Genomic DNA, 115,343 nt, shown 5'->3' on the forward strand with positions numbered 1-115,343 from the left:
GAGTTATTATTTTAAACATAGTTTTCTTTTGGGATATTGTTTAAAATATTAGCAAATATTAACAGACGTATTCAAAATAATTTTATATTTGGCTTATATAATAATAGTCTATGAAAAAAATATTAGTATCAACTGCTTTATTGGCGGGAGTTCTATCTTACGCAGGAGGCTTCAGAGTTTCCCTGCAAGGGGTAAAACAATTGGCAATGGCGCATACTAGTGCTCATGCCGAAGACGCGAGTGTGACATTCTTTAACCCGGCGGGTATGTCATTTATCCCTTCCAAACTGAGTATAGTGGCAGGAGGGTTTGGTGCAAGTAATAAAGTTACTTTTCAAAACTTCAATACTCTACAGAGTGCAGAAACAGATAATCCTATAGGGACACCTATATATGCCGCAATTACTTATAGACCTATAGAGAAACTTACAGTAGGGTTTAGTTTTTCAACACCTTTTGGAAGTACAATCAAATGGCCTGATAACTGGGAAGGTAAAGAATTGGTGCAGAAAATGGAACTGAAAAGTTTCTATTTCCAGCCAATGGTCTCTGTAAAACTGGCTCCATGGGTATCTTTTGGTGCTAGTTATATCTACGCAAGAGGAAAAGTAGATTGGGATAAGGCGGTGACTCAATTTGACGGTAAGGTTAATATTAATGATGATAATGCAAGTGGTCACGGATATGGATTCGGTTTCTATTTCAGACCTGACCCGAAACTAGATGTGAGTATTGCTTACCGTTCTGCAATAGATATGAAAGCTAAATCAGGAACTGCTACATTCCAATTCCCGTCACAATCTGTTTATAATCAACTAAAACTGAATGCTGCAGGACAAGATGGATTCTCTGCAACATTACCATTGGTTGAAGAATATACTATTGGTTTAACCTATAAGGTAACACCGAAATGGCAGGTTTCTGCAGACTTTAACTATCATGGATGGGAAAGATACAGTAAGCTTACATTGGATTTCGAGAATGCACCTATTGGAAACAATCCTTCAGATCCGACAATTCTTACAAATCCTAAGAACTTCAAAAACTCCAAAACTTTCAGACTGGGAACTCAGTATGCGTTCACCAATATGATCTATGGACGTTTGGGAGCTTATTATGATGAAGCACCATATACAACAGATAACTTTATTCCGGAAACCCCTTCGTATGATACCTATGTGGTTACTGGTGGGGTAGGCTTCAAGCTGAAGCAGTTCGGAATTGATGTTGCAGGAGGATATGCAATGCCTCAGTACCGAAAGGTAAACAATGCTAATATAGGGCTTAACGGACAGTCAAAAGCAACAGCTTTCTACTTTGGTCTAGGGTTCTCTTATAATCCATTTTAATTTTAGAAGACTATGAAAAAAATTATAATATCGACAATTGCAGTTTCTGCACTTCTTTTTACAGTAAGCTGTAATACGGATTTCGATACGGATGTGAAAGATATCCCGGTAACAAAAGGAGAGGCTGACTTTTCAAAATATATATCTTTAGGAAATTCCCTTACTTCAGGATATCGTGATGGTGCGCTTTACAGCAGCGGCCAGAATGAATCTTATCCAAGTATGATCGCTGCACAAATGAAATTGGCAGGTGGAGGAGACTTTAAACAACCTTTAATGCCTAATGACGTAGGTGGGTTCAACAATCTTCCGGGTTTCCCAGGAAAATTAACTCTTCAGGTTGTTAATGGATCTTTAGCTCCTGTGCCAAGTGGGGCAGCAGCTGCGTTGGATGTATTATCTGGCGGAGGTACTTATAATAATATGGGGGTTCCTGGTGCAAAGTCATTCCACTTGGTCGCTCCTGGATACGGTAGTCAGGCAGGTCTTGCAATGGGTACAGCTAATCCTTATTTTGTAAGGTTTGCTTCTTCTGCTACTACAAGTGTATTGGCTGATGCGATGGCTCAGAAGGCAACGTTTTTCTCTCTTTGGATAGGAAATAATGATGTTTTGTCATATGCTACCAATGGAGGAACAAACTCTCAGACTGTAGGAGGTGTTACCACTTATACAGCAGCTACAGTTCAGACAGGAAATACCAATCCTACAACATATAAATCTAATGATATCTCTGATCCTGCATTAGTAGCTGGATCTATTAAAGCAGTTTTAGATGGTCTTAAAAGTGTAGGGACAACAAAAGGTGTTATTGCTAATATCCCTTCTGTTACTTCAGTTCCTTTCTTTACTACGGTACCTTATAATCCTTTGACACCTGCTCTTTTAGGTTCAAATCTGACAACTCTTAATACAAGTTTATATGGTCCTTTGAAGCAGGCTCTTACTGCTTTTGGAGCTGGGGATAGAATTAATTTACTTTCCGCTACAGGTCCAAACCCTGTTTTAATTAAAGATGTTGCTTTAACAGATTTATCTGTTCAGCTTACAGCTGCTTTAACTCCTTCATTGGGAGCACCTACAGCTGCTGCTTTTGGTCAGATCTTTGGCCAGGCAAGACAGGCTACTGCAGATGATTATATTTTGCTTACAACAAGCTCTGTAATTGGAAGTACTGCGGCTGGAGTACCTGCTCCGGTAAATATTTATGGAATTTCTTATCCATTACAAAACCAACATGTATTAACAAAAACAGAAGCTGGCTATGTGAAAACAGCAACAACTGCATATAATACTTCTATAAAATCACTTGCTGATTCTTATGGACTTGCATTTGTAGATGCCAACACTAAGATGATTGAACTGAATGCACAGTCAGGAATTTTATTTGATGGTGTAAAATATACTGCAAAATTTGTAACAGGAGGAGCTTTCTCTTTAGATGGAGTTCACCTTACAGGACGTGGATACGGTATTGTTGCTAATGAATTTATCAAGTCTATCAATGCTAAATATAAGTCTACACTTCCGCAGGTAGATCCGAACAAATATTCAGGAGTTAAATTCCCTTAATAATTGATAAAATAAAAACTTAGAAACCACAAGAGTAAATCTTGTGGTTTTTTTTTAAATTTGCAAAATCTTTTAAAAAGTAAAAATGGCCGATCAGTTAAGTTATCTATTTTGTACAAGAACCAGCAGGGACTTGGCAGAGAAAATTGCCCAGAATTATGGGAAAGAATTAGGGAAAATCAACTTTCAGGAGTTCAGTGACGGGGAATTTGAGCCTGTTTTGGACGAATCTGTAAGAGGAGGAAGAGTTTTTCTAATTGGATCTACATTCCCTCCTGCAGACAATCTTTTGGAACTTCTTCTAATGATTGATGCAGCAAAAAGAGCTTCTGCAAAGAGCATTACCGTAGTAATTCCTTACTTCGGACTTGCCAGACAGGACAGAAAAGACAAACCAAGAGCGCCGATCGGTGCTAAACTAGTTGCTAACCTTCTTACAGCAGCAGGAGCAACAAGAGTGATGACTATGGATCTTCACGCAGATCAAATCCAAGGATTCTTCGAAATCCCGGTAGATCATCTGTATGCTTCCAGTATTTTTGTAGATTATATCAGATCTTTAGAGCTTGATAATCTTACTATTGCTTCTCCGGATATGGGAGGTGCAAAAAGAGCTAAAAACTATGCCGGTCACTTAGGTGCTGAAGTAGTAATTGCCTACAAGGAAAGAAAAAAAGCAAACGTTGTAGAAGAAATGTTCCTTATCGGGGATGTAACAGGTAAGAACGTGATCCTTATTGATGATATGATTGATACTGCAGGTACACTTTGTAAAGCAGCTGATATCTTAATTGAAAAAGGAGCAAAAACAGTAAGAGCTATGGCAACTCACGGAGTGCTTTCAGGGAAGGCTTACGAGAATATTGAGAACTCAAAACTCTTGGAAGTTATTGTAACTGACTCAATTCCTGTTAAAAATAATTTGTCATCTAAAATAAAAGTGCTATCTTGCGCCCCATTATTTGCTGACGTTATGACAATGGTTCATGAGCATAAATCAATTAGCAGTAAATTTGTTATTTAATTGATTTAAAGCGGATTGCAAATTAAAATCAGAACAATTTTTTAAATTTTTTATAAATGAAATCTATTACAATTCAAGGTACAAAAAGAGAAAGCGTGGGCAAAAAGTCTACAAAAGCTTTACGTGATGCTGAATTAGTTCCTTGTGTTGTTTATGGAGGTGAAGCACCTTTGAACTTCTCTGCTGAAGAGAGCGCTTTCAAAGGATTAGTATACACTCCTGAAGCACACACGGTATCTATTGAAGTTGACGGAAAAACAATTCCAGCTGTTCTTCAGGATATTCAGTTTCACCCAATTACTGACAAAATTCTTCACATCGACTTCTATCAGTTATCTGACGATAAGCCAGTTATCATGGAAGTTCCAGTAAGAATTACCGGACGTTCAAAAGGTGTTGTTGCTGGTGGTGTTTTACGTCAGTCTTTCAGAAAGCTAAAAGTAAAAGCTATTCCTGCTAACCTACCTGACGAAATCGTTGTAGATGTTACTCCATTAAGAATTGGTAACAAACTTTACATCGGTAGCATCAAAACAGAAGGTTACTCTTTCGTACACCCAGACAACGCAGTAGTAGTTGCTGTTAAGATGTCTAGAAATGCAATGAAAGGTGGTGCAGCAATGCAAGATGATGAGGATGAAGAAGAAGTTGCAACTGAAGAAGGTGCAGCTCCTGAAGCAGCAGCTGAAACTGCAGCAGAATAAGAATTACTTATTTAAACAATATAAAAACCCGTCATTTTGGCGGGTTTTTTATTTGATAACGAGTCTCAGTAAAATGGACTAAACAGCTTAATGCATTACTTTTAATTTTATCTTTTCGCTTTATTGTCTTTCTCCACCTTAAACTATCGAATATTTCTATCAACTGACAATGATCAGTACCCGACCTCATGCTTCCTTTCGGAAAAAAAGCCGTAAATTTGAAGAGTTCTAAATAAGACCGTTTTAATTTAAAAAATAAATAAATGTTTGACATTCACGAAATAAGAAGCCAGTTTTCTATATTGGACAGAGAAGTGAACGGTAAGCCTTTGGTTTATCTGGATAATGCAGCTACATCTCAAAAACCAAATTCAGTTTTGGAAGTCTGTCACGCATATTATACAGAACTTAACGCAAATGTTCACAGAGGAATTCATACGCTAAGCCAGTTGGCAACAGAAGAAATGGAACTTTCAAGAAGAAAAATCCAGAAATTCATCAATGCTGAACATGATTTTGAAGTAATCTTTACAAAAGGAACAACAGAAGGGCTGAACCTTATCGCTTATATTTTAACACAGAAACTGCAGAAAGATGATGAAATCATTATTTCATATCTGGAACACCATTCTAATATTGTTCCATGGCAGATGCTTTGTGAAAGAACCGGAGCTAAACTTCGCGTCATTCCTATTGATGAAAACGGAATTCTTCAGATGGATTATTTTGACCAGTTTTTAAGTGAAAAAACAAAGGTTGTTTCTGTGAATCAGGTTTCCAATGCATTGGGAATTGTGAATCCTGTTGAAGAGATTATTGCCAAAACAAGAAAAAATACGGATGCTTACATCGTTATTGACGGGGCTCAGTCTGCACCACATTTCAATATTGATGTTCAGAAAATGGATTGTGATTTCTTTGTATTCTCAGGACATAAAATGTATGCTCCGATGGGAACGGGTATTTTATATGGGAAACGTGAAATATTAGAAGCGTTGCCACCGTTTCATGGAGGAGGAGAGATGATTGCAACCTGTTCTTTCGAAGGAACTACCTATGCTGGTCTTCCTTTTAAATATGAAGCGGGAACACCCAATGTAGGAGGAAATATTGCCTTAGGTGCTGCTGTTGATTTTATGAACAAAGTGGGACATACCCATATTCAGAATCATGAAAATGCTCTGTTGGAATATGCGCAAAGACAGCTTTTAGAAATAGATGGTATTAAGATCTATGGTGAAAAAGCAAATAGAACCGGGGTTGTATCCTTTAATCTGGAAGGTGTTGGAATTGCCTCTGATGTAGGGATGATCCTTGATAAAATGGGAATCGCTGTAAGAACAGGACACCATTGTACGCAACCTATTATGAACTTCTTTAATATTGCCGGAACGGTGAGAGCAAGTTTTGCTGTTTATAATACTTTCGAAGAAATTGATGCCTTGGTAGAAGGTGTTAAAAAAGCACAGAGAATGTTGAGCTAATCAATACGATATTCTTTATGATATAAATTAAAAAGCAGCTATTAAGCTGCTTTTTTTATTAGTCTATTGGAACACAATAGCATCGGCCGTCAATAACAACCTGATAATATCCGATGGCGCATTCAAGACAGATTTCTCCTCCCGCTATAATGCTTTTCATTCTTTCTTTGTTTAGTTTTTTCATAGGATGTGATTTAAAGTTTAAACATAAAAGTATAAATTATAGATAAAATTCTCATTCTTTTTTTAATATATGTAATGTATTTATTTTGCGTGTAATTATGTTTTATGAAATATAATTCGCTAATTTTATATAAACATCAAATATTTTATTATGAAAAAGCTATTTATTCTATTTTTATCCATTTGTGGTTTATGTAATGCACAGATTTTTTCTGAAAACTTCAACGGTAATACTTTGCCAACCGGATGGACGGTAGAGAATCCGGATAACTCTTTTAACTGGAACGTGGGTTCACAGAATGGTTTCGCAAGCTTTCCAGATGGGGCAGCTTTTTTTGATGATGATGATGCAGGGCCAACCGGAATTAATACGAATGCCAGACTGATTTCTCCTGTAGTTAACCTTACCGGAGTAGTAAACCCAAAGCTGTCGTTTAATTATGCTAATATGATTGATAGTCAGGATTCTACTTTAAAAGTTGAAGCTTTCAATGGAACTTCCTGGATTCAGGTTTTTACCTTTTCTGGTGACGCAGGAGTGTGGGATCTTGATTTTAATACCTTTACATTTGTAGTAACAAGTTATGATACTGCTGCAAATATAGATCTTACACCCTATGCTAATGCGGCTTTTAAACTTAGATTTGTTTATGATGATGCCGGAGACTATTCTTACGGGGTTGTAGTAGATAATGTGATGATTACAAGTGGTGTTTTGGCCACTTCAGAGGTTTCATATGCTGATCACATAAATGTATATCCGAATCCGGTTAAGGGGAATCTTTATATTAAGCAAAGCTCTCAAAATAAGTTTGAAAAGATTTCTGTGATTGATCAGTCAGGGAAGCTTGTGAAAACATTTAACAAAGTATCTGATTCCTATGACTTATCAGATCTGCCAAAAGGGATCTATATTATAATGATCATTAATCATGATGGAGAAATTGTTAAGAAGAAAGTGATGAAGGAATAATCATTGAAAAAATAATTCTAACAAAAAACCCTTATAAGAATGCCTATAAGGGTTTTGTATATTTTCAAAAGAATTAATCTTATACATTCGGTTTCCAGTCAACCACTGCTCTGATGAATGCTTCTGCATTTTCAACAGGAACATTAGGTAAAATTCCGTGACCTAAGTTGGCGATATATCTGTCTTTTCCAAAACGGTTGATCATTTCATTCACCATTTTCTTGATGGTTTCAGGTGTTGAGTGAAGTCTTGCAGGATCAAAATTCCCCTGTAGCGTCATCGTATGGTTGGTCAAAGTTCTTGCAAATTCAGGCTTAATAGTCCAGTCAACTCCAAGAGCAGAAGCCTTAGACATTGTCATATCTTCCAGGGCAAACCAACATCCTTTTCCAAATACCACAACATGAGTAAGCGGGCTTAATGCTTCTACAATCTGGTTGATGTACTGCCATGAGAATTCCTGATAATCTGTAGGAGAAAGCATTCCTCCCCAAGAATCAAAAACCTGTACCGCAGAAACTCCTTTTTCTACTTTTCTCTTCAGATAAGCGATTGTAGTATCTGTGATTTTCTGTAATAATAAATGTGCTGCTTCAGGCTGTTGGAAACAGAACGATTTTGCAATATCAAAAGCTTTGCTTCCTTTTCCTTCTACACAGTAGCAAAGAATAGTCCATGGAGAACCGGCAAAACCGATCAATGGAATCTCATTATCCAGCTTCTGAAGCGTAAGTTCAATAGCATCAAAAACGTAACCTAAAGTGTCATTCACATCCGGAGTTTCAATATTCTGAACCTGTTCCATTGTTCTGATAGGAGTATCTAACCATGGCCCAACAGATTCTTTCATTTTGAAATCAATTCCCATTGCCTGTGGAACTACCAGGATATCAGAAAACAGAATCGCGGCATCCAAAGGAAATCTGCGGATAGGCTGCAGGGTGATCTCAGCTGCAAGCTCCGGAGTCTGGCATCTTGTAAAGAAATCATACTGATCTCTTAAGGCAATGAATTCCGGCAGATATCTTCCAGCCTGCCTCATCATCCAGACAGGAGGTCTTTCAACGGTTTCTCCGCGAAGTGCTTTTAAATATAGGTCGTTTTTTATCATAATCTATTGTAACTAATATTACCGGCAATATTTCGGTAACAGATATTCTAAATTCTACTTCCGATTTCTTTTCTGATCAATGCAAAGATGGATGTCAATGTATTTTCTTCAGAAGTAAAAATTTTTTCCTGCGTATAATTTCTCAGCTCACCGGAAGTGGTTTCGCCAATTGAAAAAAGCTTCATACCTTCCAGAGAATTTCGCCTTGCAAAACTACGAACTCCGCTCGGACTAAAAAATACTGCGGCATGATATTTTTCAGTTATTACCGGATTGATTTCCTCAGTATTATAAATTGTAACTTTTTTGTACTTAATGTTTTGCAAAGGAAGATCTTTATCCAGGACGTTAATGGCAAGATTGCCACAGAAGTGGAGGAACTGCTCGTGCTGGCATTTTCCGATAATGAATCTGGAAAGAGTTTCAGCATTTTTCAGTACCTTAAATGTCCCAAAGCCATGTTTCCTCAGCTCTCTTTTGGTCTTTTCACCTACACAATAGATCTTGTTATAATTTTTGGCTGTAAAATTCTCATTGGGTTTGAATCTGTTTTTAAAAAAAGAAGCAACTCCATTGACGCTGGTGAAAATCAGAGAATAGTTTTTCAGCTCAAAAGGACTGATCATGATAGGCTTCGTCTTAATTACCTCCACACAGTCGACCGAAATATCCTCTCCTAATTCATTGGATATAATCGTTTGGTCTATATTTTTGGTAAATAAGATTTTCATGTCTGTAAAATTAAGAAGATGAAAAGAGCTGCGAAAGGAATTTGTAATCTGAAGTATCAGATCTGGCTTTTGATTTCTGCCATTAATTCTTTTCCTCCGTTTTCAAGAACCACTTTTGCGAACTTTTCTCCAAAATTTTCTTCCGGAGTATACACGAAGTTTTCATCCACAGCAATGCAGTTTTTCCCATCCAAAGAACAAAGTGCAGCTTTAAAACGGATCTGATCGCCGATGATTTCCGCAAATGCTCCGATAGGTGCAGTACAGCCTCCTTCTAAAGTACTCAGGAAGTTTCTTTCAATCTCTACACAGATCTGAGTCTGTTGATGATTGATCTGACTTACAATTTCGTTAATTTCCGGTTTGTCAGTATGTCCGGCTACAGAGATTACACCTTGTGAAGGCGCACAGATCATTAATGGAAGCATTTCGTAATCAATTTCCATTTTCATTCTTTTGATACCTGCCAAAGATAGAATGGTGGCGTCAAAATCTCCGTCTTCCAGTTTTTGAAGTCTGGTTTGAATATTCCCACGGATATCCGAAAAATCAGTAGTCGGATAATTTCTCAGCCAGAAAGCTCTTCTTCTTAAACTGCTGGTGGCAAGTTTAAGCTCATGGAATTCTTTATTTCTTGAAGATTCTTTTCTGATCAGAATATCCTGTGGATAATCTCTTTCGAGATAAGCGATCATTTCAATATTTTGAGGCAATTGTGTAGGAACATCTTTTAAAGAATGTACGGCAATATCAATTTCATCATTCAATAGGGCAATATCAAGGTCTCTTGTGAAAACCCCGGTAATTCCTAAAGAATAAAGCGGTTGATTAAGGTTCTTATCGCCAGAAGATACGATAGGAACAATTTCCGTTAAATAATTGTTGTTCTGAAGGTGCCTCGCAACCTCTCTAGCCTGCCAAAGTGCAAGTGCGGAATTTCTCGTTCCGATTCTAATGCTTTTCATTGAATTCGTTGTTTGGTTGTTCAACTAATATTTCGTGCATTAATTTACTAATTTCTTCGGCTTTTAAAGGGTTATCGATGATATATTTTGCAAAACGGTTGGTTATTTTCTGGATCATTTTATCAGAAAGTTCCATGTCCGTGATGTTTATGTATTTATTCTTTTTGTAAAAATTATGCATTTCATTGCGTTCCATGTTCTTCAGAACTGCTTTAAAATGATGAATATTAGGTGCCAGCTTTCTCTTTTTCTCCCACTCAATAAAGTCTTTCATCAGTTCCTTAATGATTTTTTCAGCTTTCGGGATTTCTCTTTCTCGCTGTTGAATCGTTTCCTGAATTTGTTTTGAAAGTTCATCTACGTCAATCAGGGTTACATTTTTATTTTCGGTAACATTCTTTTCAACGTTATGGGGAATAGAAAGATCAATGATCAGTGTTTCTTTTCCATTCGGGAAATGAGACTGGTTGACAATAGGATGCTTGGCTCCTGTTGCCACAATAAGGATATCTGTGTTTTTTAATTCCTGGTCAAAATCAGAATAATCAACATGAGGAATATTATATTTCTGGGAAATCTTTTCAGCTTTCTCCTGAGTTCTGTTGGCGATTTTAATTTTCGGCTGATAAACATGCTTTACCAGATTTTCAACGGTATTCTGTCCTATCTCACCCACACCCAAAAGAAGAATGTTTTTTTCAGTAATTCTTTTCTGGCTGTTTAAAATATAATGAACTGCAGCATAGGAAACAGAAGCTGCTCCATTAGAAATGCCTGTTTCATTTTTTATTCTTTTCGAAATCTGAATAGCCGCATTGATGGCTCTTTCCAGATAAGGGTTTGAATTTTGTCTTTCTTTTTTGAAACGGCTGTATGCTTTTTTAATTTGCCCGATAATTTCAAAATCTCCGATAATCTGACTCTCAAGGCCAGCTGCCACTCTGAAAAGATGAATCAAAGCTTCCTCTTTGGTAAGAATATTGGCGAACTGAAGAAAATCTGTAAGCTGTACTCCAATGGTTTTGCAATACTCTTCAGCTACTAAAAGATAATTGGGAGATGTGGTATAAATTTCGGTCCTGTTACAAGTGGAAACAACAAATGCATCACCCAGGTCTTCCTGATGGACTCTGGAAACAAAGTTTTTGATGTTCTCATCAAAGAATGCAAACTTTCCTCTCGTTTCTACGTCGGCTTTCTCGTAGCTTATTGAAAGCACGGCAAAATTTGACGTTCGATGAATGTTGGAATACTGTAACATAAGCAGTCGCAAATTTACGATTTTTTTAATTAACCTCTCTCAGATAGTGTATATGATAATTATCGTAAAAAACTATAAAAGGGAAGAAAGGTGTTTCTGGTAGAAGGATAAAACTGTAAAATAATAAAATCACCTGCTGAAAAAGAATTGTTGGTGTTTTAAAGTTTTTTATTTTGATCTTCAATGCTATGTTTTCTTAGTCTTTTTACTCTTTTGTAATTACCCTTTTTTGCCCATTTAACATCCCATTAATTTTAGTTGAAATCAAACTCTGTAAATGTCTAAATTGAAAGTTAATAAAGAATTATAAATTTTAATAAAATTTTAACCAAATTAAGTTGGTGGGAAATTTCTTTAGTACTGTTAAATTTATATCTTTGTAAACTTAAAATCAGAAGAAAAATATGAGTTTATTTGATATGTTTACGCAAGAAATTGCGATAGACCTTGGAACTGCTAATACCCTAATCATCCATAATAATAAAATTGTTATAGATCAACCTTCAATTGTTGCAATTGAACGTTCATCGGGTAAGCCGATTGCCGTCGGAGAGCAAGCCAAGCATATGCAGGGTAAAACTCACGAGGATATCAAAACCATCCGTCCTTTGAAAGACGGGGTTATTGCTGATTTCCACGCTTCTGAACATATGATCAAGGAATTCATCAAGAAAATTCCTGGAATCAAAGGTAAATTCATTCAACCTGCATTACGAATTGTAATCTGTATCCCTTCTGGTATCACTGAAGTTGAAAAAAGAGCGGTAAGAGACTCTGCTCAGAAAGTAAACGCAAAAGAAGTACGTTTGATCTACGAACCAATGGCTGCTGCAATTGGAGTTGGGATTGACGTTCAAAAGCCTGAAGGAAATATGATCATCGATATAGGTGGTGGTACTACGGAAATTGCTGTGGTAGCTTTAGGAGGTATCGTATGTGATAAATCTGTGAAGATTGCCGGAGACGTATTTACCAACGATATTGCTTATTACTTAAGAACTCACCATAACCTTTATATCGGAGAAAGAACAGCTGAAAGAATCAAAATTGAAGTAGGTTCTGCAGTGGAAGATCTTGATGTAGATATCGAGGACATCCCGGTACAGGGTAGAGACCTTATCACCGGTAAGCCTAAAGAAATTATGGTTGGATACAAAGAGATCGCCCGTGCATTAGATAAATCAATTATCAGAATTGAAGATGCAGTAATGGAAACATTATCTCTTACACCACCGGAATTGGCGGCTGATATTTACAAAACAGGTATTTATCTAGCTGGAGGAGGAGCGCTATTAAGAGGTCTTGCGGACAGGATTCACAAAAAAACAGGTCTTCCTGTATTTGTTGCTGAAGATCCGTTGAGAGCTGTAGTTCGCGGAACAGGTATTGCCCTTAAGAATATGGATAAGTTCAATTTCTTAATTAAATAATTTTAACTTTTTACGACTTTATATCTGAATGGGATTTTTGCTGAGATTATTTTCGAAGAATACTCTTTTCGTCTTCTTTATATTCCTGCAAATTATTGCTCTGGTTTTGATATTCTCAAGAAATGCCATGCAGAAATCCTGGATTGCAGGCCAAACGGCTGCGTTTAATTCATGGGTTTCCGGATATATTGATGAAGGAGTTTCTTATTTGAAGCTAAAACAGATCAATGAAGATCTTGTGGTTCAGAATAAAGCCCTTATGACTGAACTCTATGGAAAAGACGGAGAAAAGAATCCTGTTTTCAAAAGAGTTCATGATACCATTGGTGGAGGGCAGATCTATACTTTTGTTGATGGGGAAATTGTTTTCAACAGTATCAACAGGAGAAATAACTATTTTACAATCAACCGTGGCCGCAGAGATGGAGTCTTTCCTCAAATGGGGGTAATGGCACCAAGAGGTATTGCGGGAATTGTAATCAATTCTACAGATAGTTATGCATTAGTTCAATCCGTGTTAAGTGTTAACAAGATCAGAATTAATGCAGCACTTAAAAACTCAGGGTATTTTGGTACTTTAACATGGAATGGAGATAACTCAAGGGTGATGCACCTGGCAGATATTCCAAAATATGTTGCCTTAAAAGTAGGTGATACTGTCGTTACAGACGGTAAATCTGCTATTTTCCCTAAGGGAGTTACCATCGGTACTATTGCAGGATACTCTGTAGACAATAAAACCGGCTTCTGGGATATTTCCGTAGAGCTGAGTGAAAAAATGGGAGCGTTGAATAAAGTGTATGTAGTGAAGAATCTTAAGAAAGCAGAAGTGCAAAAGATTCAGGACACTATGCAGGCTGTAATAAAAAAAGAAAATGATTAGCAGGACTTTATTTACCGATGTATTGATCATGATCTTTCTTGTTGCATTACAAATATTTGTATTGAACAGGATTACGCTTTTCGGGAAATATACTCCGGTATTATATCCTGTGTTTGTCATGTTTTATCCATTTTTCAGAAATAAATTTCAGTTCCTGGCATTGAGCTTTTTAATAGGACTGTCTATTGATGGTTTCCTTTATTCCTGGGGGATTAACGCATTTGCAACAACGTTAATTGCTTACTTCAGAACGTTGATCTTCAGGACTTCCACAGATACGTCTACGGACTTTTTCTCATTCCAGTCCCTTCAATGGGCGCAGTTTTTGCTGTTTTTATTTTCAAGTATTTTCCTGCATCAGCTTTTAGTACAGTATATCGAGTTCTTTAAGTTTAGTAGGTTTTTTGAAATATTATTTAATGTGTTGGTGACAAGTGTAATTTCATTTATCTTTATAGTCATCTACGCACTAATATTTAAAATCAAACAAAAAGTTTGAACACACGTTATTTAAAAATTTTTTCCATCCTCGTTATCATCGCCTTTATTTTTGTGGCGAGGCTTGCTTATTTGCAGTTGTTTACAGACCGTTATGCGTTGAACGCTGCCAATACATCCATTAAAACTGAATATGTTATCCCACAGCGTGGGGTGATTTTTGACAGAAATGGTAAAATCATGGTAGGTAACCAGCCTGCTTATGAAATTTCTTTTACTCAGGCTTTGATGAAACCTGACTTTGATACATTGGCTTTTTGTAGTTTAATGAAAATTACAAAACAGGATTTTATCAATAAAATCAATGTGATCAAAAAGGAGAAGTATTATTCTAAGCTTACTCCGATGACTTTCATTAAAGACCTCAGCAGAGAAGATATTGCAAGAGTTCAGGAAATTATTTTTAAGTATCCCGCATTTAATATTGTATCAAGACCTCAGCGTCAGTACGAAGTTTCCACATCCGGAAACCTTTTGGGGTATACCAGTGAGGTGAACGAAAGAGATATCAAGAAAGATTCTATTTACTATTTACCTGGAGACTTTATTGGAAAAACTGGTGTTGAAAAATCCTACGAAAAAGAACTCCGCGGAGTAAAAGGAGTGAAATATATCCAAAAAGATATCAGACTTCGTAATATTGGTTCTTATAAAAACGGATCTCTGGATAAAGATGTAATTACAGGTAAAGATATTACCTTAACCATTGATTATGACCTTCAGAGAACAGCCGAAGAAATGCTGGTTAACAAACATGGTGCAATTGTAGCTTTAGATCCTAATAATGGAGAAGTCTTAGTGGCTGCAACCGGACCGGATATTGACCCGAACCTTTTCACTGGACCTTATAAATCCAAAAACTTATATGCCCTTTCAAAAGATACGCTTTATGAAAATAAACCTACTTTTGATCGTGCTTTACAGGCAGGATATCCTCCCGGTTCAACGTTCAAATTATTGACTGCTTTAGCGGCAATGCAGATGGGGGTGATGGATGAGAAAACTATTTTCCCTTGTGGTGGTGGATTTTTCTATAAAGGGAAAAGAATTAAAGGTCATGGTGGAGCAGATCCGCTTATTCCTTCCATTCAGGTTTCCAGTAACTGTTTTTTCACCTACGCCTTTATTGCCATTATCAAAAAATATCCGGGAAACCCTTCAAAAGGGGTTGATGAATGGAAAAAAATCATGAGCAGCTTCGGAGTTGGAGAATTTTTAAATAATGACTTTGCAGTTGGAGCAAGGGGTAGAATACCTTCTGGAGATTTTTACGAAAAAAGATTTAAAGCGATCATGAAGGCAAGCGGTTCTCAGAGAACTGATTTTAAAAACTGGGATGAAATGTCCACCGGTGCTATTTATAACGGAATGGGACAGGGAGATGTTTTGGTAACTCCTATTCAGCTGGCTAATTATGTAGCTGCTATTGCTAATAAAGGATGGTATTATACTCCTCATATTGTAAAAGGAATTGATGGAAAACCCAATCCTGATCCGAGATTTAAAGTTAAACATCAGACTTTAGTAGATCCAAAACATTTCGAACCAGTACTTAAAGGTATGGAGGCTGTAGTGTTGAGAGGAACAGCAAGAGGCCTGAAATCGAATGATTTTACGCAATTAGCAAAAACAGGTACAGCACAGGTGCCACAAGGGAAGGATAATTCCATTTTTGTATTGATTGCTCCTGCTGATAAACCCAAAATTGTTGTAGTAGCTGTAATGGAACATGCAGGATTTGGTGCTACATGGGCAGGGCCAGCCTGTACAGTGATTGCTGAAAAATATATTACCGGTGATTTGAAAAGAGAAAATCTTTACAAAAAAATGATTACCTCGAGTTTCATGCCTGAATATAAAAGACAATGGATTGCAGATTTGAAACGAAAAGGATTATATGTTGATCCCAAACCTGATTCCATCAAACAAAAAAGAATAAAGGATAGTCTGGAGCTGGTAAAACAGCAAAAGGCTAAACAGCAAAAGAAAATAGAAGAGGAAGCTAAAAAAAATAACACTGCTAAAAAACCTGTGAAGCAATGAAATGGACAGAAGGAATAGATAAACTGGGCCTTGGGCTGTATTTCCTGCTTTGCATTTTTGCCATTGCAAATATTTACAGTGTTGACCAGAAACTAGGGGAGAAACAATTGGTTTTTTTCTGTATTTCTGTATTTGTAGGGCTCATTATATTCGTAGGAAGAAGTAAATTCTTTGAGAATATGGCTGGTATTATTTACATTGGAGGAGTGTTACTGCTGATAGGCCTTTTCCCGTTTGGTAAAGAGATTCTGGGACAAAAGAACTGGTATAAGTTTGGAAGTTTTACCATGCAGCCCGTTGAGTTTGCAAAAATAGGTACTGCTTTGATGCTGGCCAATTTTGTTTCAAGCCCGGATTTTAATATTAAAAATAAAAAATCTATCTGGACTGCTCTAGCTATTATAGGAATTCCGGCAGCAGTCGTTCTGGCTATTCCGGATGTAGGTTCTATGCTAGTGTTCATTGCATTTTTCATCGCATTATATAGAGAAGGATTGAGTGGTCTTTTATTCGGTATAGGATTTATTTTCGCTGGAGTTTTTCTAATCTCCCTGGCTATTCCTCCCATTTATGTTGCGATCGCAGTTTTAGTGATTGCCGGTGTTCTGATCGCCATGAATTATCATAGAATGTCATGGGATGTAATTTCTATTTCAGGAATTGCAGGTTCTGTTCTTATATTGTGCGGACTGGCTTTCGGGTCTCCTTATATTTTAGAAAAACTGCCAAAACACCAGAGAGAAAGAATTGAGGTTCTTTATAAGGGTGAAAAGGCGTTCAGAGATACTTCCGGGTATAACTTATTATATTCAAAAACAGCCATCGGATCAGGTGGAATCTGGGGAAAAGGATACCGTGAAGGATCAGTTACCCAAGGGAAATTCGTTCCCGAACAGGAAACAGATTATATATTTTGTACCGTAGGAGAAGAATGGGGCTTTGTAGGAAGTGCAGTTCTTATCCTGTGTTACATGGTTTATATCGGACGAATCTACTATCTGGCAGAACAGCAGAAGTCTACTTTTAACCGGGTATTTGGATATTGTTTTGCCTCAATCCTGCTGATGCACTTTTCGATCAATCTAGGGATGGTTATGGGGCTTTTCCCTACCGTTGGGATTCCTCTTCCGTATTTCAGTTACGGAGGAAGTTCTTTATTGGCTTTCTCGATGATGACCTTTATCTTCTTTAAGCTTAATTATTCGGATAAGAATAGTTTGGTGTAAAGGAGTGGGTTGGAAGCTGGATGATGGAAGTTTATCATTGTTCTGCTGACCATTCGTTTTCAAAATCAACTTCATCAACACATTTTTTATGAAACAATCCTATTTCTCAGACGAAGATTTCGAGAGCAAAGATTTTACACAACTTCCTTTAGAAAAAGGTGAGTACGAAAACTGTACGTTTAGAAACTGTAATTTTGAATACGGAAATCTATCCGGTTTCAGCTTTACAGATTGTGAGTTTATCGAATGTAACCTCAGCATGGCAAAATTGGTAAAAACAGCATTCCATAACGTGACCTTCAAAGAATGTAAAATGTTTGGGCTTCAGTTCAATGAATGTAATCCCTTCGGATTATCTTTTAGGTTTGATGGAAGTGCTTTGAATAATTCAGTTTTTTATCAGACATCCATTAAGAAAACAGGTTTCAAAAATTCCAAATTAATTGAGGTAGATTTTAGTGAATGTGATTTGTCCAATGCTGTCTTTAGTGGTTGTGATCTGTCAGGCGCTATTTTTGACGCTACAAACCTTGAGAAGGCAGATTTCCGAACATCGGTTAACTATTCGGTAGATCCGGCTTTAAATAAGCTTAAAAAGGCTAAATTTTCCCTTTCTGAAATCTATGGACTATTGTATAAATTGGATATTGAAATTGATAAGAACGGCTGATTTCTTGGAAGCTGCCATGATTAATTATAAAAATATAGGTATTGAATCAATAGGAGCGGGTTTTAGCCCGCTTTTCTCTTTAACAGCTATTTCCCATTGGTTTTAGCCAAAACTTACCAAAAATGAGTACATAAAAAAGCCATCAGATTTCTGATGGCTTCATTATTTAAATCAATTATTTATAAAATTAAAAATTTGCGGGTGTAGCAAGAGTAGTAGCTGCTAAGTTATTGTAAGCTTCTCCTTCTTCGTTGATCACTCTTTTTGCGAATCTGAATTTAGGTCCCCAATAAGAATCATTCAGTGAAGAAATCATTACTCCTTTTGATGTTGCTGCGTGGATAAATTTAATCTCACCCTCTTCAGTAACACTTTCTACAATACCTACGTGAGAAATTCTTCTTCCGTGAGAAAAGAAGATTAAGTCTCCTTTCTGTAGCTCTCCTTTTTCAATTCTTTCCCCTTCCTGAGCCTGAGAAGCTGCTACTCTAGGTAAGCTAAGACCTGCTGCTGCTCCGAATACAGAAAGAACAAAAGCTGAACAATCTATACCGTTTCTGGTTGTTCCTCCATATCTGTAAGGAGTTCCAAGGTATGTTTCAGCTTCTTCAAGGATACCGTCAATGGTTTTATTATGTTTGATTGCTTTTGCAATCTCAGAATTCTTAACTGCTTTTTTAGCACTAGCGATAGATGCTGCCTTTTCAGCAAGGAATGAATCGATAAGTTTTTGCTTATCCTGCTCCATTTTTTTGTTATCTATAGAAGCTAGTTTGGCATCTGTTTTGTATTCTTTTGTGTAAGTTGCTGGTTTTGAAACCACATAATTTGTAGCACACGATTGCAAAGAAACTGTAGTAACTAAAGCAACTAAATAAAACAAAACTCTTTTCTTCATATATATTTGATTATCCGTGTTAAAAAGGAATATTTATTTTCAAAAGCATTACAAAAGTAGAGATTCCGAGCAAAAGACCCCTGATATGATAATTGTCAGGATCTTATTTTAACACATTTTAACATATAATTTACATATGTTAAAGAAAAATAAACCGCAACAGCCTGTTTTTGGTAAGTGTGCGGTTTTTTTTATTAAGATTCTTTAACAAACTCAATCGATTTTCTTCTAGATATCAGGTTCTGTGATATAAGACTCTAATTTTCAGGGCTGTTAATAAAACAAAAAAATTCCCCGGAAAACCGAGGAATTTAAACTAATATGGAACTTTACAGGACGTTATTTTGTAAACAACATTTCTCTGTATTTTGTCATCGGCCAAAGCTCATCGTCCACCATCATTTCCAATGCGTCAGATGCTTCTCTGATCGGGTCGAATAATGGTTTTACTTTATTACAATAGCTTTCTGCCTGTTTTTGGCTGTCTGAAATACCTTTGGCGGTTTCTCTGGCTTTTAGAAGTTCTTCAACACCAAGTTTAATTTTAGAAACATTTTCAGAAATGCTTGTAATTAAACTCATTTGTTCTTTTGCCAAAGATTTGAACTCTTTATCACCAAAGATTTCTTTAAGACCTTTTACATTTTCAATTAATCTGTTCTGATAATTTAATGCAGAAGGAATGATGTGGTTTCTTGCGATGTCACCTAATACTCTTGATTCGATATCAATTACTGTAGAATATTTCTCTAATTTGATTTCGTTTCTTGCCTCAACTTCTCTGTGGTTGAAAATTCCCATTTCTTCATATAGATCTAAGAATTTCTTATCCATTTCCTGTTTTAAAGCTTCAGGAGTTGTTTTAAGGTTGTTCAATCCTCTTTTCTTAGCTTCTTTCGCCCAGTCATCAGAGTACCCGTCACCTTCAAACATAATGTTTTTACACTGTTTGATGTATTCTCTCAATACATTGAAGATGGCTTCGTCTTTCTTAAGACCTGTTTCAATTAAAGCATCCACTTCTTTCTTGAAATCATTAAGCTGTTTTGCTGCAATAGTGTTCATTACGGTCATAGATTCTGCACAGTTTGCAGAAGAACCTACCGCTCTGATTTCAAATTTATTTCCTGTAAATGCAAAAGGAGAAGTTCTGTTTCTGTCAGTATTATCTAACAAAATTTCAGGAATCTTTCCAACTACATTTAATTTTAATTCTGTTTTCTCTTCCGGAGATAGTTTTCCGTTGGTTACTTTTTCAAGTTCTTCCAATACACTGAACAACTGACTTCCGATAAATACGGAGATAATTGCAGGAGGAGCTTCGTTAGCACCAAGTCTGTGGTCATTGCTTGCAGAAGCGATACTTGCTCTTAAAAGATCTGCATATTCGTGAACCGCTTTAATTGTGTTAACAAAGAATGTTAAGAACTGTAAGTTTTTCTTTGGATTTCTTCCCGGGCTTAAAAGGTTTTCACCAGTATCTGTAGCTAAAGACCAGTTGTTGTGTTTTCCACTTCCGTTTACTCCTGCGAATGGTTTTTCGTGGAAAAGAATGTGGAAGTGGTGCTTGTGAGCTACTCTCGCCATGATATCCATCAACAAAGAGTTGTGGTCTACAGCAACGTTCACTTCTTCAAACATTGGTGCAAGCTCGAACTGGTTAGGTGCAACCTCGTTATGTCTTGTTGTTGCTGGAATTCCTAATTTCATACATTCGATTTCCAGCTCTTTCATGAAGTTCATTACTCTTGTAGGAATAGAACCGAAATAGTGGTCATCCAGCTGCTGTCCTTTTGCAGGAGAATGTCCTAATAATGTCTTACCTGTTAGTACAAGATCCGGACGAGACTGATATAATGCTGAATCAACAAGGAAGTATTCCTGCTCCCAACCCAAAGTAGGAGTTACCTTCGTAACGTTTTTGTCAAAATACTGCATTACATTCGTTGCAGCTTCATCTACAGCATTCAAAGCTCTCAATAGAGGTGCTTTGTAATCTAATGTCTCTCCTGTATAAGAGATGAAGATAGAAGGAATACATAATGTAGTTCCCATAATGAATGCCGGAGATGTAGGATCCCAAGCTGTATAACCTCTTGCTTCAAAAGTATTTCTGATACCTCCGTTAGGGAAAGACGATGCGTCTGGCTCCTGTTGGATAAGCATATTTCCGCTGAATCTTTCAATTGCTCTTCCTCCTTCGATTGGTGTAAAGAAAGAATCGTGCTTTTCTGCAGTAGTACCTGTTAAAGGCTGAAACCAGTGCGTATAGTGGGTTACACCTTTGCTCATTGCCCAGTCTTTCATCGCTACAGCTACCTGATCTGCAATATGTCTCTGGATTTTAGTTCCTTTTTTAATAGCGTCGATAATAGAACCGAATGCTTCTTTTGTTAAATATTCTCTCATGGTTTCTTCTGAGAAAACATTTTTGCAGAATAGCTCTGATAATTTCGCAGGGATCTCAACAGAGTTGTCTTTTCTGAAATCCTTAAATGGAAGGGTTTCTAATGCTTTGAATCTTAAGGTTGACATAATTGGGTTGATTTTTTACAGGGCAAATTTACAAAAAAAATGAATTGAAAACATTTTGACCCTAAAAAAATTAGGGGTGTTTTGAAAATTTATATAATTTAAACGAGTGTTTGGCGTTTTTTTAACGGGGTGTTTTTTGATTTATTGTTTAAAACATGAGATTCTGAGCCCGTTTTCTAAGGTAGAAATATAAATGTGTTATATGGAGTACAATTTACAATAATTCTACGAGATTAAGCTACTTATTAAAAGACAGTTAAAATAAAGTGGGCAAAGATTTTGTATATTTGTGTGAAATTTATTTTATGACAAATTCTAGAGCAAGAGAAACCACAGAGGCTATTGAAAGACTATACATCTCTATGAGACACTTATTTTATAGAGGATTTTTCAAGCCGGGCGGAGTTTCAGGAGAGAGTATCAGAAGTTTGTTAAAGACCATCAATCCGGAAATTTACGGAACCATGAATATTCCAAGTAAATTAGAACTTGACGGTTTGATGTATGTATTAGACAGGCTTCCGGAAGGAATTGAAGAATGCGCTTTTATTCATCTTACATCTGATGAAGGGTTTGATAAAGGAAGTTTCGAACCTATTGTTCCCAAGAAAAGAAGAAGAAACTGTTATAGAATAGACGAACACCAGATGAATATTGAGGTTCTTTTGGGCCGTTCCGAAATTTATGACATTCTTACCCACCTTACTTTCCTTTTTATAGAAGCTGACAAAATCCGTAATCTGGCATTCATCCAGGACGAAAACTGGAAGCCGACACGTGCCTTCAAAATTATTGAAGAAGTAGTAAAGGGTGAAAAGAAATACAGCAGAAAAGAAAAAGAAGTAGCACTTATTCATCTTTCTTCTTTAATAGGAAGATCTTTTGATGAGACTTTAAGAGCTTATAATACTTTTGGTGATGATCACAATCCTGATCGTCTGTTCAAAATCATTTACAACTTAGCAAAAGTAAGTCTTGATGATGCAAAAGGAAGCAGAGAGAGAGAAATTCATTTCAGTTCTATATTAAAAGAAAGAGTGGGTCACCACTATTTTGGAGAAAAATGGGCAAACAAAGTGAAAGAAGTTTTATTTGAAAACAATCTTCACATGCGTCCGTTACATATTATTTCAGCCAATATGCACTCGGTGAAAAATATGCTGTATGCCAATAATGCACTTAAAAAGAAGCAGCATCATGAGGTGGATTATAAACTGTACGAAGAGATTTCAAACAAGAAAGAACTTCGTGATAAAGTTTTAAAATATGCTTTGGAGGAAGGAATGATCCATATTGCAGACAAGAGTGGAAGTAATATTGATGTTCAAATCATAGACCTTAGCAAAACAGACCTGAAGAATACACCATTTGCAGACTGCAAGTTCGGAGGAGATGATGTAGTAATGGTTTTTGACTATGCTTTCGGAGAACAGGCTTTTGAAGTAATGGATGAATTACTTAGACCTTTTGAACATAAAGGAGAAGTATATATGATGCATGTAAAATCTGTTTCCATTATGGGTAAAGCAGGTATTCTTACCGGAGAGAAAGGTGATATCATGATTCCTACTTCTCATATCTTTGAAGGAACTGCAGATAATTATCCTTTTGAAAATGCGTTAAAACTTGAAGACTTTAAAGATGATGAATTAAAAGCTTTTGAAGGGCCGATGATTACTGTTTTGGGAACTTCTCTTCAGAATAAAGATATTTTATTGTACTTTATGAATACTTCATGGAAAGCAATTGGCCTTGAAATGGAAGGAGCACACTACCAGAAAGCGATTCAGGTGGCATCCAAGATCAGACACCATATTTCACCGGATCTGTTTGTAATGTATGCTTATTATGCATCTGATAATCCATTGGAAACAGGAAGTACATTATCTTCAGGAGGGTTAGGCCTTACAGGAGTAAAACCAACGTATCTGATTACATTAAGAATCCTTGAAAAGATTTTAAGAAGTGGTAAGAAAGAAACTTCTGCTAAAAAATAATTGTAATTCAATATTATAATATCAACCTCAGATGTATTTTGCATTTGAGGTTTTTTTGTAATTAGTTAAACACGAATATCACAAATTTATTTGCACAAATTGCACTGTTTTATTATGTTTAAAATAATGGTTTTCATTGGTGAAATTTGTGTTTAAATAAAAACCTATCTTTAAGAAACATAAATAAAATATCCATGAGCTCAGTTTCACAACTTGCGAAAAGATTCAGAGAGGTTCTGCTGGATGGTTTCTGGATCGCTAATACGAATTTTAAAGATCAGCTTTCAGAGGTGAGCTGGGAACAGGCGGTAACAAAAGTAGATGCTTTCAATACCATTGCGATGCTCACTTTTCACATTGATTATTATATTGCAGGAATTGTCAATGTCTTTGAAGGAGGAGATCTTGAGATCAAAGATAAATTCAGTTTTGATCTTCCTCCCATAGAATCTCAACAACAATGGGAAGATTTGTTGAATAAACTCTGGACGGATTCTGAAAAGTTTGCTGCATTACTAGAACAAATGCCGGATTCTAAACTTGATGAGGTTTTCATAGATGAAAAATATGGAACTTACCGAAGGAATATCGACGGAATGATTGAGCACAGCTACTATCATCTGGGGCAGATTACTTTAATTAAAAAACTGTTGAAAAGCAGATCAAACTAACCATTCATATTTTCAAAAAAGAATTTAACAACCCGAATTAAAATCCATCTAAAACCATAACAAACAGAATAAAACCTCAGAATAACTCCTATTTGAGGTTCTTATTTAAATTAACTACCTTTAGAAAAAATAAAATTTTAAATGAGAAAATCGGCTGCAATCATTTTTGCGTTTATCATTTCACAATTTCAGGCTCAGCAAGGAGCTTATTATCAGCAGGCTGCGAAGTACAAGATGGATATTGATGTCAATGCTGAAAAATTTACCTATCAGGGAAAACAAACTTTAGAATACACCAACAATTCTCCGGACGAGCTGAATGTGGTTTATTTCCACTTATACTGGAATGCTTTCAAACCTAATTCTATGATGGATCAGAGAGTAGCTTCCCAAGGCAAAAATGGTGATGGGAGACTGCAGAAAGACGGTATTTCAAGACTGGCTTCTATTCCTAAAGATCAGGAAGGTGTTCAGAATATTCACTGGATTAAACAAAATGGAAAAGACCTGAAATTTGAAGTTCAGGAAACCATTATGAAAGTATATCTGGCAGAACCTATCAAGCCAAATTCTACCACTACACTTACAATGGATTGGGATTCTGTAATCCCTCAGCAGATCAGAAGAAGCGGAAGAAACAACAGAGAAGGTATTGATATGACCATGACGCAATGGTATCCTAAAATTGCTGAATACGATTATGACGGCTGGGCAACTTTCGATTATCTGGGAAGAGAATTCCATGCGCCGTTCTCTGATTTTGATGTTACCATTAAAATCAACAAGGATTATGTAGTGGGAGCAGGAGGAATTCTGGAGAACCCAACAGAAGTAAAAGGCTATGATGCCAATGCAAAAATAAAAACAGAAAAAGATAAAAAGGCAATCTGGAAATGGACGGCAAAAAATATTCTTGATTTCGCATGGAGTGCAGACAGAGATTATTCTGTAGAAAGCTTCAATGTTCCGGAAGGTCCGAAAGTATATCTGGTTTATCAGAAAAATGATAAAACGAAGGCATGGGGTGAATCTCAGCCTTATATTACAAAATATTTCCAGATCATGAATGCTCACTTTGGAAAATATGTGTATCCAACTTACGCATTTATCCAGGGAGGAGATGGCGGAATGGAGTACGGAATGTGTACCATGATTTTAGGAGAAGCTAAAAACGTTAAAGATTTAATGGGCTTAATGGCTCACGAAGGATCTCATTCATGGTATCAGCAGATGCTGGCTACGAATGAATCTGTACGCCCATGGATGGATGAAGGTTTTACAAGTTATGCAGAAGGCTATACTATGTATCAATTATTTCCTGAAGATCTGCCAAATCCTTTTATGGAAAGGCTCGATGCATACAGAAAATTTGTTAAAAAAGGAATCGAAGAACCGGCTGTTTGGTTAGGTGATCACCACGATAACGGGACGTCTTACACGTTTGCATCATATGTAAAAGGTGAGTTATACCTAGTGCAGCTCGGATACATTATGGGAGAGCAGAAACTAGCAGAAACCTTAAAGCAATATTATGATCAGTGGAGTATGAAGCATCCTTCAGACAGAGATTTCCTTCACATTGCACAGAAAGTATCAGGAATGGATCTGAAGTGGTTCCATAACTATTGGATCAACACAACCAAGACGATCGATTACGGAATTAAGGATGTGAAATACGATGCCAAGTCTACTACCATTACCTTAGTCAACAATGGCCAGGTTCCGATGCCAATTGATTTTGGAGTGATGACTACGGATAAGAAAGTAATCACTTATCAGATTCCAATGAATATGACTCATACATGGAAAGAAAAAGATATCTACGGAGAGTTTAAAACAATGCCTTACTGGCCTTGGACTCAGAAAGAATATACGCTTACCATTCCCTACACAAAATCTCAGTTATCTGTTCTGGGAATTGATTTCAGCCAGAGAATTGCAGATGTGAATATGGAAAATAACTTTGTTGAAGTGAAATAACAATAGACCTATACAACGAAAAAATCCACAGACTTATCTGTGGATTTTTTTTATTTTATTCCAAATTGCTGTACCATCCAATGATTTGGATGATTTTGGGTAAGATCTTTCCTCAAAGCTTCATCTTTGGTATTTAAATAACTGTAAACCTTTAAAGGAACAGAATCCGGATATTCTTTTAAACCGTTGGCAACCGTAATTTGTGCTTCTTCTTTTTTTGAGCCGCTCTCTAAGGCCTCTGCTTTAAAAATGTAAATAATGGCCGGGAGCTTTCCATATACTTCTTTTGTTTCACTTTCCAGAAGATGCATAGTTTCTATCTGAAACTCAGGATTGGGACTTTTCCCTTCTGCCACTGCCTGGCTGATGTGCTGCTGATACATCAGGAAAAGATAAAGCAGATGTATATTTTTGGTATTCGGATCAGCAACTGCTTTTTGAAATTTGTGGGTAAACTCGGCAGTCATTTCATCAGTATCTGCCTGAAGATTTTTTTGATAAAACTCATCCATCAGATCATACACCCTCTTATCCTGAGTGTCAATTTTTGACTGGCTCTTTATTTTTTGTAAAATGCTTGCCATTGAATTGCCGGATTGTGCAAAAATAGAGACGCTGAGGCATAGTAAAGTACCGAGGATCAGTTTTTTCATGAGACAGTCAGAATAATTATATTGTGTTATTAAATATAGTGATTTGTTCCGGAGAAAGAAAAAATAAGTGAGCCATTGTAATTTAGTTTGATAATGGCAGGTTCTTTTTTTTAAAATTATTAAATTTATTGCCTCAAAATCAAGCGGGAATTTCAAGTAGATTTAATGAATTTCTTCTGAAAAATATGTCAATGAATTCAATTGTAATAAATGTAGGAAACAGCAATATCAGATTTGGTCTTTTCAATGGGGATAATTGTGATATTTCGTGGGTAATCAATACAAAGCCTTACAGAACGGCAGATGAACTTTATGTACAGATGCTGATGCTCTATCAAACCTATAAAATTGATCCCAAAGAGATTGATAAGGTAATTATCGGATCCGTAGTACCTCAGCTCACCAAAGTCATGAGTTCCGGGATCAAAAAAATTCACGGAACTACTCCTGTGATTGTTGACAGAAACACCCCTTCCGGAGTACAGGCAAAATCCAAGCAGATGGGAACAGATATCTATGCAAATCTGGTAGCTGCACACAATTTGTACCCGAACAGAAAGAAGATTGTCATAGATTTCGGAACAGCACTTACTGCAAGCTGTGTGACAGAAACAGGGGAAACCTTAGGGGTAATTATCGCTCCGGGAATTGTGACTTCTCTGAATTCATTAATTAACCAGACCGCACAGCTTCCGGATATCGAACTGAAGAAACCAAAATCTGTTTTGGGACTGGATACGGTAACGTGTATGCAAAGTGGTATGGTATATGGTTTTCTCGGTATGGTAGAAGGTTTTGTAACCCGTATCAATGAGGAAGTGAATGACGACTGTTTTGTAGTGGCAACAGGAGGTGTTTCCCATGTCTACAAGCCTTTGACGGATAAGATTCATGTGATGGACAGGCTTCACACCCTTAAAGGTCTTTATTTTCTTGGTAAGGATTTATAAATTACAGAGTAAGAGTCGAGTTGAATCAGGATACCTTAATTTTACCTCAACCTTAATTTTAGTATAATGAACAAGTTTCCTATAATAGAAACCGAAAGATTGACGCTTTCACAACTGGAAGAAAGAGATATTCCTTTTATAGTTGAATATCTTCAGCATAGAATTTTTTCTGATCTTACTTCCAATATTCCTTATCCATATGTGGAAAATGATGCGAGATCCTGGGTGAAAATGTCAAAAGAAGCTTTTGATAACCATACCGGATATACTTTTGCAATCCGGAATAAGGAAAGTCAAATCATAGGAGCTATCGGGCTGCATGACAGGGATGATGATAAAGCTGAACTTGGATATTGGATAGGAATTCCTTACTGGAATAAGGGATACGTTACTGAAGCTGCAAAAGCAATTGTAGATTTTGGTCTTAATGAAATGAGGTTTAACAAAATTTTTGCTACTCATTTCCTTCACAATCCGGCTTCCGGGAGAATTATGGAGAAGATAGGAATGGAGCAGGAGGCCATATTAAAACAGGAGATGAAGAAGGATGGTGAATATTTTGATATTGTGAGATATTCTATTTTTAAAGACTGATCAGAAGGAATATAAAAACTTTCGGATTTTATAAAAAAAACAAAAGCCAGAGAAAATTATTCTCTGGCTTTTTATATGTTATTATTCCAGCCCAAATACACTTGATTTTTTGAATGGATCAGGGTTATCTTTTACTTTTAAAAAAGTCTTTAACGATAGAAGAGCATTCGGCTTCCATAATTCCTGTGATAATTTCTGTTTTAGGATGCAGAGAAAGATGTTTATTGATAAAACCTCTTTGTTCATCCCGTGCTCCAATCACTACTTTCGAGATTTGAGACCAGGAAAGCGCGCCTGAGCACATCACACATGGTTCCATCGTTACATAAAGTGTACAGTCTTTCAGGTATTTTCCTCCCAGGAAATTAGCTGCTGAGGTGATGGCCTGCATTTCTGCATGGGCGGTCACATCATTTAATGTTTCTGTGAGATTATGAGCTCTTGCAATAATTCTGTTGTTGGAGACTACCACACATCCTATAGGAACCTCATCTTTTTCTAAAGCGGTTTCTGCTTCCTGCAGCGCCATTTTCATGTAATATTCGTCGGTAAACATTAGTCCGTTATTGTTAAAGTTAAAGGAAGTCTGAAATGATAAATGGTAGGGTTGCCTTTCAGTATTGCAGGAGAAAATTTTTCCGCCAGAGAATATAATGCAATTTCTGCCTGTCTGTTGAAGGTGAAATTATTTCCTTGCGCATGAACATTGCTGACAGTTCCATCTTTCTCAACAATAAAAGCGACATCGGTTTTCACCATTTTTTCTTCAGAATAGACACCGTCAACATACAAAAGATTGGCAACTTCCTGCCTCAAAGAGTTAATTCCACCAGGATAATCTGCAATTTTTTCAGCATCTGAAAATTTTTCAGATGAGGTAAAGCTGGGATTTTTGATGGTCTGCAGATCTTCAAGGTTTCTGACTTTTAATAAAGCTCCAATCAGAGCATTATTTTCAATGCTGTCCATTTTTTTCATAAAAAAAAGAAAATCGCCTTTTATAGCAGCTTTTTTAACTGTATTGGATTCTGCATCAAATTTCTTTTTGAACTCTTTATTCAGCATATTTCTGTGCTGGTTATAGTAGCTCTTCACCAGTCTGAACTCTTCTTTCTGCTGTGCAAGAAAAAAGGAAGAGATAAAGCAGCTGATGCCAATGAATAAAGTTTTCAATAAGGGTTTATTTATGTAAATATAACAAAAAATATGAAATACTTTCTTTATGATCAGCTTTCAAGATAACGGTTTAAAGATTCCTGCAAATGATTGCGAATATCATCAACTAAACCTTTCGGTTCCAGAACGGTTACCTCTTTTCCAAATGAAAGAATTTCCTGCATGAAATCATAAGTAGGGTGGAGGAAGAACTCAAAATAGATCTCTTCCGGCGTTTCTTTGGTTTCTTTCTGGGATTGATGAAGAGGGAAACTTCTGATGTATTCTCCCTGATGGCGGCTGCATTTCAATACAATGTTTTGTGGTTTCTGTTCCGCAAGGTTCATCACTCCGAATGCATTTTTGAAATGCTCCCTGAAGTTGTATTTGTACTTCTCCCTGAACTGATTTTTGGCTACATCCAGATAGTTGATTCTGTCCAACCCAAATGATTTTAAAACTTTATCTTTGGTATCAATGGCAATAAGATACCATCGGTCTTTAGATTCTTTTAAAGCCAGAGGATGAACTTTTCTGGAGGTCATCAATTTGTTTTTATAATTGTAGTGTTCAAAACTTACAACCCTTTTATTTCTGATCGCGAAGAACAGATCATAAAAATGTTCTACACCGGTAGGTTTTCGACTTTCAAAAAAGATAAAATCTGAAAAATCGGGGTGGGTATTCATGGCGTTACTTACCTGGAAAGATTCAAGGAGTTTTTGGTTGTATTCATCCACTTCCATGATGGGGCGGCTCTCAATATAATATCGGTTGTCTCCCTTTTTTTTGTTGTGAATAGAAAGGTTGAAAAGATCGGAAATCTCCCGGATATCCCTCTGCAGGGTACGGATAGAGTAGCTCTTGATTCCTGCATCCTGGAATTCAAAAGAGTTTAAAAGATAGTCCTCCAGCTGTGAATAGGTCGCCGGAGAACTTTCTAATCTTTTAATTATTAAGGCATATCTTGTCAGATAAAAATCTTTCTTCATTTCTCTATTTTTAGGGTGCAGCAACGCTGCGTTTCATGGTAAAGTTTTATAAGACAAATATATGCGGTTCATGCGACAAAACGTGTCGTGTTTTATTTTTTGTTTTTAAATAGATCCTTTTAATAGGCATTTATTTTTGGTCTTCAATAGTAGCTACCGTAATATACAAAGGGAGACCTTCTTCGAAACTACTTTTTAGATGATTGTAAAAAAGTTGAAAATAATACAAGTTTTTATCTCTGACATTTTCCCGAATATTATAATGATATAATTCACCAAGGAATTCTTTTATATCTTCATAAAAAACAGAACGATTTGCAATGGGATCAAAATGTTTGTTTTTGTAAGTTTTCAAATATTCCATAGGATTTTTTGTATGCTCTTCCGGTACTTTTTTCATGGTTTTCAGCACATTTCTAATTTTATTCTCCAGTGCATCAACAACAAACTCCCATGTGTTGGGTTCATAGTAAGAGTCTTTCTTCCCAAAGCCTTCTCCTAAAAGCTCTTCAAAAACTTCTTTTTTGAAATCAAACTCATTCCATTCAGGATTTTCTTTATAGTTCTCCGTGCGTATATCAAAGCCTAGATAGGAGCCATATGAGTTATACAATCCTTTTTTTTACATCTGTTAATGAAATTATGATTTTATCTATTTTTTCTTCTTTCATAATACAGTAATTTTTATAAGTCTCATCATATTCCACGTTATTATGGTGAAGACTTACCTTTTCAGTTTTAAATTTTTTTGAAATCCTGTTCTTGGAAGTCTTTATCATTAATACTATTGTAATTAATATTATGGCGTTTTAAATAATCAACTGCATCTTCCTTATTCCCTTTTATAATTGTTTTTCTCATTAAAAGATTCATTTGCCTATCAACCTTCTCATAAATAATAATTTCAAACTTATTTTTAGCGCTGTTAGAGGTTAATGATAAAGTGTTGTAGTACAATATATTGATTATTTTAAAATCTTTGTTAATATCAATATATTCATTAGATATTACATGGGTTTTGCATAGGAAACTTTTTGAAATCCATGTTTTTGTGTTATCATTATCACAGCTACTACTTAGCATAAAAGAGTTTAAATATGTATTAATATACTTAACTCCTGAATTATCTTTTTGTGATTGTATAAATAATTTATTTGTATCAATTTCTAAAAAATTCAAACAGTTTTCCTTGTTGTTCTCATATTGATCAAATTTGAATTTTATATTATATTGATTGGGGAAATCTTCAATTTTTATTGTGTAATTTTTATTTTTACTTTCTTTATGCTGAGTGGCAAACTTTAAAGGTAGAATATCAGACTGAATATATTCTTTGGAATTACTATTATAATTGGTTACAGCTTCTTGGAAAGCCTCATATAGAGAACCTTGAAAAACATAATTCACCTGTTTTTTAAAATCATATTGTAAAGTGCCTTGAGCTGAAAATTGTAATGGAATAAATATAGAAAGTATAAATTTAAATAGGGTTTTCATAATTTATTTAGAGTTTTGGTAATTTCATTAGCAAAAATAGTCAAAATTTTATCACTAGAATTTTTAATTTCTGAATAATCACCATTATATTTTTTTTCCATTGCTCTCATGAGGAAATCCATTAAATTTCTGCTATAATCCCATATATAACCTGTTTCTTTTGTGAAATCGATGAGGCCGGATTGGTTTCTGTCAGTATGTTGCTCAAAATTAAGTTCTGCAACTGTATTCACATGCGAAGAAACACTCTCTCTTATTTTATCCCATTGGTATTTAATAAAGGACCTTCTATCAGCATCACCATTTTTAGGGTAATCCATAATATTTTCAAGAGTTTTTTGCTGAGGAAGTTTCAGATCCCCTATTTGTGGACTGCTTCCTGAAATATCAAAAGTATGCCTTACACCGAAGCAGTGTGCAATTTCATGAGCTAAAGTCATTGTTTTTCCAATAGCATTATTGGGAATAATGATTTCTTTTGCATCGAGAAAAGCCATTGCTTCATCACGGGAAGTAGTTGAAGTAGTTGCTGTTGTAGTTGTAGTTACCTTTGTTTCGATGTTATGACATATAAATGCAAAAAGATAATTTATTTTAAATTCATGATGTAAATAACCATATAATCTATCTTTAATAAAATCATATCTTTTCATAACACTACCTCCTGAATTGAAAGGCTTTGTAATATCCAGGTCATCTAATGTTCCCTTTAGTGAGGAGGATGGATCAATTAGCTTTCTTGTAGCAGTTCCGTCATTTACATCGAGATTTTTTAATTCTGTTTCAGTATTTATTATAATTTCATTAATTATTTCTTCATAGAATCTGGACGTTATTATTCTTAAAGCTTTATTTAAATCATTGAGTTCATATGGCTTTCCAGCTCCCTTATTTGTCAAAATATTGGAAATTGGCTGCCCGTCATATTTTCCATCTACAAGTTCTTGATCATTAGCTTTAATAAACATTGTTTTATTTGCTCCTCCGGAAATTAATTCCACAGACGATTGATTTAAAGCTTTCATATTTAAATCATTTATCATTGTTGTACCATTGAAGGGAGCAGTTGGAGTCGTAGTATTATAAAAAACATCAATAAAGAAGGATTTTGCTTTTAACAATTGATTAGGTAATAGATTTATTTTGCCTATTTCCAATTCTTTTCCTGTGCCATCATTGATAAAAGCTGTTACTGTTGTTTTGTCAGCAATAAATTCGCTGGCCTTAGTTTTAATAATAAAATCTAAAACATCCTCATTATTATTAAATGTAAGAGAGGGGGTAAAAGTTTCAATACCTTTATTATTAGATAATTTGAATGAAACAATAGCACCTAATTTTGAAGCATTATCTGTGTCGAAAAATTTGGCAGACAATACGACTTGTTGACCTGGCTTAATAAGTACATTGGGAATATAATAACTGATATCTGTCATTTTTTTGTTCCTTTTTGATAATGTGTATGTTTCATCAATAAAGTAAGATACTGGCGGAGCTTTTGGGTCTTTTAATTCGTATGTAAGATTAGGATCTTTTTCATAAAAAGATTCAAGTTTTCCTACAATTTTTTCTCTTGATTTGTCGTCAACTGTTTTTCCGCCAACTACCTTTTTTTCATAGTATCCGTTTTTGTAGACATCAGTATTATTACCATATAGATGCTGGCAAAACATATCAAAACCAAATGATTGATTATATTTCATATCGTTGTTTTTACCAGATGAATCTTTAGGAAGACCCTTCGCCTGATCTGAAGATCTAAAAAACATTAATAATTTGGGAGATGTGGCACTAAATTTCCTATGATTAGCCTTATAAACATCTACATCTGCCACACCAATTTTCGCGAGGTTTCTAATATCTATATTTTTCATTTCTTAAGTTTTTTGAAATTAAAAATTGTAAAAAAAGCGGTGATATTTCACACCGCCATTAAGGTAAATTCTATCCAATAATTGTGGTAGGCAATGTCGTAGCCCCATCACTATGTGACAATTGTGCATCTTCATCTAATCTGAAGCTTGTTTCAAACTCCAATTCTGATGGGTTTTCACAATTTTTAGGATCATTTTCCGGGAAAATCGGTAATGGCTGATTTACCGGAAGTCCTGTAGATTTATCCTGAAGGATTGTTAAGGTAGTAGGGATTCTGGTAATCCAGTATTTACCTTGAGGTTCTCCGGTTGGCTGTCTCATTTCGTCCACGATACTCATGTACATTGGATCTCCGATTACCGGAACAGAACCGCCATTCCAGATTATTCCTGTTTCAAGGAAGAACTGAACGGCTGCTTCGAAACCTGGTTTTACGGTCACAATAATTCTTGCCATACCCGCCTGTAAGAAGCTTCTGAACAATGGATCCATACTTTCACTGATGTAGAATTCCTGCCAGCTCTTACGGTTAGCCCAATAGTATGGATAGAAGGTATAATCCATGATTTCCCATTCGAATGCCTGTTCCATAAACTTAGCAAGGGCTGTATATCTGTCCAGATTTTCATTCAGGTATACCTGGAAATTATCCATGGTTGTTTTCTCATCAGCACCGTTTGTTGTTTCCTGGCCAAGTGTATAAAGGTAATCCTGTAATAAATAAGCGATACAGTTGTGCTTTAAGACATCATGTTCCATATAACGATAGAAAGTATCCTGTCTTTCTTTAAGCTGAGCTTCTTTTTCTTTTTGCTCTGCGTCTAATCTGGCCTGATCTTCCTGGAATTTGGCATAAGCAGCTTCATAAGCTTTAATAATTTCGTTGAAGCTATCTGTTTTCCATTTATTGATGAAAGCATCACTTAATTCACAATTTACAACTACTTTGATGGTATAACTTCTTACATTGTGTCCTTTCACCTGGAAAGTTACATTACCTGTGATATTAAAACCGGATGATCCTTCGCTAAAAACAAGGTCTCCACCACGTTCAGAACGGCCAATCATATCTCCTTTTAAGTTAGAGAAGAGTACTTCAGAATAACGTGATCCTGACCATCCGCCACCTCTGTTTCTTGTTGATACGCAGTTGAAACTTGCATTTTTTCCGGCATAGTTATCCGGGATGGTAAATTGGGTATGATCAATTCCAAAATCGTCATTTGTCTGAGGAACGCTAGACGCAGTATGAATAACTTGTTTGGTTGCTTCCGGGAAAGCTTCTAAAGTTACTCCATATTCCTGAGCCCAATGCTGGATCTGTACAATCGTTGCAGATTTTGGATCTGCCATTAACCATGGTTCCGGTGCTTTTCTAGGATCTACAGGGGCTTTAAGTACCTGAGCTTTGGCAACAGTAAGAGCCAGACGGTGTAATCTTGAAGGTTCAGGAACCATAAATTCAAACATGGTACGTTTACCATAGTTGTAGATCTGGTTTTTCATTTTCTTGTCGATCCATCTGTAAACTCCGGTAATGTGCTTAGGCTGTGCTGCTTCAGCATTATCAGTATTGGTTACTTTTCCTCTGTTGTCATATTCATGAACATTGGTTTCTGTATATTCTTTGATGATTTTCTGAACTCTTTCTTCCGAAATTTTAGTAAGAACTCTTTCCATTGCTCTTTCCGTGATTTCCTGAGATTTCATCACAGCTTGTCTTGTACTGTCGTGCTGTGCCGTATTATTGGCATAGTCTGCTCCGATTTCAAACTTCATGGCACTGTCATTTCCATAGCTGAATCTTGTGTAGGCAGAAATACTTTGCTGCTTCTCAATTTCTTTAGCAACTTCGGTCTGCATATCTGTTCTTGACGTTTTGGAAGTATCAGACATCTTCTCTGTTTCCTGAGATTTGGAAGTTGTATCTGTAACTTCAGAATATTCTCTGGAAACCGAAGATTTATGTCTTAGTTCGCTTGCCATAACATTCTCAATATTGGAAACCTCTCCAGGAACATAAGCATGAACACTTTGTACTACTTTCATATAATCTGCGACTCCAAGTCTTTTGATCCCGAAATTTTTACGTTTTTGGATGGTGCCTGGCTCAGGTGTACCTGGGTTTTCAACGGCTGCACGCTTCAATGTAAGCATTCCTGTAAGGTTCAGATCTTCTTTTGGATATTGTGTAGCAATCTCTCCATAGGCTACGCTTCCGTTATCAAAAATGATTTCTATTTTGAAACTAAAACTGCCTCTGAATCTGTCTACTAAAGCTGCAGGTAAGGTAATCTTATTATCTATCACAGAAATATTGCTGTAGTTTTCTTCAAAGGTTCCGGCAGCATCTGTTGTGGCTGTAATTTTAGCATTAGCAACACTCCAAGAAACATCTTCGACTTCAAAAGAAAAATTAACAAATCCTCTGCTCCCTGACACCCTGTAAGAGCTGTGTGCATATAAGCTGTATGCCATCGGCGTTCTGGCTGTATTTTGAATAAGGGGAATTGAGGCTCCACCAATATTCGCGTACTGTTGTTCGGGAAGCGGACTGTTTTGAAGAGCAGTTTCCATGGAAGAAGAAATATTACTTTTTACAACAAGTAAAGCATCTGCATAGCTTTCTATCTCATCATCAAGAACAATAGTCTGAGCACCCATTCTCAAAGTATCATGTGAAAGGATCTGAAGACTGTCTGTATCTTCAGCCAGAGCAACTAATCCCGTTGTAGATTCACCGAAAAGCTCAACAAAAAGGTCGAAAGATTCCGGAGAAAGTTTTGCCTGCAAATCCTCTAAATTGATTTCATTTTTGTACGTAAATACAAACGGAATAACTTCATATTCCTTTAAAGTGCTGTAAAGACGTTCTTTTTCTTCCTCAGACATGTCCGGAGTAATTTTGCTGTCTACTTCGGCTAATTTTCTGTCATAGAGTTCTAAACGCTCTTTGTTTTCTTCCATATATCTTGAATACGCATCCTGATAGGCCTGATGTCTGGATTTATGGAATTTTTTCTGAAGTTTTTCCAGCTCGGAATTTAGTTTGCTCAAAGATTCTTTTCTGTGGATCGCTTTACTGGATACAAAAGAAGCTCTTGCTTCAGATTCTAATCTTTGAATCGTTCTTGCTGCCAAAGCTGGTTCAGAGCCTTCAGTACTTCTTGAAGCCACTGAAGAAACGTTTTCGGTATCTTCTGAAAACAGGATAGTTGGTAATATAATTTTCCCATCCAATGCTTTTTCCAATGGTTTTTCTCCATTAATCTTGATAATTTCCTGATCCGTAAGATCCTGATTGCTGGCAAAACCAAGCTGAATAGCCATGAGAACGTGGCTGATTGCTTCTTTAATATAGAAATCTCCCTGGGTAACAATTTGATGAATATAATTATTCCAAAGCTGGGAAAATATAGCAATTCCTTCTGTGTTTAACTGTCTGTTGGTGTTAATAAGGCTTTTGTAATAATCTGTAACGAAAGCTAAGTCGGCACTGTCTAATGTTTCTTTTTTAGAAAGCTTTCTTCCAATCACAAGAAGATCTTTAAATGCGCCTTCCTCAATTTTCTTTTCACTTTCGAACCCTACATTGTTAAATTCCCCTGCAACCCTTTTCATTGCAGCAAATTTTAACGTTTTGGCAGGTCTTCCTGCTACTGCTGTATCAAAAATACCCGTTACTCCCTTAGGTCTGTGGATAAATCCTAAGTTTTTATCTTTAGTTTCTGTTAATTGTGGGTTTCTCAGACTTACAAATCTGAAAAGTGATTGTGATGCGTTATTGGTTGTATTCATAGGGTTTGTTTCTTTATAATTAATAATTCCTTCTCCTACTAAGGATTTTCCAACGGTAAATGCGGATTTTGCTGTTGATGTATTGTTTGTTGGCATTTTGTTTTTATTTTTTTGTGTATTCGAGAGTTAGAGTAAACGAGTTGATAAGAGAATAATCGTAATCAGGTGTATTCAACAGTTCTATAATAGCTCTTTCTCTTTCGATTGTGATATAGGCTTTTGTTCTCCATTGGTTACCTGCAAATGCCGCTTTGAGATCATCCCATTCTGTAAACATTTCGTTGGAGATAATGGTTTCAAGGTCTGGGAATTCAGGTCTTAAATCAATTTCACCTGTTCTTGGAATCTGATCCAGATACAAGGTTTTTTTATAAACAGGCTTACCGTTGATCCATTTTCCACCTGTTAGCTCTTCTTTGGTACTGTAAGAATGCTGTTTGTCTGCATATTGTTTCTGGATGTAATCATTTTCCTGTGCATTGTCTCCGAAATAAGTTTTAGAACTTAATCCTCTGGCATTTGACACCTGATGTTCTACCATGACAGGTTCATCAGGATAATTACTTACCATAATTCCTTTTCCGTCAGAATGATCAGTGAAACTTGTTAAAGAAGCTCCGGCATTGCTTAAACTAAGTTTTGCACCATAAGCTCTTGCCAATACACCGTAATCTTTACTGACATCTAAATTCGATTGTATAGAATTATCTACACTGCCTGATGTGATCAAAACTCCACTTGGAAAGAAACCTACCTGGCTTTTAATTCCGTCCTGAGTATTTATTTTATAGAGAAGGGATTCAATTTCCGGTGCTTCGGCATTCTCAAATTGGATATGACCAGACACGGGATTGTTAACTTCTGTTCCTGTAAGCGGAATGCAGTTTTGGAAGTCAGAAAGATTCTTATATCCAAATACATTATTGGCATTTAGAACCGCTACTTTTGTATAGGTGTTATCTGCTAAAGGGGTTCTTTTTGCAGAAACCACAGCGTCAAAATCCAATGTTCTTGCAGCAAAGTCTCCACCGATTAAAGGCGTTACAAAATCATGACGTCTTGCTACCGGATTGGATTCAATAACCAACTTGTTGAATGTTGAACCTCCTAACGGTGCATTACAGCCGATAACTACATTGTTATCCCCCCAAACTCCCATAGCATGAGTTGTAGAGGCAGCATTATATCCAATAAAAGTGTTGTAACCCCATGCACCAGATCCTGTTGCTTTCCCATGAATATTTCCGGCAAAAGCACCTAAGAAAGTATTCTGAGTTCCATTAGTTAAGGAATAAGCGGCACCAAGACCAAGAGCCGTGTTATTGGTTCCGGTAATATTTTTGTTCCCTGCTTCATCTCCGATATATGTATTTCCGTTTCCTGTTGTTGTTTCAGTTCCCGCTTGTGTTCCGAAAAAAGCATTGAAATTACCCGTTGTAAGTTTAGTTCCACTTGAAACACCGGTTGCGGTATTCCATCTTCCTGTGGTGGTTTCATTTAAAGCATAAGAACCAAGGGCTACGTTATTTGATCCTGTGGTTAACTTTGATAATGTATTATAACCAATTCCCAGTCCGTAAGCTCCGGTGTGATCCGTGTTTAAATTTCCAAACCAAAAGGAATAAGTGGTAGGATTGAAGTTTATTTCACCTGCTCTGCCCTGGCTTGGCTGGAAAATAATAGGTTTGGTTGTTCCGTTGCCTCTGTCAATGACATTCTGTAAATTATCATTTCCGCTAAAAGTCGGTTTATCGGAAAGATCATTGTAACTGCCTGTTACAGCCACTTTTTTTACAGTGACTTTTTCCTGTCCTTCCTGTGATAATGTTACACTTCCATCAGAATTGGTCGTTGGAATGATACTGAATTCCGAGAGATTGATGTGAAAGGCTGATCCGTCATTCTGGGTAATGGTAATACTATTTTGAGACGCATCATATGAAGCATTCTCAATACTGATATCACGGGTTACCAAACTGCTTAAATCTACGGATTTGCTTTGCTGGACACCATTCTCACCCGTATAAAATACCGTTAAGATATTTCCATTTAATTGCGGAACCTGAATAGCTGTCTGAGTTTCAATTTTTTCTTTCCAAAGCTGAGCATTCTGCAGATTTATATTGGATGCATTTGCATCTGCTTTTTTAGACAAATCATAATCTAATTGATCTGCAGGAATCTTTTCATCTTTGTGCCAATAGGAATCATGCCACTCCCAGAATTCTTCCTGTACCGGAATATCTCCGTTTTCGAAATATTTTTTTAATTCTTGTTTTGTTTTCATTTGCTTAAAGTTTAATTGATCAGTTTTCCTCCTACAATTTCCACAGTACTGTCAAAAGAATAAGGAGTATAGGAGGTATCAGGTCCTAATGTTACTTTTGTAAGCTGGTTATCTCTGAAAGCATTGTTTTCAATCTTGAGGACACTATCGGGAATAATCACTGAGGTGAGCTGATTACTGACAAAGGCATCAGATCTAATTTCCGTTACTCCATTGGGAATCTCAACGGATGTCAGTTTATTGACAGAGAAGGCACCTTGTGAGATAATTGTTATTCCTTTAGGGAGACGGATTTCAGTCAGTTGGTTGGCTGTAAATGCTTGTATTCCAATATGGATAACGCTGTCCGAAATAAATAAAGATGTCAATTTGTTATTGTAAAATGCCCAATTGGGGATTTCCGTTACCTTGGGAGGAATTTTAAAGGTGGTCAAGCCGCCGTTACTAAATGCACTTTCCTGAATACTTGTTACGGAGTCAGGGATTTCTACATCAGTTACCTGCAGACCTGCAGTGAAATTTTTGGGAATAGTGAGTGTTCCTTCTTTTATTACAATTTTTCTTTTTGAAAAGAAGGTTAGTGAAGCATTTTTATCAGCATCCATTTCAGCATAAAGTATGTTGAATGTACCATTCTCCAGACCTGCAATCTTCCGCATGTCGATTTTTTCATCTTTATGCCAGTACGAGTCCTGCCATTCCCAAAAATCTTCCTGTTTTGGGATATCTCCATTTTCAAAATAGAGTTTTAATTCTTCTTTTGTTTTCATAAAACGTTGTGTGATGGGTTAATAAATTGGGTGCTGTGATCTGCTTTTATTGGAGCAGGCTCACTTTTGTGCTATATTTTCAGACATAGTTCTGGCTGTTCAGCATTTTGTGAATGGTGAATTCAAAGAATTGAGAATGTTTAATGAGATTGCTGTACGGTTATTATAGAGATTTCAAAAATGATGTTGAACAGCGGCAGAACTTGTCGTGTATTAATTTTTATTTAAAAAATATCTTCTTCGGGTATTCCTTTTTCAAAATCTTCCCTGAAGAAGTTTTCAATGTCAATGAGATAGTTTTCATAGTCCATCTCAGCATTTTCGATATCGCTCCATTCTATCGTATAGAGATCTTCATTGAAGAGTATATCGGTATTGTGATCTGGTGTTTCCATGTTTTGTGGGATAAGGTGTTGGTTATATTTTTTTGAACATATTTCAGGCTGTTCAGCATAGGAGAATGTCGAATTCAAAGGCTTTTAAAAGTTTTTAAGGATTGTTGTTTTGTGTCTTTCTGATACTCCAAAAGTAGTGAGGCAAAGCGACAAAACTTGACGTGTTTTAAAAAGATTTTTTTAATTTTTAAATATAATCTTAATAGCTTATATGAGTGGGTTATAAGGTAAAAAGCTTATATTTTATTTTTAATGAGTTTCTGAACAATCTGGTTCAAAGTTTCTCTGTGATCATCAATATAACTCAATCCGGCTTGTATCAGATTTTCAATATTGGATCTTCTTACATTATCCATTGCAGGAGACGCATTTTTCAGTGAAGGATTCAATCGGTAATAGTTTTTTTGATTTCTAAGTCCCAGCGTCTGAAACATCTGTTCCAGCTGATAATCCACTGTTTCTGCGTTGGCAGACATCAAAATGTCGACGATTGGACTTACCCAGCCAATTTTTCCAGCCTTTTCCAGTTTTTTAAAAGAATAAGGTCTTGCTTCAATTCCTGTTCCGATAGAGACAATGATCATGTCATTTACGCTTGGATGATTGGCTTTCTGATGGTTTTTTAAAACTTCTGCAAAAGGAATCTTTCTTGCTTCTGCATAAGCACAAAGCGCGGGATTATTAGCAAACATTCCTCCATCAATCAAGCTGAAAATCTGGCCATACATGGATTTAATCTGAACAGGACTAAAATACGTAGGAGCTGCTGAAGTCGCTCTGCAGATATCTCTTACATAGAAATTGTCTGTGCTGAGGCTGGCTTTCCACGAGTTGAAAAGTTTTGCCCTTCTGTTCTCTATGTCATAACTTGTTATTAAACATGGTTTTATTAATTCTTTTAATTCTAAATTTCCAAAGAAATCATTTAAGTTTTTTTCAAGAGCTTCCTGAGAAATTCTTTCGTTCAATAATCCGAATGGATTGACCAGTTTTTCCCAAAAGGAAACCTGGAAGATGTCGCCGCCCTTTTCAGCATATAATTCCAACCCTTTTTGAATGGAATATTTTGCTTTTCGGATTTCATCAGGAGAGAGAATAATAGAAGCAATCAGACCTCCGGTGCTGCTGCCCGCTACCAGATCAAAATAATCTCCGAGCTTGGCAGTCGGCTTATCATAATACTGAAGCTGCTCTTCTATGTAACGCAGAATAATGCAGGTTACAATTCCCCTTATTCCACCTCCGTCCAAAGAAAGAATGGTTGTCTTTTTCATGTGATATTTTTAATGGTTTGTTAAAAGGACACATGCAATCTTAAATCTATAGAACCCTATTGACTATTCAGAAAATGTAGAGATTCCATATTGAGATTTCATTGCTTTTTCTGTTGTTTTCTTATAAAGCAAAGGTAGTTTGAGGAGGCGACAGAACATGTCGTATTATATTTAATTTCAAATAAATGACACTAAAAAATAACGTAATTCTGTTGGTCTTTTGGCATCTTCAAAAGCGTTCTCCAACTGGTTTTTACAGAGCCTTTTTTAGAAGGAATTGTCTTCTTTTCGAAGTGGGGAAGGTCTTTAAATGTTTTCCAGTTTCCACCCCAATCCCAGCCGTGTCGGGCAAAGATTTTTACGCATTCGTACCAGTCTGCAACTTTGTCATTATCCCAGTCCTTTGCGGTATCCCAACTTGCTGTTTTTCGGTCAATCATCAGGCAGATGTCTACGGCCAGTCCATAATTGTGGATGCTTTGCCCTGCCTTTGCATTGGTTACCTTTTTTCCTGAAGTAATTCTTCCGATGGCATAAAGCTTTTCCTGCTCTTCAAAAGATCGTAATCCCTGAGTGATTCGTATCTTGGCTCTTCCTGTAAGGGCTTCGTCACATTCCTGTATAATTTGCTTCACTTCCTCTCTTACCAACGGGTGAAGTTTCTGAATCCTTTCTAAGGTTACTTTGTCCATATTTCTTATTTTGTTATAGAACAAAAGTATAGCGCAGAGGCGACGAAACTTGACGTGTTTTATTTAAAATTCTATAACATTCAACCTTAAGCAAAAACATAATAAGAAAAGAGATTTAACGACAGGTAAATTGATCTGTACACTCAAAAAAATGATAAAAAATTGGTTTTAAATTTTTAAAAATCAAATAGAAGTAGTAAATATGATGGATAAAACACAATAGTAAATGCATACGATCCTACCTTTTTTATTGGCCATGGTTGCTGCCATTGTACTGCTCAATATGTGGGCTACAAAATTAAAAATTGCTTATCCTATTTTGCTCGTTGTATTCGGGCTGCTTGTTAGCTTTGTACCAGGTCTTCCGGTGGTAAAGATCAATCCGGATCTTATCTTTTTTATTTTCTTACCTCCTCTTTTATTTGAGGCTGCATGGTCTATTTCCTTTAAAGAAATGAAACGATGGTGGCGCATTATCGGAAGTTTTGCCTTTTTAGTAGTCTTTTTTACAGCACTGGCAGTGGCGGTGACGGCCAATTACTTTATTCCCGGATTTACACTTGCTCTCGGGTTTTTGCTGGGTGGTATCGTATCTCCACCTGATGCAGTGAGTACAGGAGCGATCATGAAATTTGTAAAAATACCGTCTACTACCTCTGCTATTCTGGAAGGAGAAAGTTTACTGAATGATGCTTCTTCATTAATTATATTCCGTTTTGCTTTGATTGCTGTAGGAACCGGACAATTTATATGGCAGGAAGCTTCATTAGACTTTGTATGGATGATCATCGGAGGTGCCGGAATCGGTTTACTATTGGCATGGATCTTTGTACAGGTTCACAAAAGACTCCCTACAGAAGCTTCTTCGGATATTGCATTAACGATTATTGAACCTTATCTGATGTATTGGATAGCAGAACAGTTCCATGCCTCCGGAGTGTTAGCTGTAGTTTGCGGAGGTTTGTATATGTCCAGCAAACGATTGATATTTCTCAACAGTACCAGCCGAATTATGGGCTATAGTGTATGGCAGAGCTTTGTATTTATTCTGAATGGTATCGTTTTCTTAATCATCGGGCTTGAACTTCCTGAAATTGTTGGTGGGCTTCGGTCAGAAGGAATTCCTTTGAGAATAGCCATCCAATATGGAGTGCTGGTGACCGGTATTCTGATTGCCGCCAGAATCATAAGTTCTTATGCTGCTATGCTGGCTACATTGATTTTCCGGCCAAGTGTTGCTCCCCGTGCTTCTTCGGCAAGAAGACGGCTGTTGATGCCTTTGATGCTTGGATGGACCGGAATGAGAGGCGTTGTTTCATTGGCTGCTGCACTTGCCATTCCGATTACCCTTGAAAACGGACTTCCTTTTCCCAACAGAAATCTTATCCTCTTCATTACTTTTGTGGTGATTCTTCTTACATTACTTGTACAAGGACTTACCTTGCCATACTTCATCAAATATGGACATGTATTTGATGATTTTACAGATGAAGAGAAAGATAAAAAGGCCAGGGAAGAAATAAAACATCAACTGAAACAGCATGTTTATCATTTTCTTAAAAATAAGCATGAAAATGAACTGAACAGCCATGCAGGATTAGAAAGAATGCTGAAACAATGGGAGGAAAAGATCCAGACCAATAATACTGAATGGATGAATGAAAAGACCAAAGATATCTTTTTTGAAATGCTGGAAAGCCAGAGACAGTTTCTTTCAGAATTGAATAAAGATATTTCTGTCAACGAAGAAATTATCCGCCATCAGCTCTATCAGCTGGACCTTGAGGAAGAACGGTTAAGAATGATTTAAGCTATATCATGATTTTTGTTTTTGAAAACAAAACTACAGTGCTAATGCGACAAAACATGTCGTATTATAAAATTTTATTCATTTGTTTTTCAATGTGTTAAATGTGATGTTAATTGTGGCTTAAAAGATTATTTTATTCTTTAAAAACTATAATTTTGTATAGATTTTCCTATACAATTGTCATGTACGCTTTGGTAGATTGTAACAATTTTTTTGTTTCCTGTGAAAGGACTTTAGATCCTGATCTTGAAGGCAAGCCCGTTGTGGTTCTTTCCAACAACGATGGATGTGTTGTGTCCAGAAGTAAAGAAGCAAAAGATCTTGGAATTCCTATGGCAGCTCCTGCATTTAAGTACAAAGAGCTTTTTCAGAAACATGATGTGAAAAGTTTTTCTGCAAAATTTGAACTGTATAATTATAAAAGCCAGCAGGTTATTAATATTGCCAAATCGTATGTCATTGACCATGAGGTGTACAGTATCGATGAGCTTTTTCTCGATTTGACAGGATTCAAATATATTGATATGTATGAATATTGTCTTAAAATCAGGAATGAAATTGATGAGAAAGAAAATATTCCCGTAAGCATAGGAATTGCACCCACCAAAACATTATGTAAAGTGGCAAACAGAATCGTAAAAGAATTTCCGGATAATTTTAAAGGGGTGTATATTCTGGATACTCCTGAAAAAATTGAAAAAGCTCTGAAATGGCTCAACATAGGAGATGTATGGGGAATAGGACGAAGGCTTGCTGCCAAAATGAATGATAGTGGGGTGTATAAAGCATGGGATCTTCTTCAGAAACCTGAAATGTGGGTTCGAAAAGTGATGGGAATTCATGGCGTAAGAATGATTCATGAATTAAGAGGAATTCGGCAGTTGGAACTGGATGCTCCTTCTCCCAAAAAATCCATTGCAGTGACCCGAAGTTTTATGCAGATGCTTACAAAAAAAGAAGAAGTAAGGGAAAGAGTAGAAACGTTTGGAATGTATTGCTCGGAAAGACTGAGAAAGCAGAATACCTGCTGTAAAATGATTACTGTTTTTGTACAGACTAACCGATTCAGAAAAGATTTACCCGAATACAAAAATGCAATGACCAGAATTCTTTCAAATCCTACCAATTCGTCCATCTTAATTGGAAGAGTGGTCAATGAACTTTTTGAGGCGATTTACAGAGAGGGATTTCATTATAAAAGAGCAGGAGTAATGGTGAATGATTTTGTTCCTGAAGATCAGAGACAGATCGGCCTTTTCGAAGAAGATATTCAAAACCAGCATCTTCCTGTGATGAAAGCTATGGATGCGATGAACCGAAAATTTGGAAAAGATAAAGTACGCCTTGGAAGCATGAGCGGAGAAAATACTTTTGGACGTGCAAAACTCTCCCCGGAATATGAAGCTTTCCTGAAAAAAAATACATTACCGGAAGCGAATTTCAGATTTCATTAAGACTTAAATTTGTCTTCAAAAACATAAATTCTTTAAAAATTTCTATTGAAATGAGGGTTCGATTTTATTTTAAATAGTAAAATTCCGTATTTTGATAATGTAAAATACTGTTTTATTTTGTTGTTTATCAGTTGATTGTGTGTTTGTGGTAGAGGCGGGACTATTGCAGGAGATCTGCTTTTACATTTATCTTTGGCCAAGAATTGTACACGTTTTAAAACCACAAATTACATGAAAAATCTAAGTATTTTGATGAAGGGAATACTGTTTCCTTTGTGCTTCTCGATAAGTTATTCAAAAGCGCAGGTAGGTATTAATACTTCAAACCCTCAAACCACTTTCCATGTAGATGGAGCAAAAGATAATCCCTCATCCGGAGCTCCATCTTCTATCCAAATAGCTAATGATGTTACTGTCACTTCTGCCGGAGAAATAGGGATTGGAACCTTAACGCCAGCTGTTAAAATAGACACACGTTCAGCATCAAATTCAGACAACTCAATCGGAATAGGAGAGACCAGCCAGACCGCCTCAGCGGCAGGTGGAGGAGCTTTAAGATATAATCCGCTGAATGGTGGAAAGATGCAGTATTCCGATGGTGTGATATGGCAGGACCTTATTTCTTCCCCTACCAAAGCGGTAGTTGTTGCCAATCTTCAGGCAGCTAACTTTGCGGTAAAAATTCCCTATCAGGTTTCTACAGGTGTTGCGGGATGGACGGAAGTTTCCGATCCAACAGGAAATTTTACTCCCGGAACAGGTATTTTTATCGCTCCAAGAACCGGAGTGTATCTTATTTCTTTTACCTATGACTTTGTAAGGATTCCTATCGTTTCAGGCTACTTTTCCGAAGCAAGATATGTTGTGAATGGAAATACTACGGTAAAGAAATGCGTAAAATCTTATTCCAATATTTCAAAACAGGCACAGGTAGCCGGATCGTGTGTTGCCGGAGTTCAGCTGAACAAAGGAGATACGCTTCAACCTTATATCTATCAGTCTGTTTATAACGGAAACCTGAGCCTGAGAACAGATACATCTTCTGCAAGCAATGAATATGGCTTTGTAAACCTTTCTATTTTAGAACAATAACACATTTGAATATGAGAAAAATATTAGGACTGGCTTTCGTCATTGGCTGTGGCATAGGGATGAAAGCACAGATAGGAATCAATATGTCTTCTCCGGAAGCAACTGTACATATAGACGGGCAAAAAAATACCACTGTTTCTATACCTTCCAGCTACTACGATGATGTTGTCATTACCCAATCTGGAAATGTAGGGATAGGAACAAAATCTCCCAAAACAAGGTTTGACCTGAGATCAGGAGAACGTTTAAATGCAATAGGAATCGGAGGAACTTCACAGGCTGCTTCTGCAGCAAAGGCCGGAGCGATAAGGTATAATTCCGGAACTCAGGATCTGAGCTATTCTAACGGGACAACCTGGGTAACACTAGCTCATAAGGCTCCCAATGATTTTGTGGATGCAGAAAATGCTTCCTTACAAAGTTTCAGTGATGGAGTACAATCCGCTGTTATCGGCTGGACTAAGAAAACAGATGTGAATAGCAGTTTTAATGCGACTACAGGAACTTTTACGGCTTCAAAAACGGGAGTGTACATCGTGTCATTTACCTTTTCACTGGCTTCCGGAAGCATTGCAAATGATTCAAGGTATGAAACGTTGATTCAGACTAACTCAGCCTCTTCTTCAACCAATAAGGTATTCAAATGTGTAGGAAGTTACCCTGGAAACAATACCATCGGAAACCGTGTTGCAGGAAACTGTTCCGGGATTTTTAACCTGAATCAGGGAGATAATATTACAGTAAGCCTGAATCAAAAACTGGGAAGTTCAAAAACACTGGACACGGATTCTACGCTTACTTCTTTAAGTATTTTCGGATTATAAAAAGATACATGATGAAAAAGAATTGTTTACTGATTTTAGTGACTTTAAGTTTCCAGTGTGCATTTTCACAAATTGGAATCAATACCTCAAACCCGCAAGGCATTTTACATATTGACGGGCAGAAAGATAATCCTTCTTCCGGATCAACATTTACTCCTGCTCAGCAGGCTAATGATATTCTTGTAAATAATACAGGGAAACTAGGAGTAGGAACTTTGAGCCCGGCCGTAAAAGTAGACGCCAGAAATTCCGGAAACGGAGCGATTGGTTTTGGAACTTCTACTTTAACAGCTGTTGCAGCAGATGAAGGTGCAGTACGCTATAACAGCGGCGTGGAATATTCTAACGGAAATGAGTGGCTTCCTTTGCTGACAGCTCAGCCTGCCAGTAATAAAGTAATTGTGATTGCAGCCAAAACGACTAATAACGTGAAGCTTGCAACCCCGGCCACACCCACGGTAACTGCCGGTTTGCAGAACAGGGCGAGTAACTACTTAGTAGACTGGAGTAAAACCTTTGAAAGTAACTCCGGGACTACTTTCAATGCCGGAACGGGTATTTTTACAGCACCCAGAAACGGAATTTATGTAGCCACATTCACCACGGACCTGGCTCCGTTGGCCATTAATTATACTACAGATCCTTTAAATCCTATTCAGATAGAAGCCATCTGGCAGCTTTATGATAGTACAACAGGATTGGCTGCCACCAATATTGTCAATACTGTGAAATGTGCCAATACCATGTCCTCAAACAGTGTCGGAAATATTGATGCTGGAAGTAACTGTACCGCTTCATTCTATATGACGGCAGGACAGAGACTAATGCCTTATATCTGGTTTAATTTGAATAACTCAAACGTTGCGAATTTCTCGCTTAATAATACGGGAGGTTATAATAATCTTACCATAGCAGAACAGTAATCAGGAGATCTCATCAAGGGTTTTAATAAAAGCAGAAGGATGCAGCCCTGTGATCTTCTTAAACTCAAGAGAAAAGGCGCTGTGAGAGGAATATCCCGTGATTTCAGCAAGATGATTGATCTTATATTTTCTATATTGAGGTTCGTTTTTCAACTGGGTGACAATATAATTGATCCTTAGATGATTAATGTACTGATTGAAATTGAATTTTTTATGTTTCTTAATAACCGTTGAAAGGTATTTTGTGTTGATATTCAACGTGTTTGCAAGGTTGTAACGAGAGATGTTTTTGTTGTTAAACTCAAGGTTTTCTTCAAAAATTTTTAATCCGTTTAGTATGTTTTCCTCTACTTCAGGTGAAATTTTTATTTCTATCGGAGTAGAGGTGTTTTTTGTCTGAATATCCTCAGAAACTTCCTGTGGATCTTCCTCATAAACAACAGGTGAAATCCCATCTTTGTAAATTTTAGCAACTGCTTCTTTATGTTTTTTACGGAGACGAAGGGTATTGAAAATTACAGCGCCTAAAACAATGATCAGAGTAAAACAGGCTATAATAAGTCCTTTTGAAATGCTGTGGCTTTCGTTGAGCTGTTGATGGAAGCTTTCCTCTTTTTTGGATAAAGTTTTGTTGACGGCCATGGCTTTGTTGTAAGCAATGCTGTCTTTTAAGGTAAGGTTTTCTATTTTATATTTTTCGGTATTAGACTCGTCGTGGAGCTGGGCGTAAGCTTCTTCAAGATTCTTGGTCACTTCAATCTTTTTTTCGTTGAAACCATACTGATCTACAATGGCAAGAGATTTCTGATAATACAGGATCGCACTGTCCGGTTTATTCTGTTTTGAAAAAGAAAACCCGATATCATTAAGAATGTTGGCCTGAAGATAATAATTGCTTTTTCCCACTAATGAAAGAGCATTAGCAAAATAATATTTGGCTTCCCTGAATTTTTTTACTTCAGATAAATTATACCCCATATTGGTGTAAGCAGAAATCAGCAATTCATTTCGCCTGGCAGTATTTTTTAGCTTCTGAAATTCCTGAATGGCACTTTTAGAATAAAATGCCTTCTCTTTGTACTGATCCTTATTGAGAAGAATCAAAAAAGAATTAAAGATCATGCCTTTCAGTTCATGTCCTTCTTCCGTACTATTGGTTTTTACTTCTGCCAGAGCATTTCTAAGACTTGTAGAAGATTCTTTAAGCAATCCGAGTTTTGCATACTGAGTTCCCTGCATCCTGTACGCCAGTGCCTTCCCAATGCTATAATTGCTTTGCGTAGCTATTTTAAGTGCCTTATCGGCAAAATCAAGACTTTTTTCAGCATCTGATTTTAAATAGCTGTTGAAAGACTTTAAATAATAAGCCTTTGCAAGAAATTCCTGGTGGTTTCTTCTCTGGGCAGAATCAATGATCTTATTCAGAATAATTTCTGAGCTGTCAGGATTTTTAGAAGAAAGCATGCGGGCATACTTATATTGTCCCTCAAAATCAAATGATTGAGCGAGTGTAAAAATTGAAATAATAAGGAAGAAAAAGAGAATAATTTTTTTCTTCATTGGGTGTGTTTTTTATTTTTTCTGGTACTTCCAGTTGCGGCTTTTACCTTCAGCAATCCATTCCAAAGACTGTTCCAGTCTCTTGTTTCTGGTAGCTTCTGTTTTAGCCTCGGAAACCCATGCAATATACTCTTTTCTGAAAGAGGGCGAAGCTTTTTCAAAAAAATCTTTTGCTTTTGGCTGGGCATTTAAAGCAGACTGAAAATAATCAGGAATTTCCATTTCTGTTTTGGAGGGTGCTGCTTTTTTCATGGTAACGCCCATATCCGTAAGCTCCATAGCCTCTGTAATCGCTTTTTTCAGCTGAGGTTTAGAGGGAAGATCTCCGACCTGCGTAATTTTTCCTAAACTGAACATCGAGTTTTTCTCAATATCCTGAGTGATCTCCTGCATGGTTTTCATTTCCTTTTCCAGCCAGAATCCAAAAGTACAGTGCTGTTTGAAAGAAGCCATAGCACAAAGATTTTTCCCTTTATAGATAAAATGGGGAAAGCTCCACTTCATGGTTTCTTCGGCATCAGGGCAGAATTCATGAACGGTTTCACGGATGTAATACAGGATAGGTTTTGCAAAATCCTGTGATTTTTCAATATATGCGTCAATTTTCGGGCTGTATTTCTCCATTGTTTTTATTGGAATAATTGTACAATATCATTAACAAGGAATTTCACCTGATCGGGTCTTCCTCTGTCATTTTTAGGGTTGTTGGAATAACTTCCGGTTTTTACAATAACTATATTGTGCTCCGGAACCATAATGATATATTGACCCTGTAATCCCAGGAAATAATAATGTTTGATAGGGTTATCGTGATTAATCCAAAGTCCCATTCCATAAATGTTTTCAGACTTTTCTGTAGGAGTTCTCATCTGTTCAACGAAGTCTGCATTGAGGATCTGTTGGTCTCCGGCTTTTCCATCATCCAGAAATAGCTGTCCCAGCTTGGCAAAGTCTCTTGCATTGGAATGAATACAGCAATAGGTTTTTTCCATACCATGATCATCTGTAGTCCATTTAGCATTTTGTTCCATTCCCAGAGGAGCCCAGAATTTTTCTGATAAATAAGTTGCCAATGGTTTATCAAGAGCTTTACGCAGGGCGAAACCAAGAAGTTGTGTAGAACCGCTTTGATATTCAAATCTGACTCCTGGTTCTTCTTTGAATTTTCTTGTGAATACAGCTTTTACAAGACTTTTTCCATAATAGGCTTTAGCATTGGGAAGAAATGGATTGTTGTAATTTTCATCCCAGTCTAATCCGGCTTCCATTTGGGCTAAATTTTTAAGGGTAACCTGATTTCCAAATGTTTTATTTTTAAATTCAGGATAAAAGTCAGAAAGCTTTTCATCAATGGATGGGATAATCCCTTCTTCCAGTGCTTTCCCTAAAAGCATTACAGTCACTGCTTTTGCCATTGAAAAAGAATTAGTCTGCGAAAGCTGATTGTAGCCATCCCAATATTGTTCGTGAAGAATTTTCCCGTTCCTTATCACGACTAAAGCTGCTGTTCTGGAGTGTTTTAAATTATCAACTAAATGTTTAGGTAAGTCTTTTTTGTTATACTCAGCATCCTCTTCCCAGAGCCTGGGCTCTTCCGTCGCAATAGGGTTGCTGGGGAAAAGATCTCCGTCATCGATGTATGCACTTGACTTTCCTTTAAGGTAGGTTTTGGAAATACCACTAAATAAATAATCATATCCAAAAAAATAAGCTGCTGCTGCACCTGCTACAGCTCCACCTATCATATACTTTAGTATTCTCATTTTTTCCTGAATGGGTCTTTAACAAATTTAGAATAATTTGGTTATAAAATTTAAAATGAATCAGCAAATAAGTTATTTTTGTTCTTATTGAAGAAAACTATGACCAGAAAACTTTTTGTATTGGGGTGCCTCCTATTTTCAATCATGGGAATAGCCCAGATTTATAAACCAATAGATACCGCAGATTATATACAGAGAAAAGCGTTTTTAAAGAGTTTTGAAGGAAATAATGAAGCAACCGTAAAGAGATTAAAGTCCCAATATTCCGGGAAAACAGGTTCTGAATTATCCAAAATTTATAAAGAATTCGGAACTGATTTTGAAAAGCAGGTGAAGAATAAGGATTTTATCTTTAAATCTGAATTTGAAACCAGTATACAGTCTATGATTCAACGTCTTAAAAAGAATAATCCTACAATTCCTCAGAACCTGAAAATTCTGATTGCAAAAGACAACACTCCCAATGCTTATTGTCTTGCCGATGGAACCTTTGTGATCAACATGGGGCTTTATAGCTGGCTGAATAATGAGGAACAGATTGCTGCGGTGATTGCCCATGAGCTGGGACATAAAATAGAGGAACATTCCCTGAAGACTTTTTTGAAAATTATCGAACAGGATAAACAGGATAAAGTGGTGGTGCAGAATATAAAATCTACTACAACAAGCAGAAGCCAGGGCCAGAATCAAAAGGCTTTCGATATTTTTAAAAATACAGCCTACAAGAAAGGAGTAGAAAGAAGACAAAGCGAAATGCAGGCTGATTCTCTCGGGTATGTCATCTTTAAAAACAGTGATTTCAAGAAAGCAGAATTTGTCAATGCTCTTCAGAGATTGCAGGATTTTGATACCATTTCACCAAGAGAATTGAAGGTAGAAACGTATAAAAAACTTTTTAACCTTCCCAGGCAGGCATTTAATGAAAAATGGATGAAGAAGGAAGATTTCTCTCTGTATAATTATAATTTCTATAAAGAAAAGCTGAATAAAGATTCTCTTGCTTCTCACCCTGAAGTTTCCAGAAGACTAGAAGTGCTTAAAAAGACTTTTGCAGAGCTTAAAACTCCTGTTAGTCCGGAAAAACCCTCAGATCTGTTTTTAACATTAAGAAAAACGGCGAGGATGGAGATTTTACCCAATTATTTCCATTCAGAAGATTATGGACTGGGGATTTATACTGCCATGCAGTTTTTGCAGGATGAAGAGGAGGAAAAATATTATAAAAGCTGGTTGGGAAGATGTTTTTCCAAAATATATGAAGCAAGAAAAAACTATAATCTGAACCGATATCTGGATCGTATAGAGCCCAAAAATCAAAGTGAAAGCTATCAGCAGTTTCTGAACTTTATGTGGAACTTAAGTCTTGATGAAATAAAGAATATAGCAGACTTTTATCAGACGAATGGGACCTTCGCTAAAATAGATTGATTAAGCAGATTAAAAAACTAATTACAGTTTTAGGTGTTACATCCTAAATACATCAAGCTATTACGTGTTTTCCGGTGATTATGGCATCGATATAAATGAAATATTCCAAAAGATCGGCGTTCAAACCCTATTGTAAATACTGACGTAATTGATTTCCGTGAAATAAAGAATTTAAATTTTTAATAATAAAGTAAAATACCATGAAAAAATTCATTTTAACTACCATAGTTTTATCTTCAATTGTAACAAGTTGTTCTAAAGAAGAAGGTACGACAGAAAATATAAATGATAAAGAAGTGTCCAAATCATCCATTTTAAATAACAATAATTCATCTGGAAAGGCAGCCGGAAAAGAGTATACACAGCAATTACCCTATCTTGATGCTCATACCGACTTTATGGTTTTCAATGTTGAAAATGATCTGGCCCGTAAGATGAATGATCCCAAAGTTGATTGGAAAACCCTCAATGCGCTTTATAGTACAGACTTAAGTACTGCTTCAAAACAATATCTGATTTATATATTATTTGCAAAAAAAGATTTACTAGGTATTCAAAATACTGCACCCACCGCAGACCAAGCTAAATTAATAGCACAATATGCTCAGGAATTGGTCAATACAAAGTATCCCGGATATTGCCTGCTGTATAACACATTATTAACCTTGAATTCTACGGAATATGCACCGTTATCGAAAACGCTTGCAACTCAAATTGTTTCAAACTCAAAAACGGAGGTTTTCCACTCAAATTTTCTGAACAGGCCAGAAGGAAGAGATCCTTATCTAGCAAAGGTTAAAGAAGATTATACCTATTTAGATAAAATTAAAACCGAATTCTAAATAAAAGAATTTAGAGTAAACAAAATATCGTTAGTCTGTATTCAAAAGTCAAAGAAAAACCCTGATGTTTAGTCAGGGTTCTTTTTGTATTAATAATTTAATTTTTCCAGACGGATCTTATTAAACTTTTCTTTTTCATTATACTCACGAAGCAGGATGTAGCCTTCTTTTCCAACGTATGGCGTTACTGCATAATTGTCTTTTTCAGAAATTGGAATAATCTCCTGTTTGAATTTTCCATCAATAATGGTATTGATAAACAAATTCCATCTTTTCTGCCTGGTAACTTCGTCTTTTTGATAGTCGCGGTAGAAAAATACTACATCTTTTCCACCGTTGAGGTATTGTGAGAAGAGATAATCACTGTTGACCCATTTTGATTTTTCCTTTTCAAAAACCTGAACATTTTTCACTTTGAAATCTTTATCCGTGTAGATATACACAAGGTCGGTGGTTTTCGGAGCGTTGTATTGCCCTGCCGGTTTATATTTTTCGGATAAAATACCCACACTTCCATCGTTCATAAAGTACATATCTTTGGTCTGAAGCATATAACCGCTTTCTACCATTCCATATTTGTCGACCTTTGGAAGAAAAGCAGAAATATTGGGTTCATAATTAATTGCTTTCATATCTACCGAAAAATCAGATTTGTTAAGGATCATTCTTGCAAATCCTACAGATTCGGAATCATCATAGTTCCTTCCTAGCAGGACTACTTTATCATCAAACGTTTTATCATTATCAAGCTTTCTGTAGTTGGAGTAGAAGGATTCAATATTGTCTATCGTCTCATCAGATAATCCTGTAACCGGTTTATTGGAAGTTTCTTTTCCGGTTTTCATGTCGAGAACCATGACACTGAATGTTTTCTGCTTGTCATTAACCTTTTTCATGATGCAGTACATATAATTTTCATCTCTTTCCAGAACGGATAAGGTCGTGTACAGTTTTTTACTTCCGTCTGTGTTATACTTATATCTCCAGACTTCCTTTTTGTTAGCATCAAACTTAATAAGACTATTGCTGTTTTCGTATTTTCCGTAATCTTTATATTCCACAGCAAAGTAACCTCCTTCTTTCAGTTCTCCTACCGCAGAAATGTAGTTGTAGCCTTTATCTTTTTTCTCCTCACGGTTTTCCTTACGCTGTTCTTTCCAGCTTTTCGGTTCGTTGATTTCTTTGAAAGTACCATTTTCCAGGTAGTCGTAATATATTTTTCTGGTAATAGAGTTGGTTTTAGGATCTATCACCATAGAAACGGGAGTAAATACTTCTCTGGTTTTTACCAGGGAATAGTCCATCATGGAAGGTTTTAAAATAATCTGTCCTTTAAAATCTACATATCCCAAATAAGAAGCAGCTGTTATATCTCCTTCAAACTCTTTATTGGCAACAGGGTTGAGGTTTTTATCAAGGATGACATACTCGAACTTTTTGGTCTTGTCACTGGATTTACCGTAAGAATATAGAGAAACGTAGCCGTAAAGATTGTCTTTATCATCGAATAGAGCGTTCATCCCCACGTGATCACCTGCAGCGAGAGTTGTGAGGTCCTGAGTTTGAGAAAATGCAAATGTCTGGATGAGCCCAAACATCATCAGCGTTATTTTTTTCATGGTTAAAATTTGAGGGATAAAAGTAATAAATTAACCCTTATGTTGCGAAAAATAAAAAAGCCCTGAAAATAATTCCAGGACTTGCTATCTAAAATATAAAATAATTAATAGTATTCGTAAAGCCAGTTATGAGTACTTGTTCCATAACCTGAACTGTCATAAGTGGTAACAGCTTTGGTAGGATAGTTATCTCCGTTAAGCGTGTAAACGGCAGTGATTTTGTTCGTTCCATTGGATGAACCGGAATAACTCTCGGTTTGATTCAATAAATTATTATAGCCTATTTGGCCATCACTTACATCAAATAAATTGATCTTAACAAAACCTTTTATACCTTTCATCGGACTATTGAAGGTGTCATAAGTATTGGTGATATTGTAGGTAACTCCGTTATAAGTATATTTGGCTGAAGCCACATTTCCGGCATTGGTTAAATTAACATCCACCTGTGTAAATACAAGATTGGAATATGTTCCTGTTGAGGGATTATAAGTTCCGCTTTTATATTCATCAAATTGTACATGAGTGTCACTGACATACTGATAAATTTTGGTATAGATAAGAGTTCCCTGCTCTTTATCAGTTACCTTTTCTGTTGATAGCCTTCCATTAGAGTAGGTGAATTCTCTCATAAGAACCAGAGCACCACCAATAAATTCTTCTGTTTTAGCAATATAATCTCCACTGTAAGTATAAACAACTCTATCATCATCCAGTGCATTATAAGTTTCTGCAAGTTTATCGCCATTGTATTTGAATTCAACCACATAGGGCTGACCTCCCGGATTGACGTCAGTTGCTTTTTTTAAGAGATGAAAAGGACCGTTATTATTGTTCTGAGAATTATTGCTGTTGTCTCTGTGGTCGGCCGGATTATCATTAGACACACAACTTGAGAGCAATGCCACAGCAAGTGATGAAAACATCAGTTTTTTCATGGTTATTATTAGTTTAGTTTTTAGTCCGCTAAAAATAATCATTTTTATGGTATGTTGATCCGGAATGTCCTAAAAATAAAAAAGCCCTGAAAAACAGGGCTTTTTATTATAATTGAGAAAGTAAATTTCTGAAGTTTGTTTTCTCATCAATGATTCTTCTCAACTCTGAAACAGGAACTCTTTCCTGCTGCATTGTGTCTCTGTCTCTGATGGTTACCGTGTGATCAACTAAAGAGTCGTGATCTATAGTGATACAGTATGGAGTACCAATGGCATCCTGTCTTCTGTAACGTTTTCCGATTGCATCTTTCTCTTCGTAGAATAAGTTGAAATCATATTTCAGGTCATTGAAGATCTTTTCTGCATATTCTGCTAAACCGTCTCTCTTCATCAATGGAAGAATAGCAGCTTTAATTGGTGCCAATGCCGGAGGTAACGATAAAACTGTTCTTTCTGAACCGTCTTCTAATGTTTCGTCTTTTAAACAATGAGAGAATATGGAAAGGAATAATCTGTCTAAACCTACAGAAGTTTCCACTACATAAGGAACATAGTTTTCGTTTCTCTCAGGATCAAAGAACTGAAGCTTTCTTCCTGAGAATTCTTCATGTGCTTTTAAGTCGAAATCCGTTCTTGAGTGAATTCCTTCCAGTTCTTTAAATCCGAATGGGAAGTTAAACTCAATATCAGCGGCAGCATTCGCATAGTGAGCAAGCTTTTCATGATCATGGAATCTGTAGTTCTCATTACCCAAACCTAAAGCTCTGTGCCAGTTCAGACGTTTCTGTTTCCACTGCTCGTAGAATTCAAGTTCTGTACCCGGAGCAACAAAAAACTGCATTTCCATCTGTTCGAATTCACGCATTCTGAAAATAAACTGTCTTGCAACAATCTCGTTTCTGAAGGCTTTACCAATCTGTGCAATACCGAAAGGAAGTTTATGACGTGAAGTTTTCTGTACATTCAGGAAGTTAACGAAGATACCCTGAGCTGTTTCAGGTCTCAGATAAAGATCCATTGCACTGTCTGCAGAAGCTCCCAGCTTTGTTCCGAACATCAGGTTGAACTGTCTTACTTCTGTCCAGTTTTTAGAACCTGTATCAGGATCTGCAATTTCAAGCTCTTCAATCAAAGCTTTTACATCAGCAAGGTCTTCATTTTCCAGAGATTTAGCCAGTCTTGAAAGAATTGCTTCTCTTTTTGCTCTGTATTCCAGAATTTTTGGATTCGTAGCAACAAACTGATCTTTATCGAAAGCCTCACCGAATCTTTTCGCTGCCTTTTCGATTTCTTTATTCTCTTTATCTTCAATTTTAGCACAATAATCTTCCACCAAAACGTCTGCTCTGAAACGTTTCTTAGAATCTTTATTATCAATCAATGGATCGTTGAAAGCGTCTACGTGGCCTGATGCTTTCCATGTTGTTGGATGCATAAGGATCGCTGAATCAATGCCGACAATATTTTCGTTAAGCTGTACCATAGCTTTCCACCAATATTGTTTGATATTATTTTTAAGTTCGGCACCGTTCTGTCCATAATCATAAACAGCGGATAAACCATCATAGATCTCACTCGATGGGAAAATAAAACCATATTCTTTAGCGTGAGAAATCACTTTCTTGAAAACATCTTCTTGCTTTGCCATAATTTTTTAACGTCTGATATGCAAAAATAATGTTTTTTATTGGGAAAATATTAATACCTGTAAGAACCTACATTAGAGATGGTCATCAAAAAGCATCCTCCCACACCAATGATAAATAAAATACCGGCAATAATAAACAGTAATATCTTTGTTATTCTGTATTTTTTTAAGGGAACAAAAAGAATTGTAGTAATCGTTATAACAACAGCGATCACAATTAATTTCACAAAAAAACCAAAATAGTCTGTCATTTTTTTAAATTAAAGTAAAACCTTTTACTAATATACCCCTTTTATTTGAAGTGTAATGAAGGAGCCGGGAACCTGCTTTTCACTCTATCTTTTGCGTTGCAAAAGGATGCCGTTACAATCAGGGCTAAATAGTAACAGCATAAAAAATCTTTCATTATTATCTTGTTTTGAGACAATTTACCGACATTTGGTTTACCTAAAATATCACAATGAAAAAATCAGGATTCCTATTGGTAATGTTTGTCTTGTTGGCTCAGTTTTTATGGGCACAAAAAATTCCTGAAGGAAAGGTGGTGACAACCTATATTACAGCCAAAACTTTACAGAATAAAGTGGGTGAAAATCCCAGACGCAGAGTATCAGTCTATCTTCCCCCGGATTATGAAAAATCTTCAAAAAGATATCCTGTTATTTATTTTTTGCATGGCTTTTTCTGGAATGACAGTTTATTGGTCAGCAGAGATAAGATGAATCATATTATTGACCGGGCTGTCAGCTCTAAAAAAATAAAACCCGTTATTATGGTAATGCCGGATGAGAGCACCGTGTTTAAAGGAAGCTTTTATACCAATTCAAAATCTTCAGGAAACTGGTCAGATTTTACATCCATTGAGCTGGTAGATTTTATTGATAAGAACTACAGAACCATTGCCGATAAAGACAGTCGGGGAATTACCGGGCATTCAATGGGAGGAAATGGAGCTTTGCGGAATGCTTTTCTGCATCCTGAAGTCTTTTCTTCTGTTTATGCACTTTCTCCCGGAATTATTGATGCCCAATTTTTTACACTCAATGAAATTGATTTGTATAAAAACATGAACAGTATTAAAGATATTACCGATCTTTCAAAACGAGAACATGCAAGAACTAATATTATTTTCGCCATTGCAAGAGCTTATAACGGAAACGAAAATAAACCTCCATTCTATGCAGATTTTCCTTATTCTTTTGAAGGAAATGATTTGAAAGTTAATGCTTCTGTCGTTCAGGAATTAAAAAAAAATTCTACCTCTGAATTAATTTTTTCACATTACGACAACATTAAAAAACTGAAAGCCATAAAATTTGACTGGGGTAGGAATGATGAGTTAAAACACATTCCCACAAGTTGTATGAATTTGAGCAAAAATCTTGAAATGCTGAAAATAAAACATGAAGCAGAAGAATATATAGGCACGCACGGCAGTGAGGTCAGTAAGGAAAACGGAAGAATTGAAAATCAAATGCTGCCATTTTTTAATGAACATCTGATATTTGAGGAATAATCAAAAAACCTCTACTTTTGCATCATGTTAGAAATTCTTTATCGTGACGAACATATTATAGCCATTAACAAGCCCAGCGGATTACTGGTTCATAAATCTTTCTATGCGGGAGAAGCTGATACCTATGCTATTCAGGAATTGAAGAAGCAGATTGGGCAAAAAGTGTATCCAGTACATAGATTAGACCGGAAAACGTCAGGTGTTCTGCTGTTTACTTTAGATAAAGATACTCTTAGAATCATGAGTGAACAGTTTGCATCACGAGAAGTGGAGAAAAAATATCTGGCCATTCTTCGTGGCTGGACAAAAGAAGAAGAAACCATTGATTATGATTTAGTTAATGAAAATGAGGTTAAACAAAACGCCATTACTAACTATCGCCGTTTGCAGACTTCAGAAATAGATTTACCTTTTTTAAAACATCAGACTTCAAGGTATTGTCTGGTAGAAGCCATTCCTGAAACAGGAAGATTTCATCAGTTGAGAAAACATTTTAAACATATTCTCCATCCTATTTTAGGTTGCAGAAAGCACGGCTGCAATAAACAAAATAAACTGTGGCTCCAAACATTTGAGATCAGCAAAATGACGCTTCACGCCCATCAGTTGATTTTTAATCATCCTGTTTCTAACGAAAGAATTACCGTAAATGCGACTATTGATGAAGAGTTCAAAAGAGTAGGGGATATTCTGAAGTTTGATCTGAGTGCTTATTCTTAATGTTATTTGTAAATATTTTTTAACGCAATGTTCACTAAGAATGTTTTTAAATGTTTACTTTTCGAACGTTAAGGCACTTTGTTCAGCAAAAACTAATAGCGTGTACTTCGCTTAGTGAAACGCCCTTGCGAACCAAAATGTTTTCAGGATGGTCATCTTTCTTTGCGGTCGTAGCGTTAAAAAATCCCACTGATTGTTGAATATATAGTTGTTTTCCAGCTTATAGATACTATAGATCAGACATTTTGATAAAATATCATAGGTTAATCAAGTATTAATTTTAAAATGAGTATTTTTGTAAAACTTTTTTTCAATGTACAAATCGCTCATTCGTCCGATCCTTTTCAAATTTGATCCTGAAGAAGTTCATCATTTTACATTTTCAATGCTTAAAAATTTTGGATTTCTTACTAAATTATTTTTCCCCAAACCTATTGAAGACAAACGTCTGGAAAGAGAAGTTTTCGGATTGAAATTTAAAAATCCTGTAGGACTGGCGGCCGGTTTCGATAAAAATGCAGTGTTATTTAACGAATTGGGAGATCTTGGTTTTGGATTTGTAGAAATTGGAACGGTTACCCCAAGAGCTCAGGCCGGAAATCCCAAGAAAAGATTGTTCCGTCTTATTGAAGATGGTGGAATCATCAACAGAATGGGATTCAACAATGATGGTCTTGAAGCAGCTATTGAAAAACTGAAATCCAATAAAGGGAAAATAATCATCGGAGGAAACATCGGGAAAAATACAGACACAAGTCCGGAAAATTATACCCAGGATTACTTAGACTGCTTTGAAGGTCTTCATCCTCATGTAGATTACTTTGTCCTGAATGTAAGCTGCCCGAATGTTGGAAGCCACGCCAAGCTTGAAGACGTAGACTATCTGAGAGAGCTGATTACAGAAGTGAAAAAAATAAACCAGTCAAAATCTGTACAGAAACCTATACTGCTTAAAATTGCACCGGATTTGAATAGCAATCAATTGGATGAAATCATTGAACTGATCGCAGAAACAAAGATTGATGGTATCGTAGTGTCCAATACTTCAGTAAACAGAGAAGGGCTGAAAGCTTCTCCTGAAGTTTTAGAACAGATAGGAAATGGTGGATTAAGCGGGAAACCTATCCGTGAGAGAAGTACCAAAATGATCAAATATCTTGCTGATAAAAGCAACAGAGCATTCCCAATCATTGGAGTAGGAGGAATCCACTCTGCTAAAGATGCGATGGAGAAGTTAGATGCAGGAGCTACACTGGTTCAGTTGTACACAGGATTTATTTATGAAGGTCCGGAACTGATCAATGAAATCAATCAGGAGCTTCTGAAAAGAGCAAGCAGATTACCGAGATAAAAATAAAAGAGAGTTCATTGGACTCTCTTTTTTATTTTGATTTTACAACGGATGCATTTTTTAAATCTACGGCAAGCGTATGGGCAGGAGTGCTTTCTGACTTGTTGATTTTATATTGAATCGTTTGTTTGTCTTTGGATTTTGTTTTGGTAACATCATAAATATTTTCCCAACAGCTTTCAATCAGGAATTCCTCATAGTTTTTATAGTTCCAGTCTTTTGTGAAATAGATAACTCTATAGCCTTTTTCTCCATTGCTTGCCCCACATTGCCCACAGGCATTAAAATTTGATATTTGCTCAAAATAAAGCAAAACCCGGTTTCCATTTTCCCCTGAAGAATAGGAGATCAGTTCATTTCCGCCTGCTTTATTAATGAAATCATAGGTATTGATCTTTTTATTATTCGGTAAAAACAGATAATTGTTAAGACGGTAAATCATCGTATTGCCTGTAAATAATTTTGCAGGCTGGGATTTTTTGCCCAAATAAAAATGTCCGGGAATTGGGTTATTTTTAAGAGTTGATTGATCAAATATAATAGACTCATTGGGTGTTAATTTTTGAGCTATTTCATCAGTCTTTTCTACTTTCTGAAGAGAAGTAATCTGTTCTTTTAAAAGCTTCGAATTCTGTTTTTGTTTTGTTCCAAAGTTATACAGCAACAGACTTCCATAATAGTCATATATTCCGGTAAGCGGGATTTTCTTTTTGTATTTATCATAATAGTACCATCCATCCACATAATGCTGATACTGATTGCAGTCTACAACGCCTGTATAATTGAGTTCTATGGTAATAGGCACTCCGTTGATCTCTCCGGTAAAAGTCTGCGAAGAATCGGTTACTTTCTTTAATTCAACTTTTTGACCGAGAAAAAATGTGAGGAAAAAGAAAAAGAAGACACTGAAAATTTTTTTCATGGTTGAGTTATCGTGGATTTTAGTTTTTTTAAATGAAGAAGTGTGCGATGGTGTAGATAATCAATCCTACCAGTCCACCTACCAGTGTTCCGTTGACTCTGATAAACTGCAGATCTTTTCCTACTTCCAGTTCCAGCTTTTCACTGAGTTCTTTTCCCTGCCAGTTTCCAACAGTAGTACTGATGAGGTTCCCGAATTGATGGGTGTTTTTCAGAATATATTTATAAGCCGTCACCCGAACCCAATGATCAATTTTATTCTGAAGGCTTTCATCGGTTTTTAAATTCTGGGCAAACTCATTCAAATTTTTAGTAAGATAGTTTTTCAAAGCCGAGTTTTCCTCCTGAAGTTCTTTCATCAGCGTTTTTTTGATGGAGACCCAGATGTCATTGGAATATTCATCCAGTTTGTCATTTTTCAGAAGCCCGTTTTTGATGGTTTTAAACTCTTCATCCCATTTTGGATCTTCTTTCAGATCAACGGAGAATTCATGAATTTTCTGGGTAATTAATCCTCTTACTTCGTGTTGAGGATCTTCTTCTATTTCTTTGAAAAAATCAGAAAGCCCGTCAGCAATTTTATCTGCAATTTTAGTATCTATAAAAGATGGGATGAATGAATAGCTTCCTTTCTTTACCCGCTCCTGAATCATTTCATCGTTTTCAATGATGTAATCCTTGATCTGTTTCGAAAGATTGGTGATAATTCTCTGATGGTCATTTTTTTCCAGTATATAACCGATTCCGTTTCCCACCACTTTATTAAGCTTAATATCATCTGTCATTTCAGAAACCTTTTTACTGATAAACTGGCTTACCGTAGAGTCATCAAGTTTATTAAGAATGTCAAGAACAATATCAGAAAGATTTTTAATCAAAATGTCCTGACTTTTTTCCTTCCCTAGCCATTCTCCGACAAAATTGGAAACTTTGAGTTTTTGGATGTAAGGACGTATATTCTGAGGGGAAAGGAAGTTACCCACTACAAAACTTCCAAGGTTGTCTCCCAGTCTCTGTTTACTGTTTTCAATCAGGTTGGTATGAGGAATAGGAAGCCCGAGAGGATGACGGAACAATGCAGTTACCGCAAACCAATCCGCAAGTGCTCCCACCATTGCCGCTTCAGCAAAAGCCCGTACATAGCCAATCCAATGAGAGTTATTAGACTTCTGTAAAATAGTGGTAACAATGAAAATAACAGCCATCAGGACAAATAATCCTGTAGCAAATGCTTTATATTTTCTGAGTTGTTTTCTTTTTGCTTCGTCATTCATATTCTCAAATTTACTAAATTTGGTTATGAAACCATTCGTGGTTAAAGAATTAAAATTTACCATGAAATTTTTAATTTCAATAATCATATTAATTATTCTGCAGGCATGCACGCAGAAATACGAACCCATTAAAACCCTTCCTATGGAAAATACAGAAGCAAAAAACAATCCATACTATTCCAGAACCGATACTACCAAACTTAATGTTTCCAATGAAGAATGGAAAAAACTCCTGGCTCCTGATCTCTATGCCATTGCCAGAGAAGCAGCTACAGAAAGAGCTTTTACAGGAAAATACAATGAATTTGATGAGGTGGGTGAGTATTATTGTGGTGTGTGTGGAAATCATTTGTTTCGCTCTACATCAAAATTTTCCAGCAGTTGCGGATGGCCGAGTTTTTTTGAAGCTGATAAAGAAGGAGTCTATTATGTGAGAGATCAGTCTTATGGGATGGACAGGGTAGAAGTGCTCTGCAAAAGATGCGATTCCCATTTGGGGCACGTTTTCGATGATGGTCCGAAGCCTACAGGATTGAGATATTGTATGAATTCTATAAGTCTGGAATTTGTTCCGGATTCTCAAAAATAACCACTTTAATTCACAAAATCAGGACGTTAAAGTTTCTTAAATAGCGTTAAACTTTTTAGAGTTATAACCCTTTGGTAATTATGTTTTTATAATTTTGCCCCACTAATTTGGATTTATATAGTATTGAATGAAAGGATTTTATAGTGTATTAGGCCTTGTTTACATGGTGACGACTTCATTCTACATTTCCCCAAAAGTGGTGGCGAAAAGTGAGAATGTAAAAACAACGAAAACTGAAAAAGTAGCTGAAACGAAATCTGAGAAGAGCACAACAGCAGTATCTTCATCAGAAGCATTATACCAATCTATTGCCTTTGATCCGGAACATGAATTGAACTATGAAGTGTTCTCAAAAGCATTAACTGGTTATGAAAATTTAAAAAAAGCAGGATTGCTTACCCAAGACTCGCATTTATTAACGATCTGCGATTTTTCTATGTCTTCTAATACAAAAAGACTTTGGATTATTGACCTGGAAGACAAAAAAGTTCTGTTCAACTCATTAGTAGCACACGGAAAAAATACAGGCGAAGAATTTGCGACGAATTTTTCTAACAAGGAAAGTTCGCTGCAGAGTAGTCTGGGATTTTATATCACGGATGCAACTTATCAGGGTGATAACGGATACTCTCTGAAGTTATTGGGAATGGATAAGGGCTTTAATGATGCTGCATACAGAAGAGCAATTGTAATGCATGGTGCGGATTATGTAAGTGATGCATTTGCTGCGATGCACAAAAGAATTGGAAGAAGCTGGGGATGCCCTGCCGTCCCAAGAGAACTGACACAGTCTATAATCAACACGATTAAAGGAAAAAACTGTCTGTTCATTTATTATCCCGATCAGAATTATCTTTCTTCCTCAGAATGGTTGAAAGCATAAAAATAAAAGCAGTCATTTTTTTGACTGCTTTTTTCTTTTGAAGAAATTATTGTAAATATTCTTTAATAATTGTTCTTGCCTCCTCAATGCTATTGCTTATTCGGGCAATTATTTTTCCGTTTTCATCGATGATAAAATGAAGAGGGTAGCTTGTAGCATTCACTTTCTTTTGAAAGTCTTTGTTTACATCAAAGAAATTAACCCAATTCGCATTATTTTTCTTTAAAATATTCCTGGCAACCTCCATTCTATTAGATTTTTGCTCGTCTGTAATTGTAATAAAATTTACATTTTGGCCTTTATATTCATTGTACAGATTCACAATTTCTGGCATTCCTTTTATGCAGGGAGCACAAGTTGTTGACCAATAATCGATAAAGGTTAATTTATATTTCTTAAAGTCTTCAGAAGTCAATTTATTCTGCTTGTCAAAATAGATATCAGGTATTTTTTGTCCGATGGATGTAGATTGTTCTGCTTTTAAACGAGCTTCAACACCTTTGTATAATTTGTTTTGTTTAAATTTTGCAGAAAATAAATTCAAGTTTTCCAAGTAAGCAGGATGGTAATCGTTAAGAGTATAATCATTCACAATTTCCCATAATGCTACATATGAATCTGGATTTCTCCTGATATATTCTCTTAAAAATTCCTGTTTTTTGTCCATATTGATCAAACTGTCAAGCTGGTGAGGACTTTTTGATTTTATATAAAACGGTTCCAATGATGTTTGTAAAATCTTATATTCTCTGTTAGTCGGGGAGTCTATATTAAGTTCTACATTATGAATGTCTTTGGGTAAATCAATTTTATATTTTCCTTTTTCTAAGAAAAATACTTTTGTACTATAGGCTGCTTCACCCTTTTTTACCATATAGCCAAAAGCTACAGGCTGAGGGTATTCTATAAAACCATTGACAATATTTTTCTTTTGAATTTTAAAATAATAAATGGAATGATCCATCCTCATCTTTTTTCCAAAATCAGAAATATTGTTGTTCGGCTGGATTTTGAATGTATAAAGGTCTCCAAATCCTTTTCTCGTTATTGGAGCTCCCAACATGAGACTGTCATTAATGTATGAATCTGAACGGAGATCAATTTCAAAATTATTCTGAGAATAAATACAATTTGAAATGAGAATTAACACTGTATAGAAAAGTTTCTTCATAAAATATTTTGTAGGGGAACTAACTTACAAAAACTTTCATACATAAAAAATCCCTGTACTTTAAAAAACACAGGGATTGTAAATATTTTATTAAAGATCTTTCTACATTTTGTCCTTAGGACTAAGCAAGAATCTATTAGTAAATTTCAGATATAAAATCACTAGAAATGCATTTTAAAAATTAAGAAAATTTCTTAAAAATTAAAGTGGCATTATGGCCTCCAAATCCAAAAGCATTACTTAAAGCATACGTAATATCTTTTTCCTTTGCTTCTCCAAAGACGATATTGATATCCTGAGGAATATTCTCATCAATACTGTGAAGATTGATTGTTGGAGGAATAATTCCATTCTGAATAGCCTTGATTGAAAGAATGGCTTCCACTGCTCCGGCAGCACCCAACAGGTGACCAGTCATTGATTTCGTTGCACTGATATCAAGGTTTTTGCTTCCTTTAAATAATTTATTAATTCCGTTCAGTTCAACCAGATCTCCCAGTGGGGTAGACGTAGCATGTGGATTAATATAATCAATATTATCTACATTGATTTCTGCTTCATTAAGAGCTAACTGCATTGCTTTGATAGCTCCAACACCATCAGGATGAGGTGCTGTCATATGATAGGCATCTGCTGTCATCGCTGCACCTACCAGTTCTGCATAGATTTTTGCTCCTCTTGCTTTGGCGTGCTCATATTCTTCCAGGATCAGAGTTCCCGAACCTTCACCCATTACAAAACCATCTCTATCTGCATCATAAGGACGGCTTGCTGTTGCAAAATCATCATTTCTTGTAGACATGGCTTTCATAATAGAAAATCCTCCGATAGAGGCAGGAGAAATGGCAGCCTCAGAGCCACCGCTTACAATCACTTTTGCTTTTCCTAGTCGAATATAATTGAAGGCATCCATTAATGCCGTATTTCCGGTGGCACATGCAGAAACAGTTGTATAATTGATTCCCTGAAGACCATATTTCATAGAAATCATTCCTGATGCCATGTTAGCAATAAATTTCGGTACAAAGAAAGGATTGAATCTTGGAGTTCCGTCCCCAGCCGCAAAATTCATGACCTCACTTTCGAAAGTCCACATTCCGCCTTGTCCTGTTCCCCAGATCACACCAATGTCAAATGGATCCATGTTTTCCAGCTCAAGCCCTGAATCTTTTAAAGCTTCTGCTGTGGAATACATTGCATATTGTGAAAATAAATCACTTCTTTTAATTTCGTTGTGGGTTAAATGTACTTTTGGATCAAAATTTTTAACTTCACAAGCAAAATGTACTTTAAACTTTTCTGTGTCAAAATGGGTGATTTTGTTTGCTCCACTCACTCCATTGATGCTGTTTTGCCAAAATTCTTCGACATTATTTCCCAAAGGCGTCACTGCGCCAAGACCTGTAATGACAACTCTTTTCATACTTAGTTATTGATTTTGAATAAATTCGAGGTTCCTCTCGCTATTAGGCGGGTCTTATCTGCATTCCATATTTCGCACTGAGCGTTTACAAACTGCTTTCCTCTTTTAATGATTTTAGTTTCGGCTACAATATTATCATTTTCTTTTGCAGTTGAAAAATAATCAATGACATTATTTATGGTGGTAATGAAAGAATTTTCATTTAAAGAAAACATGGTGGCACCAATGATGTCGTCTACTATTGCGGCTGTAACTCCACCATGCAGGTTTCCTATGGGATTCAGCCATTCCGGTCTTACCGTATACTGAAATGACAGTTGTCCCTCATCTGCAGAAAGAACGATGGGATTCAGCCATTTCATAAAAGGGGATGGTGACTGATCGAATTCTTTTCCAATGAATTGCTGTAATTGTGCTAATCTATCCATATTTAATTTTTACTTTTCTAAAATCATGGTTACTCCCTGTCCACGGGCTGCACAGATGGATATAAATCCTTTTCCGCTGCCTTTTTCATGAAGAAGTTTTGCCAGTGTTGCGATAATTCTTCCTCCTGTTGCGGCAAAAGGATGGGCGGCGGCAAGGCTTCCTCCTTTTACATTCAGTTTACTTCTGTCTATTTTTCCGAGGGCTTTTTCCAACCCGAATTTTTGCGCAAGCTCCTCATTTTCCCAGATTTTGATGGTAGCTAAAACCTGTGCTGCAAAAGCTTCATGAATTTCATAATAATCAAAGTCAGAAAGATTCATCCCTGCTTTTTTAAGCATTCTCTCTGCGGCAAAAACAGGAGCAAGAAGAAGATCCTGTTTATTTTCAACATATTCTATTCCTGCCAGTTCCGAAAAACTGATATAAGCTAAAACAGGAAGGTTGTTAGCTTTTGCCCACTCTTCACTGGCCAGCAAAACTGCGGAAGCTCCGTCCGTAAAAGGGGTAGAATTTCCTGCGGTTAACGTTCCGTTCTGTTTATCAAAAGCAGGTTTTAGTTGTGATAGTTTTTCAATACTACTGTCACGTCTCAGATTATTGTCTTTATCTAAGCCAAATGCAGGAGTAATCATATCATCAAAGAATCCTTCATCATAAGCTTTAGCCATATTCTGATGACTTTTTAAAGCCAGTAAATCCTGTTCTTCTCTGGGAATATTGTAGTATTTGGCAGTAATTTCTGTGTGTTCACCCATTACCAGACCTGTTTTAGGCTCCTGTCCTTTGTAAGGAATAGGCATCCAGTCTTTCAGTTTCGGACTTAAAAGCTGTTTTATTTTTCCAAAAGCAGACTTTTCTTTATTGGCTTTTAAAAGCGCTTTTCTTAATCTTGGTGAAGACTCAAACGGGATGTTGCTCATTGCTTCCACACCGCATGCAATCCCTGATTCTATCTGGCCCAATGCAATTTTATTTCCGATATAAATAGCTGCTTCAATTCCTGTATCACATGCCTGCTGAAGATCACAGGCAGGAGTTGCAGGATCAAGTGTGGTATTCATCACTGTTTCCCTGATGAGGTTACTTTCAGAAATGTGTTTAATGACTGCGCCGCCAGCAACTTCTCCGAGCCGTTTTCCTTTTAAATGATAACGATCTATTAATCCGTTGAGAGAAGCAAGAAGTAGATCCTGATTACCCTGCTCTGAATAAGCGGTATTCATTCTGGCAAAAGGAATTCTGTTGTATCCTACAATAGCCACTTTTTTTGTTTCCATATTGTATAATTTATGATGGAAGAATATTGAGTTCATGATCAATCATATGACTGACTTTATCTAAAGCGTGGTTTAGAAAACTTTGGTCACCCATTGTTTTTGAAAGCAGGATTCCGCCTTCAATAAGCATGATGAATAGAGATGCGAATTGCTCAGCATTGACTTTTTTATCAACTTCACCTTTACTTTGCCCTTCTGCAATGGCATTTGATATTTTTGTCATCCATTGTTCAAAAGATTTTTTAACCTGAGTTTTTAATGCAGGAAAAGAATCATCAGCTTCAGTTGCAGCATTCATTAACGGACAGCCGCCGTTGGCAAAGACAAACTTCCAGTTTTTCCGGTAAAAATCTACAAAAGCATGCAGTTTATCCAGTGAGGTTGGATACTCTTCACCAAAAGAACGACTGAGTGTTTTGCTCAATAATCCGGAATTGTATTTGTAAACTTCAATTGCTACTTCATCTTTGTTTTCAAAATTTCCATAGATACTTCCTTTCGTCAGTCCGGTGGCCTGAGTAATGTCGGATAATGAGGTGGAAATATAACCCTTCGTATTAAAAAGAGTAGCTGTTTTCTCAATGATATGCTGTTTTGTTTTTTCTGCCTTCGACATTTAAATGCTTAATTATATGCAAATATACAAAAATATACCATTCGGTATATTTGTTTGAAGATTTACTTGATGCACCTATTTTTGTGGCTTTAAGTTTTGGCTAAAGCCAATCGAATTGTTTTTAAAATAAAAAACGGGCTAAAGCCCGTTCCTATTGATATTGAAATTAAGGTTTTTAATTTTCTAAAGTAGCATTCAATGTAATCTCAAAGTTGAATGCTGCACTTACAGGACATCCTTCTTCAGCGATTTTAGCAAATTTCTGGAATTCTTCTTCAGAGATTCCCGGAACCTTAGCGGTCAATGTCAGCTCAGATTTTGTAATCTTTCCAATATTAGGATCAAGAGTGATGACCGAAGTTGTTTTTAATTCTTCAGGATTATAACCTGCCTGAGATAATTCTGCATCCAGTTTCATCGTGAAGCATCCAGCATGAGCTGCTGCCAGTAATTCTTCAGGGTTGGTACCTACACCATCCGCAAAACGGCTGTTGAAAGAATATTGAGTCTGGTTTAAAGTTGTACTTTGTGTTGTTAAATGTCCTTTTCCTTCTTTGATAGTACCGTTCCAAACGGCTGTTGCGTTACGTCTCATAATGTTTGTTTTTGTATTTAGTATTGTTGTTTGATTTTGATGTTACAAAGGTATGTCTGTGACGGGGAGTATTCAATAGATAAAATGATTTAAATATTGTACTTTTTTCCCGAAGTGTAATTTTTTTTGAAATTTGCAGGAGTGCTTCCTGTTTTGTTGGTGAAAAGACGGTTAAAATAAGCCGGATCTTCATAACCAAGACCGTAAGCAATTTCTTTCACAGGTTTATCCGTATAAAACAGTAACCTCTTTGCTTCTAATAAGATTCTGTTGATGATAAACTGATTGGGTGAGTCCAGATTTAAATTTTTAAATTTATGAGTTAATGTTTTCGGAGCTATATGAAGCAGCTCAGCGTATTCTGCTACATTATGCTTCTCTCTGAAATGAATTTCAAGGTGTCTGCTGAAATCCCGGAAAATATCAAGCTCACTGCCTGGTATTCTGAGTGTATCATTATCCAGATTTTGTTTCTTCCATTTGCGGGTAGCCCTGATGATGATCTGTTTTACATAGGTTCTGATCATTTCCTCTGCGGAAGAATCTTTCCATTCAAGTTCTTCCTGAATATTCTGGAACAAACTTTTTATAAGAGAGGTTTCAGAATCATCAAGCTCTACAAAAGGAATTTCAAATACATTATGAAAGAGAAGGCCGTCGCAAGCCACTTCTTTATCATGGATCTGAATACAGTAAAAATCCCGGTTGTAGAAAAGAAGAATAGATTCATCTTTCCCTTTTTGGATACTCAAATGTTGGTTGGTGAGGAAGAAAAGTGAAGGCTTCTTTGTTTTATAATGAGTAAAATCTATTGTAAGTTCATATTCTGAAGGAATAAAAAATACTTTAATATCTGCAGAGAACCGATTCCCGTTGAAATTCTCCAGATTTTCTTCTGAAAATACTTCCAGTCCGAATCTTTTATAATGATCTTCAAAAATAAGCTGTTGTGGCATCCTTTAACTTTAGTTTAAAGATACAAAAAAGCATGATTTGAGCTGCATTAAATTATTGAACCTATGATTTCTTATGTTTGATATATAAAATTGAAATAAAATAAATCGGAAATATGTTTTTACATTGATATTATTTTATCATTTTTACAAAGATTTGTATTGTGACCTAAAAGTATTAACCTTTTTTCATAACTGCCTGTATGAGCGAATTAGAAAATATTCTGAGAGAAATAACTCCACTATCTCCTGAGGATAGTTTTCTCGTATTTGACAGGATTAAGGCCTCCTTCGACTTTCCGTACCACTATCATCCGGAAATTGAAATCAATTTTATCTACAAAGGGAAAGGGTATAGAAGAATGATTGGAGACCATACCGGAGAGATCGGAAATATAGAGTTGGTGCTGGTAGGACCCAATTTACCACACTGTTGGGCAAATTATAGATGTAAGAACAGAAAAACCCACGAAATTACTATACAATTTAATCAGGATTTCTTCCATCAGTCACTAATGGAAAAAAATATTCTGAAACCTATCAATAATCTGATGAAAGACTCCATCAGAGGAATTCTTTTTTCTACAGAAACGGCTGAGAAACTAAAAGATTCGTTTCTCAATCTTTCCAAGATGAACAGTTTTGAATCTTTTATAGAAATTATGAAAATTCTGAATGAATTGGCTGTAGCAGAAAATAAAACACTTTTGTCTTCGTATAGTATTGAGCTTGAGTCTTTTGCGGATAATGATAAAATGAAGGTTGTTCATGATTTTGTTCATAAAAATTTCGAGAACAAAATAACGCTGGATAATGTAGCATCATTGGTGAATATGAGTAATGTGACGTTTAACAGATTTATCAAAAAAAGAACGGGGAAAACTTTTGTTAATTATCTTAATGAGATCAGAATCAGTTACGCTGCACGCTGGTTGATGGAAAAGAATCTTACAGTCTTTGAAATTGCTTTTGAAGCCGGATTTAATAATATTGCCAATTTCAATAAGGTATTTAAGTCCATCAAAAAGACAACTCCAACTGAATTTAAAGAGCAGTTTAAAGGAGTTAAAAAGATTGAATAATATGTATTAAAAATTTACTTTTTTCTTTTTTGTACCTTATCTATTACACTAAAATTGTGTATAGAAATCTACTTTTATTTTGTCAAAATACCTGAATAAATCCCCTTTTTTTAATTGTTTGGGAAGTGTTGTATTTTGTTGATATTTAAAGTGTTAATAGCTTTTAAATTTGATTGCTGAAAAAATAATATCGTTTTATGATAAAATAGTATTATATCAGACTGGCAACAAAATTTAGATTTGTGAATGTGAATTAAATCTTAACAAAACTTTAAATTATTTAATACATAAACGGCAAAATTTTGCTGAAAAAACAATAATTTTTTTTGTATTAAAAAATAAAGTAATGTCACTGATTCTCAATTAAATCTAACGAATCTATACCTTATGAGAAAAGCAGTTATACCCGTTCTGTTCGTTTTTTCACTTACTGCGAATGCACAGGAGAAAAAAGCGGCCGACACTACGAAGACAACCAGTATTGAGGAGGTTGTGGTCACCTCTTTGGGGATAAAAAGGCAGGCCCGCTCTTTGACGTATTCCAGTCAGCAGATTGGTGGAGATGAGCTTACAGAAGTGAAAACTCCTAATCTATTAAATTCGATCAATGGAAAAGTTTCCAACGTACAGATCAACAGAACCAATGGTGTAGGTAGCTCCGTAAGGGTGGTCATGAGAGGAGACAAGTCTGTCAACAGTGCACAGCCACTGTATGTAATTGATGGTATTCCTATTATCAACGGAACAGGAAAATCTGCGGATATCGGGCAATATTCCAATATGCCGGATCCGGGAGATGTACTGAGCTCCATAAACCCTGATGATATTGAAAGCATCAACTTCCTGAAAGGAGCTTCTGCTTCTGCATTGTACGGTTCTGCCGGAGGTAACGGGGCTATCCTGATTACGACAAAAAAAGGACGTGCAGGGAAAAGCTCAATTACTTACAGTTCCAGCCTTACTGTAGACAGAGCATACAGTCTTCCAAAACTACAGCACAGTTATCTGTCTTATGACCCTTCTGTATCAGGATCACAGCCGGGACAGTCAATAGAAAGCTGGGGTGCAAAAGGTGCTTCCAAAGATTATCTTAAAGATTTTCTGCAGACAGGAACGACATGGGTAAACAGTCTATCTTTCCAGTCAGGAAATGAAAAATCAACAAGCTATTTCTCTATTGGAAATACCACCAACAAAGGAGTGGTTCCCATGTCTTATTTTGATCAGTACAATGTTTCTTTCAGAAATTCAAGTAAGTTTCTGGACGATAAGTTAACATTAGATGCCAACTTCATAGGTTCATTACAGGAAAGTAAGAACAGACAGACTCCTGGAGCATCTTTTTCTCCTTTGACAAGTTTGTATTGGCTGCCAAGAGGAGTGGATTTTGATCAGTATGGTCCTGATAATTACGCTTATTTAAATAAAGAAAGGTATTTACCCGCTCAAAACTGGTGGGAGGTTAATCCAGATGGAAGTTTTAAAGGAAACCCGCCAACACAGAACCCTTATTGGATTTTAAACCGTAATCCGGTTACTGTAAGCAATAAAAATACTTATGGAGCACTTTCACTATCTTACCAGATCAATCCTTGGTTAACGGCAAGAGTGAGAGGAAATTATAGCTGGAATATTTCAGACAGTCAACGTGATATTGCTGCTTTTTCAGCACCTACTTTACTGGCTGTTAATGAGGGGATTAATGGAAGAATCCTTAAAAATACATATGAAAACTCTTCTACATATGGGGACGTATTGCTTATCGGTAGTCCTAAAATAAATGAGTCTATCTCTTTAGATTTTACGGTAGGAGGAAGTATCAATACGACAAGAAATAAAATAGGACAAATTGATAATGCTTATCTGACAAATCCTAATCTTTTCACGTTGAGTAATCTTGAATGGGGTAAAAAAAGATCCCCTGGTGATGGATATCATAATATCTATACCAATATGAAGAAGCAGGTGCAATCTGTATTTGCCAGTGCTACATTAGGTTATAAAAATATGTTTTATGTAGACATGACTTTTAGAAATGACTGGGATTCCAGTTTGGCCTTAACGGGAAGAACAGGATTTGACTATGAATCTGTTGGAGCTAATGCTGTGTTATCTTCTGTTTTCAAACTGCCGGAAGCCATTAGTTTCTGGAAAGTAAGAGGATCTTATGCAACTGTAGGATTAGGGTTGCCTACCAATATTTCCAATGCAATGATTGAATATAATAAAGGATATACCTTTGGGGTAGACGCAGGAACACTTGTGTTTCCAAAGAGTTCATTCATTACTGATCCTAAGTATAAGGATCTGTTTCCGAAACCTGAATTTAATAAAACTTTTGAAGTTGGAACAGAGCTAAGGATGTTTAATAACAAATTAAGTTTTGATATTACTTACTACAACTCCAATACGAGTAATCAATTGTTAGAGACAAAAATAGATTCTTATTTCGGAGGGATAGCTCCGGGATCATATTATATTAATGCCGGGAAAATCCGAAATACAGGTTTTGAATCTTCATTATCCTATAAGGTCTTCAGTTCAGATAAATTTGGATGGACAACTACATTAAATGCTTCTGCCAACAAAAACAAAATTGTTGAATTGTTTCCATCAAGTTTACCTATATCAGAAAACCAAATTTTCTCATTAACAGGAGGAGGGGAATACACAAAACTGAAATTAGGAGGATCTTTTGGCGATCTTTACGGAATTAAGTTTAAAAGAGACGATCAGGGACGTATTTTAGTGAATGAAAAAGGAATCCCATTAGCAGAAGGTACTCCTTCTTATCTGGGTAATCCGAACCCTAAGTTTATTATGGGATTCAATAACTCTTTTAATATTGGTAAGCTGGGAATATCTTTCCTTATTGATGGTAAATTTGGAGGTAAGGTACTTTCCCTTACAGAAAAAGCAAACGATATCTATGGAGTTAGTCAGTCTACAGCCGATGCAAGAGATGCGGGCGGGGTATCTATTCCAAATGCAGTGTATGCACCTGGAACTCCTAATGCAGGGCAGGCGTATACTGGTTTAACCAATGCAAAAGATTATTATAAAGCAGTTGGAACAACAGAAGGATTTGGAAAAGGTATTGATGAAGCCTATCTGTACAGTGCTACAACAATACGTTTACGCCAGGCTTCCATTTCATATACTTTTGATATTCAATCTAAATATATGAGAAATGCAACAGTAAGTTTAGTAGGTACCAACTTATTTTTCTTCTACAAAAAAGCACCGTTTGATCCAGAGCAGGTATCTGGAAATACACCTGGTGGAGTTGGGGTAGATTCATTCGGATTACCGGTTACTCGATCTATTGGATTATCATTAAAAGCTAACTTCTAACTTTTACAATTAAGAAAATGAAAATCAATCATATTAAAATATTGGCATTCGGAGCTGTACTATTGTTCTCCGCTTCAGGATGTACTAATGACTTTGAACAGTATAATCAGGAAAAGGCAGGAGGTCCTGAAAATTTTTACGCTGATTTTATTGCTGTTGTTGATCCGATGAAATCCATGCAAAGAGGATTACAGTCAGATTATCAGCTGTATCCTAACCTTAGTGCAGATATGTACAGTGGAATGTTTAGTACAGCAACACCATTTAACGGAGGGGTAAATAACCTTACCTATTCAATGATGGATGGATGGAACAATAGAATTATTGCCAGACAACAGGATATCTTCAATTACTCTCTTATCATTGATAATACGGCTAGGGAAATCTATAAGGGAGTAGATTTTACAGGAACATTTGCTGTTAAAAAAATTCTGAAAGTCATTACAGCCGCAAGAGTTTCAGATAGCCATGGCCCTGTAGTTTACAGCAAATATGAAAAGCCAAATCCGAATGGAGTAACTGATTTTGATTCTCAACAAGAAGCCTATAACTATTTTATTGCTGATCTGACTGCAGCCATTACAGATCTACAGAAAGTAATTGCCATGTCAGCAACACAGAATGTAGAAGATAAATCGGCATTGAAAAAAGCAGATTTAGTATATGGTGGAAATATGGCGCAATGGGCAAAATTTGCCAATTCATTGAAGCTGAGGCTGGCTATGAGAATGAGCTATGCTGATCCTGCAAAATCTAAACAATACGCAGAAGAGGCTTTGGCTTCACCTGCAGGATTGATTACTGACAATGCAGATAATGCGTTGATCAGTGTAGGACAGTCAGAATTGAGTTTTATCATTTACTCATGGGGAGATTGTTTAATAGGTGCTCCGCTGATGGCTTATATGAATGGATATAATGATCCAAGACTTCCTGCATATGCTATTCCGGCAGCAGATGCTAGTCTACAAGGAAAATATATAGGAATACGCCAGGGGATTGATTTATTAAATGGTAAATCAACTTACGGAGGATTCTCGCAACCACAGGCAAAATCTGCCAGCGGAGATTATTTTTCCGGAACTGACGGTAAAATGAAATTATTTACTGCTGCAGAAACATGGTTCCTAAGAGCTGAAGCAGCTTTGAGAGGCTATGCAGGAGCAGGTGATATTCAAACCAACTATACTACCGGAGTGCAGCAATCTTTCGGAGAATGGGGAAAAAGCGCAAGTGTTACAACATATCTTGCCGATGCAACTTCTACAGAAGCTCCTTATGTTGACCCGAAGAATACAGATAACAATGTACCAGTTGGAAATCCACAATTAAGTACCATCACTATTGCATGGAATAACGGGGATACCAACGAAAGAAAATTAGAAAGAATTATTACCCAAAAATGGCTTTCACTTTATCCAAACGGACCGGAAGCATGGGCTGAGCAGAGAAGAACAGGCTACCCGATTCTTTTCAAGGTAAGAAAAAATGACAGCGGCGGAGCGATCAGTACGGAAGCAATGATCAGAAGAATTCCTTTCACTATTGATACCAAAACTTCATTATATAACTACCAGCAGGCTGCACAAATGCTGAACGGACCTGATACCGGAGGCACTAAGCTATGGTGGGATAAGAAATAAAAATATTCAGAATCACTCATCAATAAAGAGACATCTCAATATCAGATTTTTATTTGATCCATTCATTAAGACAGGAGAATAGAGTAGAATCTCCAAAAAAATTATAGTTTCGTTTTTAGTCTGAATGAATTTTTGAGATGTTCTCTTTTATTTAGAATCTTATTTTTAAATATGGGAAAAAACAACTCCGGAACCCGTCGGATCCAGCCAATTCTTTGGATTTCCACATTATACTTTGCAATGGGTGTTCCCTTTGTAACCATTAATGCGGTTTCAGGAATCATGTATAAAGATATGGGTGTTTCGGATTCGCAGATTACATTCTGGACAGCTCTTATTCTATTCTCTTGGACTTTAAAACCACTTTGGAGTCCGTTTTTGGAGATCTATAAAACAAAAAAGTTCTTTGTTATTTCTACTCAGTTTGCTATAGGAATTCTGTTTGCATTAGTCGCTTTAAGTCTTCCAATGCATGATTTTTTCAAATACAGTATTGCGCTTTTTGCCGTAATAGCATTTTGTGGAGCTACCCATGATGTGGTAGCAGACGGAACGTATATTGGTTTTCTTACCAATAAAGAGCAGGCGAAATATATTGGCTGGCAGGGCGCTTTTTACAATCTTGCCAAGATTATCAGCAGTGGAGCATTAGTTTATTTCGCAGGTGTTTTAGAAAAAACAAAAGGCGTTACGCATGCCTGGATGATCATTATGGTGATCTATGCATTACTGTTTTTTGTATTAGCGATTTATCACTATTTCATTCTGCCAAAAGAAAATAAAGAAGAGCAGAAAGATGAGAAAACCGCTGGAAATGTTCGTAAGGAATTGTTAGAAGTGATTACCTCTTTCTTTACCAAAAAGAAGATTTTATGGTGTATCCTCTTCATTATTCTGTACCGTTTTGCAGAAGGATTTGCGATTAAAATAGCTCCTTTGTTTTTTAAAGCTCCAAGGACATCAGGAGGATTAGGACTATCCACTTCAGATATCGGACTTATTTACGGAACATACGGTTCCGCAGCATTCATCTTAGGGTCTGTATTGGCAGGATATTTTATCTCAGCCCGCGGATTGAAAAGATCTTTGATATGGCTATGCTGTGCGTTTAATATTCCATTTGTGGTATATGCATTATTGGCTCATTACCAGCCTTCAGATCTAATGCCTGTGGGAATTGCTGTAGTAGTAGAATATTTCGGTTACGGATTTGGTTTTGTAGGGTTAATGCTCTACATGATGCAGCAGATTGCACCGGGTAAACACAAAACAGCACATTATGCATTTGCAACAGGAATTATGAACCTTGGGGTGATGATTCCCGGAATGTTCAGCGGAATGATCAGTGACTGGATCGGGTACAAAATGTTCTTTATCTGGGTATTGATCGCTACCATTCCTGCTTTTTTGGTCACTTTATTTGTCCCTTTTCCTCATCCGGAAAATCAGAAAGAACAACAAATCAATTCATAATAATTAAAAATAAAAAGTAAAAAATACTTTATGACAGCTCAATCAGTAATGATCCCTTGGCAGGATCGCCCGGAAGGTTGCAATGATATCATGTGGAGGTTTTCCGAAAACCCGATCATTAACAGATACGCGATACCAACATCCAACAGTATATTCAATAGTGCCGTGATTCCTTTTGAAGACGGATTTGCCGGAGTCTTCCGTTGCGACAACAAGGCAGTACAGATGAATATTTTTGCTGGTTTCAGTAAAGACGGAATCAATTGGGACATCAATCATGACCCTATTGAAATGCAGGCAGGAAATACGGATATGATTGAATCCGATTACAAATACGATCCCCGTGTAACGTTTATAGAAGACCGTTACTGGATCACTTGGTGTAACGGATACAACGGTCCTACCATAGGAATTGGTTATACTTTTGATTTTAAAGAATTTTTTCAGTGTGAGAATGCATTTCTTCCCTTCAACAGAAATGGAGTTTTGTTCCCTGAAAAAATCAATGGTAAATATGCCATGCTGAGCCGTCCTAGTGACAACGGACATACGCCTTTTGGTGATATTTATATCAGCTATAGCCCAGATATGAAGTACTGGGGAGAGCACCGTTGCGTGATGAAAGTAACACCTTTCGAAGACAGTGCATGGCAGTGTACAAAAATCGGAGGAGGGCCGGTTCCTATCAAAACAGAAGAAGGATGGCTGCTTTTCTATCATGGAGTGATTAATACCTGCAGAGGATTCAGATATTCAATGGGAGCTGCTTTGCTTGATCTTGAAGATCCTACAAAAGTATTGTACAGAACAAAACCTTATCTGTTGGCGCCAGCAGAATTGTATGAACTGACAGGAGATGTACCAAATGTGGTTTTCCCTTGTGCAGCATTGACTGAAGGAGACAAAGTAACAGTATATTACGGGGCTGCTGATACCGTAGTTGCGATTGCCTTTGGATATATCTCAGAAATCATTGATTTTATGAAAAAGAATTCAATTTAATAAAGTAATATAAAGTTTAGGAAAATAGGTTAATCATCTTAATTTTCCCTTTTTCTGGGAATTTTATAATGGTTTTCCTATTTTTAAACCAACTTTTAAACAAAAAAATCTCCGATACCTCTCTTATCATGAAAAAAGAACTGCTAATCTGCTTTTTTACCACCCTGATTTCTGTAGCCAGTGCCCAGCAAAATAAGAATGATGTTTTATCCTGGGTAGATCCTTTCATAGGCACAGGAGGGCACGGACATACATTTCCGGGAGCAACCACGCCATTCGGGATGATACAGCTGAGTCCGGATCAGAATACAAAAAGTGGCGATTGGGATTGGTGTTCCGGATATCACTACAGCAGCAAAACGATCATGGGATTCAGTCATAACCACTTGAGTGGAACAGGATGGGCAGACCTTGGAGATATTCTGGTAATGCCTACCGTAGGACAGGTAAAAATGGTTCCAGGAACGGAAGAGAATCCTGAAACAGGGTACCGTTCAAAATTCACGCACGATAAAGAAATTGCTTCTCCCGGGTATTATTCCGTAATGCTGGACAGCTATGGAATTAAAGCAGAGCTTACCGCTTCCCCAAGAGTAGGATTTCATAAATATACTTTCCCGAAGAGTAGTGAAGCCAATATCATTATTGATCCCACTAATAAAATCTTCGGAAATATCTACCATACTTTGGTGAGTGTAGAAGGCAATAATAAAATCAAAGGATACTGTTACAGCAATGGCTGGGGAGGTAAACGATTTGCTTACTTCGTGATGGAGTTTTCCAAACCGTTTAAGTCTTATGGCGTGTATGCTGACGGAAAAATCAAAAATGATGAAAAAATTGCCCTTGCAAAGGATGCTAAAGCATTCGTAAGATTCTCAACAGAAGATCAGGAAAGCATTGAAGTAAAAGTTTCTTTATCCCCGGTGAGTACAGAGAATGCACAGGAAAACTTTGATACAGAAGCAAAAAATATAGACTTTGCAAAAGCGAAAGAAACTGCACAAAAGACATGGAGGGATCTGATCGGCAGATTTCAGGTAACAGGAGGTACAGACAGCCAGAGAAAAATTTTCTACACAGGAGTTTATCATACATTCATTGCCCCAAACCTTTACATGGACGTGAATGGAGACTATGTTGCCGCTCAGGAAAACATGAATACCAAATGGTTCACAAATTACAGTACCTATTCTTATTGGGACGGATTCAGAGCGACACATCCGTTGCTTACCATTATGGATCAGAAACATACAAAAGAATTCGCCAACTCTTTGATCAGCAGATATACAGATCGTAAAGATCACATGCCAATCTGGGAGCTTTGCGGATATGATAATTTCTGTATGCTTGGCTATCACAGTGCTTCGGTAATCTGGGATGCTATCTCAAAAGGAGTTCCTGGTATTGATGCTGAAAAAGCATTTGCTGCGATGAAAGATGCTTCTTTAACAGATAAAATGAGCAGCAGCGATGGCGGCGGAGGTCTTAATGACTATATCAAATTAGGATATACACCATCAGAAAACGGCGCTTCAGTTTCAGCAACACTGGAATATTCATATGATGACTGGTGTATTCAACAGCTTGCTGAAAAACTAGGTAAAAAAGAAGAATCAGAAGTCTATAAAAAACGTTCTATGAACTTCCTGAATACCTTCAATAAAGAAAATAACCACTTCTGGCCAAGACAGAAAGACGGGAAATTCTTAGCAGATTTTACCCTTAACGACTGGAAAAAACTTCAGCCACACTGGGTTTCCGGAAACATCTGGGCTTATGATTTCTTTGTTCCTCATCAGATTGATGAAATGATGAATCTGTATGGAGGGAAAAAAGGATTTGAAGAAAAACTGGATAAAACCTTTACAGAAGCACTTCATATGGAAGGAGAGCAGCATGTAGATATCTCAGGATTCATCGGATCTCTAGGATTTGGAGATGAACCGGGACATCATGTTCCCTACCTGTACAATTATGCAGGAAGTCCTTATAAGACTCAGAAAATGGTAAAATATATCCGTGATAATATGTACGCTGCTAAACCAGATGGAATCGTTAACAATGAAGACTGTGGTCAAATGTCAGCATGGTATATCTTCTCATCATTAGGGTTCTATCCTGTGACACCTGGGAAACCTGTTTATGCCATCGGAGCACCACAATTCCCGAAAGCATCATTAAAATTAGAAAATGGTAAAACTTTTACCGTGATCGCTGACAAGATATCCAACAAGAATATCTATGTACAGAAAATGTTCCTGAATGGGAAAGAATACAAAAGCTGGGAGCTTAATCACAGCGATATTATGAATGGAGGTGAGTTGAGATTCGTAATGGGAAGTAAACCGGTAAAATAAGACTAATAAAAATAAACGAAACAAAGTATCAATGGAAAGGAGAAATTTTATTAAAACAAGTGCACTGGCAGGAGCCGGATTGCTGTTTACTCAAAATGTTTTTGCTAAAAATTTAGTACTGGATGATTTTCCTGTTGTCCGTGTTCCTAAAGATAAAAGACATTTTACCAGCGAATCTGTAGAAAGTGCTATTGCAGCATTTAAAAAGAAAGTAAAAAACAAAGAGCTGAGCTGGCTTTTTGAAAACTGCTTCCCGAATACATTGGATACTACTGTTTTCTATAATGAAACCAACGGAACTCCTGACACGTACGTAATCACAGGAGATATCGATGCCATGTGGCTTCGTGACAGTTCTGCACAGGTTTTCCCTTATCTGCAGTTCTCTAAAAAAGACGAAAAATTACATAAGCTGATCTCAGGAGTAATCCACAAACAGACTACTTTCATCCTGAAAGATCCTTACGCGAATGCTTTCTATAACGATGATCAGAAGATTAGCAAATGGAAAGAATACGACCATACCGATATGAAACCGGGAACCCATGAAAGAAAATGGGAAATTGATTCGCTTTGCTATCCTATCCGTCTGGCCTACCACTTCTGGAAAACAACAGGAGATACAAAACCTTTTGATGCCAACTGGCTGAAAGGAATTAAACTTACCCTGCAGACCTTTACAGAACAGCAGAGAAAACATGATCTTGGACCTTACAAATTCGAGCGTACAACAGCCTGGGCAACAGATGGGGTACCGATGGGAGGATATGGTTATCCGACAAAACCTGTAGGATTGATCAGCTCTATGTTCCGTCCAAGTGATGATGCTACCATCTATGGATTCCTGATTCCTTCCAACTTATTTGCTGTGGTAAGCTTACGTCAGGCTGCGGAAATGGTTTCTCAGATTAAAAATGAAAAAACGTTGGCTCAGCAACTGAACAGCCTTGCTGATGAGGTAGATGCAGCCATCAAAAAATACGGAATTTACAATCATCCTGAATTTGGAAAAATATATGCTTTTGAAGTGAATGGCTTCGGAAGTTACAACCTGATGGATGATGCGAACTGCCCAAGCTTGCTGGGACTGCCTTATCTGGATGCGGTGAAAGCTGATGACCCTGTTTATTTGAATACAAGAAAATTTGTATGGTCAGAAAACAATCCGTTCTTCTTCAAAGGTAAGCTGGCAGAGGGAATAGGAGGTCCGCATATCGGACTTGACATGATCTGGCCAATGAGTATCATAATGAAGGCACTCACTACCAAAGACAAAAGTGAGATCAGATGGTGTATAGATACCTTACAGAAAACGCACGGAGGAACAGGCTTTATGCATGAATCCTTCCATAAAGACGATGCCAAAAAGTTCACCAGAGAATGGTTTGCATGGGCAAATACCTTGTTTGGAGAATTGTTATGGAAAACCTTTAACGAAAATCCTGAGCTACTGACATAGCCCTCCCTTTTATATGGTGTATTCATCTGAGATTCCTTCCCAAAAAAGAAGGTGTCAGGGGAATGCTATATAAAATTCAGACACCAAAACACCTTAAAAAAATTATACAATGAAAAAAAAATCCATCTTTACCGCACTGATTGCCATGATGCTTCAGTCTGGTTCTCTGATTAACGCACAACAGCTTAGTCCTACAGGAATATGCTATGTGGAAGTGAACAACAACAACATCCTGAATGCAGGATCGTACAAACTGCAGACATCGAACAGCTACCTGTTCAATGTGGTCAATATTTTTGCGGCTAACATTAATTATGATACCAGCCGTGGAAGAGCTTATTTGTATTCCAATAACAACGTTACGAAAGTTCTTACCAATGCAGATACCTACATAAAACCACTCCAGCAAAAAGGAATGAAAGTAGTGTTGACGATTTTGGGAAATCACCAGGGTGCCGGAATCTGTAATTTCCCTACCCGTGAAGCAGCAAAAGACTTTGCATTACAACTTGCCAATACAGTGAATACTTATGGTCTTGATGGAATTGATTTTGATGATGAATATTCAGAATATGGAAATAACGGAACAGGGCAGCCTAATGACAGCTCTTTTGTAATGCTTGTTCAGGAGCTCAGAGCCTTATTACCGAATAAAATTATTTCATTCTATTATTATGGTCCTGCTGCTTCAAGACTTTCCTGGAATGGTGCCAGAGTAGGAGATAATGTCAATTACAGCTGGAATGCAATGTATGGAACGTTCTCAGCCCCAAATGTACCTCCGCTTACCAAAGCACAAATCTCTCCTGCTGCTGTATGGATGGGAAATACTTCCAATTCTACCACCACCAGCCTGGCTACCCAGACTAAAAATGGAGGCTATGGAGTATTTATGTGGTATGATTTACACGGAACCAATGAAGCAACACAGCTTTCAGCAGGAACTCAGACATTATACGGAGAACAGACTGTTTTAAGCACTCCTTTACAATCATGGACACAAGGTACAAATTGCGATGCTCCAATCGGATTGTATACAAGCAATCTTACAGGAACAAGTGCAAAACTAAACTGGTCAGCCGTAGGAACCAATACTTACGATATTGATTATAAACCAGCATCTTCAACAACTTGGACGAATGCGGTGTCAGCAACAAGTTCCACTTCCATAACCGTTTCCGGATTAACAGCCAATACCGAATATGACTGGAGAATCAGAACCAACTGCAGCGTGAAAAGTGCTTATATGTTTGCTCCAAGATTTACAAGCACTTCAGGAACAACGCCTACAGGTTCTTATGCTCTTTCCCTGGATGGAAGCACGGAATCAGGAGCTGCCGGAAGTCTGAATCTAAGCGGTTCCGCATTATCTTTTGAAGGATGGATCAAGCCTTCATCATTCAAATCAGCATCTCCATATATTTCCTCGATCATGGGAACGGAGATAAGCGACAGCAATTCTGCATTCTTAAGATTAGGAGATGCCAGTCTTGCGAATAATAAACTTCAGTTTGTGGTAAGTATTAATAATGTACAGCAAAAACTGGCGTCTGTAACTGCTTTGAATGCCAATACCTGGTATCACGTGGCAGCTACTTATGATGGTAGCAATATGAAATTGTATATCAACGGAGTTCTGGATGCAACTAAAGCACAAACCGGAAGTGTGAATTCAACCGGAGCGTTCAACGTTGGATATTTATATAACACTTCCAGAAACTTTAATGGTAAAGTAGATGAGGTAAGAGTTTGGAAACGTGCATTGAGCCAGACAGAAATCAGTCAGAATATGTGTAATGTAACAGTTCCGGCTACTTCACTGGCTGCGTATTGGAAATTTAACGAAGGAAATGGTTCTACAGTTCAGGATACTTCAGGAAACGGAGTGACTCTTACGCTGACAGGTGTTGATTCTTCTAATTGGGGTACAGATCTGCCATGTTCTACAGGAAGTTCAGCATTAGCAAGAACTGCAAGCCAAAAGGCGATCAATGTGGGAGAAACAAGCATTAAAAATCAGATAAAACTATACCCTAATCCGGTAAGCAAATCTTCATCACTGACAGTTTCTGTTCCTGATGAATACAGCAAAGGAAAATTAACGGTTTATGATTTTAATGGAAGAATTGTAGACACAAAATCCCTGAACTCAGGAGACAATCAATACGAATTGAGCAGAATTTCTGCAGGAAACTATATCCTTCAGTTTGAATCTCATGATGGAAGCTTAAAACAATCTGAAAAACTAATTGTAAAATAACAAACCCAGTCATTGGGCTTCGGCCCAATGATTTTTTCTACTACAAAATTGATATACTATGAGAAAAAAATCCTTTTTTATTCCCCTGATGGCTTTAATGCTTCAGTCGGCTCCATTACTCAAAGCACAGCAGCTTGATCCTTTAGGAGTCTGCTATGTGGAAGTAAATAACAATAATCCGCTGAATGCAGGTTCCTATACTTTGCAGAATACGAACAGACAGCTTTTTGATGTGGCTATTATTTTTGCAGCGAATATCAACTATGATGTTTCCAAAAACCGTGCTTATATCTCAAACAATAACAATGTTACCAAAGTCCTTAATGATGTCAATACCTATGTAAAACCTTTACAGCAAAAAGGGATAAAAGTATTGCTTGATCTTTTAGGAAATCATCAGGGAGCCGGAATTTCTAATTTTCCTAACCGTGAAGCAGCAAAAGATTTCGCTTTGCAGGTGGCTCATACCGTTTATACTTATGGCTTAGACGGAGTAGATCTGGATGATGAATATGCAGGCTACGGAAATAACGGAACAGGACAACCAAATAACAGCTCTTTTGTCATGCTTTTACAGGAATTGAAAGCAGCAATGCCGGATAAACTGATTACCTTCTACTACTATGGTCCGGCTACAACCAGACAAACTTATAATGGAGATTTAGCAGGAAATTATATCAATTATACATGGAATGCGATGTATAGTACATACAATGCACCTGTTGTTCCGCCTCTTGATAAATCTAAAATTTCTGCTGCTGCAACATGGATCCAAAATTCGAATCCAAGTTCTACGTCAGCAACTACACTGGCAAACTTAGCAACCAGTACAAAGAATGACCAATATGGTGTATTCATGTGGTATGACCTGGGAGGAACCAATGTAGCCAGCTATTTGAGTACAGGTTCTAATATTCTTTACAACGAAAATACGCTCTTAAGCGGTCAATTATATTCATGGTCTCAGGGACAAACCTGTGATCCGCCATTGGGACTTGATGTTTCCAATGTAACAGGAACTTCAGCAAAACTGAACTGGACTTCCAACGCTTCTCAGTCTTATAACATTGACTACAAACCGGCCAACTCTACAGTATGGACAAACGTAGCCAATAATTATTCAGGAAATAATATTGTCATCAATAACCTTACCCTGAATACAAATTACGATTGGAGAATACAGTCCAATTGCTCACCGACATTAACAAGTACTTATATTTTTGCACCAAGGTTTAACTCCGGAAGTGGCTGCACTACGCCATCAGGATTAACTTCCGGAAGTTTCCTTGGTAATACTGCTCAGCTATCATGGGATGCAGGAAATGCAACTTCATATACACTACAATACAAAACATCGGCAGCCACAACATGGTCTGAAATTCCGAATATTACAACCAATTCTTACGCACTTCAAAATCTTACCCCAAATACAAATTATGTATGGAAAGTACAGGCAGGGTGTGCCGGAGGAACTACAAGTACCTATTCAGGTGAAGGATCATTCAATAGCGGTTTTGCCCCTGTTACAAGTCCGGGAGCAAGATCTCTTTCTTTCAACGGAAGCACGCACTATCTTAACGCAGGACAATTTAACCTGAGCGGAAATGCTATGACATTTGAAGGGTGGGTAAAAGTAAATGCTTTCAAAACAGGATTCCCTTATATTTCATCAGTAATGGGAGTGGAAGTAGGAGATAATAACTCAGCAATGCTTAGATTCGGTGATGGAAACCTGGCGAATAACAAACTTCAGTTTATCCTGAGCTTCGGTTCATCACAGGTGAAGCTTAACACGAATACAGCATTCAATACCAACACATGGTATCATATAGCAGCCACTTATGATGGGGCAGCAATGAAAATTTATGTCAATGGTAACCTTGATGCCAGCTTTGCAGTAACAGGTAACTTTACAGCAAACGGAATCCTTTATCTGGGAAGAAATTATGACAATTCCCGTACAATCAACGGTTTCCTGGATGAATTCAGAGTTTGGAAAAAAGCACTAACGCCACAGGAAATCCTGAGCAACAGCTGTAATGTTCCTGCCAACTCCACAGGTCTTGAAGCGAACTGGAAAATGGATGAAGGAAGTGGCTTAGGTGCTTTAGATGCTACGGCAAACACTCATTTTGCCACCCTGATCAATATGACAGATGCCAACTGGAGAACAGATGTTGCCTGTGCTTCATCTCTTGCCGTGAAAGATATTGAATCGGTAAAAGAGAACAGTACAGTCTATCCAAATCCTGTGAAAAGAGGAAATGATATTCACTTTACCATCAGCGACAACTCAGCCAATGAAGTGGCATTGTATGATGTTTCAGGAAAATTATTCAAAAAACAGAGCATTAATCAAAATAATAATGCAGTGAATACACAGGATTTAATCAGTGGTACTTATATTTACAAGATTACATCCTCAAACAGTAAAGTATTATCAACGGGTAAAATTATCGTGAAGTAAAAATTCAGATAATGATATAGTTATCAGGATTATAAATATAAAGTCTGAAATACAAAGCAGACAGACAGGGGCATACTTCTGTTTGTCTGTTTTTTCAGTCACAGGGATGTCTTGAATTTAAAATAAAAAAATAATGCAGAATATTGTAGGAATAGATATCGGAGGGTCGCACATCACATTGGCTCAGGTAGATCCGGAAAAACGTGAAATCATTTCTTCTACCTATGTAAGAGAACATGTAGATGCTTTCGAAAAGAAAGAAATTATTTTTAGCGCTTGGGTTTCAGCCATTGAAAAAGTGGCTCATGATCTGGTAAAAGAAAATCTTCTCATTGGTATCGCAATGCCGGGACCTTTCGATTATGAAAATGGGATATCGCTGATGCAGCAGGGAAAATTTATTGATATCTATCAGGTGAATATCAAAGAAGAACTGGCAAAAAGACTTTCCATTTCTCAGGAACAGATTCATTTTGTAAATGATGCTGCTGCTTTTATGGAGGGAGAAGTATTCGGAGGATGTGCTCAGGGATTCAATAGTGCTTTTGGAGTAACCCTCGGCACAGGGCTGGGAACGACCTTCTTCAACGGAGAATTTGCAACGGATGAAGATCTATGGGATTCTCCCTTCAGAAACTCTATCTGTGAAGATTATCTGGCAACACGCTGGTTTGTGAATCATTATAAAGAACTGACAGGAGAGGAAATCTCCGGAACCAAAGATCTTCTGGATAAACCAGCAGAAATACAGACTCAAATGTTTAACGATTATGCAGACGCCTTTTCTGAGTTTATTGTCAGATATATAGATCATTACAAACCGGAAGTTTTAGTTATAGGAGGAAATATTGCCAAAGCTTATCCTCATTTTGAACAAAGATTTATTCAGAACTTAACAAAGAATAATATTAACTTGCAGGTTAAAATTTCTGCCATTTTTGAAGATGCCGCTATTCTTGGAGCTGCAAGCTATGCATTAAAAAAGCGTATATAAATTAACAAACGAAACGATACAATGAAGTTTATATTTTCTACTTGCTTCCTGTTATTACAGGCCTGGGCTTTAGGTCAGAATGTATCTCCCGTAGATTATGTGAATCCTTTAATGGGAACACAATCCAAACCCTCTTTATCCAATGGAAATACCTATCCGGCCGTGGGACTTCCATGGGGAATGAATATCTGGACTCCCCAGACCGGTAAGATGGGTGACGGATGGGCATATACCTACGATGCAGATAAAATAAAAGGATTTAAACAAACGCACCAACCCTCTCCATGGATGAATGATTATGGCGCATTTGCCATCATGCCGGGAGTGGGAAAAGTAAAATTTAAAGAAGACGAAAGAGCAAGCTGGTTCAGCCACAAAGCTGAGGTTACTACGCCTTACTTTTATAGTGTTTATCTGGCAGATATCAATGTCACTACAGAATTTACCCCTACGGAAAGAGCCTCTTATTTTAAATTTGACTTTCCCAAAACAGACAGCGCTTACGTAGTTGTTGATGCATTAAACAAAGGATCTTATATTAAGATTTTACCGAAGGAAAGAAAAATCCTGGGTTATACAACGAGGTATTCTACCGGGAAATATGAGAATTTTAAAAACTACTTTGTTATTCAGTTTGATAAAGATTTTGAACTGACAAAAACCTGGAAAGATGATAAGCTGGTTAATGATCAGTTGGAAATTACCAGTGATCATACAGGAGCTGTAGTAGGGTTTAAGCTTAAAAATAAAGAAACGGTTTATGCAAAAGTAGCCTCTTCATTCATCAGTTTTGAGCAGGCAGAACTTAACCTTAAAAGAGAAATCGGAAACAGAAATTTTGAACAGGTAAAAACCGATGCTAAAAATATCTGGAATAAAACATTAGGAAAAATAGATGTAAAAGGAGGAACAGATCAGCAAATGAGAACTTTTTATTCCTCTTTATACAGAACTTTATTCTTCCCGCAGAAATTATATGAAGTAGATGCTCAGAATAAAATAAAACACTGGAGTCCTTACAACGGAAAAATTGTTGACGGAAGAATGTTTGCCGGAACCGGCTTTTGGGATACTTTCCGTGCTTTATATCCATTCCTGAATCTTGTTTATCCAAGCATCAATGTAGAAATGCAGGAAGGACTGGCCAATGCTTACAAAGAAGGAGGTTTCTTACCGGAGTGGAGCAGTCCTGGATATTCTGATATTATGATTGGAAATAATTCTGCATCCGTAGTCGCAGATGCTTACATCAAAGGACTTCGCGGATATGACACAGAAGCACTTTGGCAGGCAGTAAAACACGGAGCGAATAATGCAGGTCCCATAGAAGCTGTAGGCCGTGCAGGAGTAGAATATTATAACACTTTAGGCTATGTTCCTTATGATGTGAAAATCAATGAAAATGCAGCCAGAACATTGGAATATGCTTATGATGACTTTTCAATCTATCAGCTAGGAAAAGCACTTGGGAAACCTGCTTCTGAAATTGATATCTACAAGAAAAGAGCTTATAATTACAAAAATGTATTTGATAAGGAAACAGGTTTAATGCGTGGTAAAAATAAAGACGGTAACTTCCAGAAACCTTTCAATCCTTTTAAATGGGGAGATGCTTTCACAGAAGGAAACAGCTGGCATTACACATGGTCGGTTTTCCAGGACATTGATGGTCTGGCAGAACTGATGGGTGGTAAAAAGAAATTTGAAGCCAAATTAGATGAAGTTTTCTCATTGCCACCAGTTTTTGATGACAGTTATTATGGAGGTGTGATCCACGAGATCAGAGAAATGCAGATCATGAACATGGGGCAGTATGCGCACGGAAATCAGCCTATCCAGCACATGATTTATCTGTATAACTATGCAGGAGCACCTTACAAAACACAATATTGGGCTAGACAGGTGATGAATAAGCTTTACCATGCAACTCCGGACGGATATTGCGGTGATGAAGACAACGGACAAACTTCTGCCTGGTATATTTTCTCAGCACTAGGTTTTTATCCGGTAACACCTGCAACGGATCAATATGTCTTGGGAGCACCATTATTTAAAGAAGCTACCATCCATTTGGAAAATGGTAAGAAAATTGAAATAAAAGCTCCGGAAAATAATGCAGAAAATTTATATGTAAAATCTTTGAATGTAAACCAACAGCCTTATTCCAAAAACTGGCTGAGCCATAAAGAACTGATGAAGGGAGCTGTTTTAGACTTTAAAATGGACAGCAAACCCAATAAAGAAAGAGGTTCACAGGAAAAAGATTTTCCCTATTCAATGTCAAAAGAAGAATCAAATAAATAATTTTTAAATTAAAAATATAGCTGTATGAGTACAGAAAAAAAAGAAATATTCGATAGAGTAGAAAGCATGCTGCAAGGACAAGGTTTTAACATCGCAGCAAAAGATGATACAAGACCATGGGGAGGATTTTTTGTGATTGATGAAACGCAGGCACAGGATTTTGCTAACCAATATTTCGATGGGATTGATGTAGACAACCTTAGAATAGGAGGAAAGCTAAGCCCGAAAATTCTTATCGTAGCTCCGGAAGCAAGATTAAGCTGGCAATATCACCACAGAAGAGCCGAAATCTGGCAGGTAGTAGAAGGAACAGTAGGAATCAAAAGAAGCAATACCGATGAAGAAGGAGAATTGGGAGAATACGGCCCGAAAGATCAGGTGAAACTTCAGCAGGGAGAAAGACACAGATTAATTGGTCTTGCAGGCTGGGGAATTGTAGCTGAAATCTGGCAGCATACCGATGCATCCAATCCTTCAGACGAAGATGATATCGTAAGAGTACAGGATGACTTTGGAAGATAAATAAAAAAATCCGCTTCATTGAAGCGGATTTTTTTATTCAGTTAGGAAGCTTGAGGATGGAAGAAGGGTGTTACTGGTGGTTTTCAAAACTTTTGGAGTTTTTCCGCGCTATGAGTGGCGAATTTTACCTGCTTATGATAAAAATTAAACCTTATAGGTTTTTGTGTATTCAGATTTTATCCTCAATAAGATAAAACTTTACTTGGTTGTAGGCACACTCAGCTTCATTCTTCCAGCTTCCAGCCTTAAAACGTCACATCCAGTCCCACATACAAATTAGCCTTCATAATTGGAGCGTATACCATTCCTCCGTCAAAATAATTACCGAAAGGATTTTTAAAATCTACAATCGCATTTTTCTGATAGTAAGAGGTAAGATTTTCGCCACCTAAATAAGCTCTGATCTTTTTATTGAAATTTCTTGAAATCTGAGCATTAAGAACCGCATAAGATTCTGAATACGTTGGTAACTGAAACTCTGCAGGATTACTTGAAGTATCAGGAAGTCTTTGCTTTCCAACCCAGTTTAAAGTCGTATCAAAACTCCAGAATCCGCCATTATCATTTTTATTGGTTGAATAGGCCAGGTTCACAAATCCTCTGTGCTTCGCCATAAAAGGAACTTCTCTTCTTCCACCGATATAATCAGCCTGTACATCATAATATTTATAAGCAAGTCTTACTTCAAGATTTTTTATAGGCATAAAATCCCATTGGGTCTGGAATGAATTCGCAAATGATTTTCCATCCAGATTATAGAATGTCAGCTGTTGAGGAGACTTATCCAAATCTACCAATACCTGATCCTGGAAATCTGTTCTGAAGAAGTCTGCAACAATGCTTGATTTTCTTCCAAATAACTTAAATTCCTGTTGTAAGCTCGCCCCATAATTCCATGCAATTTCAGGTCTTAATCCATAAATATTTCCTCCATTAGATAAAATATTGATAGCTCTGTTCGATGCAAAATACTGCTGGCTTTCCGCAAATACATTCGCTGTTCTGAATCCTCTTCCCGCAGAAAGTCTTAAAATAGTCTGAGGAGTGAAATCATATTTAAAATTAAGTCTCGGCGTAAACTGTGTTCCTGCAAGATTGTGGAAATCTACTCTTGAACCTGCTACTAAAGTATATTTTAAACCAGTTAAAGTATATTCAGCAAAAATCCCTGGTACAATTTCATTTCTTCTCATATCATTCAGCAAATACGTTTCTTTATAACCGTCATATAAGAAACTTGCTCCAGCCTTATACTTGTGGTTGGTATTTCCGATGATACTTTCAAAAATTAAATTGGAATAATACGTATGCTGCTGCCCTGCATAATTTCTCAATCCGAAAAAGCTGTCCTGTTGGTGGTAAACATATTGGTTCATCCATCCGATACTCTGGTAAGGTTTTCCTTTAAAAACATACCCTGTTTTATTCCAAACCTGAAATCTTGAAATATCGATTCCTACCCCATAAAAAGGTTGCTTGTCCTGACCAATTTTTTTATCAAATCCAATCTGTCCTGCAGTTCTTTCATCTCTGATAAAATTAATTCCAAAATGAGATCCGAATCCTGACTTTTCAAGATCGTTATAATTCAGTAAATATGCTGCATTAATCTGTGTTCCTTTCGGTCTGTCCAGAAAACCATCATGGTTCATATCCGTATTTCCAAACGTTCCGTTTCCGTGAAGAAGGAAAGTTTGTGACCATTTATCGTTGATAGGAGAAACATTGGTGATATTGATTTCCGCTCTTCCATTGAAGTCAGAAAAAAGGTTCAGTGACGTTTCAGGAGTCTTGGCATTCTTCAGAAGTTCTGTATTGATCTGTCCTGTGATACTTTCGTAACCGTTCGTAACCGTACTTCCTCCTTTGGTAAGTTGAATACTTTCAATCCATCTTCCCGGAATAAAATTTAATCCATAGGCAGAAGCCAATCCTCTGATTTCAGGGAGTTGTTCCTTCGTTAAGCTGGTATATTTTTGATCCAGACCCAGCATTTTCAACTGTTTTGTTCCGGTAACCGCATTACTGAAAGAAACATCTACTGTTGCATTGGTTTCAAAACTTTCAGATAAATTACAACAAGCGGCCTTTAACAGCTCTTTTTTATCAATATTAAAAACAAGTCCGGCTTCTTTTTTGCTTAAAGCTGTCGCTGCTTTGGAACCTGTTACAACAACTCCGTCGATATTTTTTTCATGCTGAGAATGATTCTCTTTAGCCGCAGAAGTCTCATCGTCTTTATGATCTTCATGCTTTGTTGCTTCTTCGTAGTGCACTTTTGGGTTGGGTTCACCAAAAGTAAACTCTCTGTCATACAGGCAACATCCCGGAAGGCCATTGTAAACAGCATCAGTAGCTTTATATTTTTCATTATCATGTCCTGCATCAGCAATAGCCTTTAAAATCTTATCTGATGAGGTTTTTGAAGGATCAAAATTTAAAGTAACCGTTTGTTTCTCTGCATTCCATTCCGCAGTACTGGCTCCGGCATCTTTGGATGCTTTTTCAATTCTGGCTTTACAAGAAGCACAGTTTCCTCTAACATAGAATTCATTCTCTTTTTTAGTGGAAATAGCGGCACTTACATGATGCTCATGGCTTGTTTCTGCTTGTGAAGGCTTTGCATCTCTTTCGTAATGGCAACATCCAGGAAGTCCTTCATAGGTTGTATCAGGCGCTTTGAATTTCTCATTATCATGACCTGCGTCTGCTACTTTTTTCAAAATATCATCAGCGGAAGCTTTGTCTGTTTCAAAGGTTAACGTTTGAAGATCAATAGAGTAAACTGCTGTTTTCGCACCAGCTTTTTTAGCCGCACTTTCAATTCTTGTTTTGCACATTTCGCAGTTCCCTTTGACCTTGAACTGATTTTTTGAAAGTGTTTGAGCAGATATAAATTGTGTAAATAGGAATAATGCACCAAGTATCAACCTGGAAATATGTAATTTCATTTTGTTTAAAAGTTTAAATTAATTAAAAAACAGTTCACTATAAGACATAATGAACCCTTGATGTTTTAATTAACCTATCTTGGGCGGTTGCCAGATTTCCTTTAAACGGTCTGAAAGATAAGGATCTGAATAGTGAAACTGAGGATTCTTATTGGCTTTGTAATAAGACAGTTCCAACCGTAGATTTTTTGAGAATGGGGTTTCAATAAAAGTGTAGCAGGCAACACATGATGAGCAGCAGTCATCTTTACATGATTTTGTTTTATCATGGTTACTGTCTTTTTTTGAAGAATGATTTTTACAGCAGTCCATTTTTTTGGAAGACTCTGCTTTACAGCATGTTTCCTGTGCCCCTTGCGCATAGAAGTTATCCTTGGGAATCAGAAAGACTCCCAGGCAAAACACTATTGCAAGTAGGTGAAACAGCTTCATCTCTGCAAAAATACAAAATTTATGGCAAAGGATCACCAACTTTCAAAGAACAGCTGTGCCACGGCTCTCCATGGGCAGGATTCAATTTCGGTTTTTCACCCATTGCGAGATTCTGTGCTGCAGGTGCAGGAGCCGGAGTTGTCTGTACTGAATTTTGAGCCGGTTGCTGTGTTGGTGCAGGTTTACTGCTTAATGGCTGTCCTACGGGAATATCACAACGGTGTCCAGGCTGTCCGTGCGGAGGATTCATTCCCGGAGCTGTTTTTACCTGTTTTCCGTTATTATCAAGGGTGATTTTTCCTGGTGATACAGCATTTGGATCAATTTGAATCGTATTCCCTCCATTCACATTTACATTTTGTGTAGCAGGAGTAGCTGCTGCCGGAGCACCATTCAGAGGTTGTCCTACTGGTATATCGCATCGATGTCCAGGTTGCCCGTGTGGAGGATTCATTCCCGGAGCTGTTGCCATAGGAGCGGGAGTAGAACTGGATTGGATGCCTGCCTGATCCATCAGAGCAGTTTTTGAGGAGGTATTTAGGGCTACGTTGGGTTGGCCAGCGTTGGCTTCTTCTTTTAAATAAGTAGCTCTTTCATCCTTTTTACAAGATGCAGCTAATAATGATACGGCGATCAAACTTATAAATGTATTCTTCATATCCATGGGTATGAAACAAAATTAGCAAAACATTTTCAATTGTTTTGCTAATTTTATACTTATAATTTGATTTTTGGATTAATTTTTTACCAAAAGTCTAAACCCTTCTCCGTGAACGTTGATGATTTCTAATCCTTCGTCGTCTTTTAACAACTTACGAAGCTTGGCAATATAAACGTCCATACTTCTTGCTGTAAAATAATTTTCCTTTTTCCAGATCTTTCTTAAGGCAAGATCTCTTGGCATAAAATCATTTCTGTGGATGCAAAGAAGTTTTAATAATTCATTCTCTTTAGGAGAAAGTTTGTATTCTTTATCACCTACTTTCAGTTGTCTCAGCATAGAGTCGAAGAAAATATTGCTGATTTTAAACTGCTCCTGTTCTTCATTTTCCAAGGTAGAACTTCTCTGAAGAATAGCTTTTATTTTGTATAAAAGAAGTTCAGTATCGAATGGTTTTGTAATATAATCATCCGCACCCAGCTGATATCCTTTCAAGATATCTTCTCTCATGTTTCTTGCAGTAAGGAAAATGATAGGTGTATTTTTATCAATCTTTTTTACGTCTTCCGCTAATGAAAATCCGTCTTTTTTAGGCATCATTACGTCAAATATGCAGATATCGAATTCATTTTCTGTAAATTCTTTTAGTCCCTGCTCCCCGTCAGTGGCAAGAGTTACTTCAAAATTATTGATGGTCAAATAATCTTTAAGCACCGCCCCGAAACTCTGATCGTCCTCTACTAATAATATTCTGTTGCTCATAATTTTAATAATTAAAAATTAACAATTAAGAATGAACTTCCTCACTCTATCTTCTATATTTTGATATTTGGTTTAACCTTTTTATTTTTATAATTGATAAACGATCATTGATGACTTATCATTTATCATTTGCATTTTATCCCATTGGCAGCTTTATCGTGAACGTACTTCCTTTTCCTTTATGAGAGTCTACGATAATCTGTCCTTTGTGCAGTTCTACAATTTTCTTCACGTAAGAAAGACCTAATCCCTGTCCTTTTACGTTGTGAATATTTCCGGTTTCTTCTCTGAAGAACTTCTCGAAAATTTTGGTTTTATTCTGGGTATCCATTCCCATTCCTTTATCGGAAATTTCAATCACGTACCAGTGTCCTTCATTTCTTGTTTCTACATGTATTTCCGGTGCTTCAGGAGAGTATTTGTTGGCATTATCCAGTAAGTTCACCAGCATATTCGAGATGTGGAATTCATCTATTTTAAAATTATAATGGGTAGCATTAAATTTCTGCGTAAGCGTTCCGTTTCTTTGCTGTACAATCAGATTGAAAGATTCTGTTGTCCTTTTGATTAATTCTCTTACGTTGGTTTCTTTTAAGAATAATTCTACTTCATTTCTTTCAAGCTTAGACATATTGAGTACGTTTTCCACCTGCTTTTTCATCCTTAAGTTCTCCTGCTTGATCAGTTCGGAGTAATATTTTACCTTGTCCGGATTGGTGGCTATTTTGTCATTAGCTAATGAATCCGTAGCCACAGAAATCGTTGCCAATGGTGTTTTAAACTCATGGGACATATTGTTGATGAAGTCTGTTTTCACTTCAGCAAGCTTTTTCTGTCTCATCATATAATTGATGGAAATAATATAAATCCCAAGAATCGTAAGAAGAGATAGGAATGTTCCCAGAAGCATGGGCCAGTTGTTCATCGCAAGAGAATATTCTTTTTTAGGAAAGACTAATGCGAGGCTGTATAACGTATTTTTCTTATCGGCAAAAAGAGGAAAGCTGTAGGTATTACTGTCTTTTTTCTCTTTGTAAGCCTTATTGGCAATGCTTGTAAGTTTATTGTTGCGGTCCAGAACTCCATATCCGAATTTGGCCGTAATACCTCGGATTTTAAGCTCTTTTGCAATAACAGAGTCCAGCGTTTTCGGATCCACTCTTTTAGTAATAGGAAGGTTGTTTCCATATACTTTGACGAATTCTTTCATGGAGTAATCTCCTGTCTCAATCTCCTGATTGATATCTTGCGTTAAAAGTTCGCGATTAGTGGTATCTCTTTTTATTTTATAGGCGGCTTCATCTGTATATAAAGTGGTCAGCTTAATAGAATCTCCTTTTTGGGAAATTGGAAGCTGTGTTTTTTCAATAATATTTTTAGAATAGATAATCTGTCTCTGAGTACCGGAATCCTCCACTTGCTGGATGGTGGTTAAAGAGGGCTGCTTGCTGTTTGCCAGAATATTTTTTCTGAAATCTTTATAATCCTGATTCAGATATTTATCTGCCTCAATCTCTTCAATACTTTTTGAAGTACTTTCCAAAACTGCATACACTTTATTTGAAAAATCCTGTTCCAGTACGCCGTAATAGCCTTTCAACCAATAAAATTGGAGCGTTACAAAGACAATCAGTGAGATTGTCATAAACACTGAAATTATTGGGATGAATTTGTTATTCATTATGTAATTATATAGGTTTTGGAAAAATGAATGTTAAAATTAATTGTTTTAAGAGTACATAAACAAAAAACGAGCCAAAAAAATGTTTTTTTTCTCTTAAAAGAGTGTTTTTTAACAATTATTTATGAATTATCCTTTAGTTGTCATATGAAAAGTCGCTTTCCATAAATAAAGTGCTAACTTTATTAAAAATAAATATTTATGGAATCTAATATCATTTTCAACAAAGATTTTGATGCGTCCAGCACTTACGTCATGAAGATTTATAAAGCTGATGTTTCAACAGTGTGGAAGTATTTTACAGAAGCCGAATTATTGGACCAGTGGTGGGGACCCAAGCCCTGGAAGTGTGAAACAGTAAGTCAGGATTTCAGGGAAGGAGGAATCTGGATGTATGCAATGGTAGGGCCCAACGGAGAAAAAGGACCTATGTATTCTAAGACTCAATATGGGGAGATAATGGAACACAGAAGCCTTGACTGGCTGAGTGCTTTCGCTGATAAAGAAGGAAATATCAATGAAGATTTTCCAAGGTCAAAATGGCTGATCGGTTTTACAGGAGTGGAAGAAGGTACTAAAGTAACCATCAACATCCATTACCATTCTCCTGAAGTGATGAAAAAGCTCATGGACATGGGATTTGAAGAAGGATTTAAAATGGGGCTGAATCAATTGGAAGAATTAATTGGATGAGTTTGAAGATGTAAAAAATACTTATTTATAAAAAAGAGGATTTTCCATTGGAAAATCCTCTTTTTATTTATCGACAGGGATTAACTTCCTGTTTCTTTCTTCAAACCTCCAGCCTTTATAAAAGCTCTTCTTCCTGAAAGTACTGTATAATTGCCTTTTTCATAAGCAAAGTCTGCTCATTAGGCTTTAATTCCGGGAGTTCTTCCAGGCTTTCAAACTGTGGCCATCCATCTTCATAGTGGGTGAATTTATAATATCCAAAAGGTTCAAGCAATCTGCATACTGCAATATGAATCAGGTTTACCTTGTCTTCTTTCGTATATTTTTGTTGGCCGCTTCCCAGCTCCTGTAGCCCTATCAGAAATAAAAGGGTTTCAATGGGCGGATTCTTCTCAGTCTGAAAATTATCTTCGAAGAACTGTTCTATTTTTTTCCAATATTCGGATTCGTTAATCATTCTTTTTGATTTTCTAGTTTTAATAAAAATGCGAATTCCAACGCATCTTCCTTCAGAGATTCAAATCTTCCGCTTGCTCCTCCGTGTCCGGAGCTCATGTCAGTTTTAAATACTAACATATTATCGTCTGTTTTTAATTCTCTCAGTTTTGCTGTCCATTTTGCCGGTTCCCAATACTGCACCTGAGAATCGTGGAATCCTGTAGTGATCAGCATGTGAGGGTAATCTTTAGCCTCTACATTATCATAAGGAGAATAGTCTTTCATATAATAATAATATTCCTCGTCGTTAGGGTTTCCCCATTCGTCATATTCTCCGGTTGTCAAAGGGATTGTATCATCAAGCATCGTAGAAACAACATCTACAAATGGCACCTGTGCCACAATTCCGTTGAATAACAGAGGTTCATAATTCACCACAGCACCTACCAGTAGACCTCCGGCACTTCCTCCCATCGCATACATGTGTTTTGATGAAGTATAATTTTCCTTAATTAAGTATTTTCCTGCGTCAATAAAATCAAAGAATGTATTTTTCTTGAATAGCATTTTTCCGTCCTCATACCATTCTCTTCCCAAATATTCACCACCGCGAATGTGAGCAATAGCATAGATGAAACCTCTGTCCAGTAAAGATAATCTTACATTCGAAAAGCTGGCATCAACAGTATGCCCGTAGCTTCCGTAACCATACAGAAGAAGCGGAGTGTTGGCAGATTTTTTGGTATCTTTATGATATACCAATGAAATAGGAACTTTAGTTCTTCCATCTCTTGAGTCTGCCCAGATTCTTTCTGAAATATAATTTTCAGGAACAAATTTTCCACCCAAAACTTCCTGTTGTTTCAGCAGCTTTGTAGTCTTGTCCTTCATGTTATACTCATAGGTGGAACTAGGCTGTGTAAGGGATGTGTAACCGTAACGTAAAATCTCTGTATCAAATTCCAGATTGATGCCGATGTAAGCTGTATAAGTAGGGTCTGAGAACGGTAAGTAATAAGATTCCTGTGTTTTCTCATCGATAATTTTGATCTGAAGCAGTCCTCTTTCCCTTTCTTCCAATACCAGATAATCTTTAAAGATTTCAAAACCTTCCAATAAAACTTCAGCACGGTGTGGAATAACATCAATCCAGTTTTCCATACCGCAGTTATCAATCTTTGTTTTTACTATCTTAAAATTGATAGCATCATCAGCATTGGTAATGATATAAAACTCATCTTCATAATGCTCTACGGAATATTCAAGGTCATCTATTCTTGGCTGGATCACTTTCCATTCTGCAAATACATTATCAGAAGGGATAAAACGATGTTCATCAGAAATAGTGCTTGAGCTGGCAATGAAAATATATTGTAAAGATTTTGTTTTAAATACGTTTACATCAAAAGTATCATCTTCTTCATGGAAGATCAGTATATCCTCTGCAGAATCGGTTCCCAGCTGATGTCTGTACACCTGAAATGCACGAAGGCTTTTGTCTTTTCTGATGTAAAAAATATGCTGGTTATCATTTGCCCAAACAGCTTTTCCTGTCGTATTAGGAATAGTATCCGGCAGGATTTCTCCGGTTTTTAAGTTTTTAAAATTAAGGGTGTAAATTCTTCTTCCTACATCATCCGAAGAAAAAGAGGCCAGTTCGTTATTGGGGCTTACTGCCACACTTCCTACCTCAAAAAACTCTTTGTCTTCTGCCAGAATATTAACGTCAAGTACAATTTCCTCTTCGTTTTCAAGACTTTTAAACTTTCTGCAGAAAATAGGATATTCCTTACCTTCTTCATAACGTACAATATACCAGTACTCATTAAAGAAATAAGGAAGAGACTCATCATCCTTTTTATAACGGGCTTTCATCTCTTCGAAAAGCTCTTCCTGGAGAGTTTCCGTATCTTTCATGATGAATTCTTCGTAGGCATTTTCTTCCTCGATGTATTTGATCACTTCAGGATTTTCCCTTTCATTCAACCAAAAGTAATTATCGGTTCTTTTATCGCCGTGGGTTTCTAATATTTTTTCTATTTTTTTTGCCTGTGGAGCTTTCATCCGGGTATTTTTAATTTTTTATTGAATAGAATCTGTGTTCATACTTTTCTTCTGAAAGTAAGTGATTTACACAGAGATTCCATCAATGTTAATTTTTGTTCAAATTTAGGTAAAAAAAAACCATCTTTCCTTTATTGAAAAGATGGTTCATTGTATTTTTATAATTAAAGACTATTTATGAAGTGCTTTAATATACTTTTCAAGGGCCATTGTCATAGAAGGTGTTTCCTTCGTAGGTGCCATTAAATCTACTTTTAACCCTGCTTCTTCTGCGGCTGCCAAAGTTGTGTTTCCAAAAACTCCGATCTTTGTTTCATCCTGCTTGAAGTCAGGGAAATTTTGTTGTAGCGATTTGATTCCCTGCGGACTGAAGAAAATCAGCATGTCATAATCTTTGACATTGATATCTGTAAGGTCGCTGCATACGGTACGGTACATAATTGCTCTTGTCCAGTCTACATTAGATGCATCCATGGTTTTTACAATATCCGGACTTAAAACATCTGAAGATGGCAACAGATATTTTTCAGTTGGGAATTTTTTGAAAAGAGGAAGCAGGTCTGAGAAGTTTTTCTCCCCAAAGCTGATTTTTCTTTTTCTGTACACAATATGCTTTTGAAGGTAGTTGGCAATTGCTTCCGACTGGCAGATATATCTCATTGTATCCGGAACGGCAAAACGCAATTCCTCTGCTAGTCTGAAGTAATGGTCAATCGCATTTTTACTGGTAAAAATAATACCGGTATACTGCGTCAGATCTATTTTCTGTGTTCTGAGCTCTTTATTGTCAACCCCTTCGACGTGGATAAATGGACGGAAATCAATCTTTATTTTTTCCTTCTTCGCTATATCCAAATATGGAGAAGACTCACTAGGCGCTGGTTGAGAAACCAATATAGACTTTATTCTCATCATTGACTTTTATTAAAAAAATAACAACTTCCAAAGCAATAATAATGGTGCGATTTGGAGGGTGCAAATATACAAAAATTTATAATACCATTTCTCGGGAAGAATCTTGTTCTTGTGAAATAAATAGAAAAAGACTTTGAAAATGAATACAAAAGCGAAGAAGCAGAAATAATATAAAAACATTTTATTTCTGTCTATCGGGAAGTAATAATGGGCTACACAAAGAATTATTAGCAAAAATGAAAGAATGAAATAAAATTTTGTGGAGGTAAAATAAAAAATAGTCCATTTTTTTCCATCCCCTATACTTTGGTAAAATAGAAATCCTAATGTTGACTTTGTTAAATAAAAAAGCAGCACTGCCAGCAATGTATATCCAAATTTATTAAGCTGATATCCCAGAAGTTGAAGATCTGCAATATATTTCGGTACTATAGGTACATACTGTGAAATTAATACAGACAGGGTAAGTGTCGTTACACAGGAAGTGATAATCCAGCTGGGAAGATTGTTGCTTGCATCAAAATATTTCTGAAGCAGAAAATCTTTGAGGCTGGCATCTCTTTCTATGACGTTCATCATAAAAACATATAAAAATATACAGCCCACAAGGATAAAGATTACCCAATCATTGTTCTCAGGTATTCTTACGTGATTGATGAAGTGTTGTGATGATGGCAAAATTTAAGTTTTTTTTATTTATTATTTAACTTCATATAACACAGCCCGGCACAGATTTTCCTGTCACCAGATCCATGAATCTGCAGTTAAAATATTTGCTCTCATCGATTTTACGTATTGTTCAGATCTGTTGAATAAAAGTTTCTGTTTCATCCGCTTAATCCCCGAGAAATATTTTTGCAAAATTATAGATTATTTTGTATAAAATAAAAAGGTTAAATAAACTATCTTTGCAAACTGAAATGAAAAAACTCGTCATCATCCCGACATATAACGAAAAGGAAAATATTGAAAATATTATTTCCGCAGTTTTTGCATTGGAGGACGACTTTCATATCTTAGTCGTAGATGATTCTTCTCCGGATGGAACTGCAGAAATTGTAAAAGAACTGCAGAAGAAACATCCGCATTATCTGCATCTGTCCATAAGACATGTAAAAGACGGATTGGGAAAGGCATATATCCACGGGTTTAAATGGGCCATCGAAAATAAATATGACTATATTTTTGAAATGGATGCTGATTTTTCACACAATCCTAACGATCTTCCGAAACTTTTTGAAGCATGTAAAAATGCAGATATGGCGATCGGTTCCCGTTACTCAAAAGGAGTGAATGTAGTGAACTGGCCTATGGGAAGAGTGTTGCTTTCTTATTTTGCATCAAAATATGTAAGGTTTGTATTAGGACTTCCAATTCATGATACGACAGCAGGATTTGTTTGCTTTTCAAGAAAAGTATTGGAAGAAATAGGATTGGATAATGTAAAACTGAAGGGATATGGATTTCAGATTGAAATGAAATTCAGAGCTTTTAAAAAAGATTTCAGAATTGTAGAAGTTCCTATTATATTTACCAACAGAATTTTAGGAGAAAGCAAAATGAATGGTGGAATTATCCATGAAGCTGTTTTTGGAGTGCTGAACTTAAAATGGAAATCAATCATCAACAGATTATGAAACTGATGAAAAAGTTAATCTTTATTTTCGTTTTGTTGGGTTTGCTTTCGTGTGGTGATTATATTGATAAGCCTAAAGATCTGATTGATAAAGATATGATGGCAGAAATCATTGCCGATCTTGCAATCAACGATCAGGCTATTTTTGTATATCCTGACAAAAATATGGAAGCAGGAACACGAGCTGTTTTGAAATCACATAAGGTAAAGCCTGATGATTTTGTAAATAGTTTCAAATACTATGTAATTAAAGAAGAAATGGATGGGATCACCAATGATGCTCAGGAAATATTGCTGAAAAAAGATCCCAAAGCAGATAAATATGTAAAGGAGAGACTGAAACAGAATGGTCCTGTAATGCCTGTAGTAAGGTAAAGTCAGACTGAAAGTTTCTGTCACACAAAATCACTGGCAAAAACAGTGCTTTAAAAAAGTATAGAGATGAAATTTTTTAATATAGAAAAAACCTCTGAAGGAAAAGCAAGAGCAGGGGAAATTACCACAGATCACGGGAAGATTCAAACTCCTATTTTTATGCCTGTGGGAACTGTAGCAAGTGTGAAAACAGTTCATCAGAGAGAATTAAAAGAAGACATTAAAGCTCAGATTATTCTGGGAAATACTTATCACTTATATCTTCGTCCGGGCATGGAAACGATGCAGGATGCAGGTGGTTTACACAAATTCATGAACTGGGACCTTCCTATTCTTACCGATTCAGGAGGATTTCAGGTATTTTCACTGGCGAGTAACAGAAAAATGACGGAAGAAGGTGCGAGATTTAAATCTCACATCGATGGAAGTTATCATATGTTCTCTCCGGAAAGATCAATGGAGATCCAAAGACAGATCGGAGCCGATATTTTCATGGCTTTTGACGAATGTACTCCTTATCCTTGTGATTATAACCAGGCGAAATCATCTATGGAGCTTACTCACCGTTGGCTGAAAAGATGTATTGAATGGACGAATGATAATCCTGAATTATACGGACATAAACAAAGGCTTTTCCCGATTGTTCAGGGATCTACTTATTCTGATCTTAGAAAAATCTCTGCAGAAGTGATTTCTGAAGCAGGAGCAGAAGGAAATGCTATCGGAGGACTTTCCGTTGGAGAGCCTGAAGAAGAAATGTACAGAATCACTGACGAAGTGACAGATATCCTTCCAAAAGAAAAACCAAGATACCTGATGGGAGTAGGAACTCCCTGGAACATCCTGGAGTCTATTGGGTTGGGAATTGACATGATGGATTGTGTAATGCCAACAAGAAATGCAAGAAATGCAATGCTTTTCACGTGGCAAGGGGTGATGAACCTTAAAAATGAAAAATGGAAGCGCGATTTTTCGCCTTTGGATGAATTCGGGACCAGTTTTGTAGATCGTGAATATTCAAAAGCGTATCTTCGTCACCTGTTTGTATCTAAAGAATATCTGGCAAAACAGATTGCTTCGATTCATAATCTGGCATTCTACCTTGATTTAGTGAAAGTAGCAAGAGAACATATTATGGCAGGAGATTTCTATGAATGGAAAAACTCTGTAGTACCGGTTCTTAGACAAAGACTGTAAGAGAATATGCTTAAAATTGTAGACAGATATATCATTAAAAAATACCTTGGGACTTTCAGTTTCATGTTGGTATTATTGTCTATAGTCGTATTGGTAATCGATGTTCAGCAGAAGATTCCAAGGATAGAAAATGCCAAGGCCATTGACCCCAAACTGGATCTGACCTATTTTCTTATCCATTTTTATCCTTTCTGGATCATCAATCTTGTGGTGACTTTCCTTTCCATTCTGGTATTTATTTCGGTGATCTATTTTACCTCCAGAATGGCAAATAATACTGAAATTGTTGCTATTATTAGTAGTGGAGCCAGCTTTCACAGGTTTTCCAAGCCTTATCTGGTAACCTCTATTTTTATCGGATTGATTGCTCTTGTGGTATATCATATGGTGCTGCCGTGGGCCAATATCAAGAAAAATGAACTGGAAGCATATACTTATAATGCCGCCAATAAAGAAAAGATTTTAGGAACAGCACCTGCTTCTTCACAGCTAAGTAAAACGGAATATATTTTCGTTGATTCATGGAATAAAAGAGAAAAAAGAGGGTCTAGTTTTGTCTATCAGAAATATGATAAAGACAGAAAAATGACCTATGAGCTGAAAGCAAGTGAAGTATATTGGGATAAAGCAAAAAAACAGTTTGTTTTAAATAATTATCTGGAAAAAACTATCAATAAAGACAATACCGAAAAGCTCGGAAACGGAATAGAATTAAGGAAAAATTACGGTCATTCGCCGGAAGAACTTTTCCCTAACGAGCTTTTGGGGCAAAATAAAACCACACCAGAACTTTTGAAATTTATTGAAAGAGAAAAAGAAAGAGGAAACAGCAACCTGAACTCTTATCTGAATGAACTTCACCAAAGAACTTCAATGCCTGTTTCAATTATTATTCTGACATTCCTGGCACTTTCCCTGTCGTCACAAAAGAAAAGGGGAGGATTAGGAGTTAACCTTGCAATAGGGATCTCATTGGCCTTTATTTTCGTGTTTTCATTCGAGGCTTTAAAAGTGGTCTCAGAAAATAAAAGTTTGTCTCCGGCTGTAGCCATGTGGCTGCCTAATATGGTGTTTTTACCACTTACCCTTTATCTTTATATCAAGAGAGCCAATCAATAAAGGAGTTTTACTTCTTTGTGATAAAAGGAATGCATTCCGTCTTCCAGTTCGATCCAGAGTTCACCCTTTTCGTCTGCATGTCGGATGATGCCATTTTGTCGCTCTTTTTCAATTTCAAAAACGGAGATCTGATCCTTTCTGAAAAGGTTTTTATTAAATCCATCCAGAATTTCCTGATCTGAAGGTATATTTTTAAGCTTTTCAGACAAATATTCATGAAGGTTGAATGCAAGCTCTTCTAGGTCAAACCGGATCCCTGTCTGCGTGAGAAGTGATCCTGCATTGGAAATTTTATCAAAATTTTCCTGAAGGATGTTGATCCCGGCTCCGATAATGAAATAATTATTTTGATTAATTTTTTTCTTTTCTATTAAAATTCCAACGATTTTTTTACCTTTAAGGATAATATCATTCGGCCATTTGATTTTTACCTCAGAGTCAGACAATTTGGCAAGGAAATCCCGGATCAGCATTGCGGTATAATAATTGAACATAAAGTCGGAGCACAGGATGTTCTGAGTATTCACTGCCAGCGTATAAGCCAGATTTTTTCCGGCAGTCTGAGTCCAGATATTTCCATACTGACCACGGCCTTTAGTTTGATTAAAAGTATGAAGCCCTATAAAATTTGAATCTCCGTAAAGTAAAAACTTTGATATTTCGTCATTAGTAGAAGAACATTCTTTCAGGTAGAAGAGTTGGCTCATTTAAGAAAACTTTAAGAGATTAAGAGGGTAAAAGTAAGGTTAAAGTAAAGAAAAAACAATAAATTTGCAGATTATAGTATTTTTTTAATGAATAAAACAGCAGAAAAACAAGCGTTAATAGATAAAATCGTTGAAGCTATCCAGGATGTAAAAGGGGAAGACATTATGATCTTCGATCTTTCAAACATCGAAAACTCCGTAGCAGAAACGTTCGTGATATGTAGTGGAAACTCAAATACACAGGTAGCTGCATTGGCAGGAAGTGTAGAGAAAAAAGTAAGAAACGAACTACAAGACAGACCTTGGCACGTAGAAGGTACTGAAAATGCGATGTGGGTATTGGTGGATTACGTTTCAGTGGTGGTTCATATATTCCAAAAACAGGTACGTGAGTACTACGACATAGAAGAACTTTGGGGTGACGCAGTCATTACCAAAATTGAAAATGAATAATAAAAATTTTAAAAAGTCTAAATGAATAATAAAGGATTCAACTGGTTCTTTCCTATTGCAATCGTAGCTCTTTTGCTATTCTTTGGCTCCAATTTCCTTGGAGGTGATGCAGCAAAATCTATTGATGAAGATGGTTTCTTTAGAGAAATGCAGGCGGGCAAAGTCCAGAATATAATTATATACAAAGACATAGAGAAAGCTGATGTTTTCCTAACAAAAGAAGCAAAATCGGCAATGGTTTCCAAAGCCGGAAAAGAAAACAACCCTCTTTCTGCCTTCGAAATGGCTCCTAAAGCAGATTTTTCTGTGAAATACGGAGATCTTCAACTTTTCCTTCAGAAATTTGAACAGGTTAAGGCCAGCAATCCGGTTATCAAAACAACTAAAGATTACGGAACAGGTAAGAGTGCATTAATGGACATCTTAGTTCCTGCATTGGTTTGGATTTCTATTCTTGGATTATTCTACTTCCTTCTTTTCAGAAAGATGGGCGGTGGAGGAGGTCCTGGTGGACAAATTTTCTCTATCGGAAAATCTAAAGCGAAGCTTTTCGACGAAAAAGAAAGAATTCAGGTAACATTTAAAGATGTTGCAGGATTGGAAGGTGCTAAAGAAGAAGTTCAGGAAGTAGTAGATTTCTTGAAAAACTCTGAAAAATATACAAAACTGGGAGGTAAAATTCCGAAAGGAGTTCTTTTAGTAGGGCCTCCGGGGACAGGTAAAACCTTATTGGCAAAAGCTGTTGCAGGCGAAGCTAAAGTTCCGTTCTTCTCACTTTCAGGTTCTGATTTCGTTGAAATGTTTGTTGGGGTAGGAGCGTCAAGAGTAAGAGACCTTTTTGCTCAGGCTAAAGCCAAATCTCCGGCCATTATCTTCATTGATGAGATTGATGCTATCGGACGTGCCAGAGGAAAAAATAATTTCTCCGGCGGAAACGACGAAAGAGAAAATACATTGAACCAGCTTCTTACTGAAATGGATGGCTTCGGAACAGATACCAACGTTATCGTAATGGCGGCAACCAACAGAGCGGATATCCTTGATAAAGCTTTGATGAGAGCAGGACGTTTTGACCGTTCTATCTATGTAGACCTTCCGGAACTTCACGAAAGAAGACAGATCTTTGATGTTCACCTGAAAAAAATCAAACTTGATGATAATGTAGACAGAGAGTTTCTTGCCAAACAGACTCCTGGATTCAGTGGAGCAGATATTGCAAACGTTTGTAACGAAGCAGCGCTTATCGCAGCAAGAAATAACCATACTTCAGTAACAAAACAAGATTTCCTTGATGCTGTAGACAGAATCATTGGCGGTCTTGAAAAGAAGAATAAAGCAATTAAGCCTTCTGAAAAAAGAAGAGTGGCTTATCACGAAGCAGGGCACGCTACGATCTCATGGTTGGTAGAACACGCATCTCCGCTTTTAAAAGTGACGATCGTTCCTAGAGGACGTTCACTGGGAGCAGCATGGTACCTTCCGGAAGAAAGACAGCTTACCACTACTGAACAAATGTTGGACGAAATGTGTGCAACATTAGGAGGTAGAGCGGCAGAGCAGGTAATATTCAACAATATTTCCACAGGAGCACTTTCTGACCTGGAAACAGTAACGAAGAGAGCTCAGGCAATGGTAACAATCTATGGATTAAGCCCGAATATCGGTAACATTTCTTACTATGACAGTTCAGGTCAGTCTGAGTACAATTTCGGAAAACCCTATTCTGAAGAAACCGCTACAAAAATTGATGCAGAGATCAAATCAATCATCGAAAATCAATATGAGAGAGCGATAAGAATTCTGGATGAGAATAAGGATAAGCTTGATGCTCTGGCAAGTAAATTGTTGGAAAAAGAAGTGATCTTCCGTGAAGACTTAGAAGAAATATTCGGAAAAAGAGCATGGGATCCAGAATTGACAGAGAAACCTGTTACCAATACTATTCCTGAAAAAGATCAGCCAATAGCACAGGAAACACCTCAGATCAAAGAAAAAGAAGAAGAAAGCGAAATTCAGGCTCCAGAAAGCCCAACACAGCTTTAAGACTCTAAAAAATAGAATTAACAAAAACCTGACAACTGCAAAATTGTCAGGTTTTTTCATATTTGAAGAGATATTTTGGACACTATTGTAATTTATTTTCTATTTTTGTATAAAGTTGACTAAAAATAGATTAAGTTGAATTTATTCAAGAGGATTGTAAGCAAACTTACCAACCAGCCTGAAGAAGAGGACAAACAGAGCCTGGAGAAGCTTGGGGATTCGCTGAAAAATGCGGATCTTGACTATAAGTTTGCGCAATTATTTACGCATTCGGGGGGATTTTTTAATTATTGTGCAGATGAAGCGGAAGCTCTACAAACTTTAAATCAAATTATCAAAATTGAAGGTATCCACAATCTTTTTTGTTGGGATAAAGAACTTCAGAACTTTTTGAACGTTGTGAAGTCTACCTATACTTCAGAACTGCAACCGTCTAATGACGCCGCATTCATCACCTGTGAATACCTGATCGCCTATGATGGCAGAATCATGCTTTCACATAATAATATTCTTCATTATCATTCTTCAAGGCTTCCCGATAGAATTATTATCATTGCCAATGTTTCTCAGATTGTAAACAACCTGAATGATGCTATGGGGAAAATAAAAAGGAACGGAAATATTAAGAACCTTACTTCCATAAGCGGAAGCCAATCGAAAATGGACAGTTCTTCCAATTCCAATACAAAACTGTTTTTATTGCTGCTTGAAGATTAAGCAACCACTTCTAAATTTTAAATTTTGGATAAAAATCTCATTCAAAGAACCGTATCAGGTATCGTTTATGTAGCTATCATTATTCTTTGTTCTACTCCGCTGGGAGCACAGCTGCTGAACAATATTGCACCTGGTCTTGTCAAGCAACAGTATCTTTATCATGGATTAATGAGCCTGCTGCTGATTGTAGGAACATGGGAATGTGTCAAAATCATGAAGTTTGGAAACGGCTATGAAAAATGGGTCGTATATCCATTGGTCATTTTTATTTTCTACATGTTTTCCAAAAGATATTTTAATCACGATTTCTTTTTTGATTTCAGGCTTAGTGAAATACTGGCACTGGCACTTATTGGGATTGCTGTGGTTACTTTATTCAAATATCCCAACGAATTATACTTCGACAGTGGGAAACTTATTTTTACCGTAATCTACGTAGCACTGCCATTTAGTTTTGCATTGGGGCTGCCAAAGTTCTCAAGCTATAGTGATAGTTTCTCTTTGGAAGTTCTGTTTCTGTTTATCCTGATCTGGAGTAGCGATACCTTTGCCTATCTGGTTGGAAAATTCTTCGGTAAACATAAAATGGCTCCTAAAATATCCCCTAAAAAAACATGGGAAGGTTATGCCGGAGGGGTTATTTTAACATTGGTTTTATCCTACTTTATTGAACATTATCAGCCTGAGCTGAGAGGGAACTGGATGGTAGTAGGATTTTTGATTGCTGCCTTTGCTCCTTTAGGAGATTTGGTGGAGAGTCAACTGAAAAGAAACTTCGGTGTAAAGGACAGTGGAAACATTATTCCTGGGCATGGGGGAGTTTTAGACAGACTGGATAGTTTTATTATCTGCGTTCCTGTCGTATATTTGTACTTTATTATAGAAAAATTTATTTAGTCTCATGAAATTACATAGAGAATCAAAAGGAACGATTACCGTTGCGACCCTGCTTTTTATTATTCTGGGTGCTTTAGCAATTTATTTCCTTGAAATATGGTCACTGGTGATCATTATGCCTTTGTTGGTTATTTACGGTTTAGTATTCTGGTTCTTCAGAGTTCCGGATCGTAATATTCTTGATCACAAAGAAAACGTAATAGCTCCGGTAGACGGAAAAGTGGTAATGATCAAAGAAGTGGATGAAGATGAATTTATTAAAGGAAAAGCCATCCAGGTTTCTATTTTCATGTCTCCACTCAATGTTCACATTTGCAGATATCCGGTTTCGGGAGAAGTGATTTACGAAAAATATCACCCGGGAAAATATCTGGTAGCATGGCATGAAAAGTCTTCTACAGAGAACGAAAGAACTACGGTAGCTGTTCAGACGATGACTAATCATAAAGTAGTCTTCAGACAGATTGCTGGATATGTTGCAAGAAGAATCGTTTTCTACTGTAATGAAGGAGATAAAGCAAAGGCCGGACATGAGTTCGGATTTATTAAATTCGGTTCCAGAATGGATGTATTCCTTCCTTTGGATACTGAGATTATCTGTAAAATCGGAGATATTACAAAAGGAGGTGAGGATGTTATCGCCAAACTGAAAGAAAATTAATATTCTTATCGTATATAAATCAAAAGAGAGCTATAAAGGCTCTCTTTTTTATTTAGTAAACATTATCCTCATTTGAGTGTTTTAAGTTTAAATTACGCATGAGTAATATTGCGTATCGGAAGATGAATGCTTTTACGTGGAGATCAATAATTTTGCATGCTTAAAAACACAAGCTCATGCTTTTAAGTGATCTGAGGTAAATGCTTATTAATTTATTGTCAAAAATGGTATTTCATTTGAAAATTTTAATAAATTGTAGCTAGAAAACACCTTAATCATATCCTTTTTAATGCTGAAAAAGACTATACATTTCGTTTTGTAGATTTTTTCTTTTGCAAGAAAGGCTGTTAATATTGGGAAATTTATGCTTTCAGGAGTACGAATGCCAACTTAAGCTTGTGAAAGCATAAAAACAACAACAAGATGATTTATAAGTTTTTCTTTAAGGTGATCAACGACGAAGCGGAGAATATGGATGATGATTTTGAAAGTAGTTATCTTCATCTTATTAACCGGTACTTACTTTTATTGTTTTTCATATTCCTGTTTTATTCCATTTTCATAATTACTTTTTTCGGGGATATGCTGATTTCCATATTTCTTACCGTTATTACCTTTTTCTGGTTGTTTTTAATGGCTATCAAAGGGAAAATGAAACGGTTCAGGAAGGTGTTGAAAGGAGCTGTTATCTTTATACTTGCCTTGTTGACTTTTATTGTAAGCTTTTTTCATATTTATACTTACAAAAATGCGGGAGTAGAGTATTTCTACTTTTGTCTCTTGTTTGCAGTTCCATTTTTTCTGAACTATAAAAAAGATTCTTTTGCTATCTTTTTTATTGCCTTTATGATCAGCATTAATTTTATTGCCTGCCTTTACTTTGATTTTGATTTTCTTCCTAAAAGCAGATTTATAGAAAAAGAGGATTTTAAAACAATAAAATTGCTTAATATTTTGTTTTCAGTTGCCTCTTTCCTGATGGATATTGTTTTTATTACCCAGAAAGACGCATTGATTCATGGTTTGATTTCCGATAAAAAAGAAAAAGATTCTACCATCAAAGATCTGGTAAAAACAAATGCGGAATTGATGAAACACCAGATGCTGATCAATCATCTTTCGGAAGAAAACATTCAGGAAATTTTAAATTTGGCGGAAAGTAATTCGCCGATGTTTTTTGAAAAATTTCAGGTGTTTTTCCCTCATTTTATTCCTGATATTTTAAAAATAAATCCTAATCTGATCCATTCTGAGCTCTACTTCTGCGCATTGATGAAGTTGG

98 protein-coding genes (1 of these 98 running past the window's edge) are annotated in these 115,343 nt (G+C 36.6%); 52 read left to right on the top strand and 46 right to left on the bottom strand.

Translation table 11 applies throughout. From position 1 onward, the window contains the following. Nucleotides 1–110 precede the first annotated feature (110 nt). The 5 genes from REB14_RS13535 to REB14_RS13555 all read left to right on the top strand — a co-directional run bounded on the left by REB14_RS13535 (nt 111) and on the right by REB14_RS13555 (nt 6,133). Nucleotides 111–1,349 carry an OmpP1/FadL family transporter gene (locus REB14_RS13535; RefSeq protein ID WP_079240023.1) on the top strand — a complete coding sequence of 413 codons (1,239 nt, stop codon included), beginning with the start codon at nt 111–113 and terminating at the stop codon, nt 1,347–1,349. 12 nt (nt 1,350–1,361) lie between these two features. After that, nucleotides 1,362–2,921 carry an SGNH/GDSL hydrolase family protein gene (locus REB14_RS13540; protein WP_309522431.1) on the top strand — a complete coding sequence of 520 codons (1,560 nt, stop codon included), beginning with the start codon at nt 1,362–1,364 and terminating at the stop codon, nt 2,919–2,921. Between the two features lie 85 nt (nt 2,922–3,006). After that, nucleotides 3,007–3,945 carry a ribose-phosphate pyrophosphokinase gene (locus tag REB14_RS13545; RefSeq protein ID WP_034691764.1) on the top strand — a complete coding sequence of 313 codons (939 nt, stop codon included), beginning with the start codon at nt 3,007–3,009 and terminating at the stop codon, nt 3,943–3,945. 56 nt (nt 3,946–4,001) lie between these two features. Then, nucleotides 4,002–4,649 (top strand): 50S ribosomal protein L25/general stress protein Ctc, encoded by a 648-nt coding sequence (locus REB14_RS13550; protein WP_034691761.1) that lies wholly within the window; start codon nt 4,002–4,004, stop codon nt 4,647–4,649. Between the two features lie 263 nt (nt 4,650–4,912). Further along, on the top strand, nt 4,913–6,133 hold the full coding sequence (locus REB14_RS13555; protein WP_079240025.1) for an aminotransferase class V-fold PLP-dependent enzyme: 1,221 nt from the start codon (nt 4,913–4,915) through the stop codon (nt 6,131–6,133). 58 nt (nt 6,134–6,191) lie between these two features. Here REB14_RS13555 and REB14_RS13560 read toward each other — a convergent pair whose 3' ends face one another. Next, the gene (locus REB14_RS13560) at nt 6,192–6,317 is read right to left on the bottom strand and encodes a GNAT family acetyltransferase (protein ID WP_079240026.1); all 126 of its coding nucleotides are present in this window, start codon (nt 6,315–6,317) and stop codon (nt 6,192–6,194) included. A 150-nt stretch (nt 6,318–6,467) separates the two neighbouring features. Between REB14_RS13560 and REB14_RS13565 the strand changes: the two genes are divergently transcribed. Further along, nucleotides 6,468–7,289 carry a T9SS type A sorting domain-containing protein gene (locus REB14_RS13565; RefSeq protein ID WP_309522432.1) on the top strand — a complete coding sequence of 274 codons (822 nt, stop codon included), beginning with the start codon at nt 6,468–6,470 and terminating at the stop codon, nt 7,287–7,289. Nucleotides 7,290–7,368: 79 nt separating this feature from the next. Here the strand turns inward: REB14_RS13565 and hemE are convergent, their stop codons facing one another. From hemE to hemA, 4 genes are read right to left on the bottom strand one after another with little or no spacing between them, the layout of a single operon-like run. After that, complete coding sequence (hemE, locus tag REB14_RS13570; protein ID WP_079240028.1) at nt 7,369–8,400, bottom strand: uroporphyrinogen decarboxylase; 1,032 nt, start codon at nt 8,398–8,400, stop codon at nt 7,369–7,371. A 47-nt stretch (nt 8,401–8,447) separates the two neighbouring features. Continuing rightward, the gene (locus REB14_RS13575) at nt 8,448–9,131 is read right to left on the bottom strand and encodes a uroporphyrinogen-III synthase (RefSeq protein ID WP_309522433.1); all 684 of its coding nucleotides are present in this window, start codon (nt 9,129–9,131) and stop codon (nt 8,448–8,450) included. A 56-nt stretch (nt 9,132–9,187) separates the two neighbouring features. Further along, nucleotides 9,188–10,096 (bottom strand): hydroxymethylbilane synthase, encoded by a 909-nt coding sequence (gene hemC, locus REB14_RS13580; protein ID WP_079240030.1) that lies wholly within the window; start codon nt 10,094–10,096, stop codon nt 9,188–9,190. Next, nucleotides 10,083–11,357, bottom strand: a complete 1,275-nt coding sequence (gene hemA / locus REB14_RS13585; RefSeq protein WP_034691745.1) for a glutamyl-tRNA reductase — start codon at nt 11,355–11,357, stop codon at nt 10,083–10,085. Before hemA ends, hemC begins: the two co-directional genes overlap by 14 nt. Nucleotides 11,358–11,761: 404 nt before the next feature. On the opposite strand from hemA, the gene REB14_RS13590 reads away from it, so the two are divergent. From REB14_RS13590 to REB14_RS13615, 6 genes are all read left to right on the top strand, one after another. After that, complete coding sequence (locus REB14_RS13590; RefSeq protein ID WP_002982450.1) at nt 11,762–12,787, top strand: rod shape-determining protein; 1,026 nt, start codon at nt 11,762–11,764, stop codon at nt 12,785–12,787. Nucleotides 12,788–12,815: 28 nt separating this feature from the next. After that, nucleotides 12,816–13,670: a rod shape-determining protein MreC gene (mreC, locus tag REB14_RS13595; protein ID WP_034691743.1), complete on the top strand. Its 855-nt coding sequence runs from the start codon at nt 12,816–12,818 to the stop codon at nt 13,668–13,670. Then, nucleotides 13,663–14,169 (top strand): rod shape-determining protein MreD, encoded by a 507-nt coding sequence (locus tag REB14_RS13600; RefSeq protein WP_079240031.1) that lies wholly within the window; start codon nt 13,663–13,665, stop codon nt 14,167–14,169. Before mreC ends, REB14_RS13600 begins: the two co-directional genes overlap by 8 nt. Continuing rightward, nucleotides 14,166–16,211, top strand: coding sequence for a peptidoglycan D,D-transpeptidase FtsI family protein (locus tag REB14_RS13605; RefSeq protein ID WP_079240032.1), 2,046 nt, complete (start codon nt 14,166–14,168; stop codon nt 16,209–16,211). Before REB14_RS13600 ends, REB14_RS13605 begins: the two co-directional genes overlap by 4 nt. Beyond that, on the top strand, nt 16,208–17,437 hold the full coding sequence (gene rodA, locus REB14_RS13610; protein ID WP_079240033.1) for a rod shape-determining protein RodA: 1,230 nt from the start codon (nt 16,208–16,210) through the stop codon (nt 17,435–17,437). Before REB14_RS13605 ends, rodA begins: the two co-directional genes overlap by 4 nt. A gap of 88 nt (nt 17,438–17,525) precedes the next feature. Next, complete coding sequence (locus REB14_RS13615) at nt 17,526–18,107, top strand: pentapeptide repeat-containing protein (protein WP_079240034.1); 582 nt, start codon at nt 17,526–17,528, stop codon at nt 18,105–18,107. A gap of 187 nt (nt 18,108–18,294) precedes the next feature. Here REB14_RS13615 and REB14_RS13620 read toward each other — a convergent pair whose 3' ends face one another. Both REB14_RS13620 and REB14_RS13625 read right to left on the bottom strand, forming a co-directional pair. Then, nucleotides 18,295–19,005, bottom strand: a complete 711-nt coding sequence (locus REB14_RS13620) for a C40 family peptidase (protein ID WP_079240035.1) — start codon at nt 19,003–19,005, stop codon at nt 18,295–18,297. 339 nt (nt 19,006–19,344) lie between these two features. Beyond that, the gene (locus tag REB14_RS13625; protein WP_034691727.1) at nt 19,345–21,540 is read right to left on the bottom strand and encodes a glutamine synthetase III family protein; all 2,196 of its coding nucleotides are present in this window, start codon (nt 21,538–21,540) and stop codon (nt 19,345–19,347) included. A 305-nt stretch (nt 21,541–21,845) separates the two neighbouring features. On the opposite strand from REB14_RS13625, the gene REB14_RS13630 reads away from it, so the two are divergent. The 3 genes from REB14_RS13630 to REB14_RS13640 all read left to right on the top strand — a co-directional run bounded on the left by REB14_RS13630 (nt 21,846) and on the right by REB14_RS13640 (nt 26,188). Next, nucleotides 21,846–23,537 (top strand): DUF6909 family protein, encoded by a 1,692-nt coding sequence (locus REB14_RS13630; RefSeq protein WP_079240036.1) that lies wholly within the window; start codon nt 21,846–21,848, stop codon nt 23,535–23,537. A gap of 194 nt (nt 23,538–23,731) precedes the next feature. Further along, complete coding sequence (locus REB14_RS13635; RefSeq protein ID WP_309522434.1) at nt 23,732–24,208, top strand: DUF1572 domain-containing protein; 477 nt, start codon at nt 23,732–23,734, stop codon at nt 24,206–24,208. A gap of 141 nt (nt 24,209–24,349) precedes the next feature. Further along, entirely contained in the window at nt 24,350–26,188 is a 1,839-nt protein-coding gene (locus REB14_RS13640) for a M1 family metallopeptidase (RefSeq protein WP_309522435.1), read from the top strand. A gap of 50 nt (nt 26,189–26,238) precedes the next feature. Here the strand turns inward: REB14_RS13640 and REB14_RS13645 are convergent, their stop codons facing one another. Beyond that, nucleotides 26,239–26,841, bottom strand: coding sequence for a hypothetical protein (locus REB14_RS13645; protein ID WP_309522436.1), 603 nt, complete (start codon nt 26,839–26,841; stop codon nt 26,239–26,241). 191 nt (nt 26,842–27,032) lie between these two features. On the opposite strand from REB14_RS13645, the gene REB14_RS13650 reads away from it, so the two are divergent. Both REB14_RS13650 and REB14_RS13655 read left to right on the top strand, forming a co-directional pair. After that, on the top strand, nt 27,033–27,791 hold the full coding sequence (locus tag REB14_RS13650) for a type III pantothenate kinase (RefSeq protein ID WP_079243820.1): 759 nt from the start codon (nt 27,033–27,035) through the stop codon (nt 27,789–27,791). Nucleotides 27,792–27,857: 66 nt separating this feature from the next. Continuing rightward, the gene (locus REB14_RS13655) at nt 27,858–28,385 is read left to right on the top strand and encodes a GNAT family N-acetyltransferase (RefSeq protein ID WP_079240040.1); all 528 of its coding nucleotides are present in this window, start codon (nt 27,858–27,860) and stop codon (nt 28,383–28,385) included. A gap of 124 nt (nt 28,386–28,509) precedes the next feature. Here REB14_RS13655 and REB14_RS13660 read toward each other — a convergent pair whose 3' ends face one another. From REB14_RS13660 to REB14_RS13715, 12 genes are all read right to left on the bottom strand, one after another. Continuing rightward, nucleotides 28,510–28,941, bottom strand: coding sequence for a nucleoside deaminase (locus REB14_RS13660; protein ID WP_149834095.1), 432 nt, complete (start codon nt 28,939–28,941; stop codon nt 28,510–28,512). Continuing rightward, on the bottom strand, nt 28,941–29,558 hold the full coding sequence (locus REB14_RS13665; protein ID WP_238594336.1) for a hypothetical protein: 618 nt from the start codon (nt 29,556–29,558) through the stop codon (nt 28,941–28,943). The genes REB14_RS13660 and REB14_RS13665 overlap by 1 nt, the downstream gene beginning before the upstream one ends. A gap of 53 nt (nt 29,559–29,611) precedes the next feature. After that, nucleotides 29,612–30,532 carry a helix-turn-helix transcriptional regulator gene (locus tag REB14_RS13670; protein WP_034691697.1) on the bottom strand — a complete coding sequence of 307 codons (921 nt, stop codon included), beginning with the start codon at nt 30,530–30,532 and terminating at the stop codon, nt 29,612–29,614. 130 nt (nt 30,533–30,662) lie between these two features. Then, nucleotides 30,663–31,145: a hypothetical protein gene (locus REB14_RS13675; RefSeq protein WP_309522437.1), complete on the bottom strand. Its 483-nt coding sequence runs from the start codon at nt 31,143–31,145 to the stop codon at nt 30,663–30,665. Between the two features lie 125 nt (nt 31,146–31,270). Beyond that, on the bottom strand, nt 31,271–32,029 hold the full coding sequence (locus REB14_RS13680) for a hypothetical protein (RefSeq protein WP_309522438.1): 759 nt from the start codon (nt 32,027–32,029) through the stop codon (nt 31,271–31,273). After that, entirely contained in the window at nt 32,026–33,903 is a 1,878-nt protein-coding gene (locus REB14_RS13685) for a hypothetical protein (protein ID WP_309522439.1), read from the bottom strand. The genes REB14_RS13680 and REB14_RS13685 overlap by 4 nt, the downstream gene beginning before the upstream one ends. A gap of 70 nt (nt 33,904–33,973) precedes the next feature. Then, nucleotides 33,974–37,798: a hypothetical protein gene (locus REB14_RS13690; RefSeq protein WP_309522440.1), complete on the bottom strand. Its 3,825-nt coding sequence runs from the start codon at nt 37,796–37,798 to the stop codon at nt 33,974–33,976. A 7-nt stretch (nt 37,799–37,805) separates the two neighbouring features. Beyond that, nucleotides 37,806–39,989 carry a hypothetical protein gene (locus REB14_RS13695; protein ID WP_309522441.1) on the bottom strand — a complete coding sequence of 728 codons (2,184 nt, stop codon included), beginning with the start codon at nt 39,987–39,989 and terminating at the stop codon, nt 37,806–37,808. 11 nt (nt 39,990–40,000) lie between these two features. After that, nucleotides 40,001–40,759, bottom strand: a complete 759-nt coding sequence (locus REB14_RS13700) for a leucine-rich repeat domain-containing protein (RefSeq protein ID WP_079240047.1) — start codon at nt 40,757–40,759, stop codon at nt 40,001–40,003. A 224-nt stretch (nt 40,760–40,983) separates the two neighbouring features. Further along, nucleotides 40,984–41,154, bottom strand: a complete 171-nt coding sequence (locus REB14_RS13705) for a hypothetical protein (RefSeq protein WP_158521333.1) — start codon at nt 41,152–41,154, stop codon at nt 40,984–40,986. A 236-nt stretch (nt 41,155–41,390) separates the two neighbouring features. Then, on the bottom strand, nt 41,391–42,428 hold the full coding sequence (locus tag REB14_RS13710; protein WP_309522442.1) for a patatin-like phospholipase family protein: 1,038 nt from the start codon (nt 42,426–42,428) through the stop codon (nt 41,391–41,393). Nucleotides 42,429–42,619: 191 nt separating this feature from the next. Continuing rightward, nucleotides 42,620–43,120 carry a M15 family metallopeptidase gene (locus REB14_RS13715; RefSeq protein ID WP_309522443.1) on the bottom strand — a complete coding sequence of 167 codons (501 nt, stop codon included), beginning with the start codon at nt 43,118–43,120 and terminating at the stop codon, nt 42,620–42,622. Between the two features lie 226 nt (nt 43,121–43,346). On the opposite strand from REB14_RS13715, the gene REB14_RS13720 reads away from it, so the two are divergent. The 5 genes from REB14_RS13720 (at nt 43,347) to REB14_RS13740 (ending at nt 49,223) form a co-directional block, all read left to right on the top strand. Continuing rightward, complete coding sequence (locus tag REB14_RS13720; RefSeq protein WP_079240051.1) at nt 43,347–44,930, top strand: Na+/H+ antiporter; 1,584 nt, start codon at nt 43,347–43,349, stop codon at nt 44,928–44,930. Nucleotides 44,931–45,085: 155 nt separating this feature from the next. Further along, nucleotides 45,086–46,384 carry a Y-family DNA polymerase gene (locus tag REB14_RS13725; protein ID WP_238594337.1) on the top strand — a complete coding sequence of 433 codons (1,299 nt, stop codon included), beginning with the start codon at nt 45,086–45,088 and terminating at the stop codon, nt 46,382–46,384. Nucleotides 46,385–46,615: 231 nt separating this feature from the next. Beyond that, complete coding sequence (locus REB14_RS13730; protein WP_309522444.1) at nt 46,616–47,476, top strand: complement C1q domain-containing protein; 861 nt, start codon at nt 46,616–46,618, stop codon at nt 47,474–47,476. 11 nt (nt 47,477–47,487) lie between these two features. Then, on the top strand, nt 47,488–48,300 hold the full coding sequence (locus REB14_RS13735) for a hypothetical protein (protein ID WP_309522445.1): 813 nt from the start codon (nt 47,488–47,490) through the stop codon (nt 48,298–48,300). A gap of 8 nt (nt 48,301–48,308) precedes the next feature. Next, a complete protein-coding gene (locus REB14_RS13740) occupies nt 48,309–49,223 on the top strand; it encodes a hypothetical protein (protein WP_079240055.1) in 915 nt (304 codons plus the stop codon). Here REB14_RS13740 and REB14_RS13745 read toward each other — a convergent pair whose 3' ends face one another. Genes REB14_RS13745 through REB14_RS13755 form a run of 3 tightly spaced genes read right to left on the bottom strand, consistent with a single transcriptional unit; the run spans nt 49,224 to nt 52,546 of the window. Continuing rightward, nucleotides 49,224–50,783, bottom strand: coding sequence for a helix-turn-helix domain-containing protein (locus tag REB14_RS13745; protein WP_079240056.1), 1,560 nt, complete (start codon nt 50,781–50,783; stop codon nt 49,224–49,226). It abuts the gene before it with no gap. A 12-nt stretch (nt 50,784–50,795) separates the two neighbouring features. After that, a complete protein-coding gene (locus tag REB14_RS13750; RefSeq protein WP_309522446.1) occupies nt 50,796–51,407 on the bottom strand; it encodes a YdeI/OmpD-associated family protein in 612 nt (203 codons plus the stop codon). 5 nt (nt 51,408–51,412) lie between these two features. Then, on the bottom strand, nt 51,413–52,546 hold the full coding sequence (locus REB14_RS13755; RefSeq protein WP_309522447.1) for a serine hydrolase domain-containing protein: 1,134 nt from the start codon (nt 52,544–52,546) through the stop codon (nt 51,413–51,415). Between the two features lie 99 nt (nt 52,547–52,645). Here REB14_RS13755 and REB14_RS13760 point away from each other — a divergent pair, with 99 nt between their 5' ends. Beyond that, nucleotides 52,646–53,974: a M48 family metalloprotease gene (locus REB14_RS13760; protein ID WP_309522448.1), complete on the top strand. Its 1,329-nt coding sequence runs from the start codon at nt 52,646–52,648 to the stop codon at nt 53,972–53,974. A gap of 200 nt (nt 53,975–54,174) precedes the next feature. Beyond that, nucleotides 54,175–54,816: a hypothetical protein gene (locus tag REB14_RS13765; RefSeq protein ID WP_309522449.1), complete on the top strand. Its 642-nt coding sequence runs from the start codon at nt 54,175–54,177 to the stop codon at nt 54,814–54,816. 89 nt (nt 54,817–54,905) lie between these two features. On the opposite strand, the gene REB14_RS13770 is transcribed toward REB14_RS13765, so the two are convergent. From REB14_RS13770 to REB14_RS13785, 4 genes are all read right to left on the bottom strand, one after another. Next, on the bottom strand, nt 54,906–56,435 hold the full coding sequence (locus REB14_RS13770) for a hypothetical protein (protein WP_309522450.1): 1,530 nt from the start codon (nt 56,433–56,435) through the stop codon (nt 54,906–54,908). A gap of 104 nt (nt 56,436–56,539) precedes the next feature. Then, the gene (locus tag REB14_RS13775) at nt 56,540–57,373 is read right to left on the bottom strand and encodes a hypothetical protein (RefSeq protein ID WP_309522451.1); all 834 of its coding nucleotides are present in this window, start codon (nt 57,371–57,373) and stop codon (nt 56,540–56,542) included. A gap of 106 nt (nt 57,374–57,479) precedes the next feature. Continuing rightward, entirely contained in the window at nt 57,480–59,021 is a 1,542-nt protein-coding gene (locus tag REB14_RS13780) for a glycine--tRNA ligase (protein ID WP_079240063.1), read from the bottom strand. Nucleotides 59,022–59,071: 50 nt separating this feature from the next. After that, the gene (locus REB14_RS13785; protein ID WP_079240064.1) at nt 59,072–59,272 is read right to left on the bottom strand and encodes a hypothetical protein; all 201 of its coding nucleotides are present in this window, start codon (nt 59,270–59,272) and stop codon (nt 59,072–59,074) included. A gap of 209 nt (nt 59,273–59,481) precedes the next feature. Between REB14_RS13785 and REB14_RS13790 the strand changes: the two genes are divergently transcribed. From REB14_RS13790 to REB14_RS13800, 3 genes are all read left to right on the top strand, one after another. Then, nucleotides 59,482–60,537 carry an alpha/beta hydrolase gene (locus REB14_RS13790; RefSeq protein ID WP_309522452.1) on the top strand — a complete coding sequence of 352 codons (1,056 nt, stop codon included), beginning with the start codon at nt 59,482–59,484 and terminating at the stop codon, nt 60,535–60,537. 24 nt (nt 60,538–60,561) lie between these two features. Further along, nucleotides 60,562–61,257: a pseudouridine synthase gene (locus REB14_RS13795; protein ID WP_079240065.1), complete on the top strand. Its 696-nt coding sequence runs from the start codon at nt 60,562–60,564 to the stop codon at nt 61,255–61,257. Between the two features lie 313 nt (nt 61,258–61,570). Then, entirely contained in the window at nt 61,571–62,608 is a 1,038-nt protein-coding gene (locus tag REB14_RS13800; RefSeq protein WP_309522453.1) for a quinone-dependent dihydroorotate dehydrogenase, read from the top strand. A gap of 31 nt (nt 62,609–62,639) precedes the next feature. Here REB14_RS13800 and REB14_RS13805 read toward each other — a convergent pair whose 3' ends face one another. Further along, nucleotides 62,640–63,530, bottom strand: coding sequence for a hypothetical protein (locus tag REB14_RS13805; RefSeq protein WP_309522454.1), 891 nt, complete (start codon nt 63,528–63,530; stop codon nt 62,640–62,642). A gap of 28 nt (nt 63,531–63,558) precedes the next feature. Then, entirely contained in the window at nt 63,559–64,803 is a 1,245-nt protein-coding gene (locus REB14_RS13810) for a DUF445 domain-containing protein (protein ID WP_079243823.1), read from the bottom strand. Nucleotides 64,804–64,864: 61 nt separating this feature from the next. Here REB14_RS13810 and msrB point away from each other — a divergent pair, with 61 nt between their 5' ends. Beyond that, the gene (gene msrB / locus REB14_RS13815; RefSeq protein WP_079240068.1) at nt 64,865–65,392 is read left to right on the top strand and encodes a peptide-methionine (R)-S-oxide reductase MsrB; all 528 of its coding nucleotides are present in this window, start codon (nt 64,865–64,867) and stop codon (nt 65,390–65,392) included. 127 nt (nt 65,393–65,519) lie between these two features. Then, entirely contained in the window at nt 65,520–66,275 is a 756-nt protein-coding gene (locus REB14_RS13820) for a murein L,D-transpeptidase catalytic domain family protein (protein WP_079240069.1), read from the top strand. A gap of 46 nt (nt 66,276–66,321) precedes the next feature. Here REB14_RS13820 and REB14_RS13825 read toward each other — a convergent pair whose 3' ends face one another. From REB14_RS13825 to REB14_RS13855, 7 genes are all read right to left on the bottom strand, one after another. Next, on the bottom strand, nt 66,322–67,446 hold the full coding sequence (locus REB14_RS13825; protein WP_309522455.1) for a TlpA family protein disulfide reductase: 1,125 nt from the start codon (nt 67,444–67,446) through the stop codon (nt 66,322–66,324). Between the two features lie 181 nt (nt 67,447–67,627). Further along, entirely contained in the window at nt 67,628–68,869 is a 1,242-nt protein-coding gene (gene fabF, locus REB14_RS13830; protein WP_079240071.1) for a beta-ketoacyl-ACP synthase II, read from the bottom strand. A 2-nt stretch (nt 68,870–68,871) separates the two neighbouring features. After that, nucleotides 68,872–69,297 carry a PaaI family thioesterase gene (locus REB14_RS13835; RefSeq protein WP_079240072.1) on the bottom strand — a complete coding sequence of 142 codons (426 nt, stop codon included), beginning with the start codon at nt 69,295–69,297 and terminating at the stop codon, nt 68,872–68,874. A 9-nt stretch (nt 69,298–69,306) separates the two neighbouring features. After that, nucleotides 69,307–70,575, bottom strand: coding sequence for an acetyl-CoA C-acetyltransferase (locus tag REB14_RS13840; protein WP_309522456.1), 1,269 nt, complete (start codon nt 70,573–70,575; stop codon nt 69,307–69,309). 10 nt (nt 70,576–70,585) lie between these two features. After that, complete coding sequence (locus REB14_RS13845) at nt 70,586–71,191, bottom strand: TetR/AcrR family transcriptional regulator (protein ID WP_079240073.1); 606 nt, start codon at nt 71,189–71,191, stop codon at nt 70,586–70,588. Between the two features lie 175 nt (nt 71,192–71,366). Continuing rightward, nucleotides 71,367–71,786: an OsmC family protein gene (locus REB14_RS13850; protein ID WP_002982623.1), complete on the bottom strand. Its 420-nt coding sequence runs from the start codon at nt 71,784–71,786 to the stop codon at nt 71,367–71,369. An 89-nt stretch (nt 71,787–71,875) separates the two neighbouring features. Then, nucleotides 71,876–72,742: a helix-turn-helix domain-containing protein gene (locus REB14_RS13855; protein ID WP_079240074.1), complete on the bottom strand. Its 867-nt coding sequence runs from the start codon at nt 72,740–72,742 to the stop codon at nt 71,876–71,878. Nucleotides 72,743–72,942: 200 nt separating this feature from the next. Between REB14_RS13855 and REB14_RS13860 the strand changes: the two genes are divergently transcribed. From REB14_RS13860 to REB14_RS13915, 12 genes are all read left to right on the top strand, one after another. Continuing rightward, nucleotides 72,943–73,821 carry an AraC family transcriptional regulator gene (locus REB14_RS13860; protein ID WP_034691624.1) on the top strand — a complete coding sequence of 293 codons (879 nt, stop codon included), beginning with the start codon at nt 72,943–72,945 and terminating at the stop codon, nt 73,819–73,821. A gap of 387 nt (nt 73,822–74,208) precedes the next feature. After that, complete coding sequence (locus tag REB14_RS13865) at nt 74,209–77,175, top strand: SusC/RagA family TonB-linked outer membrane protein (protein ID WP_309522457.1); 2,967 nt, start codon at nt 74,209–74,211, stop codon at nt 77,173–77,175. A gap of 17 nt (nt 77,176–77,192) precedes the next feature. After that, nucleotides 77,193–78,818: a SusD/RagB family nutrient-binding outer membrane lipoprotein gene (locus REB14_RS13870; protein WP_079240076.1), complete on the top strand. Its 1,626-nt coding sequence runs from the start codon at nt 77,193–77,195 to the stop codon at nt 78,816–78,818. A gap of 171 nt (nt 78,819–78,989) precedes the next feature. Continuing rightward, nucleotides 78,990–80,291: an MFS transporter gene (locus REB14_RS13875; RefSeq protein ID WP_079240077.1), complete on the top strand. Its 1,302-nt coding sequence runs from the start codon at nt 78,990–78,992 to the stop codon at nt 80,289–80,291. Between the two features lie 30 nt (nt 80,292–80,321). Continuing rightward, nucleotides 80,322–81,293 (top strand): glycoside hydrolase family 130 protein, encoded by a 972-nt coding sequence (locus tag REB14_RS13880; protein ID WP_047376309.1) that lies wholly within the window; start codon nt 80,322–80,324, stop codon nt 81,291–81,293. 128 nt (nt 81,294–81,421) lie between these two features. After that, a complete protein-coding gene (locus REB14_RS13885) occupies nt 81,422–83,653 on the top strand; it encodes a GH92 family glycosyl hydrolase (RefSeq protein WP_309522458.1) in 2,232 nt (743 codons plus the stop codon). A 31-nt stretch (nt 83,654–83,684) separates the two neighbouring features. Beyond that, a complete protein-coding gene (locus tag REB14_RS13890) occupies nt 83,685–85,112 on the top strand; it encodes a glycoside hydrolase family 125 protein (RefSeq protein WP_079240078.1) in 1,428 nt (475 codons plus the stop codon). Nucleotides 85,113–85,221: 109 nt separating this feature from the next. Further along, nucleotides 85,222–87,372, top strand: coding sequence for an endo-beta-N-acetylglucosaminidase H (locus tag REB14_RS13895; RefSeq protein ID WP_309522459.1), 2,151 nt, complete (start codon nt 85,222–85,224; stop codon nt 87,370–87,372). 58 nt (nt 87,373–87,430) lie between these two features. Beyond that, on the top strand, nt 87,431–89,839 hold the full coding sequence (locus REB14_RS13900; protein WP_309522460.1) for an endo-beta-N-acetylglucosaminidase H: 2,409 nt from the start codon (nt 87,431–87,433) through the stop codon (nt 89,837–89,839). Between the two features lie 133 nt (nt 89,840–89,972). Further along, entirely contained in the window at nt 89,973–90,833 is an 861-nt protein-coding gene (locus REB14_RS13905) for an ROK family protein (protein WP_309522461.1), read from the top strand. Between the two features lie 21 nt (nt 90,834–90,854). Next, nucleotides 90,855–93,137, top strand: coding sequence for a GH92 family glycosyl hydrolase (locus REB14_RS13910; RefSeq protein WP_309522462.1), 2,283 nt, complete (start codon nt 90,855–90,857; stop codon nt 93,135–93,137). Between the two features lie 24 nt (nt 93,138–93,161). After that, a complete protein-coding gene (locus REB14_RS13915; protein ID WP_034691610.1) occupies nt 93,162–93,659 on the top strand; it encodes a cupin domain-containing protein in 498 nt (165 codons plus the stop codon). 245 nt (nt 93,660–93,904) lie between these two features. On the opposite strand, the gene REB14_RS13920 is transcribed toward REB14_RS13915, so the two are convergent. The 5 genes from REB14_RS13920 to REB14_RS13940 all read right to left on the bottom strand — a co-directional run bounded on the left by REB14_RS13920 (nt 93,905) and on the right by REB14_RS13940 (nt 100,146). Next, nucleotides 93,905–96,610, bottom strand: a complete 2,706-nt coding sequence (locus tag REB14_RS13920) for a TonB-dependent receptor domain-containing protein (protein ID WP_079240084.1) — start codon at nt 96,608–96,610, stop codon at nt 93,905–93,907. Between the two features lie 69 nt (nt 96,611–96,679). Further along, the gene (locus REB14_RS13925) at nt 96,680–97,042 is read right to left on the bottom strand and encodes a hypothetical protein (protein WP_238594338.1); all 363 of its coding nucleotides are present in this window, start codon (nt 97,040–97,042) and stop codon (nt 96,680–96,682) included. Nucleotides 97,043–97,061: 19 nt separating this feature from the next. After that, nucleotides 97,062–97,706 carry a hypothetical protein gene (locus REB14_RS13930; protein ID WP_482155929.1) on the bottom strand — a complete coding sequence of 215 codons (645 nt, stop codon included), beginning with the start codon at nt 97,704–97,706 and terminating at the stop codon, nt 97,062–97,064. A gap of 72 nt (nt 97,707–97,778) precedes the next feature. After that, nucleotides 97,779–98,465: a response regulator transcription factor gene (locus REB14_RS13935; protein ID WP_002982671.1), complete on the bottom strand. Its 687-nt coding sequence runs from the start codon at nt 98,463–98,465 to the stop codon at nt 97,779–97,781. A 136-nt stretch (nt 98,466–98,601) separates the two neighbouring features. Then, the gene (locus REB14_RS13940; protein WP_079240086.1) at nt 98,602–100,146 is read right to left on the bottom strand and encodes a sensor histidine kinase; all 1,545 of its coding nucleotides are present in this window, start codon (nt 100,144–100,146) and stop codon (nt 98,602–98,604) included. A 201-nt stretch (nt 100,147–100,347) separates the two neighbouring features. On the opposite strand from REB14_RS13940, the gene REB14_RS13945 reads away from it, so the two are divergent. Next, nucleotides 100,348–100,839, top strand: a complete 492-nt coding sequence (locus REB14_RS13945) for an SRPBCC family protein (protein ID WP_079240087.1) — start codon at nt 100,348–100,350, stop codon at nt 100,837–100,839. A 115-nt stretch (nt 100,840–100,954) separates the two neighbouring features. On the opposite strand, the gene REB14_RS13950 is transcribed toward REB14_RS13945, so the two are convergent. From REB14_RS13950 to REB14_RS13965, 4 genes are all read right to left on the bottom strand, one after another. Continuing rightward, nucleotides 100,955–101,296, bottom strand: a complete 342-nt coding sequence (locus tag REB14_RS13950; RefSeq protein WP_079240088.1) for a hypothetical protein — start codon at nt 101,294–101,296, stop codon at nt 100,955–100,957. Beyond that, nucleotides 101,293–103,341 carry a S9 family peptidase gene (locus REB14_RS13955; protein WP_079240089.1) on the bottom strand — a complete coding sequence of 683 codons (2,049 nt, stop codon included), beginning with the start codon at nt 103,339–103,341 and terminating at the stop codon, nt 101,293–101,295. The genes REB14_RS13950 and REB14_RS13955 overlap by 4 nt, the downstream gene beginning before the upstream one ends. A 171-nt stretch (nt 103,342–103,512) precedes the next feature. Then, nucleotides 103,513–104,253: a uroporphyrinogen-III synthase gene (locus REB14_RS13960; protein ID WP_034691594.1), complete on the bottom strand. Its 741-nt coding sequence runs from the start codon at nt 104,251–104,253 to the stop codon at nt 103,513–103,515. A gap of 12 nt (nt 104,254–104,265) precedes the next feature. Continuing rightward, complete coding sequence (locus REB14_RS13965) at nt 104,266–104,934, bottom strand: DUF4271 domain-containing protein (RefSeq protein ID WP_051934165.1); 669 nt, start codon at nt 104,932–104,934, stop codon at nt 104,266–104,268. Between the two features lie 242 nt (nt 104,935–105,176). Between REB14_RS13965 and REB14_RS13970 the strand changes: the two genes are divergently transcribed. The 4 genes from REB14_RS13970 (at nt 105,177) to REB14_RS13985 (ending at nt 108,583) form a co-directional block, all read left to right on the top strand. After that, the gene (locus tag REB14_RS13970) at nt 105,177–105,893 is read left to right on the top strand and encodes a polyprenol monophosphomannose synthase (protein ID WP_079240090.1); all 717 of its coding nucleotides are present in this window, start codon (nt 105,177–105,179) and stop codon (nt 105,891–105,893) included. Between the two features lie 5 nt (nt 105,894–105,898). Beyond that, nucleotides 105,899–106,267 carry a DUF4296 domain-containing protein gene (locus REB14_RS13975; RefSeq protein WP_238594341.1) on the top strand — a complete coding sequence of 123 codons (369 nt, stop codon included), beginning with the start codon at nt 105,899–105,901 and terminating at the stop codon, nt 106,265–106,267. Between the two features lie 66 nt (nt 106,268–106,333). Further along, complete coding sequence (gene tgt, locus REB14_RS13980; protein WP_306596454.1) at nt 106,334–107,464, top strand: tRNA guanosine(34) transglycosylase Tgt; 1,131 nt, start codon at nt 106,334–106,336, stop codon at nt 107,462–107,464. A 6-nt stretch (nt 107,465–107,470) separates the two neighbouring features. Next, nucleotides 107,471–108,583 (top strand): LptF/LptG family permease, encoded by a 1,113-nt coding sequence (locus tag REB14_RS13985; protein ID WP_034691587.1) that lies wholly within the window; start codon nt 107,471–107,473, stop codon nt 108,581–108,583. On the opposite strand, the gene REB14_RS13990 is transcribed toward REB14_RS13985, so the two are convergent. Then, nucleotides 108,577–109,290 carry a biotin--[acetyl-CoA-carboxylase] ligase gene (locus REB14_RS13990; protein WP_309522464.1) on the bottom strand — a complete coding sequence of 238 codons (714 nt, stop codon included), beginning with the start codon at nt 109,288–109,290 and terminating at the stop codon, nt 108,577–108,579. The two genes, REB14_RS13985 and REB14_RS13990, sit on opposite strands and share 7 nt — an antisense overlap. A gap of 87 nt (nt 109,291–109,377) precedes the next feature. On the opposite strand from REB14_RS13990, the gene rsfS reads away from it, so the two are divergent. From rsfS to REB14_RS14020, 6 genes are all read left to right on the top strand, one after another. Then, nucleotides 109,378–109,743, top strand: a complete 366-nt coding sequence (rsfS, locus tag REB14_RS13995) for a ribosome silencing factor (RefSeq protein ID WP_047376360.1) — start codon at nt 109,378–109,380, stop codon at nt 109,741–109,743. A gap of 21 nt (nt 109,744–109,764) precedes the next feature. Then, the gene (gene ftsH, locus REB14_RS14000) at nt 109,765–111,786 is read left to right on the top strand and encodes an ATP-dependent zinc metalloprotease FtsH (protein ID WP_079240094.1); all 2,022 of its coding nucleotides are present in this window, start codon (nt 109,765–109,767) and stop codon (nt 111,784–111,786) included. Between the two features lie 135 nt (nt 111,787–111,921). Then, the gene (locus REB14_RS14005) at nt 111,922–112,503 is read left to right on the top strand and encodes an LUD domain-containing protein (protein WP_165790439.1); all 582 of its coding nucleotides are present in this window, start codon (nt 111,922–111,924) and stop codon (nt 112,501–112,503) included. Between the two features lie 24 nt (nt 112,504–112,527). After that, the gene (locus REB14_RS14010; RefSeq protein ID WP_079240096.1) at nt 112,528–113,400 is read left to right on the top strand and encodes a phosphatidate cytidylyltransferase; all 873 of its coding nucleotides are present in this window, start codon (nt 112,528–112,530) and stop codon (nt 113,398–113,400) included. Between the two features lie 4 nt (nt 113,401–113,404). Next, complete coding sequence (locus REB14_RS14015; protein WP_309522465.1) at nt 113,405–114,061, top strand: phosphatidylserine decarboxylase family protein; 657 nt, start codon at nt 113,405–113,407, stop codon at nt 114,059–114,061. A gap of 423 nt (nt 114,062–114,484) precedes the next feature. Further along, nucleotides 114,485–115,343, top strand: partial view of a helix-turn-helix transcriptional regulator gene (locus REB14_RS14020; RefSeq protein ID WP_079240098.1) — the 5' portion only. 134 nt of this gene lie beyond the right edge of the window; the window shows 859 of its 993 coding nt (coding positions 1–859); it begins with the start codon at nt 114,485–114,487; its stop codon lies off the right edge, out of view.

The sequence above is a fragment of the Chryseobacterium metallicongregator genome, from assembly GCF_031324065.1.
Lineage (GTDB): Bacteria > Bacteroidota > Bacteroidia > Flavobacteriales > Weeksellaceae > Chryseobacterium > Chryseobacterium metallicongregator.

What these genes read in the sequence shown, in the direction of transcription:
- REB14_RS13660 (WP_149834095.1), bottom strand. Translation starts at nt 28,941, where the DNA reads ATGTTTACCGACGAATATTACATGAAAATGGCGCTGCAGGAAGCAGAA.
- REB14_RS13785 (WP_079240064.1), bottom strand. Translation starts at nt 59,272, where the DNA reads ATGACAGACTATTTTGGTTTTTTTGTGAAATTAATTGTGATCGCTGTT.
- REB14_RS13600 (WP_079240031.1), top strand. Translation starts at nt 13,663, where the DNA reads ATGATTAGCAGGACTTTATTTACCGATGTATTGATCATGATCTTTCTT.
- REB14_RS13655 (WP_079240040.1), top strand. Translation starts at nt 27,858, where the DNA reads ATGAACAAGTTTCCTATAATAGAAACCGAAAGATTGACGCTTTCACAA.
- REB14_RS13695 (WP_309522441.1), bottom strand. Translation starts at nt 39,989, where the DNA reads ATGAAAACAAAACAAGAATTAAAAAAATATTTCGAAAACGGAGATATT.
- hemC (WP_079240030.1), bottom strand. Translation starts at nt 10,096, where the DNA reads ATGAAAAGCATTAGAATCGGAACGAGAAATTCCGCACTTGCACTTTGG.
- REB14_RS13935 (WP_002982671.1), bottom strand. Translation starts at nt 98,465, where the DNA reads ATGAGCAACAGAATATTATTAGTAGAGGACGATCAGAGTTTCGGGGCG.
- REB14_RS13805 (WP_309522454.1), bottom strand. Translation starts at nt 63,530, where the DNA reads ATGAAAAAAATTTTCAGTGTCTTCTTTTTCTTTTTCCTCACATTTTTT.
- REB14_RS13970 (WP_079240090.1), top strand. Translation starts at nt 105,177, where the DNA reads ATGAAAAAACTCGTCATCATCCCGACATATAACGAAAAGGAAAATATT.
- REB14_RS13650 (WP_079243820.1), top strand. Translation starts at nt 27,033, where the DNA reads ATGAATTCAATTGTAATAAATGTAGGAAACAGCAATATCAGATTTGGT.
- REB14_RS13545 (WP_034691764.1), top strand. Translation starts at nt 3,007, where the DNA reads ATGGCCGATCAGTTAAGTTATCTATTTTGTACAAGAACCAGCAGGGAC.
- REB14_RS13975 (WP_238594341.1), top strand. Translation starts at nt 105,899, where the DNA reads ATGAAAAAGTTAATCTTTATTTTCGTTTTGTTGGGTTTGCTTTCGTGT.
- REB14_RS13740 (WP_079240055.1), top strand. Translation starts at nt 48,309, where the DNA reads ATGATGAAAAAGAATTGTTTACTGATTTTAGTGACTTTAAGTTTCCAG.
- REB14_RS13730 (WP_309522444.1), top strand. Translation starts at nt 46,616, where the DNA reads ATGAAAAATCTAAGTATTTTGATGAAGGGAATACTGTTTCCTTTGTGC.
- REB14_RS13930 (WP_482155929.1), bottom strand. Translation starts at nt 97,706, where the DNA reads ATGGATATGAAGAATACATTTATAAGTTTGATCGCCGTATCATTATTA.
- REB14_RS13540 (WP_309522431.1), top strand. Translation starts at nt 1,362, where the DNA reads ATGAAAAAAATTATAATATCGACAATTGCAGTTTCTGCACTTCTTTTT.
- REB14_RS13985 (WP_034691587.1), top strand. Translation starts at nt 107,471, where the DNA reads ATGCTTAAAATTGTAGACAGATATATCATTAAAAAATACCTTGGGACT.
- REB14_RS14015 (WP_309522465.1), top strand. Translation starts at nt 113,405, where the DNA reads ATGAAATTACATAGAGAATCAAAAGGAACGATTACCGTTGCGACCCTG.
- REB14_RS13755 (WP_309522447.1), bottom strand. Translation starts at nt 52,546, where the DNA reads ATGAGAATACTAAAGTATATGATAGGTGGAGCTGTAGCAGGTGCAGCA.
- REB14_RS13925 (WP_238594338.1), bottom strand. Translation starts at nt 97,042, where the DNA reads ATGAAGCTGTTTCACCTACTTGCAATAGTGTTTTGCCTGGGAGTCTTT.
- REB14_RS13795 (WP_079240065.1), top strand. Translation starts at nt 60,562, where the DNA reads ATGTTAGAAATTCTTTATCGTGACGAACATATTATAGCCATTAACAAG.
- REB14_RS13640 (WP_309522435.1), top strand. Translation starts at nt 24,350, where the DNA reads ATGAGAAAATCGGCTGCAATCATTTTTGCGTTTATCATTTCACAATTT.
- tgt (WP_306596454.1), top strand. Translation starts at nt 106,334, where the DNA reads ATGAAATTTTTTAATATAGAAAAAACCTCTGAAGGAAAAGCAAGAGCA.
- REB14_RS13705 (WP_158521333.1), bottom strand. Translation starts at nt 41,154, where the DNA reads ATGGAAACACCAGATCACAATACCGATATACTCTTCAATGAAGATCTC.
- REB14_RS13915 (WP_034691610.1), top strand. Translation starts at nt 93,162, where the DNA reads ATGAGTACAGAAAAAAAAGAAATATTCGATAGAGTAGAAAGCATGCTG.
- REB14_RS13940 (WP_079240086.1), bottom strand. Translation starts at nt 100,146, where the DNA reads ATGAATAACAAATTCATCCCAATAATTTCAGTGTTTATGACAATCTCA.
- fabF (WP_079240071.1), bottom strand. Translation starts at nt 68,869, where the DNA reads ATGAAAAGAGTTGTCATTACAGGTCTTGGCGCAGTGACGCCTTTGGGA.
- REB14_RS13750 (WP_309522446.1), bottom strand. Translation starts at nt 51,407, where the DNA reads ATGGAGAAATACAGCCCGAAAATTGACGCATATATTGAAAAATCACAG.
- REB14_RS13670 (WP_034691697.1), bottom strand. Translation starts at nt 30,532, where the DNA reads ATGAAGAAAGATTTTTATCTGACAAGATATGCCTTAATAATTAAAAGA.
- REB14_RS13680 (WP_309522438.1), bottom strand. Translation starts at nt 32,029, where the DNA reads ATGAAAACCCTATTTAAATTTATACTTTCTATATTTATTCCATTACAA.
- REB14_RS13550 (WP_034691761.1), top strand. Translation starts at nt 4,002, where the DNA reads ATGAAATCTATTACAATTCAAGGTACAAAAAGAGAAAGCGTGGGCAAA.
- REB14_RS13895 (WP_309522459.1), top strand. Translation starts at nt 85,222, where the DNA reads ATGAAAAAAAAATCCATCTTTACCGCACTGATTGCCATGATGCTTCAG.
- REB14_RS13685 (WP_309522439.1), bottom strand. Translation starts at nt 33,903, where the DNA reads ATGAAAAATATAGATATTAGAAACCTCGCGAAAATTGGTGTGGCAGAT.
- REB14_RS13990 (WP_309522464.1), bottom strand. Translation starts at nt 109,290, where the DNA reads ATGAGCCAACTCTTCTACCTGAAAGAATGTTCTTCTACTAATGACGAA.
- rsfS (WP_047376360.1), top strand. Translation starts at nt 109,378, where the DNA reads ATGAATAAAACAGCAGAAAAACAAGCGTTAATAGATAAAATCGTTGAA.
- REB14_RS13875 (WP_079240077.1), top strand. Translation starts at nt 78,990, where the DNA reads ATGGGAAAAAACAACTCCGGAACCCGTCGGATCCAGCCAATTCTTTGG.
- REB14_RS13845 (WP_079240073.1), bottom strand. Translation starts at nt 71,191, where the DNA reads ATGTCGAAGGCAGAAAAAACAAAACAGCATATCATTGAGAAAACAGCT.
- REB14_RS13870 (WP_079240076.1), top strand. Translation starts at nt 77,193, where the DNA reads ATGAAAATCAATCATATTAAAATATTGGCATTCGGAGCTGTACTATTG.
- REB14_RS13950 (WP_079240088.1), bottom strand. Translation starts at nt 101,296, where the DNA reads ATGATTAACGAATCCGAATATTGGAAAAAAATAGAACAGTTCTTCGAA.
- REB14_RS13780 (WP_079240063.1), bottom strand. Translation starts at nt 59,021, where the DNA reads ATGGCAAAGCAAGAAGATGTTTTCAAGAAAGTGATTTCTCACGCTAAA.
- REB14_RS13765 (WP_309522449.1), top strand. Translation starts at nt 54,175, where the DNA reads ATGAAAAAATTCATTTTAACTACCATAGTTTTATCTTCAATTGTAACA.
- REB14_RS13840 (WP_309522456.1), bottom strand. Translation starts at nt 70,575, where the DNA reads ATGGAAACAAAAAAAGTGGCTATTGTAGGATACAACAGAATTCCTTTT.
- REB14_RS13535 (WP_079240023.1), top strand. Translation starts at nt 111, where the DNA reads ATGAAAAAAATATTAGTATCAACTGCTTTATTGGCGGGAGTTCTATCT.
- REB14_RS13615 (WP_079240034.1), top strand. Translation starts at nt 17,526, where the DNA reads ATGAAACAATCCTATTTCTCAGACGAAGATTTCGAGAGCAAAGATTTT.
- REB14_RS13700 (WP_079240047.1), bottom strand. Translation starts at nt 40,759, where the DNA reads ATGAAAACAAAAGAAGAATTAAAACTCTATTTTGAAAATGGAGATATC.
- REB14_RS13900 (WP_309522460.1), top strand. Translation starts at nt 87,431, where the DNA reads ATGAGAAAAAAATCCTTTTTTATTCCCCTGATGGCTTTAATGCTTCAG.
- REB14_RS13850 (WP_002982623.1), bottom strand. Translation starts at nt 71,786, where the DNA reads ATGAGACGTAACGCAACAGCCGTTTGGAACGGTACTATCAAAGAAGGA.
- rodA (WP_079240033.1), top strand. Translation starts at nt 16,208, where the DNA reads ATGAAATGGACAGAAGGAATAGATAAACTGGGCCTTGGGCTGTATTTC.
- REB14_RS13645 (WP_309522436.1), bottom strand. Translation starts at nt 26,841, where the DNA reads ATGAAAAAACTGATCCTCGGTACTTTACTATGCCTCAGCGTCTCTATT.
- mreC (WP_034691743.1), top strand. Translation starts at nt 12,816, where the DNA reads ATGGGATTTTTGCTGAGATTATTTTCGAAGAATACTCTTTTCGTCTTC.
- REB14_RS13745 (WP_079240056.1), bottom strand. Translation starts at nt 50,783, where the DNA reads ATGAAGAAAAAAATTATTCTCTTTTTCTTCCTTATTATTTCAATTTTT.
- REB14_RS13790 (WP_309522452.1), top strand. Translation starts at nt 59,482, where the DNA reads ATGAAAAAATCAGGATTCCTATTGGTAATGTTTGTCTTGTTGGCTCAG.
- REB14_RS13625 (WP_034691727.1), bottom strand. Translation starts at nt 21,540, where the DNA reads ATGTCAACCTTAAGATTCAAAGCATTAGAAACCCTTCCATTTAAGGAT.
- REB14_RS13770 (WP_309522450.1), bottom strand. Translation starts at nt 56,435, where the DNA reads ATGAAAAAAATAACGCTGATGATGTTTGGGCTCATCCAGACATTTGCA.
- REB14_RS13905 (WP_309522461.1), top strand. Translation starts at nt 89,973, where the DNA reads ATGCAGAATATTGTAGGAATAGATATCGGAGGGTCGCACATCACATTG.
- REB14_RS13560 (WP_079240026.1), bottom strand. Translation starts at nt 6,317, where the DNA reads ATGAAAAAACTAAACAAAGAAAGAATGAAAAGCATTATAGCGGGAGGA.
- REB14_RS13800 (WP_309522453.1), top strand. Translation starts at nt 61,571, where the DNA reads ATGTACAAATCGCTCATTCGTCCGATCCTTTTCAAATTTGATCCTGAA.
- REB14_RS13575 (WP_309522433.1), bottom strand. Translation starts at nt 9,131, where the DNA reads ATGAAAATCTTATTTACCAAAAATATAGACCAAACGATTATATCCAAT.
- REB14_RS13910 (WP_309522462.1), top strand. Translation starts at nt 90,855, where the DNA reads ATGAAGTTTATATTTTCTACTTGCTTCCTGTTATTACAGGCCTGGGCT.
- REB14_RS13855 (WP_079240074.1), bottom strand. Translation starts at nt 72,742, where the DNA reads ATGCCACAACAGCTTATTTTTGAAGATCATTATAAAAGATTCGGACTG.
- REB14_RS13820 (WP_079240069.1), top strand. Translation starts at nt 65,520, where the DNA reads ATGAAAGGATTTTATAGTGTATTAGGCCTTGTTTACATGGTGACGACT.
- REB14_RS13825 (WP_309522455.1), bottom strand. Translation starts at nt 67,446, where the DNA reads ATGAAGAAACTTTTCTATACAGTGTTAATTCTCATTTCAAATTGTATT.
- REB14_RS13890 (WP_079240078.1), top strand. Translation starts at nt 83,685, where the DNA reads ATGGAAAGGAGAAATTTTATTAAAACAAGTGCACTGGCAGGAGCCGGA.
- REB14_RS13955 (WP_079240089.1), bottom strand. Translation starts at nt 103,341, where the DNA reads ATGAAAGCTCCACAGGCAAAAAAAATAGAAAAAATATTAGAAACCCAC.
- REB14_RS13760 (WP_309522448.1), top strand. Translation starts at nt 52,646, where the DNA reads ATGACCAGAAAACTTTTTGTATTGGGGTGCCTCCTATTTTCAATCATG.
- hemE (WP_079240028.1), bottom strand. Translation starts at nt 8,400, where the DNA reads ATGATAAAAAACGACCTATATTTAAAAGCACTTCGCGGAGAAACCGTT.
- ftsH (WP_079240094.1), top strand. Translation starts at nt 109,765, where the DNA reads ATGAATAATAAAGGATTCAACTGGTTCTTTCCTATTGCAATCGTAGCT.
- REB14_RS13715 (WP_309522443.1), bottom strand. Translation starts at nt 43,120, where the DNA reads ATGGACAAAGTAACCTTAGAAAGGATTCAGAAACTTCACCCGTTGGTA.
- REB14_RS13920 (WP_079240084.1), bottom strand. Translation starts at nt 96,610, where the DNA reads ATGAAATTACATATTTCCAGGTTGATACTTGGTGCATTATTCCTATTT.
- REB14_RS13735 (WP_309522445.1), top strand. Translation starts at nt 47,488, where the DNA reads ATGAGAAAAATATTAGGACTGGCTTTCGTCATTGGCTGTGGCATAGGG.
- REB14_RS13885 (WP_309522458.1), top strand. Translation starts at nt 81,422, where the DNA reads ATGAAAAAAGAACTGCTAATCTGCTTTTTTACCACCCTGATTTCTGTA.
- REB14_RS13710 (WP_309522442.1), bottom strand. Translation starts at nt 42,428, where the DNA reads ATGAAAAAGACAACCATTCTTTCTTTGGACGGAGGTGGAATAAGGGGA.
- REB14_RS13860 (WP_034691624.1), top strand. Translation starts at nt 72,943, where the DNA reads ATGAGCGAATTAGAAAATATTCTGAGAGAAATAACTCCACTATCTCCT.
- REB14_RS13555 (WP_079240025.1), top strand. Translation starts at nt 4,913, where the DNA reads ATGTTTGACATTCACGAAATAAGAAGCCAGTTTTCTATATTGGACAGA.
- REB14_RS13620 (WP_079240035.1), bottom strand. Translation starts at nt 19,005, where the DNA reads ATGAAGAAAAGAGTTTTGTTTTATTTAGTTGCTTTAGTTACTACAGTT.
- REB14_RS13690 (WP_309522440.1), bottom strand. Translation starts at nt 37,798, where the DNA reads ATGCCAACAAACAATACATCAACAGCAAAATCCGCATTTACCGTTGGA.
- REB14_RS13630 (WP_079240036.1), top strand. Translation starts at nt 21,846, where the DNA reads ATGACAAATTCTAGAGCAAGAGAAACCACAGAGGCTATTGAAAGACTA.
- msrB (WP_079240068.1), top strand. Translation starts at nt 64,865, where the DNA reads ATGAAATTTTTAATTTCAATAATCATATTAATTATTCTGCAGGCATGC.
- REB14_RS13945 (WP_079240087.1), top strand. Translation starts at nt 100,348, where the DNA reads ATGGAATCTAATATCATTTTCAACAAAGATTTTGATGCGTCCAGCACT.
- REB14_RS13720 (WP_079240051.1), top strand. Translation starts at nt 43,347, where the DNA reads ATGCATACGATCCTACCTTTTTTATTGGCCATGGTTGCTGCCATTGTA.
- REB14_RS13865 (WP_309522457.1), top strand. Translation starts at nt 74,209, where the DNA reads ATGAGAAAAGCAGTTATACCCGTTCTGTTCGTTTTTTCACTTACTGCG.
- REB14_RS13775 (WP_309522451.1), bottom strand. Translation starts at nt 57,373, where the DNA reads ATGAAAAAACTGATGTTTTCATCACTTGCTGTGGCATTGCTCTCAAGT.
- REB14_RS13590 (WP_002982450.1), top strand. Translation starts at nt 11,762, where the DNA reads ATGAGTTTATTTGATATGTTTACGCAAGAAATTGCGATAGACCTTGGA.
- REB14_RS13635 (WP_309522434.1), top strand. Translation starts at nt 23,732, where the DNA reads ATGAGCTCAGTTTCACAACTTGCGAAAAGATTCAGAGAGGTTCTGCTG.
- REB14_RS13565 (WP_309522432.1), top strand. Translation starts at nt 6,468, where the DNA reads ATGAAAAAGCTATTTATTCTATTTTTATCCATTTGTGGTTTATGTAAT.
- REB14_RS13880 (WP_047376309.1), top strand. Translation starts at nt 80,322, where the DNA reads ATGACAGCTCAATCAGTAATGATCCCTTGGCAGGATCGCCCGGAAGGT.
- REB14_RS13810 (WP_079243823.1), bottom strand. Translation starts at nt 64,803, where the DNA reads ATGAATGACGAAGCAAAAAGAAAACAACTCAGAAAATATAAAGCATTT.
- REB14_RS13835 (WP_079240072.1), bottom strand. Translation starts at nt 69,297, where the DNA reads ATGGATAGATTAGCACAATTACAGCAATTCATTGGAAAAGAATTCGAT.
- hemA (WP_034691745.1), bottom strand. Translation starts at nt 11,357, where the DNA reads ATGTTACAGTATTCCAACATTCATCGAACGTCAAATTTTGCCGTGCTT.
- REB14_RS13960 (WP_034691594.1), bottom strand. Translation starts at nt 104,253, where the DNA reads ATGAGAATAAAGTCTATATTGGTTTCTCAACCAGCGCCTAGTGAGTCT.